At 65.1% G+C, this 110222-nt stretch carries 111 protein-coding genes, 1 tRNA gene and 1 riboswitch (2 of these 113 only partly in view); of the genes, 44 read left to right on the top strand and 68 right to left on the bottom strand.

The genetic code is table 11. The features are described 5' to 3' along the window. A protein-coding gene (locus AC1Q64_RS17310; RefSeq protein WP_291436670.1) for a NuoB/complex I 20 kDa subunit family protein crosses the window boundary here: on the bottom strand, positions 1–114 show its 5' portion. 348 nt of this gene lie to the left of the window's left edge; only the first 114 of its 462 coding nucleotides appear in the window; the start codon lies at positions 112–114; its stop codon lies off the left edge, out of view. Positions 115–964: 850 nt separating this feature from the next. On the opposite strand from AC1Q64_RS17310, the gene priA reads away from it, so the two are divergent. After that, positions 965–3088 carry a replication restart helicase PriA gene (priA, locus tag AC1Q64_RS17305; protein WP_492252239.1) on the top strand — a complete coding sequence of 708 codons (2124 nt, stop codon included), beginning with the start codon at positions 965–967 and terminating at the stop codon, positions 3086–3088. Between the two features lie 90 nt (positions 3089–3178). Here priA and AC1Q64_RS17300 read toward each other — a convergent pair whose 3' ends face one another. After that, the gene (locus AC1Q64_RS17300; RefSeq protein WP_492252175.1) at positions 3179–5140 is read right to left on the bottom strand and encodes a gamma-glutamyltransferase family protein; all 1962 of its coding nucleotides are present in this window, start codon (positions 5138–5140) and stop codon (positions 3179–3181) included. Between the two features lie 326 nt (positions 5141–5466). Between AC1Q64_RS17300 and AC1Q64_RS17295 the strand changes: the two genes are divergently transcribed. Further along, positions 5467–5748 carry a cupin domain-containing protein gene (locus tag AC1Q64_RS17295; RefSeq protein ID WP_492252174.1) on the top strand — a complete coding sequence of 94 codons (282 nt, stop codon included), beginning with the start codon at positions 5467–5469 and terminating at the stop codon, positions 5746–5748. Positions 5749–5775: 27 nt separating this feature from the next. Here AC1Q64_RS17295 and AC1Q64_RS17290 read toward each other — a convergent pair whose 3' ends face one another. Continuing rightward, the gene (locus tag AC1Q64_RS17290) at positions 5776–6729 is read right to left on the bottom strand and encodes an AEC family transporter (protein ID WP_492252173.1); all 954 of its coding nucleotides are present in this window, start codon (positions 6727–6729) and stop codon (positions 5776–5778) included. A 112-nt stretch (positions 6730–6841) separates the two neighbouring features. Then, the gene (locus AC1Q64_RS17285; RefSeq protein WP_492252238.1) at positions 6842–8071 is read right to left on the bottom strand and encodes an ABC transporter substrate-binding protein; all 1230 of its coding nucleotides are present in this window, start codon (positions 8069–8071) and stop codon (positions 6842–6844) included. 376 nt (positions 8072–8447) lie between these two features. Here AC1Q64_RS17285 and AC1Q64_RS17280 point away from each other — a divergent pair, with 376 nt between their 5' ends. The 4 genes from AC1Q64_RS17280 (at position 8448) to AC1Q64_RS17265 (ending at position 13084) form a co-directional block, all read left to right on the top strand. Then, entirely contained in the window at positions 8448–10547 is a 2100-nt protein-coding gene (locus tag AC1Q64_RS17280; protein WP_492252172.1) for an ATP-dependent helicase, read from the top strand. 14 nt (positions 10548–10561) lie between these two features. Next, positions 10562–11083 (top strand): hypothetical protein, encoded by a 522-nt coding sequence (locus tag AC1Q64_RS17275; protein WP_492252171.1) that lies wholly within the window; start codon positions 10562–10564, stop codon positions 11081–11083. Further along, complete coding sequence (locus AC1Q64_RS17270) at positions 11080–12318, top strand: phospholipase A (RefSeq protein ID WP_492252237.1); 1239 nt, start codon at positions 11080–11082, stop codon at positions 12316–12318. The genes AC1Q64_RS17275 and AC1Q64_RS17270 overlap by 4 nt, the downstream gene beginning before the upstream one ends. A 376-nt stretch (positions 12319–12694) precedes the next feature. Further along, positions 12695–13084, top strand: coding sequence for a hypothetical protein (locus AC1Q64_RS17265; protein ID WP_291436898.1), 390 nt, complete (start codon positions 12695–12697; stop codon positions 13082–13084). A gap of 119 nt (positions 13085–13203) precedes the next feature. Here the strand turns inward: AC1Q64_RS17265 and AC1Q64_RS17260 are convergent, their stop codons facing one another. Together AC1Q64_RS17260 and AC1Q64_RS17255 are read right to left on the bottom strand one after the other, a co-directional pair. After that, entirely contained in the window at positions 13204–15549 is a 2346-nt protein-coding gene (locus AC1Q64_RS17260) for a cytochrome P450/oxidoreductase (RefSeq protein ID WP_492252170.1), read from the bottom strand. A 237-nt stretch (positions 15550–15786) separates the two neighbouring features. Beyond that, entirely contained in the window at positions 15787–16602 is an 816-nt protein-coding gene (locus tag AC1Q64_RS17255; protein ID WP_492252169.1) for an IclR family transcriptional regulator, read from the bottom strand. 109 nt (positions 16603–16711) lie between these two features. On the opposite strand from AC1Q64_RS17255, the gene AC1Q64_RS17250 reads away from it, so the two are divergent. Continuing rightward, the gene (locus AC1Q64_RS17250) at positions 16712–17689 is read left to right on the top strand and encodes a Bug family tripartite tricarboxylate transporter substrate binding protein (RefSeq protein WP_492252168.1); all 978 of its coding nucleotides are present in this window, start codon (positions 16712–16714) and stop codon (positions 17687–17689) included. A gap of 83 nt (positions 17690–17772) precedes the next feature. Here the strand turns inward: AC1Q64_RS17250 and AC1Q64_RS17245 are convergent, their stop codons facing one another. Continuing rightward, the gene (locus AC1Q64_RS17245) at positions 17773–18252 is read right to left on the bottom strand and encodes a universal stress protein (protein ID WP_492252167.1); all 480 of its coding nucleotides are present in this window, start codon (positions 18250–18252) and stop codon (positions 17773–17775) included. A 109-nt stretch (positions 18253–18361) separates the two neighbouring features. On the opposite strand from AC1Q64_RS17245, the gene tgt reads away from it, so the two are divergent. The 4 genes from tgt to AC1Q64_RS17225 all read left to right on the top strand — a co-directional run bounded on the left by tgt (position 18362) and on the right by AC1Q64_RS17225 (position 22195). After that, positions 18362–19534: a tRNA guanosine(34) transglycosylase Tgt gene (gene tgt / locus AC1Q64_RS17240; protein ID WP_492252166.1), complete on the top strand. Its 1173-nt coding sequence runs from the start codon at positions 18362–18364 to the stop codon at positions 19532–19534. A 252-nt stretch (positions 19535–19786) separates the two neighbouring features. Beyond that, the gene (locus AC1Q64_RS17235) at positions 19787–20125 is read left to right on the top strand and encodes a hypothetical protein (protein WP_492252165.1); all 339 of its coding nucleotides are present in this window, start codon (positions 19787–19789) and stop codon (positions 20123–20125) included. Positions 20126–20166: 41 nt separating this feature from the next. Continuing rightward, positions 20167–20745: a PAS and helix-turn-helix domain-containing protein gene (locus tag AC1Q64_RS17230; RefSeq protein WP_291436904.1), complete on the top strand. Its 579-nt coding sequence runs from the start codon at positions 20167–20169 to the stop codon at positions 20743–20745. Between the two features lie 40 nt (positions 20746–20785). Further along, a complete protein-coding gene (locus AC1Q64_RS17225; RefSeq protein WP_492252164.1) occupies positions 20786–22195 on the top strand; it encodes a GGDEF domain-containing protein in 1410 nt (469 codons plus the stop codon). A 19-nt stretch (positions 22196–22214) separates the two neighbouring features. On the opposite strand, the gene AC1Q64_RS17220 is transcribed toward AC1Q64_RS17225, so the two are convergent. The 4 genes from AC1Q64_RS17220 to AC1Q64_RS17205 form a co-directional block, all read right to left on the bottom strand. Further along, the gene (locus AC1Q64_RS17220; protein ID WP_492252163.1) at positions 22215–23267 is read right to left on the bottom strand and encodes a serine endopeptidase; all 1053 of its coding nucleotides are present in this window, start codon (positions 23265–23267) and stop codon (positions 22215–22217) included. Between the two features lie 119 nt (positions 23268–23386). After that, positions 23387–24241 (bottom strand): DUF2145 domain-containing protein, encoded by an 855-nt coding sequence (locus AC1Q64_RS17215; protein ID WP_492252162.1) that lies wholly within the window; start codon positions 24239–24241, stop codon positions 23387–23389. A gap of 11 nt (positions 24242–24252) precedes the next feature. Beyond that, entirely contained in the window at positions 24253–24738 is a 486-nt protein-coding gene (locus AC1Q64_RS17210; protein ID WP_492252161.1) for a hypothetical protein, read from the bottom strand. Positions 24739–24861: 123 nt separating this feature from the next. Further along, positions 24862–25350 carry a YiaA/YiaB family inner membrane protein gene (locus AC1Q64_RS17205; protein WP_291436908.1) on the bottom strand — a complete coding sequence of 163 codons (489 nt, stop codon included), beginning with the start codon at positions 25348–25350 and terminating at the stop codon, positions 24862–24864. 295 nt (positions 25351–25645) lie between these two features. On the opposite strand from AC1Q64_RS17205, the gene AC1Q64_RS17200 reads away from it, so the two are divergent. Both AC1Q64_RS17200 and AC1Q64_RS17195 read left to right on the top strand, forming a co-directional pair. Further along, positions 25646–26839 (top strand): saccharopine dehydrogenase family protein, encoded by a 1194-nt coding sequence (locus AC1Q64_RS17200; RefSeq protein ID WP_291436909.1) that lies wholly within the window; start codon positions 25646–25648, stop codon positions 26837–26839. Between the two features lie 108 nt (positions 26840–26947). Beyond that, complete coding sequence (locus AC1Q64_RS17195; RefSeq protein ID WP_492252236.1) at positions 26948–27850, top strand: EamA family transporter; 903 nt, start codon at positions 26948–26950, stop codon at positions 27848–27850. A 22-nt stretch (positions 27851–27872) separates the two neighbouring features. Here AC1Q64_RS17195 and AC1Q64_RS17190 read toward each other — a convergent pair whose 3' ends face one another. Beyond that, positions 27873–28388: an Lrp/AsnC family transcriptional regulator gene (locus AC1Q64_RS17190; protein ID WP_492252160.1), complete on the bottom strand. Its 516-nt coding sequence runs from the start codon at positions 28386–28388 to the stop codon at positions 27873–27875. Between the two features lie 163 nt (positions 28389–28551). On the opposite strand from AC1Q64_RS17190, the gene AC1Q64_RS17185 reads away from it, so the two are divergent. Next, on the top strand, positions 28552–29568 hold the full coding sequence (locus AC1Q64_RS17185) for a 1-aminocyclopropane-1-carboxylate deaminase (protein WP_056172646.1): 1017 nt from the start codon (positions 28552–28554) through the stop codon (positions 29566–29568). Between the two features lie 109 nt (positions 29569–29677). Here AC1Q64_RS17185 and AC1Q64_RS17180 read toward each other — a convergent pair whose 3' ends face one another. Together AC1Q64_RS17180 and AC1Q64_RS17175 are read right to left on the bottom strand one after the other, a co-directional pair. Then, positions 29678–31618 (bottom strand): MFS transporter, encoded by a 1941-nt coding sequence (locus AC1Q64_RS17180; RefSeq protein ID WP_492252159.1) that lies wholly within the window; start codon positions 31616–31618, stop codon positions 29678–29680. 55 nt (positions 31619–31673) lie between these two features. Beyond that, positions 31674–32561 (bottom strand): hypothetical protein, encoded by an 888-nt coding sequence (locus AC1Q64_RS17175; RefSeq protein ID WP_492252158.1) that lies wholly within the window; start codon positions 32559–32561, stop codon positions 31674–31676. Positions 32562–32693: 132 nt separating this feature from the next. On the opposite strand from AC1Q64_RS17175, the gene AC1Q64_RS17170 reads away from it, so the two are divergent. The 7 genes from AC1Q64_RS17170 (at position 32694) to AC1Q64_RS17140 (ending at position 38089) form a co-directional block, all read left to right on the top strand. After that, positions 32694–33425 carry a helix-turn-helix domain-containing protein gene (locus tag AC1Q64_RS17170; protein ID WP_291436914.1) on the top strand — a complete coding sequence of 244 codons (732 nt, stop codon included), beginning with the start codon at positions 32694–32696 and terminating at the stop codon, positions 33423–33425. A gap of 289 nt (positions 33426–33714) precedes the next feature. Further along, a complete protein-coding gene (locus AC1Q64_RS17165) occupies positions 33715–34569 on the top strand; it encodes a TetR/AcrR family transcriptional regulator (protein ID WP_492252157.1) in 855 nt (284 codons plus the stop codon). After that, complete coding sequence (locus AC1Q64_RS17160) at positions 34566–35141, top strand: DUF2867 domain-containing protein (protein WP_492252156.1); 576 nt, start codon at positions 34566–34568, stop codon at positions 35139–35141. The genes AC1Q64_RS17165 and AC1Q64_RS17160 overlap by 4 nt, the downstream gene beginning before the upstream one ends. Continuing rightward, a complete protein-coding gene (locus AC1Q64_RS17155; protein WP_492252155.1) occupies positions 35128–36459 on the top strand; it encodes an ABC1 kinase family protein in 1332 nt (443 codons plus the stop codon). The genes AC1Q64_RS17160 and AC1Q64_RS17155 overlap by 14 nt, the downstream gene beginning before the upstream one ends. Next, on the top strand, positions 36456–36857 hold the full coding sequence (locus AC1Q64_RS17150) for a hypothetical protein (RefSeq protein ID WP_291436918.1): 402 nt from the start codon (positions 36456–36458) through the stop codon (positions 36855–36857). The genes AC1Q64_RS17155 and AC1Q64_RS17150 overlap by 4 nt, the downstream gene beginning before the upstream one ends. A 167-nt stretch (positions 36858–37024) precedes the next feature. Continuing rightward, positions 37025–37477, top strand: a complete 453-nt coding sequence (locus tag AC1Q64_RS17145; protein WP_492252154.1) for a YXWGXW repeat-containing protein — start codon at positions 37025–37027, stop codon at positions 37475–37477. A 156-nt stretch (positions 37478–37633) separates the two neighbouring features. Continuing rightward, on the top strand, positions 37634–38089 hold the full coding sequence (locus AC1Q64_RS17140) for a YXWGXW repeat-containing protein (protein WP_492252153.1): 456 nt from the start codon (positions 37634–37636) through the stop codon (positions 38087–38089). Positions 38090–38173: 84 nt separating this feature from the next. Here the strand turns inward: AC1Q64_RS17140 and AC1Q64_RS17135 are convergent, their stop codons facing one another. Beyond that, positions 38174–38956: a 2-keto-4-pentenoate hydratase gene (locus tag AC1Q64_RS17135; RefSeq protein WP_492252152.1), complete on the bottom strand. Its 783-nt coding sequence runs from the start codon at positions 38954–38956 to the stop codon at positions 38174–38176. Between the two features lie 228 nt (positions 38957–39184). Then, positions 39185–39296: riboswitch (glycine riboswitch) on the top strand. Positions 39297–39391: 95 nt separating this feature from the next. Between AC1Q64_RS17135 and AC1Q64_RS17130 the strand changes: the two genes are divergently transcribed. Further along, a complete protein-coding gene (locus AC1Q64_RS17130; protein WP_492252151.1) occupies positions 39392–40711 on the top strand; it encodes a D-amino acid dehydrogenase in 1320 nt (439 codons plus the stop codon). Between the two features lie 53 nt (positions 40712–40764). On the opposite strand, the gene sorU is transcribed toward AC1Q64_RS17130, so the two are convergent. Next, entirely contained in the window at positions 40765–41088 is a 324-nt protein-coding gene (gene sorU, locus AC1Q64_RS17125) for a SorU family sulfite dehydrogenase c-type cytochrome subunit (RefSeq protein WP_492252235.1), read from the bottom strand. 122 nt (positions 41089–41210) lie between these two features. Then, the gene (gene sorT, locus AC1Q64_RS17120; protein WP_492252150.1) at positions 41211–42425 is read right to left on the bottom strand and encodes a SorT family sulfite dehydrogenase catalytic subunit; all 1215 of its coding nucleotides are present in this window, start codon (positions 42423–42425) and stop codon (positions 41211–41213) included. 221 nt (positions 42426–42646) lie between these two features. On the opposite strand from sorT, the gene AC1Q64_RS17115 reads away from it, so the two are divergent. Next, positions 42647–43822 (top strand): rhodanese-like domain-containing protein, encoded by a 1176-nt coding sequence (locus AC1Q64_RS17115; protein ID WP_492252149.1) that lies wholly within the window; start codon positions 42647–42649, stop codon positions 43820–43822. Between the two features lie 80 nt (positions 43823–43902). Then, complete coding sequence (locus AC1Q64_RS17110; protein WP_056065422.1) at positions 43903–45228, top strand: hemolysin family protein; 1326 nt, start codon at positions 43903–43905, stop codon at positions 45226–45228. A 57-nt stretch (positions 45229–45285) separates the two neighbouring features. On the opposite strand, the gene AC1Q64_RS17105 is transcribed toward AC1Q64_RS17110, so the two are convergent. The 6 genes from AC1Q64_RS17105 to AC1Q64_RS17080 form a co-directional block, all read right to left on the bottom strand. After that, the gene (locus tag AC1Q64_RS17105) at positions 45286–46620 is read right to left on the bottom strand and encodes an FIST signal transduction protein (RefSeq protein WP_492252148.1); all 1335 of its coding nucleotides are present in this window, start codon (positions 46618–46620) and stop codon (positions 45286–45288) included. 80 nt (positions 46621–46700) lie between these two features. Continuing rightward, the gene (locus AC1Q64_RS17100; RefSeq protein WP_291432927.1) at positions 46701–47570 is read right to left on the bottom strand and encodes a PhaM family polyhydroxyalkanoate granule multifunctional regulatory protein; all 870 of its coding nucleotides are present in this window, start codon (positions 47568–47570) and stop codon (positions 46701–46703) included. A 105-nt stretch (positions 47571–47675) separates the two neighbouring features. Beyond that, the gene (locus AC1Q64_RS17095; RefSeq protein ID WP_291432925.1) at positions 47676–48161 is read right to left on the bottom strand and encodes a copper chaperone PCu(A)C; all 486 of its coding nucleotides are present in this window, start codon (positions 48159–48161) and stop codon (positions 47676–47678) included. A 56-nt stretch (positions 48162–48217) separates the two neighbouring features. After that, the gene (locus AC1Q64_RS17090; protein ID WP_291432924.1) at positions 48218–48778 is read right to left on the bottom strand and encodes a YcnI family copper-binding membrane protein; all 561 of its coding nucleotides are present in this window, start codon (positions 48776–48778) and stop codon (positions 48218–48220) included. Between the two features lie 14 nt (positions 48779–48792). After that, the gene (locus AC1Q64_RS17085; protein ID WP_492252147.1) at positions 48793–51123 is read right to left on the bottom strand and encodes a TonB-dependent receptor; all 2331 of its coding nucleotides are present in this window, start codon (positions 51121–51123) and stop codon (positions 48793–48795) included. An 80-nt stretch (positions 51124–51203) separates the two neighbouring features. After that, positions 51204–51569, bottom strand: coding sequence for a DUF2946 family protein (locus AC1Q64_RS17080; RefSeq protein ID WP_492252146.1), 366 nt, complete (start codon positions 51567–51569; stop codon positions 51204–51206). A 122-nt stretch (positions 51570–51691) separates the two neighbouring features. Between AC1Q64_RS17080 and AC1Q64_RS17075 the strand changes: the two genes are divergently transcribed. The 5 genes from AC1Q64_RS17075 to AC1Q64_RS17055 all read left to right on the top strand — a co-directional run bounded on the left by AC1Q64_RS17075 (position 51692) and on the right by AC1Q64_RS17055 (position 54327). Then, positions 51692–52339: a glutathione S-transferase gene (locus AC1Q64_RS17075; protein WP_492252145.1), complete on the top strand. Its 648-nt coding sequence runs from the start codon at positions 51692–51694 to the stop codon at positions 52337–52339. Positions 52340–52460: 121 nt separating this feature from the next. Further along, on the top strand, positions 52461–52832 hold the full coding sequence (locus AC1Q64_RS17070) for a TraR/DksA family transcriptional regulator (RefSeq protein ID WP_291432916.1): 372 nt from the start codon (positions 52461–52463) through the stop codon (positions 52830–52832). A 65-nt stretch (positions 52833–52897) separates the two neighbouring features. Then, entirely contained in the window at positions 52898–53272 is a 375-nt protein-coding gene (locus AC1Q64_RS17065) for a hypothetical protein (RefSeq protein WP_492252144.1), read from the top strand. 51 nt (positions 53273–53323) lie between these two features. Continuing rightward, complete coding sequence (locus tag AC1Q64_RS17060; RefSeq protein ID WP_291432913.1) at positions 53324–53737, top strand: VOC family protein; 414 nt, start codon at positions 53324–53326, stop codon at positions 53735–53737. Next, positions 53734–54327, top strand: a complete 594-nt coding sequence (locus AC1Q64_RS17055; RefSeq protein WP_291432911.1) for a MarC family protein — start codon at positions 53734–53736, stop codon at positions 54325–54327. The genes AC1Q64_RS17060 and AC1Q64_RS17055 overlap by 4 nt, the downstream gene beginning before the upstream one ends. An 84-nt stretch (positions 54328–54411) precedes the next feature. Here the strand turns inward: AC1Q64_RS17055 and AC1Q64_RS17050 are convergent, their stop codons facing one another. Then, positions 54412–54960: an Rrf2 family transcriptional regulator gene (locus tag AC1Q64_RS17050; RefSeq protein WP_291432909.1), complete on the bottom strand. Its 549-nt coding sequence runs from the start codon at positions 54958–54960 to the stop codon at positions 54412–54414. Positions 54961–55110: 150 nt separating this feature from the next. Here AC1Q64_RS17050 and nhaR point away from each other — a divergent pair, with 150 nt between their 5' ends. Further along, positions 55111–56007, top strand: coding sequence for a transcriptional activator NhaR (nhaR, locus tag AC1Q64_RS17045; protein WP_492252143.1), 897 nt, complete (start codon positions 55111–55113; stop codon positions 56005–56007). Between the two features lie 150 nt (positions 56008–56157). On the opposite strand, the gene AC1Q64_RS17040 is transcribed toward nhaR, so the two are convergent. The 25 genes from AC1Q64_RS17040 to AC1Q64_RS16920 all read right to left on the bottom strand — a co-directional run bounded on the left by AC1Q64_RS17040 (position 56158) and on the right by AC1Q64_RS16920 (position 73202). Next, positions 56158–56234: transfer RNA gene (locus tag AC1Q64_RS17040), tRNA-Met, on the bottom strand. Between the two features lie 22 nt (positions 56235–56256). Next, positions 56257–56649: a 50S ribosomal protein L17 gene (gene rplQ, locus AC1Q64_RS17035; RefSeq protein ID WP_291432905.1), complete on the bottom strand. Its 393-nt coding sequence runs from the start codon at positions 56647–56649 to the stop codon at positions 56257–56259. 154 nt (positions 56650–56803) lie between these two features. Beyond that, positions 56804–57796 (bottom strand): DNA-directed RNA polymerase subunit alpha, encoded by a 993-nt coding sequence (locus AC1Q64_RS17030; protein ID WP_005793666.1) that lies wholly within the window; start codon positions 57794–57796, stop codon positions 56804–56806. A gap of 113 nt (positions 57797–57909) precedes the next feature. After that, positions 57910–58533, bottom strand: coding sequence for a 30S ribosomal protein S4 (gene rpsD / locus AC1Q64_RS17025; protein WP_010466299.1), 624 nt, complete (start codon positions 58531–58533; stop codon positions 57910–57912). Between the two features lie 90 nt (positions 58534–58623). Then, positions 58624–59028, bottom strand: a complete 405-nt coding sequence (rpsK, locus tag AC1Q64_RS17020) for a 30S ribosomal protein S11 (RefSeq protein WP_005793662.1) — start codon at positions 59026–59028, stop codon at positions 58624–58626. Positions 59029–59044: 16 nt separating this feature from the next. Then, complete coding sequence (rpsM, locus tag AC1Q64_RS17015; protein WP_008906516.1) at positions 59045–59410, bottom strand: 30S ribosomal protein S13; 366 nt, start codon at positions 59408–59410, stop codon at positions 59045–59047. A 23-nt stretch (positions 59411–59433) separates the two neighbouring features. Then, positions 59434–59547, bottom strand: coding sequence for a 50S ribosomal protein L36 (rpmJ, locus tag AC1Q64_RS17010; RefSeq protein WP_005793651.1), 114 nt, complete (start codon positions 59545–59547; stop codon positions 59434–59436). A gap of 137 nt (positions 59548–59684) precedes the next feature. Beyond that, positions 59685–61004 carry a preprotein translocase subunit SecY gene (gene secY / locus AC1Q64_RS17005; RefSeq protein ID WP_291432892.1) on the bottom strand — a complete coding sequence of 440 codons (1320 nt, stop codon included), beginning with the start codon at positions 61002–61004 and terminating at the stop codon, positions 59685–59687. A gap of 24 nt (positions 61005–61028) precedes the next feature. After that, a complete protein-coding gene (gene rplO, locus AC1Q64_RS17000) occupies positions 61029–61460 on the bottom strand; it encodes a 50S ribosomal protein L15 (protein ID WP_015016013.1) in 432 nt (143 codons plus the stop codon). Positions 61461–61470: 10 nt separating this feature from the next. Further along, entirely contained in the window at positions 61471–61653 is a 183-nt protein-coding gene (rpmD, locus tag AC1Q64_RS16995) for a 50S ribosomal protein L30 (RefSeq protein ID WP_005793644.1), read from the bottom strand. Between the two features lie 14 nt (positions 61654–61667). After that, positions 61668–62186, bottom strand: a complete 519-nt coding sequence (gene rpsE / locus AC1Q64_RS16990; protein WP_015016014.1) for a 30S ribosomal protein S5 — start codon at positions 62184–62186, stop codon at positions 61668–61670. A gap of 17 nt (positions 62187–62203) precedes the next feature. Next, on the bottom strand, positions 62204–62569 hold the full coding sequence (gene rplR / locus AC1Q64_RS16985) for a 50S ribosomal protein L18 (protein ID WP_005793639.1): 366 nt from the start codon (positions 62567–62569) through the stop codon (positions 62204–62206). 11 nt (positions 62570–62580) lie between these two features. Then, on the bottom strand, positions 62581–63114 hold the full coding sequence (gene rplF, locus AC1Q64_RS16980) for a 50S ribosomal protein L6 (protein WP_056065384.1): 534 nt from the start codon (positions 63112–63114) through the stop codon (positions 62581–62583). 25 nt (positions 63115–63139) lie between these two features. After that, positions 63140–63535 carry a 30S ribosomal protein S8 gene (gene rpsH / locus AC1Q64_RS16975; protein WP_291432885.1) on the bottom strand — a complete coding sequence of 132 codons (396 nt, stop codon included), beginning with the start codon at positions 63533–63535 and terminating at the stop codon, positions 63140–63142. 20 nt (positions 63536–63555) lie between these two features. Then, positions 63556–63861 carry a 30S ribosomal protein S14 gene (gene rpsN / locus AC1Q64_RS16970; protein ID WP_015016017.1) on the bottom strand — a complete coding sequence of 102 codons (306 nt, stop codon included), beginning with the start codon at positions 63859–63861 and terminating at the stop codon, positions 63556–63558. A gap of 8 nt (positions 63862–63869) precedes the next feature. After that, positions 63870–64409, bottom strand: a complete 540-nt coding sequence (gene rplE, locus AC1Q64_RS16965) for a 50S ribosomal protein L5 (protein ID WP_005793632.1) — start codon at positions 64407–64409, stop codon at positions 63870–63872. A gap of 9 nt (positions 64410–64418) precedes the next feature. Beyond that, positions 64419–64739 (bottom strand): 50S ribosomal protein L24, encoded by a 321-nt coding sequence (gene rplX, locus AC1Q64_RS16960; protein WP_008906524.1) that lies wholly within the window; start codon positions 64737–64739, stop codon positions 64419–64421. 9 nt (positions 64740–64748) lie between these two features. Continuing rightward, entirely contained in the window at positions 64749–65117 is a 369-nt protein-coding gene (gene rplN / locus AC1Q64_RS16955) for a 50S ribosomal protein L14 (protein ID WP_007861702.1), read from the bottom strand. 194 nt (positions 65118–65311) lie between these two features. Beyond that, positions 65312–66904, bottom strand: coding sequence for a glycerol-3-phosphate dehydrogenase/oxidase (locus AC1Q64_RS16950; protein WP_291432844.1), 1593 nt, complete (start codon positions 66902–66904; stop codon positions 65312–65314). A 188-nt stretch (positions 66905–67092) separates the two neighbouring features. Continuing rightward, positions 67093–68823 carry an ABC transporter substrate-binding protein gene (locus tag AC1Q64_RS16945; RefSeq protein WP_099729095.1) on the bottom strand — a complete coding sequence of 577 codons (1731 nt, stop codon included), beginning with the start codon at positions 68821–68823 and terminating at the stop codon, positions 67093–67095. Positions 68824–68936: 113 nt separating this feature from the next. Continuing rightward, positions 68937–69245, bottom strand: a complete 309-nt coding sequence (locus tag AC1Q64_RS16940) for a DUF2160 domain-containing protein (protein WP_099729094.1) — start codon at positions 69243–69245, stop codon at positions 68937–68939. A 12-nt stretch (positions 69246–69257) separates the two neighbouring features. Continuing rightward, the gene (locus AC1Q64_RS16935; protein ID WP_099729093.1) at positions 69258–70070 is read right to left on the bottom strand and encodes a carbohydrate ABC transporter permease; all 813 of its coding nucleotides are present in this window, start codon (positions 70068–70070) and stop codon (positions 69258–69260) included. After that, positions 70063–70959 (bottom strand): carbohydrate ABC transporter permease, encoded by an 897-nt coding sequence (locus tag AC1Q64_RS16930; protein ID WP_492252142.1) that lies wholly within the window; start codon positions 70957–70959, stop codon positions 70063–70065. The genes AC1Q64_RS16935 and AC1Q64_RS16930 overlap by 8 nt, the downstream gene beginning before the upstream one ends. A 58-nt stretch (positions 70960–71017) precedes the next feature. Further along, the gene (locus AC1Q64_RS16925; RefSeq protein WP_099729091.1) at positions 71018–72109 is read right to left on the bottom strand and encodes an ABC transporter ATP-binding protein; all 1092 of its coding nucleotides are present in this window, start codon (positions 72107–72109) and stop codon (positions 71018–71020) included. A 1-nt stretch (position 72110) separates the two neighbouring features. Continuing rightward, the gene (locus tag AC1Q64_RS16920) at positions 72111–73202 is read right to left on the bottom strand and encodes an ABC transporter ATP-binding protein (protein WP_099729090.1); all 1092 of its coding nucleotides are present in this window, start codon (positions 73200–73202) and stop codon (positions 72111–72113) included. Between the two features lie 235 nt (positions 73203–73437). Here AC1Q64_RS16920 and AC1Q64_RS16915 point away from each other — a divergent pair, with 235 nt between their 5' ends. From AC1Q64_RS16915 to proC, 3 genes are all read left to right on the top strand, one after another. Then, positions 73438–74202, top strand: coding sequence for a DeoR/GlpR family DNA-binding transcription regulator (locus AC1Q64_RS16915; RefSeq protein ID WP_099729089.1), 765 nt, complete (start codon positions 73438–73440; stop codon positions 74200–74202). Positions 74203–74223: 21 nt separating this feature from the next. Then, positions 74224–75717, top strand: a complete 1494-nt coding sequence (glpK, locus tag AC1Q64_RS16910; RefSeq protein WP_492252141.1) for a glycerol kinase GlpK — start codon at positions 74224–74226, stop codon at positions 75715–75717. A gap of 73 nt (positions 75718–75790) precedes the next feature. Continuing rightward, positions 75791–76627, top strand: a complete 837-nt coding sequence (proC, locus tag AC1Q64_RS16905) for a pyrroline-5-carboxylate reductase (RefSeq protein WP_492252140.1) — start codon at positions 75791–75793, stop codon at positions 76625–76627. Between the two features lie 43 nt (positions 76628–76670). Here the strand turns inward: proC and ubiA are convergent, their stop codons facing one another. Beyond that, positions 76671–77564 (bottom strand): 4-hydroxybenzoate octaprenyltransferase, encoded by an 894-nt coding sequence (ubiA, locus tag AC1Q64_RS16900; protein WP_492252139.1) that lies wholly within the window; start codon positions 77562–77564, stop codon positions 76671–76673. 205 nt (positions 77565–77769) lie between these two features. Between ubiA and AC1Q64_RS16895 the strand changes: the two genes are divergently transcribed. Genes AC1Q64_RS16895 through AC1Q64_RS16880 form a run of 4 tightly spaced genes read left to right on the top strand, consistent with a single transcriptional unit; the run spans position 77770 to position 83855 of the window. Beyond that, on the top strand, positions 77770–81213 hold the full coding sequence (locus AC1Q64_RS16895; protein WP_492252138.1) for a response regulator: 3444 nt from the start codon (positions 77770–77772) through the stop codon (positions 81211–81213). An 8-nt stretch (positions 81214–81221) separates the two neighbouring features. Further along, positions 81222–82058, top strand: coding sequence for a CheR family methyltransferase (locus AC1Q64_RS16890; protein WP_492252137.1), 837 nt, complete (start codon positions 81222–81224; stop codon positions 82056–82058). Beyond that, positions 82055–82678 (top strand): chemotaxis protein CheB, encoded by a 624-nt coding sequence (locus AC1Q64_RS16885; protein WP_492252136.1) that lies wholly within the window; start codon positions 82055–82057, stop codon positions 82676–82678. The genes AC1Q64_RS16890 and AC1Q64_RS16885 overlap by 4 nt, the downstream gene beginning before the upstream one ends. 52 nt (positions 82679–82730) lie before the next feature. After that, complete coding sequence (locus tag AC1Q64_RS16880) at positions 82731–83855, top strand: hybrid sensor histidine kinase/response regulator (protein WP_492252135.1); 1125 nt, start codon at positions 82731–82733, stop codon at positions 83853–83855. Between the two features lie 97 nt (positions 83856–83952). Here AC1Q64_RS16880 and AC1Q64_RS16875 read toward each other — a convergent pair whose 3' ends face one another. The 5 genes from AC1Q64_RS16875 to recG all read right to left on the bottom strand — a co-directional run bounded on the left by AC1Q64_RS16875 (position 83953) and on the right by recG (position 90215). Then, positions 83953–84321 (bottom strand): response regulator, encoded by a 369-nt coding sequence (locus AC1Q64_RS16875; protein WP_492252134.1) that lies wholly within the window; start codon positions 84319–84321, stop codon positions 83953–83955. A gap of 169 nt (positions 84322–84490) precedes the next feature. Beyond that, on the bottom strand, positions 84491–85009 hold the full coding sequence (locus AC1Q64_RS16870; protein ID WP_056647935.1) for a Dps family protein: 519 nt from the start codon (positions 85007–85009) through the stop codon (positions 84491–84493). Between the two features lie 151 nt (positions 85010–85160). Continuing rightward, entirely contained in the window at positions 85161–86897 is a 1737-nt protein-coding gene (locus AC1Q64_RS16865) for a dipeptidase (RefSeq protein WP_492252133.1), read from the bottom strand. 151 nt (positions 86898–87048) lie between these two features. After that, positions 87049–88014: a LysR substrate-binding domain-containing protein gene (locus AC1Q64_RS16860; protein WP_056747872.1), complete on the bottom strand. Its 966-nt coding sequence runs from the start codon at positions 88012–88014 to the stop codon at positions 87049–87051. A gap of 41 nt (positions 88015–88055) precedes the next feature. Further along, positions 88056–90215 carry an ATP-dependent DNA helicase RecG gene (gene recG, locus AC1Q64_RS16855; RefSeq protein ID WP_492252132.1) on the bottom strand — a complete coding sequence of 720 codons (2160 nt, stop codon included), beginning with the start codon at positions 90213–90215 and terminating at the stop codon, positions 88056–88058. A 111-nt stretch (positions 90216–90326) separates the two neighbouring features. Here recG and AC1Q64_RS16850 point away from each other — a divergent pair, with 111 nt between their 5' ends. The 4 genes from AC1Q64_RS16850 to AC1Q64_RS16835 all read left to right on the top strand — a co-directional run bounded on the left by AC1Q64_RS16850 (position 90327) and on the right by AC1Q64_RS16835 (position 94731). Continuing rightward, complete coding sequence (locus AC1Q64_RS16850; protein ID WP_492252131.1) at positions 90327–91607, top strand: cyclic di-GMP phosphodiesterase; 1281 nt, start codon at positions 90327–90329, stop codon at positions 91605–91607. 3 nt (positions 91608–91610) lie between these two features. Beyond that, a complete protein-coding gene (locus AC1Q64_RS16845; protein ID WP_492252130.1) occupies positions 91611–92573 on the top strand; it encodes a 1-phosphofructokinase family hexose kinase in 963 nt (320 codons plus the stop codon). Between the two features lie 86 nt (positions 92574–92659). Beyond that, positions 92660–93823, top strand: coding sequence for a tRNA preQ1(34) S-adenosylmethionine ribosyltransferase-isomerase QueA (gene queA, locus AC1Q64_RS16840; RefSeq protein ID WP_492252129.1), 1164 nt, complete (start codon positions 92660–92662; stop codon positions 93821–93823). Continuing rightward, complete coding sequence (locus tag AC1Q64_RS16835; RefSeq protein ID WP_291432799.1) at positions 93820–94731, top strand: DMT family transporter; 912 nt, start codon at positions 93820–93822, stop codon at positions 94729–94731. Before queA ends, AC1Q64_RS16835 begins: the two co-directional genes overlap by 4 nt. 107 nt (positions 94732–94838) lie before the next feature. On the opposite strand, the gene AC1Q64_RS16830 is transcribed toward AC1Q64_RS16835, so the two are convergent. Next, positions 94839–96440: a gamma-glutamyltransferase family protein gene (locus AC1Q64_RS16830; protein ID WP_492252128.1), complete on the bottom strand. Its 1602-nt coding sequence runs from the start codon at positions 96438–96440 to the stop codon at positions 94839–94841. A 166-nt stretch (positions 96441–96606) separates the two neighbouring features. After that, positions 96607–97590, bottom strand: coding sequence for a Bug family tripartite tricarboxylate transporter substrate binding protein (locus AC1Q64_RS16825; protein WP_492252127.1), 984 nt, complete (start codon positions 97588–97590; stop codon positions 96607–96609). A gap of 152 nt (positions 97591–97742) precedes the next feature. Here AC1Q64_RS16825 and AC1Q64_RS16820 point away from each other — a divergent pair, with 152 nt between their 5' ends. Continuing rightward, positions 97743–98654: a LysR family transcriptional regulator gene (locus AC1Q64_RS16820; RefSeq protein ID WP_492252126.1), complete on the top strand. Its 912-nt coding sequence runs from the start codon at positions 97743–97745 to the stop codon at positions 98652–98654. Between the two features lie 12 nt (positions 98655–98666). On the opposite strand, the gene AC1Q64_RS16815 is transcribed toward AC1Q64_RS16820, so the two are convergent. The 8 genes from AC1Q64_RS16815 to trpE form a co-directional block, all read right to left on the bottom strand. Further along, positions 98667–99383, bottom strand: coding sequence for a uracil-DNA glycosylase (locus AC1Q64_RS16815; RefSeq protein ID WP_492252125.1), 717 nt, complete (start codon positions 99381–99383; stop codon positions 98667–98669). A 70-nt stretch (positions 99384–99453) separates the two neighbouring features. Next, positions 99454–100257, bottom strand: coding sequence for an indole-3-glycerol phosphate synthase TrpC (gene trpC / locus AC1Q64_RS16810; RefSeq protein WP_099731942.1), 804 nt, complete (start codon positions 100255–100257; stop codon positions 99454–99456). Then, positions 100250–100399 (bottom strand): hypothetical protein, encoded by a 150-nt coding sequence (locus AC1Q64_RS16805; protein ID WP_199170866.1) that lies wholly within the window; start codon positions 100397–100399, stop codon positions 100250–100252. Before AC1Q64_RS16805 ends, trpC begins: the two co-directional genes overlap by 8 nt. 20 nt (positions 100400–100419) lie before the next feature. Further along, positions 100420–101457 (bottom strand): anthranilate phosphoribosyltransferase, encoded by a 1038-nt coding sequence (trpD, locus tag AC1Q64_RS16800; protein WP_056747856.1) that lies wholly within the window; start codon positions 101455–101457, stop codon positions 100420–100422. A gap of 17 nt (positions 101458–101474) precedes the next feature. Further along, positions 101475–102143: a LysE family translocator gene (locus AC1Q64_RS16795; RefSeq protein WP_492252124.1), complete on the bottom strand. Its 669-nt coding sequence runs from the start codon at positions 102141–102143 to the stop codon at positions 101475–101477. Further along, complete coding sequence (locus AC1Q64_RS16790; protein WP_121941202.1) at positions 102140–102724, bottom strand: aminodeoxychorismate/anthranilate synthase component II; 585 nt, start codon at positions 102722–102724, stop codon at positions 102140–102142. Before AC1Q64_RS16790 ends, AC1Q64_RS16795 begins: the two co-directional genes overlap by 4 nt. Then, positions 102721–103056 (bottom strand): chorismate mutase, encoded by a 336-nt coding sequence (locus tag AC1Q64_RS16785; RefSeq protein WP_099656915.1) that lies wholly within the window; start codon positions 103054–103056, stop codon positions 102721–102723. Before AC1Q64_RS16785 ends, AC1Q64_RS16790 begins: the two co-directional genes overlap by 4 nt. Then, positions 103053–104552, bottom strand: a complete 1500-nt coding sequence (gene trpE, locus AC1Q64_RS16780) for an anthranilate synthase component I (RefSeq protein WP_492252123.1) — start codon at positions 104550–104552, stop codon at positions 103053–103055. The genes AC1Q64_RS16785 and trpE overlap by 4 nt, the downstream gene beginning before the upstream one ends. A gap of 361 nt (positions 104553–104913) precedes the next feature. On the opposite strand from trpE, the gene AC1Q64_RS16775 reads away from it, so the two are divergent. Continuing rightward, a complete protein-coding gene (locus AC1Q64_RS16775) occupies positions 104914–105513 on the top strand; it encodes a chalcone isomerase family protein (RefSeq protein WP_291432787.1) in 600 nt (199 codons plus the stop codon). A 280-nt stretch (positions 105514–105793) separates the two neighbouring features. Continuing rightward, entirely contained in the window at positions 105794–107449 is a 1656-nt protein-coding gene (locus tag AC1Q64_RS16770; RefSeq protein ID WP_492252122.1) for a methyl-accepting chemotaxis protein, read from the top strand. A 33-nt stretch (positions 107450–107482) separates the two neighbouring features. Here the strand turns inward: AC1Q64_RS16770 and gph are convergent, their stop codons facing one another. The 3 genes from gph to AC1Q64_RS16755 all read right to left on the bottom strand — a co-directional run. Then, positions 107483–108193, bottom strand: coding sequence for a phosphoglycolate phosphatase (gph, locus tag AC1Q64_RS16765; protein WP_492252121.1), 711 nt, complete (start codon positions 108191–108193; stop codon positions 107483–107485). A gap of 81 nt (positions 108194–108274) precedes the next feature. Beyond that, positions 108275–109798, bottom strand: a complete 1524-nt coding sequence (locus AC1Q64_RS16760) for a hypothetical protein (protein WP_492252120.1) — start codon at positions 109796–109798, stop codon at positions 108275–108277. A 2-nt stretch (positions 109799–109800) separates the two neighbouring features. Further along, positions 109801–110222, bottom strand: the final stretch of a protein-coding gene (locus AC1Q64_RS16755) for an SPFH domain-containing protein (RefSeq protein WP_492252119.1). Its footprint extends 928 nt past the window's final position; only the last 422 of its 1350 coding nucleotides appear in the window; the start codon falls outside the window, past its right edge; the stop codon is at positions 109801–109803.

Raw genomic sequence — 110222 nt, 5'->3', positions numbered from 1 at the left:
CATCATTTCCACGGCGCAGCACGCCAACCCAAAGGTCATGAACCACAGGCTGTCGGCGCGTGCAGCCTGCACCACATCGTCCAGCCGGGCCAGCACAAAACCATCGCGCTCCATGGTCGGAGCCTCCGCAAGGGAAGGAGAAGAGTGTTTAACCATGGCCGCATCGTCGTCACGCGGACCCACGCCGTCTTGAAGCAAAGCGACATCGGCCGCCATCACCGGGGACCTGCGACGACACCAGCACCACCGCACAACGCCCGGGCAGGCCCTGCGACAATCCTTGGACCTTCATGCGCGGGCGAGGTCGCTTTCAAAGGCGCACTTATGCACAAAATTGGAGCATCCACCGGCCCCGCGTCGCTGCAGGTGTCAACTTGTAAAAAAACTTTGCATCACTGTAAGTCGTTGATTTATATGAATTTAAATCCCCTGCTTTTTTGACAGGCAATCCAACCAAAGCACGGATTTTCAAGGGCTTGCGGGGCAAACCCAAGGGATATCAACAAAGTTATCCACAGAAATTTTGGATTTCTTACAAATACCCTGTGAAATCAAGCACTTGCGGGCCATATCGAAGAAATGCGTGAACATGACACCACACCGCTAACACAAAAAGGGGGCTATCTGTCCTCTTGACGGCGTTCACGTGTCCGACTTATGCACACAAACCGTGATGCAGCGCAACATGAAACCGGTGAATCGGCCTAGCACAAAAATCCAGGGTAAATTTCTTCAGATGATTGATTCATAACGATTTTTTTGGCATGCCGCATTTCCGGGCAATCTGTTCGCAGCCAGTGTTCATGCGGCTTGGGCGGCTGTCCGGACAGGATGTCAACAAAGTTATCCACAGAAATCCGGGATTACTCACACACCCACGACAAATCAAGCACTTAGCCACCAAAGCTCCAGATCACATCCACAACCTGCACTAAGCCACTCTCTCGCTTCATAGCTTGTGTCTATCTATTCCTCCATCGTCCACGTTGCACTGCAGACGCCATCGCACAGTGGGGTCGGCGACCTGCTGAGCTACGCCAGTGAGCATCCGCTCCCACCGGGTACGCTGGTGCGCGTGCCGCTGGGTACGCGCGAGGTGCTGGGCGTGGTGTGGGATGCGGACGAGGCCCCCGGCGAGTTGCCCGATGGCGCCACGCTGCGCCCTGTTGCGGGCGTGCTGGACGGCGTGGCGCCTCTGGACTTACCCTGGCGGCGCCTGGTGGCATTTGCGGCACGCTACTACCAGCGCGCATTGGGCGAAGTGGCCCTGGCCGCCCTGCCTCCCCAGCTGCGCGACTTGCGTCCCGAGCAGTTGGCACGCCGGCTGCGGCGCCCGGTCAAGGGAGCAGCGGACACCTCCGACACTATTGAAAACATAGCACTCACCGCAGAACAAGAGAGCGCCAGGGTCCAAATTGCCGCTGCAAAAGGCCCCTTCTTGCTGTTTGGCAGCACGGGCAGCGGCAAGACCGAGGTGTACCTGCGCTGCGCGCAGGAGATGCTGGAGGCCGACCCCACCGCGCAAGCCCTGGTGATGGTGCCCGAGATCAACCTCACACCGCAGCTCGAAGAGCGCTTTGTGGGCCGCTTCGCCCCTCGTTTCGGCCCCGGCGCCGTGGTGTCGCTGCACAGCGGCATGACCAACCCGCAGCGTCTCAAGAGCTGGCTGGCCGCCCACAGCGGCAGCGCGCGCATCGTGCTGGGCACGCGCATGGCGGTGTTTGCCAGCCTGCCAGGGCTCAAACTCATCGTGGTCGATGAAGAACACGACCCCAGCTACAAGCAGCAGGAGGGCGCGCGCTACTCCGCACGCGACCTGGCCATCTGGCGCGGGCGCGAGCAGGGCGCCAAGGTGATCCTGGGCTCAGCCACACCGTCGCTGGAGAGCTGGTACGCCAGCCGCCCCCCCGCGGCCGACGACCCCGAAGGCGGCCGCTACTTGCGCCTGCACATGCCCAGCCGCATCGGTGCTGGTGCCCTGGCGCGTGTGCGCCGGGTGGACATGAACCAGCAGCCCCGCCGCACGGTGTTCAGCGCGCCGCTGCTGCAGGCCATCACCGAACGCGTGGCGCGCGGCGAGCAGAGCATGGTTCTGCTCAACCGCCGGGGCTACGCCCCCGTGCTGCACTGCGTGGACTGCGGCTGGAAGAGCGACTGCCCGCACTGCAGCGCGCACCAGGTGTTCCACAAGACCGACCGCACCCTGCGCTGCCACCACTGCGGCTACACGGTGCGCGTGCCATTTCATTGCCCGACCTGCGGCAGCCCCGACATCCACCCCATGGGCAAGGGCACCGAGCAGTTGGAGGAGCAACTGGGCGCCCTGCTGTCCGAAGTGCTGCGGCCCGACCGCACACCTGCGCGCATTGCCCGCATCGACGCCGACACCACCAAGGCCAAGGGTGCGCTGGAGGCCCAGCTGGCGCAAGTGCATTCGGGCGAGGTGGATGTGCTGGTGGGCACGCAGATGATCGCCAAGGGACATGACTTTCGCCGCATCACCCTGGTGGCCGCCGTGCAGCCCGATGGCGCACTGTTCAGCAGCGACTTTCGCGCAGCCGAGCGGCTGTTTGCGCTGCTCATGCAGGCCGCCGGGCGCGCGGGGCGGGATGCGGCCTACATGGCCGCGCAGGGCACGCAGTGCGAGATGTGGGTGCAGAGTTTTCACCCCAAACATGCGGTGTTCGAGGCGCTGCGCACGCACGACTACGAAGCCTTTGCCGCCCAGCAGCTCAAGGAACGCGAAGAGGCCGCCATGCCGCCGTTCTCGTACCAGGCGCTGGTGCGGGCCGATGCGCGCACGCAGGAGGTGGCGCAGGGCTTTCTGACCGCCGCCACCGCCGCCGCCCACGCCGCGCAGTTGCCGGGCCTGCCCGACGGCACGGTGATCCTGTTCCCGCCCGTGCCGCTGACCATCCAGCGCGTCGCCAATGTGGAACGCGCCCAGATGCTGATGGAAAGCAGCAGCCGCGCCACCCTGCAGCGCTTTCTGGCCGCGTGGCAGCCGATATTGCAAGCCACGCGCAGCCAGCCGGAGCACAAAGGGCTGATCCGCTGGCTGGTGGATGTGGACCCGTTAGCCATCTGAGGCGCCCCCGCAGGCCTGCGCAGCGGCCCAAAAACAACGGGGGCTGCGCTTTCAACGCAGCCCCCGCCTCGTCAGAGCGTGGTTCGCCGGTTACAGCGCGCCGTCACCCAGCACGATGCCTTCACGGCGGGGGTCCACCCCACCTTCCAGCCGGGTCTGGCCGTTGCGGTTGACCCGCATGATGGTGGAGACGCCGCTCGACTGCGCGGCGTTGTTCACCGTGTGGCCCTTGGCCTTGAGGCCGTCGATCAGCCCGGTGAGGTCCAACGCCGTATTGGCACCATCCACGTTGGTGGTGGGGCTGTTGGTGGCGCCAAAGTTCACCAGCGACGTGGCCTGCTGGGCGTCCAAGCCCCAATCCACAGCGCCAACCACGGTCTTGAGTACGTACTGGATGATGGTGCCGCCGCCGGGCGAGCCCGTGGCCATCACGAAATCACCCGGCTCCGTGCCCTTGAACACCAAGGTGGGTGCCATGGTGCTGCGAGGCCGCTTGCCGGGGGCCACGCGGTTGGCAATCGGCACACCGGCGCTGTCAGCGGGCTGGGCCGAGAAGTCCGTGAGCTGATTGGTCAGCAGGAAGCCGCCCACCATGTGGTACGAGCCCATGCTCGACTCGACCGTGGAGGTCATCGACACCACATTGCCGTAGGCATCCACGATGGAGAAGTGCGTGGTGCCGCGCTCGACCGTCTTGTCCACGCCCAGCGGCACATCGCCCAGCGCCCCCGCCGAGGCCGTTCCCAGCGACTTGCCATCGGGCTGGATCAGTGCCGCGCGCTGCTTCAGGTAGGCCTTGTCCAGCATGGTGGACACGCCCTTGCCGGGCAGCGGGATGAAGTCGGTATCGGCCACGTACTTGTCGCGGTCGGCATAGGCCAGGCGCTCGGCTTCGGACACCAGGTGCACACCCATCACGCTGGGTACGCCGCCTTCGTTGGTGGCGTTGGCCGGGCCGTATTTGGAAAGGTCGAAGTTCTCCAGAATGCCCAGGCCTTGCGCGATGGCGATACCGCCCGACGACGGCGGCGACATGGTGCAGACGTAGTAGCTCGCGCGGTAGGTGGTACACACCGGCTCACGCTTTTTGGCCTGGTAGTTCTTGAGGTCGTTCACCGTCATCAGGCTGGGGGTGATGGGCGTCTTGGCCGCATCGTCGCCCACCGCTTGGGCTGCCTTGGCCACGATGGCCTCGGCCAGCGGGCCGGAGTACATCGCGTTGGCGCCGCCACTCGCCAGCGTACGCAGTGTCTGGGCGTAGGGCAGGTTGGTCGTCACCGTGCCCGTGACCTTGGGTGTGCCGTCGGCATTGAAAAACGCGGACACGGCATTGGCGTCCAGCGCCAAGCTGGCGGCGTTGCCCTTGATGGCGTCGCCCATGCGGCCCGGAATGCGGTAGCCGTTGGTGGCCAGCTGGATACCTTCGTCGAACAGCTTGTCCCAGCCCAGCTTGCCGTGCTCCTTGTGGGCCATGTCCAGCATGCGCATCACACCGGGCACACCGATGGAGCGGCCGCTGCGCCGGGCGCTGGGCACGGGCGCGGGGGACGAGGCATCACCTTGGTCCTGGCGCACCAGGTAGTAGCCGTTGGCGGCGGCGGGTGCGGTCTCGCGGCCGTCGTACGCCACGATCTTCTTGGTGTTGGCGTCGTAATACATCATGAAAGCGCTGCCCGCCAGCGTGCTGGACTGCGGCTCCACCAGGCCCAGCACGGCTTGTACGGCCACGGCAGCGTCCACGGCTGTGCCGCCGGCCTTGAGCACGTCGCACCCGGCCTTGGTGGCCAGCGGGGTGTTAGCCACCACCATGTACTTGCTCGACTGCTTGGCCTTGTAGCCCAGGCGGTAGCCCGATGCGGCCTCGGGTGCGGCCGGATCGCCCGCCACACCAGAACCCACCACCACGGCCGAGCCGGAGCTGGACACCACCGAGCAGCTCTGGGCATTGTTGTCCACGGCCAGGTCGTTGTCCGAGCCGCTGCCGCAGCCCGAAAGCACCAACGCCAGGGCCACGGGCGTCAATGCCCACAGCCGGATGTTCCTCTTGCTCATGCTGAATCTCCTGTTGTTGTCCGTTCGTGGGCACCCATTGACCACGCCACATCGTCGGCGCAAAAAGCATGCCGTGTCGAATGTTTTTTCGCATCGTTTTCTCAAGGCAGCCATCTCAGGAAAGCAACGGCACGCAGGCCAATGCGGCGGCACTGCCGCATTATCTGGACGACGCCTGCGCACGAGCCCAGCATGAAAATTTGAGTAAATCCGACGGTAGCGCTAGTGCACCATGCGCTGGCAGCTATCATTTTTGATAATCCCAGCCCCCACGCTGACTTTGTACCCGCACCTACACTGCACCCGCACCGCAGCAGGAGACACCCATGACCCCCGAACAATTTGCAGAAGAACTGGCCCGTGAGGGCTTCGAGCCCGCCGTCACCGTGACCCGTGAGGCCGATGGCATGTTGGGCGACCACACCCATCCCTTCGAGGCGAAGGCGCTGATCCTCTCAGGCGATATCCGCATTGCCACCGCCACCTCCGAACGTGTGTTCCAAGCGGGCGATATCTTCCACCTGGCGGCCGAAGAGCCGCACTCGGAGTTCTACGGCATGCTCGGGGTGCAGTACCTGGTGGGGCGCAAGACGCCCCCGGCCGCCTGACGCCACCCCAGGCCAGCGGTTCGCAGTTCAGGTCAGCAGTGCCACGGCGGCCGAGAAGCTCAAAAAAGCCAGCGCCGTGGACACCAGAATGATGCGGGCCACCCGCCCGTTGTCGGCGCCGAATTTTTCGGCCAGCAGTGACACATTGCTGGCGCTGGGCAGCGCCGCCAGCAGCACCAGCACCGTGAGCGCAAAGGGCGTGAGCGGCACCCCTAGCGCCATCGCCGCCGTGCCCACGCCCCACACCAGCAGTGGGTGCACCAGCAGCTTGGCCAGCGCCACCGGCACATAGTCACGTGCGGGAACCTGCTCGTGCTGGTTCATCTGCGAACGGGCCAGCACCGCCCCGATGGTGAACAGCGCCACGGGCGAAGCCGCATCCGCCAGCATGGCAACGGTCTTGTCCACCGGACCTGGCAGCTTGAACTGGACGGCCGACGCGAGCGCACCCAGTGCAATCGACCACGGCATGGGGTTGGTGGCCATGCCCTTGAAGGCGTTCTTCAGCGCCACGCCCACGCCATGGGTTCCCGCACCATCCAGGCGCGACAGCGCAATACACAGCGAGCTGGTGATGACCATGTCCACCACGATGGTGACGATGGCAGGCCCTGCGCTCTGTGCGCCCAGCAGTGCGACCAGCAGCGGCACGCCCATGAAGCCCGTGTTGGGGAAGGCCGCCACCAGCGCGCCAAAGGCCGCGTCGTTCCAGCCGATGCGCGCGTTGCGCGTGAGGGCCACCGTAGCGCCCACCATGACCAGGGCACACACGACATACACGCCCGCAACGGCCGGGTCCAGCAACTGTCCAATGGGAGTGCTGGCGCCAAAGCGGTACAGCATGCACGGCAGCGCAAAGTACAGCACAAAGGCGTTGAGGCCCGGAATGGCGGGCTGCGGCAGCACGCCGCGCCGTGCGGCGAGGTAGCCGCAGAGCACGAGCGCAAAGAAGGGGAAGGTGACGAGCAGGACGGACAGCACAGCCAGATTGTCCTTGTTGCGCCAGCAGCCAGGGTCTGCGGCGCCCGGGGTGGTCAGCGCAAAGTCAGGTGGGGGGGCTCGCGGGTGGCGAGCGCAGACATCCGCTTTTTTGTTATTGCTTACGCTGAATGATGAGGTTGCGCTTGGCATCCTCCGGGTAGGCAAAGGTGATGGCGCCGTTCTTCACCTGCCCGATCACCAGCATGTTGCGCGTGATGGCGTCCTTGTCCTGCGTGCTGAACGGCTTTTCGTAGGTGGAAACCACGCCGTAGTACGTCTTCATCTTGCCCTCCAGCGACTCCTTGACGGCCTTGCCCTGGAGGTTGCCGTCGCGGATGCCCAGGAACGAATACATCAGCAGATAGGTGGCGTCGTAGGCGTTGGCAGCAGCCATGGGAACAGCCACCTTGCCCTGGTACTTGCGGGTGTAGCTCGACAGGAAAGACGCACGGCGTTCGTTGCTGGGCTCGGCGATGAAGGTCTGCACCATGAGCGCGCCCTCGGCAGCATCCTTGGCACCTTCCAGGAAAAACGGGAACGACAGCGGCCAGGCGCCCACCTGGGGTACCTTCCAGCCCAGCGCCTTCTTGCCGTTGGCGATGACAGCGTTTTCAGGGCCCACGGTGTAGCTGTAGATCACATTGGCGCCCGCATTGCGCGCCGCAGCGAGTTCAGCCGTGAGGTCCTTCACACCCAGGTCGAAGCGGGCCACATGCACGGGCTTGAGGTTCTTGGCGACCAGTGCCGCCACCACATCGTTGTAGCCGCCTTCGCCATAGCCGGTCTTGTCGGCAAAGATGGCCACCTTGTCCCAGCCCCGCTTGACGATGTCGTCCACCATGTAGGGGGCCTGCAGTGCGTCGCGGGCCTGCACGCGAAAGATGTAGCTGTCGGCAGGCGGGTATTTGGTGGTGACCGCCGTGCCGGTGGCGCAGGGCACGATGAGCGGACTCTTGGCGTCCTGGAAGAGGTCGATGGCCTTCATCGCCACGCCGGTATTGCAAAAACCGATGGTGGCGACCACTTTGTCGGCCAGCAGTTCCTGCGACGCCTTGCGCCCCTGGTCCGGGTTGGCGGCGTCGTCCTTGACCACCAGCTCCAGCGGCCGGCCCAGGTAGCCGCCTACGGCGTTGATCTCGTCCACCGCCAGCTTGATGCCGTTGAGCATGGGCACGCCAAAATCGGCCGATGGCCCGGTGAACGGCCCCACCACGCCGATACGCACGGGGGTGTTGCCCCCGATCTGCGCTTGCGCCAGCCCAGGCAGCAACGCCACGCCCGCCAGCACTCCGGTGGCCACCCAGGTGGTCCATGCGGACTGTGGCAACAGACGGCGGTTCATCCGGGCGGCGGCGGTCGGAGCGATGGAAGGCGGGGTGACAGGGTTCATGGCGGTGCTCGGTTCACAACACTCCCCTCCTCACAAAGGGAGGGACTCACCGACCAGTATCAAATTGTGAAAACAAAGCCCCTAGCGGGGTTTCCCGGAGCACAGGGCGTGCACGATGGCACTGGGGCGCCCCTGTCAGCAGCCCGTCAGGCGCTGATCACGCATGGGCGAAGGCAGATACCCTCGCACCGCAGCCGCCGGGGGCGCGCCGGTATCATTGCGCCCTTGCGCTGCACACCCCTCGGTTTGCACCCCGCGCCCGTGGCGCCCACCGCCCCGCGCCCTTCCCGGTCTCCGCCCTCCGCCTCTTTCTGCCCTCGCCCTCTCCATGTCTGCCGGTCTCAATCTCGCCCAGCTTCAGGCTGTTCACTACACCGACGGGGCCTGCCTCGTGCTGGCAGGCGCGGGCTCGGGCAAGACGCGGGTGATCACCATGAAGATCGCCCACATGATCGAAAAGGGTATGGACCCCAAGCGCATTGCGGCCATCACCTTCACGAACAAGGCAGCAGCCGAAATGCGCGAGCGCGCCAAGGGCCTGATCGGCCGCCGCGCCAAGGATGTGCTGGTGTGCACCTTCCACGCCCTGGGTGTGCGCATGGTGCGCGAGGACGGCCACGTGCTGGGCCTCAAGCCCCAGTTCAGCATCCTGGATGCCGACGATGTGACCGGCATCCTGAAGGAAGCCTCGGGCGGCACGACCGACATGGCCACGGCGCGCCAGTGGCAGTGGGTGATCAGCAAGTGGAAGAACATGGGCCTGACCTCCGAGCAGGCCCTGGCGCAGGCAGCCGACGACAACGAACGCATCATCGCCACGCTGATGGCGCGCTACGAAGAGCGCCTTGCGGCCTACCAGAGCGTGGACTTTGACGATCTCATCGGCATGCCGCTGCGCCTCTTGCGCGACTTCCCCGAAGTGCGCGCCAAGTGGCAGGCGGCCCTGGGCCATGTGCTGGTGGACGAGTACCAGGACACCAACGCCACGCAGTACGAGCTGCTCAAGCTGCTGGTGGGCGAAAAGGGACATTTCACCGCTGTGGGCGACGACGACCAGTCCATCTACGGCTGGCGCGGCGCCACGCTGGACAACCTCAAGAAGTTGCCGGTGGACTACCCCCACCTCAAGGTCATCAAGCTGGAGCAGAACTACCGCTCCACCAGCGCCATCCTGCGTGCGGCCAACAACGTGATCGGGCCCAACCCCAAGCTGTTCCCCAAAACCCTGTTCAGCGAACTGGGCGAGGGCGAACCGGTGCGTGTGGTCGATGCCGACAACGAGGAGCACGAAGCCGAGCGCGCCGTGGCCCGCATCCAGAGCCTGCGCGCGGCCAGCAACCCGCCGCCGGACTGGAAGAGTTTCGCCATCCTGTACCGCGCCAACCACCAGGCCAAGCCGTTTGAAAAAGCGCTGCGCAAGGCCAACATTCCGTACAAAGTGTCGGGCGGCACCAGCTTTTTTGACCGCGCCGAAATCAAGGACCTGTGCGCCTGGTTTCGCCTGTGGATCAACAACGATGATGACCCGGCGTTTCTGCGCGCCATCACCACGCCCAAGCGTGGCATCGGCCACACCACGCTGGCATCGCTGGGCGCGTTTGCCACGCAGCACAAGCAAAGCATGTTCGGCGCATTGTTCAACGGCATGCTGCCCGCTGCAGTGCCCAAGCGCGCCATGGACGGCCTGCACGAGTTTGGCCGCTACATCAATTACCTGGAATACAGCGCCCGCCGCACCCATGGCGCCGAAGAGGCCCGCGCCTTTCTGAACGAATGGCTCAAGGAGATCGGCTACGAGCAGCACCTGTACGACAACGAAGACAGCGAAAAAGTGGCGGCCGCCCGCTGGAGCAACGTGATGGAGTTCTGCGACTGGATGGCCCAGCGCGCGGGCGGGCAGATCGACGATACGGCCGGTGCCGTGGTGGCCAAGGAGACCAAGAGCCTGCTGGAGGTGTCACAGACCATTGCGCTGCTGTCCACCATCAGCGAGCGCGAGCAGGAGCAGGACATGGTCACGCTCTCCACCCTGCACGCCAGCAAGGGGCTGGAGTGGCCGCATGTGGTGCTGGTGGGCGTGACCGAGGGCATGCTGCCCTTCAAGCTCGACGACGACGAAGGCCGCCAGCAAAAGGTGACCGACGACACGCTGCAGCGCCTGCAGGAAGAGCGCCGCCTGATGTACGTGGGCATCACCCGCGCCCAGCGCACCCTGGCCGTGAGCTGGACCAAGCGCCGCAAAAAAGGGCGCGAAATGGTGGCCGCACAACCGAGCCGCTTCATCGCCGAAATGGGCCTGGACAAGACCACCGCCCGCGAAGACCCGCGCGAAAAACTCAAGGCCCTGCGCGCCGAATTTGCTGCCAAGGCCCAGGCCACCACTGCGGCCAACGCGGCTGCGGCCGCCAACCCCACGCCTGCGGTCTGAGAAGGTCACGCACCATGGCCACACATCCCGCCACCGTTCGTTCCACGCCGTGCCCCACGGAGCCCCATGTCCGCAGCGCCTGGGGAATTGCTGTGCTTTTGATAGCTATCAGCGCTTATCCTACAAGCGCCATCAGCCAAAAAGGCCCACAATCCACGGCGGCTTGCCCGGCAGCGGCAGACATGGACCACCAGCACCTGCAGGGCCAGTGGCGCGCCGAGCTGCAGGCCCCTGCGCCGGGAGCCGGGCCCGCTACGGCCACGCTGCAACTGGGCCCGCACCCGGAGCTGGTACAGAGCGTGCGAGGCACCGTGGTGCGCAGTGGCACCACAGCCCAAGTCAGTGGTGACGTCGATGGCGGCAACCTGACCCTGGAAGAATCGATCAACGGCACCAACATCAGCGCCACCTGGACAGGCCAGGTGGTCGATGGAAGTTGCGGCAAGGAAATACGCGGAACATGGAACAACGCCCACCCCACCCCCACCACGCCGTCAGCACCGTTTGTGCTGCGCAAACAGGCGGCCTGGCAATGAGCCCGGTGGCGCGTGCCGCGCCAACGCCTCGCCGGCACTACACGCTGGCGCTGCTGATGGCAGCGCTGGCCCCGGCCGGAGCGGCCCTGGCGCAATCAGCACCTGCCGCGGCCACCGGCGCAGCTGCTGGGGCCGACACCGCCCTGCGCCGCTGCACGACGCTGTCCAGCGACAACCAGGCGCGCCTGGCCTGCTTTGATGCCTGGGCAGCCGAACAGACCAAAACCACCGCAGCTGGCGCGCAACCGTGGCAAGCCCCAGCCGCTTCGGCATCGGCCAACGCTGGCGGCACAAGCTCCTCGTCGGCGGTGCCGCCGCCCGTGGATGCCACGCTGCCGGCCACCCGCATCATCGACGTGGCGCACACCGAAGGCTGTCGCGACCCGCAGTACAGCGATCTCTCGCGCTTCTGGGAGCTGGAGACGGGCACGGACTGCGGCACATTCAGCTTCCGGGGCTACCGCCCCATCACGGTGTCGGTGGTGGCCTCGAGCAACGTGAACCGCCAGCCCACGTCGGATGCCGACGGCAACTCGGCCACCGACTCGACGCCTTACCGCCGCACCGAAAACCGCATCCAGCTGTCCGTGCGCACCAAGGTCGCCCAGGGCCTGCTCACCCAGGGCCACCCCACACTCAAGGATTCGCTGTGGTTTGGCTACACACAGCAGTCTTACTGGCAACTGTTCACGCCCGAGATCTCGCGCCCCTTCCGCGCCACCGATCACGAGCCCGAGTTGATGTACGTGTACCCCACCACGGCGCAACTTCCATTTGGCTGGAAGTGGCGCTACAGCGGCATCGGTCTGGTGCACCAGTCCAACGGCCAGAGCAAGCCCCTGTCGCGCAGCTGGAACCGCGCCTACCTGATGACCGGCATGGAACTGGACAACCGCTTCAGCGTGACCGCCCGCATCTGGAAGCGCATCCCCGAGAGCGCGGGCAGCGATGACAACCCCGGCATCAGCGACTACGTCGGCCGGGGCGAGCTGTCGCTGCTGTGGAACGTGAACAAGGACAACACCCTGGGCGCCACCGTGCGCCACTCGCTCGCCAGCAGCGACCGGGGTTCGGTGCGCGTGGAATGGCTGCAAGCCCTGGGCACCGGCCTCTTTGGCAGCAAGAGCAACCTGCGCCTGCACACCTCGTTGTTCAGCGGCTATGGCGACAGCATGATCGACTACAACCGCAAGCGCACGGTGTTCAGCGTGGGGTTGAGCCTGGTGGACTTCTAGCAGAGACACCCCCCTGAGGCGCTGCGCGCCTTCCCCACGCTCTCACATCGCTACGCGATGTGGGCAGGGGGACGCAGCCCTCGCTGCGGGGCGGCCCTTGCTTGGCTGCCAGCGCCTGGGGCCGCGCCCATTGCATACGCCTTGGACGAAGCACCAGCCAGCAGTAGCCCAAGGCGGGGCAAAGGCCCTCACAACTCGTTACGACATCGTCCTCAAGTTTCGCAGGATGGCGCCGACGCGCGGCCACAATGGCACGCGCACAGAAACCGGCGTGGCCCGCTGTGAGAGGCGTTCAAAAAGAGCCCCTTTCCCACCGTTTTACCTGCCATTGCCTGCCGCGTGCCCCTCGACAATGCCGACAAAGAGGAACACACCCATGGACATGCAATACCAGCTCAAGGCAGGCAGCTATTACCTGTATGACATGCGCGAGGCGCCCAGCGCCGTCACGGGTGAACGCCGCTTCAAGCTCAAGACCGACACGGTGGCCATTGCGTTCGATGTGCACACGGGCGAGGTGCACCAGCACGGCAGCCCCACGCGCATCCAGTCCTGGGCCAACAACACGCGCCGCCGCCTGCGCGCTGCCGGCGCACAGGACGTGGCCAACGACATCGTGGTGGTGTCGGGACCACTGCCCGTGGACGAACTCAACAAATGCCTGTGGGTACGCGGTTATGTGCGCCGCATGTTCTCGCGGCTGGCGACCCTGCCCCATGGCAAGCTGCAGCGGCCTACAGCCGAGCCATTCCGCAAGGCGGCCTGAAGACCTCCCCGCTAGATGAAAAACCCCCTGCAGCGTTGCCGCTGCAGGGGGTTTTGCTTGATGGGGGCGGTATTCAGCCCCGCGTGTGGCGACGCTGCAGGGTCGCTATCGGCCAGTCATCAGAGCGCCAGCACGATCTTGTCGCCCACCGCACGCGAGCAGCAGGCCAGCATGCGCCGGTGGGTGGCCCGCTCACTCTTGCTCAGCACCTTGTCGCGGTGGTCAATCTCCCCCTCCACCACTGCGACCTCACAGGTGCCACAGAGCCCTTCGCCGCAGTCACAGGGCACGTCAAACCCGGCTGCCTGCAACGCCTGCAACAAGGTTCGGTCGCGGGGCACGGTCACCCGGACCTGGGAGTCCTGCAACTCGGCCACAAAACTGTGCTCCTTTTCGGGTTGCAGGCCAGAGCCTTCGCCGCTGAAGTGTTCATAGTGCAGCACGCCCGCCGGCCAGTGGGCACCCAGCGCCTCCAGCTCGTCGATCAAGCGATCGGGGCCACAGGCATACACCCGGTCCTGCATACCGACCGAGGCCAACAGGGCGGGCAGGTCCATGCGCTGCCCCTGGTCCTTGGCGTACAGCCGCAGGTGGTCGCCATGGTCGCGCTCCAGCCGTGCCAGCAGTGCCATCTGGGCCCGAGAGCGGCCCGCGTAGTGCAACGTGTAGGGTTTGCCCAGGCGCTGCAGCCGGTCGGCCATGGCGAGCATGGGCGTGATGCCGATGCCCGCCGCAATCAGAAGATAGCGCTCGGCGCTTTCGTCCAGCCGGAACAGGTTCTTGGGACCAGCCAGCTGCACGCTGTCGCCCGGCTGCAGCACATCGCAAAAGTGCAGCGAGCCACCGCGCCCCCGCTCCTCGCGCTGTACCACGACCTGCAGGTGGCTGCGATCCTCGGCAGATCCGCACAGCGAGTATTTGCGCCGGAAGCCGCCAGCCACCACATCCACATGTGCTCCCGCAGACCACGCCGGCAGCGCACGGCCCTGCGGGTCGGCGAACACCAGGCGCCACAGGCCCTCACCCTCGGGCTGCTTGTCATGCAGCACCAGGGTGCGGGTGATGGAGTCCTTGGCGGGAGGGCCAATGTAGAAAGAAGGCGGCGCAGACAACCCTTGCGAACCTTGTCTGCGCTCGGGGTTCTGCGCTGGCTCCCATTCCACCCACAAGGCCGAGGGACCACGGAATGAGGTGTTGGACAGGTAGTCCACCTTCTGCCCAGCCACCAGGCGCATGTGCGGCAGGCGGCGCACAAACTCCTCCAGGAACACACGCATCTGCAGTCGGCCGATGTTCTTGCCCATGCACTGGTGGGCGCCGTAGCCGAAGGTGAGATGCTCGACCGCGCTTTCGCGGAACACATCGACCTCGTCCGGGTTCTCGAAATGGCGGGGATCAAAATTGGCCGAGGCCTGCACCATCAGGATCTTGCCGCCCTGCGGGATTTGCACCCCACCCACCACGGCGTCCGCCGTGGCCACCCGCCGCCAGGCAATGATGGAGCCCGCCACGCGCAAGCATTCCTCCACGGCGTTGGGAATGAGCGCGGGGTTGGTACAGATGTCTTCCCAGGCGTTGCGGTGCGTGAGCAGCGTGTGGAACGCATTGGCCGTGGCATTGGAGGTGGTCTCATGCGCCGCCGCCAGGATCGCCATCATCATCGAGCGAAGGTAGGACTCTGGCACCACGTCGGGATGGCGCAGGTGCTGGCGGATGGTTTCGTACATCCAGCCCTCACCGTCGGGATTCGCGCGCATGGTGTCCAGGATGCCCTGCGCCGTCTGCCAGAAACGCCCCACATTGTGGGCGATCGCCAGCTGCTCTTCGGGCGTTGGCCGGCCCCAGGTGTTGAGCGTGTGCGCCACCGCAAACTGGCGCAGCTGCTCGGCGCCCTCGTCCGGCACACCCAGGAACTTGAGCGCGATGTTCAGCGGGATCTCATAGAACATTTCGGCCACCAGGTCGGCTCGGCCCTTGTCGATGAAGCGGTCCATCGTCTTGCGCGCCAGGCTGCGCACCATGGGCTCCAGCGTGACCAGGCGCTCGGGCAGGAACGCGTCCGTCAGAAGGCGGCGGCGCTCCATGTGGTCGGGCTCGTCCTCATTGACCATGGTGCGATTCATGGCGAATCCGTATCCCTGCAGGATCTGCAGCACCTGCGGCGACGCCGGCGTGATCTTCTCAAGCGCCACCGAGGGCGAGAACAGCAGGTTGTCGCGGAAGACGGCCTTCACATCCTCGTAGCGCGTCACCACCCAATAACCCAGCTGGGGGCTGAAGAACACGGGCTCCTCCTCGCGCGCCCAGCGCAGATAGTCGCCCGGATCCTGCATATAGGCCGGGTCGAAGGGGTTGAACGCCGCCGCGCGAGCGCTCACCGGACAGCCGTGGGGCGCAGCGGCGGCGCCAGCGCCAACGGAAGGGACAGGGCAGCGCCCCATGGATGTAGCAGCAGGGATGTTCATGGCGTGGCAACAAAATTTGCGCAATGCTATTACGCAATGCGTAAATTCACAACCATCCGCTGAAAAACCCTGGTCGCTGAGCAAGCAGGCGCCAAGGGCCTAGGCTGGGGCCGATGGGCGCAGACGCAAGCAGACTTGTTCCGGGCATGTGCCTGCGGAGTCGAGCGAACGCAGGTGCGGGGCGGACAGGGTGGGCAGCACGGCTGCATCAGCGCCGCGACGCGCGGCCGCGCATCCTCAGGCGTCCGCGTAGCCCATGGCGGTGCTGATGGCCTGGGCCTCGTGAATGACCATGGTGCAGACCTTGCCCTCCGGCCGCGTATCGAAGCCATTGCTGGCCCCCAGCGCAGTCAGTACGGCAGCGACATGGCCCCGCGCATCGTAGATGGGCGCTGCGATCGCGCTGATGCCCGCCAGCAGGGTGTCGCGCACGATGGCGCCGCCCTGTGCACGCACCTGTCGGCACAGCGTGCCCACGGGGTCAGCCCCCCCAATGAAGGAGCGCTGCTCGGCCGTCGCCGCCGCGAATTCCGCATGCGCCTTGGCGCGCAGCTCCGCGTCTTCAGAAAACGCCAGAAATGCCTGCCCGCTCGCAGACCACACCAGCGGCAGCACCGAACCGGGCCGGATGTTGACCGTGACCGGGAGCGAAGGCTCTTCCATGCGCATGACCGTCGGCCCCATATTGCCCATGACGGCAATGAAGCAAGTCACCTGCAGGGACTCGCGCATGCGCAGCAGGGCCGCCTCGCCCATGCGCACCGGGTCGCATTGCCGCAATGCCGCCAGACCGATGCGCACAGCCTCGGGGCCCAGGTGGTAATGCTGGGTGGCGGGATGCTGGGCCACCAGCCCTTCGGATGTCAGGCTGGAGAGGTAACGGTGCACCTTGGCCGCACTCTCATCCGACTCGGCAGCGATGGCCGTCAGGCTTGCCGCGCCCCCCAACCGCGCGAGCGCCTTCAGGATGGTCATGCCGGTTTCCGCCGACTGCACGCGTTGGCGCCGTTTGGTGAGGATGTCGGCAGGTGTGTCGGGGGCGGTGTGTGGCATGGGGACGGCCATGGGCGGCGGCAAAAGTAGGGTATCTACGTCGGGATCATTACGCATTGCGTAATATCATTGCGAAATATATATTGTTTGATCTATCTCAGGAGACACCATGCTGAATCGACGTCATGCCACGGCTCTGCTCGCGGCACTTGCCGTACTCACAGGCCCCACCGCGGCTTTCGCCCAGAACTACCCGGCCAAACCGATCCGTTGGGTGGTGCCCTATCCTGCAGGCGGTGGCTCGGACTTCCTGGCCCGCACGATCGGCATGCAACTGTCCACCCAGACCGGACAGACCGTGACCGTGGACAACAAGCCTGGCGCCAACACGGCCATTGCCGCTGCTGACGTTGCCCGTTCGGCCGCCGATGGCTACACCATCCTGTCGGCCGACAACGGTACCATGGTGTTCAACACGGCGCTCTACAGCAAGCTCTCGTACAACCCCGACAAGGACCTGGTGCCCGTGACCCTCATGGGCCGCTTCCCCATGATCCTGGTGGTGGGTCCGAACTCGGACATCCGTGACGCCAAGGACTTCATTGCCAAGGCCAAGGCCTCGCCAGGCAAGGTCAGCTACGGCTCGGCGGGCGCGGGCAGTCCGCACCACCTGGCCATGGAACTGATCAAGGTCAACGCCGGGCTGCACATGGTCCACATTCCGTACCGAGGCGCTGCACCGGCACTGACCGACCTGGCTGGCGGCCAGGTCGCCGCCATGATGGTGGACCTGGCTGCAGGCGCCGGTTTCATCAAGGGTGGCAAGATCCGCCCGCTGGCCGTGGCCAACGCCACGCGCCTGTCCCAGTTGCCCGATGTCCCCACGTTTGCCGAACTGGGCATCAAAGGGGTTGAAGCATCGGCGCAGGTCGGCATCGTGGCCCCCGCGGGCACGTCTGCGGAGGTGGTGGGTGCCCTGCAAAAACAGGTCGCCACCGCCATTCAGACGCCCGCCATCCGCCAAAAGCTGATCGACTTCGGCATTGAGCCCGTGGGCAGCACGCCGCAGCAATATGCGGACCTGATCCGCAGCGAAGTGCAACGCTGGCACAAACTGATCCGCGAGCAAAAGATCTCTTTGGACTAACCCACCGTCCCACACCGCCCCACCCTGCAAAGCCACCTTTACGGGTGGCTTTTGTTCGAGGGCATGAAGGTGGTCAGCCGTGATCAGGCCGCCGACGGTTCTGCCGTGTCGCCATCGACGGCCTCCACCACATCGGGATGCTTGACGATGGTCACCGGCACCGGGCTGGCATGTGCCAGCTCCTGCGATACGGACCCGAGCAGCGCACTGGTGATCGCGCCCTGCCCCTTGGCGCCAATGATGACCATGTGGCAGCCCAGTCGTTCGATCATGTCCACAAGGGTGTGGGCCACATCGCCCACGCCCACATCGGTTTCGTAGGCCACCCCTGCCGCATCGAGCAGCGCCCGGGCCGAGGCCATCAAATGTTCGCCCGCCTCCAGGCTGGCGGCGGCGATCAGGTCAGGGTCGCGGGTGGTCACCAGCTCGTACAACGTGGCAGGCTCCTGCACGTTGGCCAGCACGATCGAGGCCTTGAGCCCCTGGCGCACCAGCGCCAGCGCGTGGTGCACGCCATCCAGGGAGAGTTCGGAGCCGTCCACGGCGATGAGGATCTTGAGCATGGGGTTCTCCTTGAGTGAGTACAGACCAGTGTAGCGACGCCATCGGCCAGCGCCAGTCCAATCCCTTGCGGCAGGTCAGCCCGGCCCGTCTGGGACAATGCGCCCCATCATGCTGCAGTTCGACCTCCTCAAAACCGACCCCTCCAGCCACGCACGCCGTGGCCAGCTCACGCTCAACCACGGCGTGGTGCAAACCCCCATCTTCATGCCCGTGGGCACCTATGGCACCGTCAAGGGCGTGATGCCGCGCAGCCTGCACGACATGGGCGCGCAGATCATCCTGGGCAACACCTTCCACCTGTGGATGCGCCCGGGGCTCGATGTGATGCAGAGCTTTGGCGGCCTGCACGGCTTTGAAAAGTGGGACAAGCCCATCCTTACCGATTCAGGCGGTTTCCAGGTCTGGAGCCTGGGCGCCATGCGCAAGATCACCGAAGAAGGCGTGACCTTTGCCAGCCCCGTCAACGGCGACAAGCTCTTCATGTCGCCTGAAGTGAGCATGCAGATCCAGACCACGCTCAACTCTGACATCGTGATGCAGCTTGACGAGTGCACGCCGTACGAGACCAAGGGCCACCTCACCACCGAGGCTGAGGCGCGCAAATCCATGGAGATGAGCCTGCGCTGGGCCCAACGCAGCCAGGACGAGTTCCACCGCCTGAACAACCCCAACGCACTCTTCGGCATCGTGCAGGGCGGCATGTTCAAGAACCTGCGCCAGGAGTCGCTGGAGCGCCTGGTCGAGATGGACTTTCCCGGCTACGCCGTGGGCGGCGTGAGCGTGGGCGAACCCAAGGACGAGATGCTGGACATCATGGCCCACACGCCCCACCGCCTGCCCGCACACAAGCCCCGCTACCTGATGGGCGTGGGCACGCCCGAAGACCTGGTGCAGGGCGTGGCCGATGGCGTGGACATGTTCGACTGCGTGATGCCCACGCGCAACGCGCGCAACGGCACGATGTTCACGCGCTTTGGCGACCTCAAAATCCGCAACGCCCGCCACAAGGCCGACCACCAACCGATGGACACCAGCTGCACCTGCTACGCCTGCGCGGGCAGCTCGGGCGTGTCGTGGGACGACGGCGGGCGCGATGGCTTCAGCCGCGCCTACCTGCACCACCTGGACCGCTGCGGCGAGATGCTGGGCCCCATGCTCACCACCGTGCACAACCTGCACTACTACCTGAACCTGATGCGCGAGGTGCGCGAGTCGCTGGAGGCGGGCACCTTTGCCCAGTTCCGCGCGCAGTTCAAGTCCGACCGCGCACGCGGCGTGTGAGCCACACATTCCCCGCCCGCCAAAACGCTATGTTTTGTATAGCACCTCAAATATGATTCACTAGCGCATCGGGCCCAAACCATTCCAAAACTCCTGCGTCACCTGCTGCACTGGCCCCTGCGGGCCCTCACGGGCCTGGGCAGTGGCCTGCTGGCGCTGCTGATCCTGTTCGAGGAATGGGGCTGGGAGCCGCTGCAGCGCCTGCTGGCGCGCATCGGCCGCTGGCCGGGGCTGCGCTGGATCGAAGGCTGGGTGCGCGCCCTGCCACCCTGGGCGGCCGTGGCGCTCTTTGCGCTGCCCACGGCGCTGCTGCTGCCCATCAAGTTGCTGGCGCTGTGGGCGATCGGGCGCGGGCATGTGGTGCTGGGCATGCTGGTGATCCTGCTGGCCAAGGTGGTGGGCACGGCGGTGGTGGCGCGGCTGTTCACCCTCACGCAGCCCGCGCTCATGCGACTGCGCTGGTTTGCCTGGACCCACACGCACTGGATGCGGCTCAAGCACACCGTGCTGGAGCGCGCCCGCGCGTCGTGGGCCTGGCGCGTGGCCCGGGTGATCCAGCGACAGTGGAAAAAGCGGTGGCGCAAGCGCTGATCGCCCGGGCCGCCCCGGTGGACTGCAGCAAAATCCGCCCCATGACCACCGTCCCGACCGCATCATCTGCCCCCCTGAATGAAGCGCTGGAACTGGCCTTCAACCTCGCCCCCGTGGGCATGTGCGTGACGCGCGAGCGCCGCATCGAGATCTGCAACGACGCCTTTGCCCGCATGTTTGGCTACGAGCAGGCCGAACTGCTGGACCAACCGCTGGCGCCGCTGTATCCGTCGCTGGACGAGTTCACCCACACCGGCAACCTGGGCCTGCCCGCCATGATGGACACCGGCAGCTACAGCGACGAGCGCGTCATGCGCCGCCGCGACGGCACGCTGTTCTGGTGCCATGTGGTGGGCCGCGCGCTGGACCGTGCCAACCCGTTTGCGCGCGCGGTGTGGATGTTTGAAGACATCTCGCACCGCCGCGTGGTGAGCACGCCGCTGACGGTGCGCGAGCGCGAGGTGGCCCAGCACATCGTCACCGGTGCCACCAGCAAGCAGATTGCACGCCACCTCCACATCAGCCACCGCACGGTGGAAGCACACCGGGGGCGGATCATGCGCAAGCTGGGCGCCACCAGTACGGGCGAGCTGGTGGCCCTGCTGCTGGGCATGCCCTGACACCGGGGACAATCGGGGTCCGCACGCCCCCGCCGCCTACATGCCGCCCACCCTGCCCCGCCTTTTTGCCACCACCCGGACCGTGCCCCCACCCATGGCCTGGGCGGCCCTGGCGCTGCTGATCTTTACCGCCTGCCTGGTGGGCATCTTTGCGCGCCCCATCGGCTTTTTGTCTGCGTTCTGGCCTGCCAATGCGCTGCTGCTGGGGCTGCTGGTGCGCTACCCCCATCTGGCGCGGCCGCCCGCCTGGGTGGCGGCTGCAGTGGGCTATGTGGCGGCCGACCTGGTGACCGGCAGCGCCTGGGGCATGGCCCTGTGGCTCAATGCCGCCAACCTGCTGGGCGCCACCGCCGGCTGGCTGGTGCTGCGGGGGCTGGACGAGCGCATCCTGCGGCTGCAGCGCACGGTGGCGGCGCTGTACCTGCTGCTGGCAGCACTGGCGGCCAGCGCGGTGGGTGCACTGGCGGGCTGCGGCGCGGCGCCGGTGTATTTCGACTCGCCGTGGACGGACCTGTTGTCCCTGTGGTTCAGCACCGAGCTGATGAACTACATGCTCATCGTGCCCGTGGTGCTGGCCGCTCCGCGCGCGGCAGACCCGCCCTCGCACACCCAGGACACGCCCCTGTTCTGGCGCGTTGCGCCCGTCAGTTCGCTGGTGTTGGCCGAGGGCATCCGCACGCTCATCGGCGGGCCCGGCATGCTGGCTTTTGTGGTGCCGGGGCTGCTGTGGTGTGCGTTGAGCTACAGCGCCTTCACCTCCAGCCTGCTGTCCTTGGTGGTGTGCCTGTGGACCATGGCAGGCGTGGCCACCGGCGTGCTCAACTTCACGCCGGCCCATGCGGGCGATGTGTTCTCGCTGCGCGTGGGGGTCACGCTGCTGGCCCTGGGGCCCCTGGCCGTGGCCTGCGCCAGCGCGGCACGCGCCGAGGCGCTGCGCCGCCTGCACCATGCCGTGCGCCACGATGACCTGACGGGTGTTCTGGCACGCCGCGCACTGCTCAAACAGGGCGACCGCCTGCTGGCACGCTACCAGCGCGAATCCACCGGGCTGGCGGTGATGATGGTGGACGTGGACCACTTCAAGCAGGTCAACGACCAGCACGGACACGGCGCGGGCGACCGGCTGCTGGTGAGCATTGCCCAGACCATGGTGCGCGCGCTGCGCGCCGACGACGTTCTGGGCCGCATCGGGGGCGAAGAGTTTGCCGCCGTGCTGCCCGGCGTGTCCCCCACCGAGGCCCAGGCAATTGCAGAAAGGGTGCGCAGCGCCGTGGAGCGGCAGGCGCTGGACGCAACACAGGGCGGACCCCAGCGGGCCACCGTCAGCATCGGCCTGGTGCACAGCGCCACCCTGGGCGCGGATGCCGACATGGACACCTTGCTGCTGGCCGCTGACACGGCCCTGTACCGCGCGAAGGCCGAGGGGCGCAACCGGGTGATGGTGGGCTAGGGCCGCAGCGCGGCCTACCTCACTCCTGCGCCAGTTTTACTCCCGCCCCGGCGCCGCAGGCATGGCAGAACCGCGCAAACGCGCTCTTGCGGGTGTTGCAGTGGCCGCAGTGATCGAACAGGCCGATGCCGCAGTGCGGGCAAAAGTCGATCTTCTCGTTTTTCAGGTCCACGGGCCGCTCGCAGCCGGGGCACACGCTCTTGGCCAGGCGGGCCAGGGCCACGTCGTAGCTCAGCTCCTTGCGGCGCTCCTGGTCGGGCAGGGCCTCGGCCAGCTTCTGGCGCTCCAGGTAGCGGTTGAGCGCCTGGATGGCGTAGCGCCCCACCACGGCCGTCACGGCAATGCCCACCACGTAACGCACATAGCCGCCGTAGCTCGGCAGGTAGGGCACCAGCTCCACGAAGAAGGCAAACAGCGCAAAGAAGATGAAGCCCCACACGAACGGCCAGTACGTGCTCTTGCGCTTCTTGACGAACAGCCAGCCGGCTGCGGCCAGCAGCGGCAGCGTGAGGGCCAGGCGGTACAGGAACACGCGCAGCTCGACCTTGCGGCGCTCGGCCCCGAGCTTCACGTAGCCGTCGGACTCCATCTGGTGGAGTTGCTCCTGCCGGGCAGCCGCCGCCTGGCGGGCATCGAGTGCGGCCTGCTGCTGCGTCTCCACCGCCTGCTGGGCCTTGCGCTCCACCAGCTTGAGGGCGTCGAGCGCCTGGGTGCGCGCGATCACCTCAGGGTCCTGGTCGGCCCGCTGCGTGGCGCTGCGCGTGGACAGCCAGTTGTTGAAGCTCTCTCGCTCGGCCTGCACCTCGCTGCGCACCTTGCTGCGCTGCAGCTGGGCCTGCTCCAGCGCGGTCTGCGCGTCCTGTTCGGCCTGGCGCGCCGTTTTGACCTCGGCACGCAGCTTGTCGGCTGCGGCCTTGTCCAGAAAGTCGTCCACCCGCAGCGGGGTCTCGACCTTGGGCAGATCGCCCACGATGGTGCCACCCAGCCCGATGAGGAAACTGGCAAACACCAGCGCCACCAGCCACAGGCCACGGCGGAACCATTTTTCGGACAGTCTCAGGGACTTGCTCATGTTCTTCTCCTCGGTGGCGCCGGGCGCCGGGGTTGGGCGCACCCTGCAGCGCACCGGAAAATGCTCTTCTTTTTATAGCTACCAGCGCATATATTGATTGCGCCTTCTGGCATTTTGATTCAATTTTTGATCGCCAGCACCACGGGGGCGGCTGCCAGCTGCGTACGCTGCATCCAGGCCAGGACTGAGTCGACGGTCACGGTCTCGATGCGGTCCGAGAACCGTTTTTCGTTCGGATGGTCGTCAAACGCAATGTTGGCCGACCCCACCCGTCCGCCCATGCGCGTGAGCGGGCCCAGCCTGAGCGTGGTGGGCTCGTAGCCCTTGAACTGCAGCCAGGCCTGCGCCTGGTCGCGCGAGCGCAGGGTGCTGGGCTCCATGGCCATTGCCAGGGTCTCCAGCGCCCACTGGTTGGACTGCTGGTATTTGCGCCCCCACGCGTAGCTGACCATGCTGTAGGGCGGGTGCTGCAGCGCCTTGGTGCGGCCCTTGTCCTGCAACACGGCCAGCAGGCGCTGCTGCACCTCGGGCGTGGGCACGGCGTACACGGCCTCGTAGCGCCACAGGTCGTCCAGAAAGAATTCACCCAGGCCCTGGCGGTACAGGTGGCCCACCGCCGTGCCACATTCGTTGAGCTTGTGCGCCACACGCCAGGGGCCCTCGGCGGTCTTGTAAGCCCAGCCCATGTGCGAGTAGCGCAGGCCGTACTTGCTCAGGTCCTGCCCTGCGCGCGCCAGCGCCACCACCTGTGCGCCCGAATTGGCGTGCTCGGCATCCAGCGCTACCGAGGTCTGCTCGGCCAGCTTCATGCCGCGCTCGATCACCTGCGGGGGCACGGGCTTGCGGGATTCGCAGGAGCGGCCCGCCTGGGCCGGTGTAGCTGCCAGCAGCGCAGCCCCAGCGAGGAACACCATGCCCACCGCGGCAGGGATGCGCAGCGCGGGGTCGCGGCCAAGGTTCAGGGCTTTCACCATCGTGCCACTCCTCACAGGCGCTCGTTGTGCAACAAAGCACGGCCGATGGCATTGGGCACAAAGGCAATGGCCTCGCCCGCCGCCGACAGAATCACGCCCGTGCCGATCACGCTGCAGGTCACCACCGTGCCCACTGCATAGGCCGAGCCCGCCACACCACGGCCGACCACCTCCACACTCACCTGGGCGCCGTCCGAGGCTCGCTCCAGCAGGTACACCGTGCCCACGGCCGAGGCCTCCACCGCCCGCACCGTCAGCACCGCGCCGCCCACCGACAACGCCGCCGGCACTGTCACCACCGCACCGGCGGCCGCCGAGGCCACCGACGCCGTGCCCACCACCGAGGCCACGGGCAAGAGCGACAGCGCGGCAGAAGCCTCGCTCTGGGCCCGGGCCGGCGCAGCAGCCACCAGGGCCGCACACACCACCCCGGCGGCCAGCAGGGCGCGAGGCAGGCGGGCCGCAGAGCCCCACGAAGAAAACTTGGCATTCATCATCATTCACTCCTCAAGATACGGCCCGCCCACGCACCCCAGATGCGGGCCAGACCGGGTCGAAAGACCAAAAAGAAGGTTCATCCAGACAGGCGGCAGGTTGCCGCCTGCCCGCACACGGGGCGATCAGTTCGCGCTGCTGTTCTGGGCAGCGGCCTGGGCAGCTTCGCGGCGGCCCTGCAGGCGGGCTTCCATCAGATCGGCCTCGTGGCGGTCGCGCAGCATCTTGGCCAGCGTGAAGGCGGTGGTGATCAGGTACAGCCAGCTCACGCCCAGAAAGGCCTTGTAGGTCACGTTGATGTCCATGCTCAGCAGGCCCCAGCCCGTCAGGCCCATGGCCACCGCAAAGCCGCCCCACACCACCAGCTTCCATAGGGGGGTGTCACCACCGCCACGGCGCGAAGCGCTTTCGTTGTCCCGCACAAACTTGGCCAACACAAACGCGGCCGAGAGGCAGAACACATAGCCCATCACCATGAAGGCCTGCTCCAGTTGCTCGCCAGGCAGCCATGCCAGGCCCACGGCACACAGAAAAACCGCAATGCCGAACGAGACCCACACCTGTAACTGCCAGGCCTTGGTGTCACGCTGAACAACGATGGGAGAAGAAGACATTGCAGTGGTGCCCCGGGGGGCGTTGGTTGAACACGGAACGAATGGTGCCCAGACGTAACTTGCGTGTCTGCATTGAACCGTAACAGTGGCCAGCAGCAGCCCATTCGGTATCGTTTTGCGGTACTTTCTCCCCAGAAAGACGCAAAAATCCGTTGTTCCAGCCCTACGCCACACCTGCCATGCACCTGCGCGACAGAGGCAGCGGGTGCGGCCAAAGAGAATGGCAGCCACCCCGGGCGTGGCAGCACCTGTCCGCTACGGGTACTTGCACATTTGACGGACGGAGACCCACACCATGACCAAAACCTTTGACCTCGTCGTCCACGGCGCCACCGGCTTCACCGGCCGCCTGGTGGTCGAATACCTGCTCCAGCGCTACCCCGCCGGCAGCGGCCTGCGCTGGGCCATGGGCGGGCGCAACGCCGACAAGCTGGCAGCAATCCGCGACGAACTGGGCGCTCCGGCCGACACGCCGCTGGTTGTGACCGACACCAGCAACCCCGCCAGCCTGAAGGCGCTGATGGACGCCACGCGCCTGGTGCTGACCACTGTGGGTCCTTACCAGCTGTATGGGAACGAACTGGTGGCCGCCTGCGCGAAGGCCGGTGTGGACTATGTGGACCTGTGCGGCGAGCCCGCCTGGATGCGCCAGATGATCGACGCGCACGAAGCGGCGGCCAAGGTCAGCGGCGCGCGCATCGTGTTCTCGTGCGGGTTCGACTCGATCCCGTTCGACCTGGGCGTGTTCCTGCTGCAAAAGGAATTTGCCCAGCGCTTCGGCCACCCGGCGCCCCGCGTGCGCGGCCGGGTACGCAAGATGAAGGGCACCTTCTCGGGCGGCACCGCCGCCAGCCTCAAGGCCACCATGGCGGCCGCCGCCACCCAGCCCGGCGTGCTGGACCTGCTGAAAAATCCCTTCTCGCTCACCCCCGGGTTTGAAGGCCCACGCCAGCCCTCGGGCAACAAGCCCATGGTGGACGAGGCTTTGGGCACGATGGGTGGCGATGGCGTCTGGGTCGCGCCGTTCGTGATGGCTGCCATCAACACCCGCAACGTGCACCGCTCCAACTTCCTGCTGCAGCACGCATACGGCACCGATTTTGTGTACGACGAAATGCTGATCACTGGCGCCGGCGAAAAGGGCGAGGCCATCGCCAACGCGGTGGCTGGCGACAAGTCGCTGGGCTCAGACAAGGGCCCCAAGCCCGGTGAAGGCCCTTCGCGCGAGGAACGCGAGAACGGCTTTTACGACGTGCTGTTTCTGGGCACCGACGCCGCCGGCAACACCTTGCGCGTAGGCGTGAAGGGCGACCGCGACCCGGGCTATGGCTCTACCTCCAAGATGATCACCGAAGCTGCGGTGTGTCTGCTGCAGGATGCAAAGGGCACCGTCGGCGGCATCTGGACCACGGCTCCAGCTATGGGCGAGCCACTGATCGCACGCCTGCAAGCGAATGCGGGGCTGAGCTTCGCGGTCGAGCCGGCGTAACCCCCCGGAACGTCTCCGCGGGTTGGTCCGTTTTCGCACCATGCTGGTCCGGAAACGTCCGGCCACCGACCCGTTCCATCCCAGAGAATGCAGGGCATGAACACCACCCTGCGCCCCCGCGACCTTGCCCTGGCCCTCCTCGTCATCGTCGTCTGGGGCCTCAATTTCGCCGTCATCAAGGTGGGCGTGGCCGGCGTGCCACCACTGCTGCTGGGTGCGCTGCGCTACCTGCTGGCGGCGTTTCCGGCGCTGCTGTTCGTCAAGCCGCCCAAGGTGCCGCTAAAGCTGTACCTGCTGTACGGCATGACCATGGCCGTGGGGCAGTTTGCGCTGCTGTTCACCGCCATCCACATCGGCATGCCCTCGGGCCTGGCCTCGCTGGTGCTGCAGTCGCAGTCGTTCTTCACGCTGCTGCTGGCCGCCTGGTGGCTGCGCGAAAAATGGCACGGCAACCAGGTGGCAGGTCTCGCGCTGGCAGGCTGCGGGCTGGTACTGATCGGCAGCGCGCATGGTGCCTCCATGCCCCTGGCGGGCTTTGCGCTGACCGTGGCGGCGGCGGCCATGTGGGGCTGCGGCAATATCGTCACGCGTGCCGTGGGGCGGTATGGGCCAATGAACCAGTTTGCTTTCATCGTCTGGTCCAGCGTGGTGGCGCCGCTACCGTTTGTGGCGCTGTCCTTGTTGCTGGATGGGCCCGCCACGGTGTGGGCTGCCGTCGAGCACCTTTCCTTCCAATCGATGGCCGCCGTGGCCTATATCGCGTGGATTTCGACGCTGCTGGGCTTCGGGCTGTGGACCTACCTCATGTCGCACTACCCCGTGAACCGCGTGGCGCCCTTCACGCTGCTGGTGCCCGTGGTGGGCCTGACCACGGGCTGGGTGGCGTTTGGCGAGCAGTTGCTGCCCGTGCACTTTGCAGGCGCCGGGCTCTTGATGGCGGGCTTGGTGGTCAACGTGTTTGGCGGCCCTGCCTGGGCGGCCATGATGGGACGACTGCGCGGCGCCCAGTAAACGGTCGGTCGGACGCAGGCCGCTACACCGCCAGCGGCAACTCGGTGGTCGAGAGCACGTTGCGCAGCACCATGAACGAGCGGACCTGCCGCACCCCCGGCAGGTAGAGCAGCTGCTCGGCATGCAGGCGGTTGAAGCTGTCGTTGTCGCGCGTGCGCACCAGCATGAAGTAGTCGAACTCGCCGGTGACCACATGGCATTCCATGCAGCCGGATACCTTGGCAGCCGCCTTTTCAAACTCGGCAAACGACTCGGGCGTGGAGCGGTCCAGCACCACGCCAATCATCACCAGCATTCCCGCCCCCACAGCCTGGGGGTTGAGCAGCGCCACGACCTTGTCGATGAGCCCCAGGCGCCTGAGGCGCTCCACGCGGCGCAAGCAGGCGGGTGGGCTCAGATGCACCTTCTCGGCCAGCGCCACGTTGGAGAGCGACGCATCACGCTGCAGCTGCCGCAGGATGGCTTTGTCGGTACGGTCCAGCTCGACCGAGACATCAGCCTGCGGCGCATTCTTGGGACGAACTTTTGTTGCGCTCATAGGTCACCCAGAGAAATATTTATCCCTCACATTCTGATCTATCAACCTGAAACACTGAAATTTTGGAAAATTTTGCAACCACTTGACGCGCGTGTTTTTCTACGATGAAGGCACTGCAAGCCCCCCCCGCTTGCGCCTCCTCTTCATCGACCGGAACACCGCCATGAACCTGCAGAAATTTGCCCGCCACCCGCTCACCTTCGGCCCCTCTCCCATCACGGCGCTGCCGCGCCTGTCGGCCCACCTCGGCGGCAAGGTGCACCTGTATGCCAAGCGCGAGGACTGCAACTCGGGCCTCGCCTTCGGCGGTAACAAGACCCGCAAGCTCGAATACCTGATCCCCGAGGCGATTGCGGGTGGCTACGACACGCTGGTGTCCATCGGCGGCATCCAGTCCAACCAGACACGCCAGGTGGCCGCAGTGGCTGCGCACCTGGGCATGAAGTGCGTGCTGGTGCAGGAGAACTGGGTCAACTACTCCGACGCCGTGTACGACCGCGTAGGCAACATCGAGATGAGCCGCATCATGGGCGCAGACGTGCGCCTGGATGCGGCGGGCTTTGACATCGGCATCCGCCCCAGCTGGGAGCAGGCCATGGAGGACGTGAAGAAGGCGGGCGGCAAGCCCTTCCCCATCCCCGCAGGCTGCTCCGAGCACCCCTACGGCGGCCTGGGCTTCGTGGGCTTTGCCGAGGAAGTGCGCCAGCAGGAGAAGGAGCTGGGCTTTCAGTTCGACTACATCGTCGTGTGCTCGGTCACGGGCAGCACACAGGCCGGCATGGTGGTGGGCTTTGCCGCCGATGGCCGTGCGCGCAAGGTGATCGGAATCGACGCCTCGGCCAAGCCCGAGAAGACCCATGCCCAGGTGCTGCGCATTGCCCAGAACACCGCCAAGCTCGTGGAGCTGGGCCAGGAGATCACCGCCGAGGACGTGGTGCTGGACACACGCTACGGCGGCCCGGAGTACGGTCTGCCCAACGAGGGCACGCTCGAAGCCATTCGCCTTTGCGCGCGCCAGGAAGGCATGCTGACCGACCCGGTGTACGAAGGCAAGTCCATGCACGGAATGATCGACATGGTGCGCAAGGGCGAATTCCCCGAAGGCTCTCGCGTGTTGTACGCGCACCTGGGAGGGGTACCGGCGTTGAACGCCTACAGCTTTCTTTTTCGCAACGGCTGATCATCCACAACCCACTGCGCGCGAAGAGCGGGAGCGCCTGGCCCTGCTGACCGGGCTATCGCTGATTTGACAGAGGTATCTGAAACCTGTTCTGAAAGCTGCTGATCGCTCAGGCCACCAGCAGCTTTTGCACCTGTTCACGCAGCACGGTGGGCTGCACTTGCGCCGACGCGACAGGCTGACCCACATTCAGCCCCACCCGGCTGAAAAACCCTCGGCGGAACGGCCGCACCATGGCCCCACCTTGCTCGATGCGGCTGAAATACGAGCCCCACAGATTGGTCAATGCCATAGGGATCACCGGGGCCTCGACACCCTCTGCGCGTGCACGCTCGATGATCTTCATGATGCCGCCCTTGAACTCCTGCAGCTGACCGTCCTTGGTGATGCCGCCTTCGGGGAAGATGGCCAGCAGATCGCCTTCGCGCAACACCTGTGCGGCGCGATCGAAGGCGGCTTCGTAGGTTTTAGGGTCTTCCTTGTAGGGCGCGATGGGGATCGCCTTGGCCAGGCGGAACAGCCAGCCCAGCACGGGCACGCGGAAGATGCGGTGGTCCATCACGAAGTAGATGGGACGCGGGCTGGCCGCCATGAGCAGCACCGCATCCACAAAGCTCACGTGGTTGCACGCCAGGATGGCCGCGCCCGCTGAAGGCAGGTTCTCGTCGCCTTGCACCTTGAAACGGTACACGAACCGCGAAGACACCCAGGCCACAAAACGCAGCAGGTACTCAGGCACCAGCATGAAGATGTAGAACGCCACCACGGCGTTGGCCAGGCCGGTGAACAAGAAAATCTGCGGCACCGTGAAGCCTGCGCCCAGCAGCGCACCCGCGATGAGCGAGCTGCCGATCATGAACAGCGCGTTCAGGATGTTGTTGGCCGCGATGATGCGCGCACGGTGCGTGGGCTGGCTGCGCATCTGGATCAGCGCGTACATGGGCACGCTGTACAGGCCCGCAAACAGGCTGAGCAGCGCCAGGTCCAGCATCACGCGCCAGTGCGCGCCCTGGGCCATGAAGGCGGCGAGGCCCATGATCTCGGACGGCGGCAGGCTGCGCGAGGCGAAGTACAGGTCGATGGAGAACACGCTCATGCCGATGGCACCCAGCGGCACCAGGCCGATCTCGACGTGGCGGCGCGAGAGCACCTCGCACAACAGCGAGCCCACACCAATGCCGATGGAGAACACCACCAACAGCAGCGACGCCACCTGCTCGTTGCCATGCAGCACGTTCTTGGCCAGGCTGGGGAACTGGCTCAGGAACACCGCGCCGAAAAACCACATCCAGCTGATGCCCAGCAGCGAGCGGAACACCACGATGTTCTCGTGCGCGAGCTTGAGGTTGCGCCAGGTTTCGGTGAAGGGATTCCAGTTGATGGTCAGGCCCGGGTCGGTGGCCGGCACCGAGGGGATGAACTGCGCCACCCCGCGCCCGACCAGTGCAGCCACCACACAGGCCACGGCCACGGTGGTGTGGCCGATGCCGGGGATGGCCACCAGCAGTCCACCCGCCACATTGCCCAGCAAGATGGCCACAAACGTGCCCATCTCGACCATGCCGTTGCCGCCCGTCAGCTCACGCTCGTTGAGCACCTGGGGCATGTAGGCAAACTTGACCGGGCCAAACAGCGTGGAGTGCACGCCCATCAAGAAGGTGCACAGCAGCAGGATGGGAATATTGCCCGCGATGAAACCCACGGCAGCCACCAGCATGATGGCGATCTCCAGGTTCTTCACGAAGCGGATCATCTTCGTCTTGTCGTACTTGTCGGTCAGCTGGCCGGACGTGGCCGAGAACAGCAAGAACGGCAGGATGAACAGCGCGCCGATCACCAGCCCCGCCATCGCAGGCGGCAGCCAGTCCACACTGAGCTGGTAGGTCACCATCACCGTGAAGGCGAACTTGAAGAGGTTGTCGTTGGCCGCCCCAGAGAACTGGGTCCAGAAGAAGGGCGCAAACCGCCGCTGGCGCAGCAAGGCAAACTGGTTCGGGTCCTCGTGCGTGGGCGCTGGGGCCACGCTGGTGGAGGCGGTGTCGGGGCTCATGCGTTTCTCCTCGTTTCCGATGGGTTGGCTTGTTGGAATTTTCCGGACCTGCGCTTCATGCGCCGGATCTGCGGGCGACACCCACGGCGTGGGCGCCATTCTGCCCGGACGGCATGACCAGCGGCATCACCGCCGCGTCACTGTGGCGCAAAGCCACCAGCGCCCCCAGTGCCGTCAGCACCGGCCAGGCCGCGCCCGCCGCCAGCACATGCTTGAGGCTGTGGCCTGACACCCATCCGCCCGTGGCCTCGAACACCGGGTGGTCTGCCGCCTCCAGCAGCTTGGCCAGGGCGTACAGCACCACCACCACGCCCAGGTGCAGCGCCAGGCCATCGGCCCGGGGTGGAACGCATGCCAGCACCAGCACCACCAGCAGGCCGCCCAGCTGTACCACGGCCCAGGGCAGCAGGTTACCGGTGTGCACCCAGACCCAAACCGCCATCGGCCCGGCCAGCAGCACGGTGCCAGCGGCGGCCACGCCCGCCCGCGCGCTCACCCGGCTGGCAGCCGCCAGACCCAGCAGCCCCGCGAAGGGCAGGACCATGCCCAGACGGTCCCACAGCAGGCCCGCGTCCTGCGGCTGCCAGTGGTACAGCACCGAGCCTGCGGCGGTGCACAGCAGCCCGCCAAAAAACAAGGCGGCCAGCGCACGGGATGTCGCGTCCAGCGCGCTCGGCGCCACACGGCGCAGCACGGACAGGCCCCATGCACCCGCCAGCACAAAGGCCAGGTTGCTCAGCACATCCAGCGCACAGGGGATGCCCCACAGCGTGCGCTGGTCGGCAAACCCGTGCTGGTGCTCGCTGGCAGGCAGCACCGGGCCGAACAATGCCAGCGCCAGCAGCGCGGCCGCGCCCAGCAGCAGGCCCGTTTCGGCATACGACAGGCGCGGCAGCTTTGGCAGGCCGCGAGAACGAAGGACAGTCACAGGGGAAGAAGACATCACACACACCGTAGAAAGTGAACGATGCCGCGCAGTGTGGTGAGCGGTGGCGGCAGCTCCCGCAAGAAGTCGCTCAATAGGCTACCCACGCGCCTTTGGGTATTGATAATCGATACCAAGGAGCCCCACACCATGAGCACGACCGCCGATCTCGTCACCGCCCTGAAAAAGGAACTCAAGACCGCGCAGATGACCTACGCCGACCTGGCGCAGGCGCTGGGCATGGCCGAGTCCAGCGTCAAGCGCATGCTGGCCAAAGGCGACATGCCGCTGTCGCGCATCGACGCCATCTGCCGCGCGCTGGCGCTGGACTTTGCCGACCTGGCGCGGCGCGTGGCCGACGAACAGCCGTTGCTGAAAGAGTTGACCCAGGAGCAGGAAAAGGCCGTGGTGGCGGACAAGAAGCTGCTGCTGATGGCGATTTGTGTGCTGAGCCAGTGGACGCTGGAGCAGGTGACCGGCTACTACCGCCTGACCGAGGCCGAGGGCATCAAATACCTGGCGCAGCTGGACCGCATCGGCATCATCGAGCTGCGGCCGCTGAACCGCTACCGCCTCAAGCTGGCCAAGACCTTCCGCTGGCGCCCACATGGCCCGGTGATGAACTACTTCCGCGACCATGCGCTGCTGGACTACTTTGCGGGCGGCTTTGACGGACTGGGCGAAGGCGTGCTGCTGGTGCACGGCAACATCAGCCGCAGCCTGGCGCCCGCCTTCATGGAGCGCATGCAGCGCGTGGCGCAGGACTTTGCCCAGCAGCACCTGGCCGACCAGAAACTACCCGACCGCGAGCGCGAAGGCTACACCCTGCTGCTGGCCATGCGCAGCTGGGAGTTCGAGGCGTTTGCCAGCATGCGGCGATAAGCCTCCTGTCGATTTCGCAGGCCCCTGCAAGCGGCAGCCGTCGCTGCAAGCCAACTTCTGCCCTTGGTTGAGCGCAGCGGCCGCCCCACAGGTGTGGGGACTGTCCGCAGTGCCATGACCCACCCTTTATTCACTATCTTTTTGATAGCTTTCGGCGCATGAAATACCTGCGCCTGGGGCTAAAAAAGCCTCAAAAATCCTCCTTGCGCCCGGCAAGAGGTGGCTTGACGTCACAAACAGAAATAACTATTCTTTAAATTGTAAATTCAATCAATTTAAGAATAGTCGAATGAAAACCACCCGCCAGCAGCAAGACGCCACGCGCCGCCAGATCGTGGCCAGCGCGGTGGACCTCATGACCCGCCAGGGCTTTGACGGCACGACGATGAAAGACATCGCGCGTGCCGCCGGCATCGGCGACGCCACGATCTACAAATACTTTCCGACCAAGGACCGCATCGTGCTGGGCTACCTGGACGATGTGGCCCACCAGGCGCTGGCCGACACGCTGCAGACGCCGGGCTTTGCGGGCTATGGCCTGCAAGAAAAGCTGCAGCGCCTGACCGATGCCGTGCTAGAGCGCCTGCTGGCCGACCGCGAGTTCGTGGCCCAGGTGCGCGGCCTGGCGCGGCGCTCGCCCCTGTCGATGCTGGCCGAGCCGCTGGCAGCGCGCCAGAGCCTGCGCGAGGCGGTGGCGAGTTTTCTGGAAGCGGCAGAGGCCAGCGGCGAGATCGAGCCCTGCGACTTCAAGGGCCTGGCGGGCAGCCTCTACACCGACTACCTTGCGGGTGTGGTGAGCTACTGGCTGGCCGACACCTCCGACGAATTTGCCGACACCACGCAGCTGGTGGACCTGTCGCTGGGCGTGCTGGTGCAGGCGCTGCGCGGCGGGCTGGTCAACCGCGTGCTGCAACTGAGCGGCTTTGTGCTGCGCAGCCAGATGGCCCGCATGGTGCAACACGGCAGCGGCCTGATGGGCATGCTGCACATGGCACAGCAGGCCATGGCCAGCGCCCCCACAGCCAGGGCACCTGCTCCCATGGCAGCCGCCGCCGCAAGCCCGGCCACCACGCCTTCGCAGCCCCCCCGAGCACCGCGCAAGCCCCGCGCTGCCACGCCCCGCAAGAAAAAGAGCGCCCCATGAATGCGACCCCAGCCCTCGCCGCGCCCACCACCGCGCGCGCCACACAAGTGCCGCCCGGCACCGCCATCCACGCCACACTGCCCGGAGCCGATTTTTTTGATGCCTACGAAGTGGCCGACCGGCACCCCACACGCTCTGCCCTGCAGTCGTGGCTGGACGTGGCGGCCCGCACCCCTGCGTGGACGCGCGCCCTCATGTTCGCGCGCAACAAGGCCGTGCGACTGGTGGGCCTGAAAGACCTGGGCCAGCTGGACGACGGCCACCCGCCTGCCAGCGGCCGGTCCCTGCGCAACGCACGCAGCTACCGCGTGGGCGACCGCGTCGGCATCTTCCGCATCCGGCATCTGAGCGACACCGAAGTGGTGATGGGCCAGGACGACAAACACCTGGACGTACAGGTGTCCATCTGCAAACAGCCCGCCACCCCTGGCGCCACGCCCCGCGTGGTGCTGAGCACGGTGGTGCACATCCACAACACACTCGGCCATGCCTACATGGCGGTGATCACGCCGATCCACCGTGTCATAGCGCGCGGCACGGCTCAGCGCCTGGCAGACCATGGCCCAAACTGACGCAGACGCACCCCGCACCGGCAAGCTGGCTCGCAGTGCCATCACGGGGCTCGCGGCAGCGCGCATCGGAATGGCTGAGCTCTCGCACCGCACGCGCGAGCGCTCGGCCCAGGCGCAGGCCGAGCACGAGGCAGCGCTGGGCCGCATTTTGTTTGGCGCGCTGGGGCAGCTGCGGGGGTCAGCGCTCAAGGTGTCGCAACTGCTCAGCATGCACCCGGGCCTGCTGCCCGACGGCGTGCGCCGCGAACTGGCACGCGCCCACCACCAGGCCCCGCCGCTCAACCGCGCCCTGGTGGGCCGCGTGTTCCGCCAGGCCTTCGGGCAGGAGCCGGAGGCGCTGTTCGACCATTTCGAGCCCACCGCGTTTGCCGCCGCCAGCCTGGGCCAGGTGCACCGCGCACAGCTGGCAGGCCACGGCACGGTGGCCGTCAAGGTGCAGTACCCCGGCATTGCCGCCACCATTGCGAGCGACATGCAACTGATGCGCGCCGCGCTGCGCGCGCTGGCCCACACCGACATGCCTTTGCCTGCGGATGCCGTGCTGGACAGCGTGATGACCGAGATCGAGGCCACGCTGCTGCGCGAGGTGGACTACCTGCAGGAGGCTGAACAGATGCAGTGGTTCGCCCAGCACGCGGCCCGGCCGGGCGTGGTGATGGCGCAGCCCCTGCTCTCGCACACGCGGGCCCAGGTGCTCACGCAGCAATTTCTGCCCGGCCAGCCGCTGCAGGCCTGGCTGGGCACACAGCCATCGCAGGCGCAACGCGACCAGGCGGGGCAGCATCTGTGGGACTGGTTCATGCACTGCACCTTTGTGCTGGGGCGGGTGCATGCCGACCCGCATCCGGGCAACTTCCTGTTCGCGCCCGATGGCACGGTGGGCGTGCTGGACTTTGGCTGCACGCGCGCCCTGCCCAGCGCATTCAGGACGCAGGTGGTGCAGGCGTGGTCGGCACTGCTGCGCGCCGACACCGACCCAGCGCGCAACGCGCAGGTGCTGCAGGCCTACCAGGCGCTGGGGCTCTTGAGCAACGACCTGACCGTACAGGCCTACACCAGTGAACTCGCCCCCGCACTGGCCGAGATGCAGGCCTGGCAGACGGAGCCTTTCACCCAGCCCGTGTTTGACTTTGGCACCAAGACACCGCCGCCCATCACCCCCAGCCAGCACCAGCGCGTGCTGGGCCAGCACCTGGCCCAGGTGCCCGGCGAAATGCCGGCGTTCGAGCGCATGTGGATGGGGCTGATGCACCTGCTGACGCAGCTGCGCGCGCGCGTGCGCACCCAGGCACATGAGGCACTGACCATTCACCCATGACCAACACCGCCCTGACCCTCGCCGCAGCCGGACTGGCCCTGGTGGGCGCGGCCCATTCGGTGCTCGGAGAGCTTCTGCTGTTTCGCAGCCTGCGCACGCAGGGGCGCCAAACGGTGGGGCGCGTGGAGCCGGGCGCTGCGCAGCAGGTGCTGCACACCCCACACCTGCGCATCCTGTGGGGCACCTGGCATGTGGCCTCGGTACTGTGCTGGGCATTGAGCGCCCTGCTCTGGCGCCTGGGCACCGCGCCTTGGGACGCTGCCCTGGGCGCCTGGGCCGCGGATGTGGTGGGCATTGCCACGCTGGCCAGTGGCGTGCTGGTGTTCTGCGCCACCCACGGCAGGCACCCAGCCTGGTGCGCACTGCTGGTGATTGCGGCGCTGGTGTGGTGGCGCTGACGCCGCTCACACGCTGCAGGCGTGACAAAAGTCTCGCAGTGGCCGTTTGCCTCCGAAGTCGGCAACACAACTTCACAAAGCTTCGCAATGTGCCTACACCGGCTTGACGCAGCCTGTGCACCATGAAGTCTCCGGTTCCGCAAGGAATCATTTCTGAGGAGACCCTTATGGCCCGCAAAGCACTTGCCGCTGTGTCCATCGCCCTGCTGTCGCTGGGCGCCGCGAGCGCGGCGCAGGCGCAGACCAGCGCCACCGTCGTCATCCAGGCTGGCACACCCGCCTACCAGCAACCCGCCCCGGTGCGCGTGCAATACCAGGCTCCGCCCCCTCCCCGCTACGAAGCGGTTCCCCACCCGCGCCGCGGCATGGCATGGGTTCCCGGCCACTGGGAATGGCGTGGCCACCACCATGTGTGGATGCAGGGCTACTGGGTCAAAGCCCGCCCCGGCTACCACTATCGAGAGCCCCGCTGGGTTGAACACGGCGGCCGCTGGGACATGCAGCGAGGCGGCTGGGACCGTGATGGCGACGGCGTACCCAACCGCCATGACCGCGACCGCGACGGGGACGGCGTGCCCAACCGCTACGACCACCGCCCGGACAACCCGTACCGCCGTTAAGCCGAGGGGCAGCCGCCCACGGTGGCGCTCAGGCCCGCCCCAGACCGCCCCCCTGCGCCTACGCCAGGGGCGGCGTCGCGCCTACAGCGCGGCGCCGGATACCCGTGCACCATCGTCCCACCCGGTTCCGTATCGAACCATCCACAGGAGACACTCATGGCCCACCACCCGCTCACTGCAGCCTCCCTCGCCCTGATGGCGTTTTTGGCCTTCGCTCCTGCGCAGGCCGCCACCCAGGGTACCGTCATCATTCAGTCCGGCCAACCCGAGCGCACTTACCAGACTGCGCCCACGTACCAGGTGATTCCTGCGCCGCCCCCTCCGCGCAATGAAGCAATGCCCCGCCCTCGCCGAGGCCAGGTGTGGGAAGAAGGCCACTGGGAATGGCGTGGCAACCGCCACCACTGGGTGCGCGGCCACTGGGTGCAGGCGCGCAACGGTTACCAATACCGCCAACCCCAGTGGATCGAACGCGAAGGCCGGTGGGAGATGCAACGCGGTGGCTGGGACCGCGACGGTGACGGCATCTCCAACCGCAACGACCGGGACCGCGATGGCGACGGAGTGCCCAACCGCCGTGACAGCCAGCCGGACAACCCGCGCCGCAATTGATGGACCGGCCCCAAGCACGATCCGTGCGCTAAGCAGGCCCTTCCTCAGCTACAGCAGCTGCAGCTGCGCTAGCAGCGATCGCAGCTAGCGCAGCAATAACGCAGCCTGACCGAGCCCCGGAAAGTCCGCCACGACTTCAGTACCCGGCGCCACCAGCACGGTGCCGGTGCACGAACCGGTGGTCACCCACTGCCCCGCGCGCAACCCGCCCAGGCTGCGCGCGCCTTCGTTGACCAGCCACACCAGCAGTCGCAGCGGGTCGCCCGCCGGATTGCCCCAGGTGGCGTGCTGCACGGCCACCGAGCCGTTCACCGACAGACTCACCCCTTGCAACAGCGGCTGCACTGCGGCCACATCGGCAACCCCGGCCCCCACGACCAATGCCCCATGGCAGGCCTGGTCGGCCAGACGGCTCCACTCGCCCTGTTGCGCCCATGCAGCAAAGCGTGTGTCGCACACCTCAATGGCGGCGCGCACCGACACCACCGCCGCCAGCACCTCGGCGGCGCTGTAGGGGGTGGCGCGGGCGGGCAGGTCAGCCCCCAGTTCGTACACCAGCTCCGCCTCCACGCCCATCACGGCAAAACCAGCTGCAGACAGAGCAACCGCATCACCCGCTGTGGCCACCCACACTGAATCGCGGGTGAGCGCGGCGCGCGCGGGTTGCGCCTGGGGCGACGCGGCGCCGACCTTCCAGCCCGCGATGCCACCGCGCGCGCGCACCACGGCGTCCTGCACCGCGTACGCATCGGCCGCATCGCGTGGGCGAAGCCCTGCGGGAAAGTCCAGCGGGCGGGGCGTGCGTCCCTCCCGGGCCTGGGTGATGACGGCGGCGCTGGCGGCAGGATCCAAAGCGGTGGGGGACATGGCAAAACTCTCCATGGGACAAGGGGTCGGCGGATTATCGGCACCTTCACCAACGGCCACGCCCCGCTGCATCAGCAACGATTGCGCCCCATTAGCCGCCGGAGTCGATCTTGCGCGCAGGCTTGGCCCCTAGAATCGGCCTCGCAGGAGAGCACGGCAGCCACAGGCCGCCGCTGCACCGAAGGCGCAAACTCCCATACACGCTCAGGTCCCGTACTGCACCATTCATCAAAGCCGTCTGGAGAGCCGCTTCGCGCAACGCGAAGCGCACCGAAGGAGCAAGCCGCAGCCCGGGTGGGTGGCGGTGAATCTCTCAGGTACCAAGGACAGGGGGAGCGGCAGCTAGGGCATTTATGCGCCAGCTGTTCGCTATTAAATCCATAGCTGCCAGCGCATGTTGTTCTAGCGCCAGAGCCCAGAAAGGCTTTGAAAATCATGCGCGTGATCGTTTTGGGCGCCGGCTTGCTCGGCGTGACTTCGGCTTATTTCCTGCAACAACTTGGCCATGACGTGACCGTCATCGACCGCCAGGGTGCGCCCGGTGCCGAGACCAGCTTTGCCAACGGCGGCCAGATCTCGGTGAGCCATGCCGAGCCCTGGGCCAACCCCAGCGCGCCCCTCAAGGTGCTGCAGTGGCTGGGCAAAGAGGACGCCCCCCTGCTGTTCCGCCTGCGCGCCGACATGCGGCAGTGGCTGTGGGGTCTGTCCTTCTTGCGCAACTGCACCCCGGCGCGCACGCGCCACAACATCGAGCAGATCGTGCGCCTGGGCACCTACAGCCGCGACACATTGCAGCAGCTTCGCGCGGCCACCGGCATCCAGTACGACCAGCGCACGCAGGGCATCCTGCACTTCTATACCAACGCCAAGGAATTCGACGGCGCCCTGGGCCCGGCCGAGCAGATGCGCGCCCTGGGCTGCGAGCGCCAGGTCATCAGCGCCGATGAGGCCGTGCGCATCGAGCCTGCCCTGGCCCATATCCGCCCTCAGCTGGCCGGCGCCACCTACACGGCCGAGGACGAATCCGGCGACGCCAACCAGTTCACGCGCGAGCTGGCCAAGCTGTGCGAGGCGGCGGGCGTGCAGTTCCGCATGGGCCACCACATCACCGCGCTGCGCGAGGCAGGTGGCCGCATCGACCACGTGGAAGTGACCAATGCCGAAGGCCGCTTCGAGCGCGTGCGCGGCGATGCGTTTGTGCTGGCCATGGGCTCGTTCAGCCCGCTGCTGGCGCAGCCGCTGGGCATCCAGCTGCCCATCTACCCGGCCAAGGGCTACTCGGTGACCATGCCGGTCAAGGACGCCAGCAAGGCGCACCAGGTGAGCCTGACGGACGACGAGTTCAAGCTCGTGTTCTCGCGCTACACCAGCGAACGCGGCGGTGACCGCCTGCGCATTGCCGGCACGGCCGAGCTGAACGGCTATGACCGCCACCTGAACCAGGTGCGCTGCGAGGCCATCGTGCGGCGCGTGGAGCAACTCTTCCCTGGCGCGGGCGACACGACCCAGGCCCAGTTCTGGAGCGGTCTGCGCCCCGCCACGCCCAGCAACGTGCCGCTGATCGGCAAGACGAAGATGGGCAATCTGTTCCTCAACACCGGCCACGGCACGCTGGGCTGGACCCATGCCTGCGGCTCGGGCAAGGCGTTGGCCGACATCGTGAGCGGCCGCGTGCCCGAGGTGGACTTTGCGTTCCAGGGGTTGCAGGGGCGCGCAGGAGGAGCGGCGCTGGTGCCGTCGCGCACTGCGGCCTGAAGCAGCGCGCGGTTGCAGCGAGGCAGCGCTGCAACCGCCACGAAAGCCCGCGCCTACTTGGCCGCGGCCGTGGCGTGCGCCACAAACTGTGCCACGGCCAACATGTCCTTTTCGCTCATGCGCTCGGCATACGAGGGCATCACGCCGATGCCTGCCTTGAGCGCACGCAGTACACGGCCGGCGTCGGGCTTCAGCTCATCCAGCACCGGGCCCACCTGGCCCTCGGCACCGGCGGCCTGCAGCGTGTGGCACACCGCGCAGGCGGGCTGGATCTTGGTGAACAGCTCCTTGCCGCGCGCCAGCTCGGCCGGCTCGGCGGCCCAGCTGGCACCCGCCCACAGTAACGCTAGCCCTACCAGCAAACCGCCTTGCGGCATCCGATGCCGTCCGATAGCGGCGCGCACCCACGCCAGTGCCACCGTGGAACTGGCTCTGCCAGGCCACGGGTGGCGTCCCCCCTTCGGGGGGAAGGCGTAAAGCGCCTCAGGGGGGAGCGATGTCATGCCACGGTCACGGTGACGGCGTGGTCGCGCCAGCTGGCGTTGTTGTAGCCGCCCAGGTTTTCCTCGCGCTGCTCGGCCTGCACATTGCCCGCCGTGTCGGTGGCGCGGCTCGCCAGCACATGGGTGCCCGCCTCCAGGCGCACGGGCAGCGCAAACTGCCGCCAGGCAAAGGGGCCCAGGTCGGGGCCGATGAGCTTGGCCGCCAACCAGGTCTTGCCGCCATCGGCCGACACCTCCACGCCCTTGATGCCGCGCGTGCCGCCAAAGGCCACGCCATGCACCTGCACCTGTCCGGGCTTGAGTGCCCCCTTGTCGGGCAAGGGGCCGTTGATCCACGACTTCACGCCCATCTCCCACACCGAAGGCTGGTCGGGGCTGGCCTTGCTGCCGGGCGGCGACATGCGGTAGCCGTGCGACATCATGCGCGCCTGCGACTGTGCGCTGGTAAACGCCACGCGCTTGACGTACTTGATGTTGTTCACGCCCTGGTAGCCGGGCACCACCAGCCGCAGCGGGCCGCCATGCGCCAGCGACAGCGGCTCGCCGTTCATCTCCCAGGCCAGCAGGGCGTCGTCCATCGCCTTCACGGGCACCGAGCGCTCCACCAGTACCGACAGCGGGTCCACACCTTCGGGCAGCTTCTCGCCCCCCGTGCCGGTCAGGTAGGCGGCACCATCGGCCAGCCCGCCCAGGGCGGCCACCACGTTGCGCAGCGGCACACCGCTCCAGACCACACAACCGGCAGCGCCCACCGACCAGGGCGTGCCGCTGGGCTTGCTGGGGAAAAAGCCCCGGCCATTGCCCGAGCACTGCAGCACGGTGGCCACGGTTTCCACGCCCAGCGTCTTGAGCTCCGCCAGCGTCAGGCTGCGCGGGCTCTTGACTCCTTCGACGGACACCGTCCACGCGTCGCGGTTGTCCAGGATGGCCGCGTCAGGCGCAGGCAGGTTGTTGCGCACGTACAGCTGGTTGGACGGCGTGATGACGCTGGTGCCGAACGCGGAGCGGCGTGTCTCCAGGGTGCTGCTGCTGTGCACGATCAATGCATCCGGCGACTTCCACCCCGCATAGGCGGGCAGCGGCTTGGCCGCAGAGGCTGCGGCCTGCTGGGCCCGCGCACTGCCCGTCCATCCGGCCAGGCCCAGCGCGCTCAGGGCGGCAGCACTTCCGGCCAGCATGTGGCGGCGCGGCAGGGTCATCGAATCTTTCATGGAAACGTCTCCAAATAGTGGGGTGGACAAAACCTTGTGGCCCCTCGCCATTGGGCAGGGACGGGGGATCGGGTCAGCCCGCATTCTGTGCGGCCGCTCCTCCTGCCGCACGCACGGCGTCGTTAGCAGAAGTAACAAGAACAAAAGATCGGAAACATTCGTACGCAGGTGCGGGGGGCGTGGGCATATTCGCGCTTTGTTTTGGGGAGAGGAGCAGCGCAATGAACACCACCAGAATACCGACCCGAGGCCCGCTGGGACTGCTACTTGTCCTATGGCTGGGTTGCAGCGCAGCACAGGCCCAGCTGACGGCCATCGTGGCCGTGGAGCCCACCGCCCGCAAGGCGGCGCATTCCATCCTGCGCACCGCTGCCGAAACGGGCCTGTCGAAAGCCGCGGGCCAGTCGGTGGCACTGACGACCAGCGACGATATGGCCGACGTGATGCGCGCCACCCGCAGCGCGGGCTATGACATCTTCATTGGCCCTGCCCAGGTGGCGGCGTCTGCGTTGCAACGCGGCTACGAACTGGTGGGCGCAACGCAAAAATCAGACAGATACCTGCTGGTCGGGCTGCAGCAGTTGGCGGCAGTGCCTGCGATGAAGGGCCGCAGGCTCTACCTGCCCCAGCAGGACTCGGTCTATACCTACATGGCGCGCGGCATGCTGAACGAGGCAGGACTGTCGTTCCAGGACCTGCGCGCCGTGCAATACGAAAAATTCCCACAGGCGGGCCTCACCGCTCTGACCTTGGGCACGGCAGACGCCACCGTGGTGCGCGAGGACGACTGGGCCGAATGGTCTGCGGCGCACCCCGGCATCGCGCGGGTGCTGGCCACGTCGCAGCCCGTTCCGGGCGGGTTCTCCATCGTGGTGAAAAAAGACCTGCCGGCGGATGCGCGCAACAAGCTGGCCCAGTGGTTCAACGCGTCGTCCTCCGCCAGCGGCCTGCCGCCAATCTCCGTGCGCCCGGAGGTGGTGGAATACCGTCGCGTGGCCGAGCTGGGGCTGTTCACGCCCACCAGCCTGCCTGGGGTCAACCGTGTCACCGCGCGCGAGGCCCAGACCCTGCTGGCGCAGGGCGCCACGCTGGTGGACACCCGCACCGAAAAGGAATTCAAGACCAAGCGCATCCGCGGGGCCGTATTCGCTGCGTATGTGGAAAAGAGCCTCAAGGACGTGGCCTTCAATGCCGCGCAGGATGACTTTCAGGCGCTGGACAAGCTTCAGGGCCTGGACAGAGCCAAGCCGGTGATTTTTGCGTGCAATGGCGCCGAATGCTGGAAGTCCTACAAGGCCGCCAAGGTAGCCTCCGCCAAGGGCTTCCAGTCGGTGTACTGGCTGCGCGGCGGGTTGCCCGAATGGGATGAAACCGGCCTGCCAACCGAAGGTGGCTAGGAGCCTGCGCAAGGCCTCTGGCCCCTGTCCTTACAATTGGTCGCTTCTCAACTCCCAAGGGCGCGCAAGGCGCCCTTTGTATGGAAATAGCAATACTGTTCGCCCTCATCTGTCTCAACGGCCTGTTTGCCATGTCAGAGATCGCTCTGGTCACGGCCCGCAAAGTCCGGTTGCAAAAGCTGATTGATGAGGGCGATAGCGGTGCCGCCGCGGCCGTGAAGCTGGGCGAAGACCCCACGCGCTTCCTCTCCACCATCCAGATCGGCATCACGTCGATCGGCGTGCTCAACGGTATCGTGGGCGAAGCCGCGCTGGCCGCGCCGCTGGCCTCGTGGCTGGAGCGCCTGGGGGTGCCACTGCCCTACGGCGGCTACGCGGCCACCGGTCTGGTAGTGGTGCTGATCACGTACTTCTCCATCGTGGTGGGCGAACTGGTGCCCAAGCGCATCGGCCAGTCGTACCCCGAGACCTTTGCCCGCCTGGTGGCACGGCCCATCAACTTTCTGGCGCTGGCCACCAAGCCGTTTGTGCTGCTGCTGTCCACATCCACACGCACGCTGCTGCGCCTGTTGGGTGTGAAGGAAACCAGTGGCAGCCCGGTGACCGAAGAAGAGATCCACGCCATGCTGGTCGAAGGCACCACCGCCGGCGTGATCGAGTCGCACGAGCACACCATGGTGCGCAACGTGTTCCGCCTGGACGACCGCCAGATCGGCTCGCTGATGGTGCCGCGCGGGGATGTGGTGTGTCTGGACATTGATGCTCCGTTTGAAGACAACCTCCAATGCATTGAAGAGTCCGACCATGCGCGCTTTCCGGTGGTGCGCGGCGGCATGGACAACATCCTGGGGGTGATCAACGCGCGCCAGTGGCTGTCCCGCACCCTGCGCGACAAGGCGCGTGGTGGCCTGGCCGACCAGCCGCTGCAAACGGCGCTGTATGTGCCCGAGACCATCACGGGCATGGAGCTGCTGGACAACTTCCGCCTGTCGGACGTGCACATGGCGTTTGTCATCGACGAATACGGCGAGGTGCAGGGCATCGTGACGCTGCAGGACCTCATCGAGGCCATCACCGGCGAGTTCCAGCCGCGCGACCCCGAGACCTCGTGGGCGCTGCAGCGCGAGGACGGCAGTTGGCTGCTGGACGGCCACATCCCCGTGCCCGAGCTGAAGGACCGCCTGAACCTGGACGCCGTGCCCGAGGAAGAGCGCGGCCGTTACCACACACTCAGCGGCATGATCATGCTGCTGACCGGCCGCCTGCCCAAGGTGACCGACACGGTGCAGTGGGAGGACTGGAAGCTGGAAGTGGTGGACATGGATGGCAAGACCATCGACAAGATCCTGGCCACGCGGCTGACGCCCGAGGAGAAAGCCGAGTCCGACGAGAACGGCGCGGGCTGACAGGCGTTGACGATGGCGGGGGCTGCTGCGCCAGTCGGCCCCCTCCCCTCGTCTACCTCAGGACGGCAAGGGCTCGCCGTCCACAAACACGGTCAACACGCCGGTGTAGCCGTATACATGGTGGTGGGCGATCTCGCCGCCCGCAAAAAAGCCGGCCAGTGGCACATCGCCCAGCGCATGGCGCACGATCTGCAGCTCGGCGCTGGGCCCGCCAAAATGCGGCCCGCCCCGGCCCGAGCAGCTCACATAGATCGCGCCGCAAATGCGCCGCCCCGTCTGGGGTTGCGCTCCAGCATGTCCGGCAGCGCCCGGCGCAGCGGCCAGTTCCCCTGGCGCGCCGGACGCCACCATGGGCGCGGGCTCCAGTTCCTCCGGCGATAGCTCTTCGCGGATCTCGGCGCAGATGCGCATGAGGTCCGCCCGCGCGGCAGCCACGTTGCGCTGGCAGAACGCCAGGTGCATGCCGGGCTCCACATGGTCGGCCAGGGCCACGCCCCGGCGTGAGCCGTCCAACCCCAGAATATGGCGCACGCGCGTGTCGGTGCCAAAGTGGCCGGTGCGACGCTGGCCCTGTGGCTGCTCACCCGCACTGACCAGCCCGGCCAGCGTGGCCCGCACCTTGCGCAGCGCTGGCTGCGGGTCGCCACCGTCGAGCGAGACCTGCAGCGTATCGAGCAGCACATCCAGCGCAGGCTCGCCATCCAGCGCAAGCACCACGTTGTCCTGCGCGGCAGTGATGGTGTGGAGTGCGCCTACGGGCTGGCAGCCCTGCGTGACCCTCGACACCAGCGACACACCTGCGCCAAACGCCACGCCCGAGAGGCCGCCGTCAAACACCCCGCTGGCACCGCCCTGCCCAGCCATGTTGCCGTCGCCGCCCACGGCAAACTGCACGCTGGCCGTGCGGCTGGCGCTGAGGCCACCAAACAGGTAGCCCGTGTCAGTGCGCGCCGCCATCTCGGTCAGCAGTTCGGCCAGTTCCGGCGTGTGCCCGTCGGCATGCACCAGCGCCGTGTGGGCCACAAAGCCTGCGCCGGCATGCGGCGCATGGGCGGGCAGCGGCGCCACGCCAGAAAACACGCGGTACTGGTCGGAGGGCACATCCAGCAGCATGACCGACAGCGCGGGCTCGTCAAAGTATTCGGCGTTGTTGGCCGACACGCCCACGCCCACGGTACCGCTCCAGTCGGTCACCTCGGGCAGTTCACTGCTCAGGTAGTCGAGCAGCGCCTGGGCCTCGTTGGCATAGTGGTCGGTGATGTACAGCAGGCCCAGGGTGGGCGCCGATGCGTAGTCGGGCAGCGCCATCTGGGCGCGCAACTGCGCCAGCACCAGCGCAGCGGCCATGCGCCACTGCGGGTGGGTGGCATGACCAGTGGGGAATAGTTTCATGGTGATGATCTCCATGCCGGGGCGGGGGTGGGCCAGTGTTGCGCCACCTGCGGGTTGCCACACCCGCCCCCGCCTTGGCGTCAGCCCGCTCGCTTGCGGGCGGCCGGGCTGCGGGTGCTGCTGGCCTTTTTGGCGGCGGGTTTCGTTGTGGTTTTGCGGGCTGCGGGCTTCTTGGCTGCAGCGGATTTTTTGGCAGTGCCCGCTGATGATGCTGCAGCGCGCTTGGCTCCGCCCTGCATGGTCTGCATGCCCTTGGCCGCGAACTGGCTGGCCATGCCGGTCGCCGTTTTGAGCGCTTCCTTGGCCAGGCCTGTGGCCATATTCTTGGTGGTGTCGATGGCCGTCTGCTTGGCCGCGTCCTTCATGGCGTTGGTGGCGATCTGCTGGAACTGGCTGGTGAGCGCCCCCCACCACTGCATCGGGTCCACCACCGCAGGCTCGGCCGCAGCCGTTGCGTTGCCCTTGGCTTTGCCTTTGGCCGGTGGAGCGGCGGGCTCAGCGTCATCGGCCTCTTCCTCGGACTCGTTGGCGGCACTGGCGCGGCCCGTCACGCGGGCAGCAGCGCCAGCCATAGCCTCGGCGGCGCCACTCACGGTATCGGCAGCCTTTTGCACACCACTCATCACAGTGTCGGCCGTCTTGAGCTTGAAGGCGTTGGCCACATCGCCCATGCTGAAGTTCATGCCCTTGAGGGTGGCCAGGGTCATCTTCTGCACCTCCAGCGCCTGGATGGTGGCAGAGAGTGCACGCGAGTTCTGCTCCAGCCAGAACTGCACGGCCTTGAGTTCGTCGATGCGCTTTTCCAGCTCTTCGACGCTGATGGTGGGCGCCACCCAATTGCTGAGGTTGGGCAACTGCGGAATGCTGCTGGACGCCCCCTTGGCAAGGCTTTGCAGAAAGTCAAAACCGGGGACGAATTTGCCGAAACCGAAGTTGGATGTGTCGCTCATGGCCGCTCCGCAAGAGATGGGTCGTGAGAACCTGCTGAAGGTTCTGAGGAGTCACAGCTTACTCCAATGCGTTGCGCCCGCGAAGGCGCTACGGCGGCTGTCACCTCAGTGTTTATGCCCATCCATCATGCTGCCCGCCGTAGCGCCTCCGGGGGCTGCCGTGCCCACGGGCACTGTGAGGTTGAGCTTGCTTTCCACGCCCTTGGCGTCCTGGAACACCAGGGTGATGGGTACCGAGCTGTCCTTGGCCAGGGGCGCCTTCAGGTCCAGCAGCATGACGTGGTAGCCGCCGGGCTTGAGTTCCACCGTCTTGCCTGCGGGCAGGTCCAGCGCAGGCACGGCGCGCATCTTCATGATGTCGCCTTCCATCTTCATCTCGTGCACTTCGGTGAGTCCCGCAGCGGGCGACTCGGCGCGCACCAGGCGGGCGCCGTCCTTGGCGGTGAGGCGCATGAATGCGCCCGTGGCCTTCTGGCCCTGCACGCTGGCGCGTGCCCAGGCGCCTTCGACCTTGACGGCGGCAGTCTGCGCCCATGCAGGGGTGCTGAGCAGTACGGCAACGACGGCTGCAGTGTGAAGAAGTGTTTTCATGGTGACTATCTTTCGGTTGGCTCAAAGAAAAAGGGATGGGGGACTGGGCCCGACTGTCAATGATTGTGGGCAGTGGCGCCGCCGGTGGGCAGAATCTCCAGCGCTGCCGCAGGGGACTTCAGGTCTGACAGCTTCTGGCCCGCCTTGGGCACCTCGGTCCAGTCGTTGCGGCCCTCGGTGCAGACCTGGCGCACCGGCCAGTACACAGTGCCGGCCTGCTCCGGCGCCTGGGCGACCAGCACAAACTCGTCGTAGTGAGCGCTCTGCAGCATGTCCTCCGGCGTCTTGGCTGTCCAGGTGATGCGCACCACGTCTTCGGTGATGCTGCGGCCGTGGCTGCTGTAGGGCTGGGCCAGCTTGTCGCGCTGCACATCCAATGCCCAGCCCGGCTTGGGCATGGGGCGCGCACCGCGCATGCCTGCGGGGATGTCCACCACGACCTGCCGCGTGGGCGACGCGCCGCAGCCGTGGCCGACCTTGAACGCGGCCTTGTAGCTGGCGCCGGCCGGGGCCACTTGGTATTCAAGCACCACATGGGCAGATGCAATGCCAAACAAGGCTGTAGCGCTAGTCAAACATGCGGCAGCAGCTATCTTTTTCATAGTATTCAGAGACATGGGATATTTTCCTTTCAGAGGCTTACCTTCAGCTCGGCCATGTAGCTGCGCTGCGGGTAGGGGTGGAAGTTCCAGAACTGGTAGTTGTTGAGGTTGTCGATGCCCACGGCGGCGCTGACCGCTTTGGTGATCTGGTAGCGCACGCGCACATCGGTGGTGAAGTAGCGGCTCGCGCCCTGGTAGGCAAAACCGTTGGGGTCACTGTTGTCGAGCGTGCTGTACTGCTTGCCGCTGTAACGCGCGCCCAGGGTGTACGACCACTTGTCATCGGGCCGATAAGTGGCCACGGCAGTGGCACGCCACTCGGGGATGCGGGGCTGCCACTTCCCAACACTGGCGGGGAACTTGTCGTTTTTGGTGATCTTGGAGTCCGTCCAGGTCAGGCTGCTGCCCAGCTCCAGTCCGCGTACGAACACATTGGCGGCCTGGTACGACAGCTCAATGCCACGGGTAGCGATGGCGTCCACGTTCTGCACATTGGTCACATTGGGCGTGACGAGCACATTGGTTTGCGAGTAAAGCGCGTCCTTGGTGCGCTCAAAGAAAGCCGTCAGACGCAGCAAGCCGTTGCCCAAGTCACGCTCCGCCGTCAGCTCGGTGGTCCAGCTCTTTTCGGGCCTCAGGTTGGGGTCGTTGTTGATGAGTGTGCCGCTGCCGCTGATGCCGCCCTGGTACAGCTCGGCCACGGTGGGCATGCGCACGGCGCGGCCGGTGGAGGCCTTGAGCACCCACAGCTCATTGGCCTGGTAGGCCACGGCAGCCTTGGGCGACAGATAGGTTTCGTTGCGCTCGGGATGGCTCACCGTGGTGGTAGCGTTGCCGGTCTGGCCATTGCTGGCGCTCCAGCGCTCGGCGCGGGCGCCCAGCACGGCCTTCCACCGTGGCGCGATTTTCCACGTGTCTTGCGCCCACAGGCCCAGCAGTTGGGTGTCGCCGTTGAAGGCCTGGTTGCGCGCACCTGCGGCGCCGTTGATCCAGTTCGTCGTGGCGTTCTCCACCGTTCGCAGCTGGTAGCTGTCGCGCTGCAGACCAAAGTCCACAATATGGGCGCCCAACACGCCATCGGGCCGCCACGTTCCCTTGGCGGCCAGCGTGTTCCAGCCTGTGCCCTTGCTGTTGACGATGCGGCCTGCGCCACCACTCAAAGCGGCGGGCAACGCCACGGTGGCGGCGCGCAGGGTGTCGGTCTGGTAGTCGTACAGGCTGGCGGCCACTTCCCAGTCGAACACGCCCTTGGTATTGCTCTTGACCGACAGCCCATGCATGAAGTGCGTGAGGTCTTCGTTGGACACGTTGAAGTCGGTGGGCGCGAGCGTGTACGAGCGGCCGTTGATGTTGACCGTGCCGCCATACACCGCATTGCCGTTGGCGTCGCGCAGGTAGCTGGTGGGGCGCCCCTCGGATTCGTTGTGCCACCAACCGAAGGTGTAGGCGGCGCGCACGGTGGGCGAAAAGTCGTAGGCGATCTTGGCCTTGATGTGGTCCTGCTGCGTGTGGTACTGCGTGGCGGTGCCCAGCAGGTACCAGGGCTGGTTGCTGCGGTTGTTGCCCAGCACCGCGCCCGTCACCGGCGTGCCTGCATTGCCCACGGTGCCTGCAGACACCAGGCGCGTGGGGAAGGTGAGCGGCTGGCCTTCGCTGTCCGTCTTGTTGAAGTTGAGGAACCACGCCCAGTCGCCATTCTTGTTGCCCACGGAGGCGCTCACCTGCTTGCCGCCGTAGGTACCGCTGGTGTTGTAAAGGTCAAAGGGCTGGTGCTGATAGCTGACCTGCCCGTGCGCCTCGAACTTCGTCGGCATGCGCGTGACGTAGTCCACCACCGCGCCCACCGAGTTGCCTGCATAGGCGGCCGAGAAGGGGCCATAGAGCACATCCACGCGCTCGATCTCCTCGGGCGTGACCAGCATCCAGCGCGGCGCGTTGGTGGGGCCGTTGCCCAGGTAGTTGCTCAGCAAAATGCCATCGGCAAACACCATGGACCGCGCCGGGTTGCCCGTGCCCGAGGCGCGGGTGGACAGCACGGCGTGGTTGTAGTCGCCGATATATCGCTTGCGCACCAGCAGGCTGGGCAGGTACTTGAGAGCGTCTTCGCTGTCGGTGGCGTTGATCGCATGCTCGATCTGCTCGCGCGTCACACCCTCGATGGTGGTGGGAATCTGCGTGGGCAGCGAGGTGGGCTGGCCGCCGGTGATGGTAACCACGCCCAGTTCCTTGACGGGGGCGTTGGAGCCAACACCGGTGCTGTCAGCGCTCTGGGCGAATGCGGGCACGGCCCCGATGACCGTGAAGGTAAGGGCGAGGGGAAAGGCACTGGCCACGGCCAGCGCCATGCGGCTTTTGCGCATGGAAACTCCTGAAAATCAAGCCAAATAGGCCGCTAGCGCAGATAAATCATGCGCCAGAAGCTATCGAATCAATAGCAATTTCAGGAGATAACTGGAGGTCCGCGCGGCGGCAGCGGCGCGGCAGTGCGCGCAGCAATGTGCGCGGCAGGAATGGGGCGCAGGGCATGCGCAAGGGGGTGCGCCACAGGCAGCTGGGCCTGCGACACGGGAGGCGGAGCGCCGACATGCGCGCACAGGGGGCAGTCCAGCGTGTGGCTGGACATCTCCTTGGCACCGTCATCGGTCTTGACCAGCAACTTGATGGCGCCCGAACCCGAACAGATCAGCTCCATCGCCTGCGGATTGACCAGCGGCGACGCTACCGCCACGCCAATCGACAACACAAACCACGCCAGCACAAGGCGGGCGAGCCAGCGAAGGCTGCGAATGGTTTGCAGGGAGGGCATGGGTGCGAATTGTAGGGTGCCTGGGTTCGCAGTCCTTGACCGGGGTCATCTGCGCGACGGACTGCGCCCCCGCCCCCACCTAGGATGCGTGCTGCATTCACCACCACAACGGAGACAACACCATGCTCACACTCTGCGGCTTTTCGGCCAGCAACTACTACAACAAGGTCAAGCTTGCCTTGCTCGAAAAGGGCCTGCCCTTCACCGAAGAACTGGCCTGGGTGGGAGAGACCGACCGCAGCGCCAGCCCGCTGGGCAAGGTGCCCTACCTGCGCACACCCGAGGGGCCGCTGTGCGAATCGGCCGTGATGGCCGACTACATCGAGGCAGCCCACCCGCAGCCAGCGCTGATCCCTGCCAACCCCTACCAGGCCGCCAAGGTGCGCGAGCTGATCACCTTTCTGGAGTTGCATCTGGAGCTGGTGGCACGCAACCTGTATCCCCAGGCTTTCTTTGGCGGAACCGTGAGCGACACAGCCAAGGAGAAGGTGGGAGCGCAGCTTGAGAAAAACATTGCCGCCTTCGGCGAGCTGGCCAAGTTCAGCCCCTACGTGGGCGGCGACGCCTTCACCCTGGCCGACTGCGCTGCCATCGTGCACCTGCCGCTGGTCAGCTCGGCCACCAAAATCATCTATGGCCGCGACTATCTGGCCGACCTGCCGGTGCGCGAATACCTGGCCCGCATGGCCGAGCGCCCCCACGTGCAGCGTGTGAACGCTGACCGCAAGACCAACACCGCCGAGATGCTGGCGCGGCCGCCCAAGCGCTGAGTCCGCCCAGCGGTGAAAACAGGGAGGTGGGCACGGAGCGCCATCCCTTGACCTTGGTCAACGCAGGGCATGGCGCACAGGCGCACCATGCAGGTATCCGATCACCCAGAGGAGACCCCGCATGGACAAGACCCAAGCCGCACCGTTCCTCCAGCAATTGCTGGCCCAGCAATCCGAGCTGCTGGCCCAGTTGGCCGCACAGCGCGGCGGTGTCATCGGCCGCGCAGAGGCCGCTGCCGACCATTTCGGACAACCCGAAGACCCCCGCGCCCAGGTCGCCACCGAGCGCGAGCTGGAATTTGCCCTCGACGAACGCGAAACCGCGCATCTGGCAGCTGTCGAGGCTGCCCTGGCCCGCATTGAAGCAGGCACCTATGGCGAGTGCACGGACTGCGGTACCCACATCACGGCCGCCCGCCTGCACGCTACGCCCGAGGCGGCACGCTGCGTGCACTGCCAGGAAAAGGCCGAACAACACCGCCGAGCTGCGTGAGCAGAGTTCGCGCATACAGGCCATTTCCTTTCCCGTTTTTGCCACCACTTCAAGAAAGCCGACCCATGAGCACTTTTCACGCCGTTGTCTGGATGGACCAGTCCGAAGCCCATGTGGTGATGTTCGACCGCGAACACGCCGAAGCCCAGCGCATCAAGTCCCGCAGCCACCACAAGCACCAGGGCAAGGCTGACGACCTCACGCCGTTTTTTGCCGATGTGGCCCATGCACTCACCCACACCCGCGAGGTGCTGCTGGCAGGCCCAGGCCTGGTGCGCAACCAGTTCCGCGACTGGGCGACCAAGCACCATGCGGCAGTGGCCGATGTGGTGGTGGACTCGGTGGCCGCCGACCACCCGACCGACGCCCAGCTGGTGGCCATGGCGCGCCAGTATTTCAAGAAGTTTGACAACATGGCCGCCGATCCGTCTGTCGCCTGACAGGTTCAGCGCTGCGACCGGAACGCAGCCCCGGCTGCTATCCTTTGCAGGATGCGCAGCCTCTTTCACCTCGCTTTTCACGTCACCGACCTGGACGCCGCCCGCCGCTTTTACGGCGGTGTGCTCGGATGCCAGGAGGGCCGCAGCACCGACACCTGGGTGGACTTCGATTTTTTTGGTCACCAGATCTCGTTGCACCTGGGCATCCCGTTTGCCAGCGCCCGCACCGGGCATGTGGGCGACCATCTGGTGCCCATGCCGCACTTCGGCGCCATCCTGGAGCTGACCGACTGGCATGCACTGGCCGCACGGCTCAAGGCCGCCGGCACCGCCTTTGTGCTGGAACCCCAGGTGCGTTTTGAGGGCCAGCCCGGCGAACAGTGGACGATGTTCTTCCACGACCCCAGCGGCAACCCGATCGAGATCAAGGGCTTTCGCTCGCTGGACGCGGTGTACGCAGCGTGAGCTACACCTTCGCGTCAGCCACCATCCTGCTCCTGCTGATCACCGATCCGCTGGGCAACATCCCCATCTTTGCCAACGCGCTGCGCGGCGTGGCGCCCGAGCGCCGGGCGCGGGTGATCCTGCGGGAGGTGCTGATTGCGTTTGCGCTGCTGCTGGTGTTCCTGTTTTTTGGCGCTGAGTTTCTGCGGGTAATGAACCTGAGCGATCTGTCGCTGCAGATTGCGGGCGCGGTGGTGCTGTTCCTGATCGCACTGCGCATGATCTTTCCGTCGGCGGACGGACCGCAAACAGAGCTGCCAGGCGAGCCGTTGATCGTTCCTCTCGCCATCCCTGCCCTGGCAGGCCCGTCGGCACTGGCCACGGTCATGCTGTTGGTGGCCCAGGCGCCGGAACGCCGGTGGGAATGGGTGGCCGCGCTGTGCGTCACCATGGCTGTGTGTGCCGTGGTGCTGCTACTGGCCGAACGCATCCAGCGCCTGGTGGGCGAACGCGTGGTGATGGCGTTTGAGCGCCTGATGGGCCTGATCCTGGTAGCTATCTCGGTGGAGATGCTGATCCGGGGGATCAAGCAGCTGGCCCACCAGCTGTAGCCACCGCCTGGGGCACCGCGCCAGGGCGATCGTGTGCATGGCGCCGCTGACAGCGCTCCGCACCACCATATCGCGACATCCGCTTCAGCGGCGCTGAAGGATCGGCACGGTCCCCAGAGCAAACACCGAGTTGGGCACGTTGACCCGCGCCATCAACGGGCGGGGCTTGTGCGCCAGGGGCAACTTGGTGCGCGCAGCGGGGGTCTTCTCCTCCACGACAGCACCCTGCTCCAGCGCCTGGGTGACCAGGTCCTGCAGCGTCACCGACTGCAGGTATTCCATCACCCGGGAATTGAAGCTGGTCCACAGTTCACCGGTCATGGATTTGACCTGGGCGGCCTGGCTGGGCCCCAGGTTCTGCAGCTCGTCGGTCTTGAGGTTCTCCACCGCCAAGATGATTTCAGCCACCGATACCTGCTCCGCGCGCCGCGCCAGCGTGTAGCCGCCACCGGGCCCCCGGGTGCTGTCCACCAAGCCGGCGCGGCGCAGTGCGCTGAACAGCTGCTCAAGGTAAGACAGAGAAATCCCCTGCCGTGTGCTGATGGTGGACAAGGGCACCGGCCGCATCTTCTGGCGCAGTGCCAGGTCGGTCATGGCGGACACCGCCAGCTGTCCTCGGGTCGTGATACGCATCGTTGCTACTCCTTGTGAACACAGGCAGCTCCAGACCGCGGCGCAGATCGCCACGGAAGCTGCCAAACGTCAATGTAGAGAGTTTTATACTTCGCGTATATTCGTTTTATTGAGTTTTATTCTTCGAATTACACGAAGTGTTGGGACGGTATGAACTTCAAGCACCTGCGCTATTTCTGGACGGTGGCCAAGGCAGGCGGTGTGATGCGCGCCGGTGAGCAGCTCAACACCACCCCGCAAACGCTGTCCGGCCAGATCAAGCAGTTGGAAGAATGGCTGGGCCACGACCTGTTCCGCAAAAGGGGGCGCGGCCTGGAGCTGACGAGCGAGGGACGGGTGGCCCTGGGGTATGCCGAGCAGATCTTTGCGCTGGGTGACGAACTGGAAAAATCGATCCGGCTGTCGCGCGGACAGGAGAAGCCACTGGAGTTCCGGGTGGGCGTGGCCGACTCGATCGCCAAGTCGGTGGCCTACCACCTGCTGGAGCCTGCGCTGGGTATGCCCCAGCGCGTGCACATGACCTGCCACGAAGGCAAGTTTCCAGAATTGATTGCGCAGCTGAGCCTGCACAAGCTGGACCTGGTGCTGGCAGACGAGCCAGTGTCCAAGAAAATCGGCGTCAAAGCGTTCAACCACCCCCTGGGCACCAGCAGCATGAGTTTTCTGTGCGCCCCGGCTTTGCGGGCGCAGCTGGGTGGGCCCTTCCCAGAATGCCTGCACGGTGCGCCCATGCTCATCCAGGGCCCTATGTCGTCCGTACGCCAGCAACTCGACCACTGGCTGAACAAGCACCACCTGCAACCCCGTCTGGTCGGTGAATTTGACGACAGCGCACTGATGAATGCTTTTGGCCGGGAAGGCCGGGGTATCTTCACATCCCCCTCCGTGCTGGATGAGGAGACCACTGCTCAGTTTGGGGTAGAGGTTATTGGCCGCTCCTCAGACTTGGTGGAGGAGTTTTTCGCGATCTCCATCGAAAGGCGCATCACACACCCTTGTGTGGTGGCCATCACCAAGGCCGCCAAGGCGGATCTGTTTGGACGGTGAGCCTGTCGAGGCCCGACACCACCTTCCACAGGACAAAACAATTGTCGCCGGACAGGTCTGCTCGTCCACCCACTGACCGTGGACCAAGAGCACAAACAAAAACGCCCACTAAAAAGTGGGCGTTTTGCTTTAGCAGTATTTGCTATGTTTTGGTTGCGCGAGAAGGATTTGAACCTCCGACCTTTGGGTTATGAGCCCAACGAGCTACCAGACTGCTCCATCGCGCGGTAAGAAATAAATTATACCCTATTATTCAGCTGCTGCCGAATTATTTTCAGTTTCTGCAGCACGATCGACCAATTCGACCAGGGCCATAGGCGCATTGTCGCCCACGCGGAAGCCCATCTTCAGAATACGGGTGTAGCCGCCAGGACGCACCTTGAAACGCGGGCCCAGGTCGTTGAACAGCTTGGTCACGCTGTCACGGTCACGCAGACGGTTGAATGCCAAGCGACGGTTGGCGAGAGAATCTTCCTTGGCCAGGGTGATCATGGGCTCGATCACGCGGCGCAGTTCCTTTGCCTTGGGAACAGTGGTCTTGATGACTTCGTGCTCGATGAGCGAGTTCATCATGTTCTGCAGCATCGCGAGGCGGTGCGAGCTGGTGCGGTTGAGTTTGCGAAGGCCGTGTCCGTGGCGCATGGTGCTTTCTTTCTACTGTCTATGTAATTAAATCAGGCAGCCGTATCAGGTACTGCCCGAGGCACTGTTCCCCGCAGGGAACGAAAAGTCCCCCTTGCGGGGGACATCAAACCGGGCGCCCAAACTTCGGGCAGCCTTCGATTATAGCTTTGGCTTAACGCTTGTCCAGACCTGCTGGCGGCCAGTTCTCAAGCTTCATGCCCAAGGTGAGACCACGCGATGCCAGCACTTCCTTGATTTCGTTGAGCGACTTGCGACCGAGGTTAGGCGTCTTGAGCAGTTCGTTCTCGGTGCGCTGAATCAGATCACCGATGTAGTAGATGTTCTCCGCCTTCAGGCAGTTGGCAGAACGCACGGTCAGTTCCAGCTCGTCCACAGGACGCAGCAAGATCGGATCGAACGTCGCATTGCCACGTGGGCCTGCGGGTGCGTCGAAAGCAGCCAGTTCGCCGCCTTCCAGCTGTGCGAATACCGCCAGCTGTTCCACCAGGATCTTGGCCGATGCGCGCACGGCATCTTCGGCAGTGATCGCACCGTTGGTCTCGATCTCGACAACCAACTTGTCCAGGTCGGTACGCTGCTCGACACGAGCGCTTTCCACCGTGTAGCTCACGCGCTTCACTGGCGAGAACGATGCATCCAGCACAATGCGCCCAATCGACTTGGTCGATTCGTCAGCATAGCGACGCAGATTGCCCGGCACATAGCCACGGCCCTTCTCGACCTTGATCTGCATGTCCAGCTTCCCGCCAGCAGACAGGTTGGCGATCACGTGATCAGGGTTGACGATTTCCACGTCGTGAGGGGTCTGGATGTCACGGGCAGTGACCACACCTTCGCCATCCTTGCGCAGACTCAACGTCACTTCGTCACGGTTGTGGAGCTTGAACACCACACCCTTGAGGTTCAACAGGATGTTGACCACGTCCTCTTGAACGCCGTCAATGGACGAATACTCGTGCAGCACTCCTGCAATCGTGACTTCCGTCGCTGCGTAACCCACCATGGACGAGAGCAGGACGCGCCGAATGGCGTTGCCCAGCGTGTGGCCGTACCCACGCTCGAACGGCTCCAGTGCGACCTTGGCACGGTTGTGGCCAAGCTGCTCGACATTGATCGCCTTGGGTTTCAGCAAATTGGTTTGCATTCAGACTTCCTCTCAATACCCCCAGCTCGTTACACCGGTAAGGCTGGTGAAGCGCCTAAACCGCGATGCCTCGCGGTTTAGGGACGGTTTTCTTGAATTACGTACTCGACCGATTAGCGCGAGTACAACTCAACGATCAGCGATTCGTTGATGTCGGCGCCAAATTCATCGCGGTCCGGCACCTTCTTGAAGATGCCTTCTGCCTTCTCGGCATTCACTTCCACCCAGGCGGGCATGCCCACTTGGGCCGCCAGTTGCAGGGCTTCCACCACGCGGTTTTGCTTCTTGGACTTTTCGCGCACAGCCACCACATCACCCGTTTTCACGAGGTACGAAGCGATATTCACGGACTTGCCGTTCACGGTGATCGCCTTGTGCGACACCAGCTGACGCGCTTCAGCGCGAGTGGAGCCGAAACCCATACGGTACACGACGTTGTCGAGACGGGATTCCAGCAGGAACAGCAGGTTGGCACCAGTGTTACCCTTCTTGCCGTCGGCGGCTTCGAAGTAACGGCGGAACTGCTTTTCCAGCACGCCATACATGCGCTTGACCTTCTGCTTTTCACGCAGTTGCAGACCGTAGTCAGAGGTGCGGGCACCCGAAGTGCGGCCGTGCTGACCAGGCTTGGAGTCGAACTTGGACTTGTCGGCAATCGAACGACGTGCGCTCTTCAGGAACAGGTCGGTGCCTTCACGGCGGGAGAGTTTGGCCTTGGGGCCGAGGTAACGTGCCACTTGAGCTTCCTTTGTGTCATCTACCGCAAACCATTGCGGGAGCCGCCTGAGGCGCTTGCGCGTTCACAGGCGGCGGTGGGCTTAGAGAGATTAGATACGACGGCGCTTTTGAGGGCGGCAGCCGTTGTGTGGCACCGGGGTCACATCGGAGATCGATGTGATACGGATGCCCAGTGCGCCCAATGCGCGCACCGAAGACTCACGACCAGGACCTGGGCCCTTGATTTCGACGTCCAGGTTCTTGATACCTTGATCGATGGCAGCGCGACCAGCCACTTCCGAAGCCACCTGGGCTGCGAATGGGGTGGACTTGCGCGAACCCTTGAAACCTTGGCCACCGGACGAAGCCCACGACAGGGCGTTGCCCTGACGGTCGGTGATCGTGATGATGGTGTTGTTGAACGAGGCGTGCACGTGTGCAATGCCGTCCGAAACATTCTTCCGGACCTTCTTGCGAACGCGCTGAGCTGCGTTATTGGCAGGAGACTTAGCCATGATGATCTTTCAATCTTTATTTCTTCAGTGCAGCTGCACCCTTGCGCGGACCCTTGCGAGTGCGAGCATTGGTACGGGTGCGCTGACCACGCATTGGCAGACCGCGGCGATGGCGGAAGCCACGATAGCAGCCGATGTCCATCAAACGCTTGATGTTCATCGTGGTTTCGCGGCGCAGGTCACCTTCAATGGTGAACTGCTCGATTTGCTCGCGAATTTTTTCTAGATCGCCGTCCGTCAGATCCTTGATCTTCTTGGAGTAAGCGATACCAGTTGCTTCGCAGATCTTGCGAGCGCGGGTGCGACCAATGCCAAAAATGGCGGTCAAACCGATTTCCGCGTGCTTGTGCGGCGGAATGTTAATGCCAGCGATACGTGCCATATGCGTCCTCTAATACTTTCCAATCAACCTTGGCGCTGCTTGTGACGCAGATCCGTGCAGATCACGCGCACCACACCCTTGCGGCGGATGATCTTGCAGTTGCGGCAGATTTTTTTGACCGAAGCCGAAACTCTCATTGCATTCTCCTAAAACTTTTCCATCCGTCCCGGCTGCTTCGCACGGAACACAATTTGTGCCCGCGAAAAATCGTGGGGCGCCAACTCAATCGATATCCAACTCTTTGCGGGCAGCGCTGGGCGCTACCCTCGTGCTGTCAACCGCCTGTACTGCCTTTGAAGTTAGCCTTCTTGAGCAGCGATTCGTACTGTTGCGACATCATGTAGTTCTGGACCTGGGCCATGAAGTCCATGGTCACCACCACAATAATCAGCAGCGAAGTTCCACCAAAGTAAAACGGTACGTTGTACTTCAGGATCAGAAACTCCGGCAACAGACACACGAAAGTGATGTACACAGCACCGGCCAAGGTCAGGCGAACCAAGATCTTGTCGATGTAGCGGGCCGTTTGTTCACCGGGACGAATGCCTGGGATGAACGCACCGCTCTTCTTCAGGTTATCTGCTGTCTCGCGACTGTTGAACACCAACGCCGTGTAGAAAAAGCAGAAGAAAATGATCGCAGCAGCATAGAACATCACGTAGATTGGCTGACCTGGAGTCAGTGCACCCGAGATGTCCTTGAGCCAACGCATCGATTCACCAGCACTGAACCAGTTCACCACCGTCGCAGGCAGCAAGATGATCGACGACGCGAAGATCGGAGGAATCACACCGGCCATGTTCAGTTTCAAGGGCAAGTGCGACGATTGACCGCCATACACCTTGTTGCCGACTTGTCGCCGTGCATAGTTCACCAGAATCTTGCGCTGACCACGCTCTACGAACACCACGAAGTAAGTCACCAGACCCACCACGATAACGATGAAGATGGCTGCCAGGATGCTCATGGCGCCGGTACGAACCAACTCCAGAAGACCACCGATCGAACTGGGTAACCCGGCAGCGATACCACCGAAGATCAGGATCGAAATCCCGTTGCCCAGGCCACGCTCAGTGATCTGCTCACCCAACCACATCAGAAACATGGTTCCTGCCGTCAAACTGACCACTGCAGTCAGGCGGAAGCCAAAGCCGGGGCTCAGAACCAAGCCAGCAGAGCTTTCGAGAGCAACAGCAATACCCAGAGACTGAAACAGCGCCAGGCCCAAGGTCCCGTAACGGGTGTATTGCGTGATCTTTCTGCGACCTGCTTCGCCTTCCTTCTTCAACTGCTCAAAGGCCGGCAGCACGTATGTCATCAACTGCATGATGATCGATGCAGAGATGTACGGCATGATCCCCAGAGCGAACACCGTGAAACGCGACAGCGCACCGCCCGAGAACATGTTGAACAGGTTCAGGATGCCGCCCTGCTGGCCACTGAACAGCTGCTGAAGTTGGGCTGGATCGATACCTGGCACAGGGATATGAGCCCCGATGCGGTATACGACCAGCGCTAACAACAGAAAAACCAGACGACGACGCAGGTCGCCGAATTTTCCGGTCTTTGCAATTTGAGCCGCGCTAGTAGCCACAGATGCCTTCCTTCAGTGCCACACTCAGGCGACGCTGCCGCCAGCAGCTTCGATGGCTGCCTTGGCACCAGCCGTAGCGCCCACGCCAGACAGCTTGACTGCCTTGGTCAGGGAACCGCTCTTGATGACCTTGACCACCTTGGCCAGTTCGCCCACCAGACCAGCTTGCTTCAGTGCCAGCACATCCACTTCGGCCAGGCCCAGTTGGTCCAGCGCCGTCAGCGTAACTTCTGCATTGAACTTGAGCAGGTGCGACTTGAAGCCGCGCTTGGGCAAGCGACGTTGCAGAGGCATTTGACCGCCTTCGAAGCCCACCTTGTGGTAGCCACCAGAGCGGGACTTTTGGCCCTTGTGACCACGGCCAGCGGTCTTGCCCAGACCGGAGCCGATACCACGGCCTACGCGGCGCTTGGCATGCTTGGCGCCGTCTGCGGGCTTGATGCTATTGAGTTCCATGATCTATCTCTCAGACGATTTTGACCAGGTAGCTGATCTTGTTAATCATGCCGCGAACTTCGGGCGAATCCTTCAATTCGCTGACGCTGTTCAGCTTGCGCAGACCCAGGCCACGAACGGTGGCGCGGTGCGATTCCTTGGTGCCAATCGGGCTGCGCACCAGTTGAATCTTGACTGTTTGTTGCGTTGTCATATTCAGGCTCCGGTTCAGGCGAAGATGTCTTCGACTGTCTTGCCGCGCTTGGCTGCCACGTTCGACGGAGTCGTCGAGTTGACGAGCGCGTCAAAGGTAGCACGGACCATGTTGTAGGGATTCGACGAGCCGTGGCTCTTGGCCACGATGTCGGTCACACCCAGCACTTCAAAGACAGCGCGCATTGGGCCGCCAGCGATGATACCGGTACCCTTGGGAGCGGGAGCCATCATCACTACTGCCGCGCCATGGTGGCCGGTAACGTTGTGATAAATGGTGCCGTTCTTCAGGGACACCTTGACCATGTTGCGGCGGGCTTCTTCCATCGCCTTCTGCACGGCAGCAGGCACTTCCTTGGACTTGCCCTTACCCATGCCCACGCGGCCGTCACCGTCGCCAACCACAGTCAGTGCGGCGAAACCGAGGATACGGCCACCCTTCACGACTTTGGTCACGCGGTTGACCGCGATCATTTTTTCGCGCAGACCGTCGTCACGACCTTCGTCTTGCACTTTGGGTTGAAATTTAGCCATTTTTTATTCCGCTCCGCTTAGAACTGCAGGCCGGCTTCACGGGCTGCGTCGGCCAGGGCCTTGACGCGACCGTGGTAGGCAAAGCCTGCGCGATCAAATGCAACCTTCTCGACACCCGCAGCTTTCGCCTTCTCAGCGATACGCTTGCCGATGATCTGGGCTGCAGCGGCATTGCCACCCTTGCCCGAACCGCCGAGCGACTTGCGCACATCGGCTTCTGCCGTCGAAGCGCTTGCCAGCACCTTGCTGCCGTCGCCGGAAATCACACTGGCGTAGATATGGAGGTTCGTACGGTTCACGGTGAGACGAGCCACGCCTTGCTGTGCAATGCGGATGCGGGTCTGGCGCGAACGACGAAGACGCTGCTCTTTCTTGGTCAACATGTTGCAGCTCCTTATTTCTTCTTGGTCTCTTTGATCGTGATCTTTTCGTCCGCGTAGCGGATGCCCTTGCCCTTGTAGGGCTCGGGTGGACGAACAGCACGGATCTCAGCGGCGATCTGACCGACGCGTTGACGATCAGCACCCTTGATCACCACTTCAGTGGGGGTAGGGGTGGCAACCGTGATACCAGCGGGCATCTCGATGTTGACCGGGTGCGAATAGCCGACGGCCAGGTTCAGCTTGGAACCGGCTGCAGCAGCCTTGTAACCCACGCCTACCAAGCTCAGCTTCTTTTCGAAGCCCTTGCTGACGCCGACCACCATGTTGTTGACCAACTGGCGAATCGTGCCGCTCATGGCATTGGCTTCGCGGGAATCATTGGCAGGCTCAAAGCTGAGCTTGCCTTCATTGCTCGACACCTTCACCAGCGCGTTTTGCGCCAGCGACAGCGTGCCGCCAGAGCCCTTCACGGAGATCTGGTCACTCTTCACGGACACATCCACACCTGCGGGGATGGTCACGGGCATTTTTCCTACTCGGGACATTTCAGTTTCTCCTCAATGCCGCGGGTTAGGCCACGTAGCAGAGCACTTCGCCACCGACACCGGTAGCGCGCGCCTTGCGATCAGTCATCACACCCTTGGGAGTTGTGACAATTGCCACACCCAGACCGTTCATGACTTGTGGAATGGAATCACGGCCTTTGTAGACACGCAGACCAGGGCGGCTGACGCGCTCGATGCGTTCAATCACTGGACGGCCTGCGTAATACTTCAGGGCAATTTCGAGTTCGGACTTGCCAGCTTCGGTCTTGACCTGGAAGCCGTCGATGTAACCTTCGTCCTTCAGCACCTGGGCGATGGCAATCTTCACTTTGGAAGAAGGCACCTGAACCGTGGCCTTGGAGACCATCTGTGCATTACGGATGCGGGTCAGCAAGTCAGCGATGGGATCACTCATGCTCATGTTTAATCTCTCCTGCCTGCTTACCAGCTGGCCTTGGTGACACCAGGGATGTCGCCATTGAAAGCCAGTTCGCGGATCTTGGCGCGAGCCAGACCGAATTGACGGAAGGTGCCACGTGGACGACCGGTGATTTCGCAACGGTTGCGCTGACGTGTGGGGTTGGCGTTACGCGGGAGCTTTTGCAGGCCCAGGCGGGCTGCATCACGCTCTTCGTCGCTGCGCTTGGCATCGCCAGCGATTGCCTTCAGTTCCGCATACTTGGTTGCGTACTTGGCTGCCAGTTTTTCGCGCTTCAGTTCGCGCTGGATCAAAGCTACTTTAGCCATGCTTCGCCTCAGTTCTTGAACGGGAAACGGAAACCAGCGAGAAGCGCCTTGGCTTCTTCGTCGGACTTGGCCGTCGTGGTGATGCTGATATTGAGACCGCGCAGGGCGTCAACCTTGTCGTACTCAATTTCAGGGAAGATGATCTGTTCTTTGACGCCGATGTTGTAGTTGCCACGGCCATCGAAGGCGCGACCGGAGATACCACGGAAGTCACGAACGCGAGGCAGCGCCACGGTCACGAAACGATCCAGGAACTCATACATCTGCACGCCACGCAGCGTGACCATGCAACCGATGGCTTGACCTTCGCGGATCTTGAAACCGGCGATAGCCTTCTTGGCCTTGGTCACCACAGGCTTCTGACCAGCAATCTTGGTCAGGTCGGCCACGGCGTTGTCCATCACCTTCTTGTCCGAGACTGCTTCGCTCACGCCCATGTTCAGGGTGATCTTGGTCAGACGGGGAACCTGCATCGGCGAGGTGTAACCGAACTGCTTGGTCAGCTCGGGTGCGATCTTGTCGCGGTAAATTTCTTGGAGTCGTGCCATGTTTACCCCTTAGGCCGCCTTGATTTCAGCGCCGCTGGACTTGAACACACGAACGCGTGTGCCGTCAGCCTGCACCTTGATGCCCACGCGATCAGCCTTGCCGGTAGCAGCATTGAAGATGGCCACATTGGACTGGTGAATCGGCATGGCCTTTTCGATGATGCCGCCGGTCGTACCCTTCATCGGGTTCGGCTTGGCATGCTTCTTGACCAAATTGATACCGTCGATGACGAGGTGGGAGTCATCTTTGCGCAGCGACACAGTGCCGCGCTTGCCCTTGTCACGGCCGGTCAGCACGATGACTTCGTCGCCCTTGCGAATCTTGTTCATGGCGCGTCCTTAGAGAACTTCAGGAGCCAAGGACACGATCTTCATGAACTTTTCGGTACGCAGTTCACGCGTCACGGGTCCAAAGATGCGGGTGCCGATAGGCTCCAACTTTGCATTCAGCAACACTGCGGCGTTGCCATCGAATTTGACGAGCGAACCATCGCCGCGACGAATACCCTTCGCCGTGCGAACCACCACTGCACTGTAAACCTCGCCTTTTTTGACGCGGCCACGTGGAGCGGCTTCTTTGATGCTCACCTTGATGATGTCGCCAACGCTTGCATAGCGACGCTTCGAGCCACCCAGCACCTTGATGCAAAGGACGGACTTGGCGCCGGTATTGTCGGCAACCTCTAACCGAGATTCTGTCTGGATCATTTCAATATTCCCAACTTGCACCAGAAGACAACAGCCCCAGAGAACTTCTCGAGGGCTGAAGATCAGCCAGTCAGTCTTGGGCCCGTCGTCCGCACCGCAAACCATTTGCAGCACTTCCCGCTGGGCAGAAACTTCACGTAGGAAACGCGAAGCCCTCGATTATTGCAAAAGACTTTTGGGAAGTCAAGCGAGTGTTATGCAGGCACATGCAGATATTGTTGCGCCAGGGCCAGAAAGGCCTCCAATTGCGGGTCGGCGCCCAGTTCCTCGCGCAGGATGCCCGCGACAACCGGCGCCAGGTCTATGGCTTTGCGGGCATCCAGGAACAGCAGGCGCGAACGCCGCGCCAGCACATCTTCCACCGTGCAGGCATATTCATAGCGGGCCGCAAAGCGCACCATAGCCTCCGTCAAGCCGCCGCCCAGATCGGCCTGCGCACCCGGCATTCCCAACACTGCGGCCGCTTCACTGCCGTAAGAGTGCAGGCCCTGGGCATCGCTGATGCGGTGCTGCACGGGCTCTCCGGGGGTTCCCACCAGGGGCAGATGGTTGGTCACACCGGCCGGCTTTTCCGGCAGCAGGCCCGTGGTGAAGCATTTTTGCAACACATCTTCCGCCATTGCCCGGTAAGTGGTCCATTTTCCACCGGTCACGGTGATCAGGCCACTGCGGCTGGCCAGTACGGTGTGCTCCCGACTGATCTTCTTGGTGTTGTCACCATCGTCGTCCTGCGGCTTGACCAGCGGACGCAAGCCCACCCAGATACTGCGAATGTCCTCGACACGGGGCGCACGGGTTAGATAGCGCGCAGACTCCTCCAGAATGAACCGCACCTCCTCCTGGAAGGGTTCAGGTTCACGCACCACGTCCTGGCGCGGGCTGTCGGTGGTCCCCAAAATGAGTTTGCCGAGCCATGGCACGGCAAACAACACGCGGCCATCGGCAGTCTTGGGCACCATCAGCGCGTGGTCAGACGGCAGGAACTCCCGGTCCACCACAATGTGCACCCCCTGGCTGGGTGCCACCATGGGCTTGACGGGCCGCCCGATGGCTTCACCGTCCATCTGGCGCAGCGTGTCCACCCACACACCCGTGGCGTTGACCACCGACCGGGCGCGCACCGTGAACTGCTGGCCACTGTCCGTGTCCTCGCAGACAAAACCCACGACCTTGCCCGCCTCGTGGACCAGCGACCGTGCGGGACAGTAATTGACAACCAACGCCCCCAGGCTCGCAGCCGTACGCGCCAGCGCCAAGGCCAAGCGAGCGTCATCAAACTGGCCGTCCCAATACTTGACACCACCCTTGAGACCCTCGGTACGGGCTGTCGGAAGGCATTGCAGGGTTCGAGCGCGCCCCAGAAACTCGGTAGCGCCCAGACCGGCCTTGCCAGCAAGAGCGTCGTACATCATGAGACCGATGCCATAGAACGGCGTTTCCCAGAAACGGTACGACGGCATCACAAAAGGCAGCGGTTGCGCCAGATGGGGCGCGTTGTGCAGCAGCGTTGTGCGCTCATGCAGCGCCTCGCGCACCAGCGCAATATTGCCCTGCGCCAAGTAACGAACACCGCCATGCACCAGCTTGGTGGCGCGGGACGAAGTCCCTTTGGCGAAGTCGTGCGAATCCACCAGGACCACGCTGAAACCACGCGCGGCAGCATCCAGAGCTACCCCCAGACCCGTCGCGCCGCCGCCGATCACGGCGAGGTCATAGTGGTGCGGCTGGGCGAGGCGGGCCAGGAGGTCGGCGCGCCGTGTGGGAAGGGGAGCGGTGGCAATGGTCATGGGGTGATTGTCCATGGGCGGAGTAAAAACCAAGGGTTTACCCTTGAATTCCTGACACTCCCGGGGTGAAAACCCGCCCCGCAGCCGCACAGGGGCCGAGGGCGGTATGGAGCAAAAAAGGCAGCCAGAGACCTTTTGGGCCCTGGCTGCCGATCAATGTTGATTACAACAACACCTTGATCTGAGGATCAGCGCGTCTTGCCGTCCTTCCACGCCTGCAGCAGCGTGTTATAGGCAATCGTCTGGCCCTTTGGCTTCTCATTGGCCAGCTTGGCCCAAGGCGCTTGCTTGTCGCTGAGCCACTTGGAGGGATCGCTCTTGGGGTTCAGCTTGGGTGCGCAATGTGCCATGCCCGCACGCTCCAGACGGGCCATCACCTGGTCCATCTCGTCAGCCAGCGTGTCCATGGCGCCTTGGGGGGTCTTTTCACCCGTCACAGCCTGTGCCACGTTCTTCCACCACAGCTGCGCCAGCTTGGGGTAGTCAGGCACATTGGTACCAGTGGGCGACCATGCAACGCGGGCCGGGCTGCGGTAGAACTCGACCAGACCTCCCAGCTTAGGCGCCATGTCGGTCATGGCCTTGGACTGGATGTCGGATTCGCGGATCGGCGTCAGGCCGACCATGGTCTTCTTGAGCGACGTGGTCTTGGCTGTCACGAACTGTGCGTAGAGCCAGGCGGCAGCCGTCTTGTTGGCGTCATGGTCCTTGAAGAAGGTCCAGCTGCCTACGTCCTGGTAGCCGTTCTGCATGCCTTGCTTCCAGTACGGACCGTTGGGGCCGGGGGCCATGCGCCACTTGGGGGTGCCGTCGGCGTTCACCACTGGCAGGCCGGGCTTGGTCATGTCGGCCGTGAAGGCGGTGTACCAGAAGATCTGCTGCGCGATCTGGCCTTGTGCAGGCACGGGACCAGCTTCGCCGAAGGTCATGCCCGTGGCCTCCTTGGGCGCGTACTTCTTCATCCAGTCCACGTACTTGGTGAGGGCGTAGACGGCGGCAGGCGAATTGGTCGCACCACCACGAGCCACCGAGGCACCCACGGGTGTGCACTTATCGTCAGCCACGCGGATGCCCCATTCGTCGATCGGCAGGCCATTGGGCGCGCCGATGTCGGCCGTGCCAGCCATGGACAGCCAGGCGTCGGTGAAACGCCAGCCCAAGGAGGGGTCCTTCTTGCCGTAGTCCATGTGGCCATAGATGGGCTTGCCGTCGATATTCTTCACGTCGTTGGTAAAGAACTCTGCGATGTCCTCATAGGCGCTCCAGTTGAGCGGCACGCCCAGGTCGTAGCCGTACTTGGCCTTGAACTTGTCCTTGATGTCCTTGCGGTCGAACAGGTCGGCGCGGAACCAGTACAGGTTGGCAAACTGCTGGTCAGGCAGCTGGTACAGCTTGCCGTCCGGCCCGGTCGTGAACTTGGTACCGATGTAGTCCTTGATGTCGATGCCGGGGTTGGTCCACTCCTTGCCTGCACCGCCCATGTAGTCGGTCAGGTTCATGATCTTGCCGTAGCGGTAGTGCGTACCGATCAGGTCCGAGTCCGAGATCCAGCCGTCATAGATGGATTTGCCCGACTGCATGGAGGTCTGCAGCTTCTCGACCACGTCACCTTCCTGGATCAGGTCGTGCTTAACCTTGATGCCGGTGATTTCTTCGAACGCCTTGGCGAGCGTCTTGGATTCGTATTCGTGGGTGGTGATGGTTTCGGACACCACCGAAATTTCCTTCACACCCTTGGCCTGCAGCTTCTTGGCTGCGTCCATGAACCACTTCATCTCGGCCATCTGCTGGTCTTTGCTCAGCGTGGAGGGCTGGAACTCGGTGTCGATCCATTTTTTGGCCTCCGCCTCGCCCGCCATGGCGGCCTGACCCGTCATGACCGCTACTGCCAGTGCCAGCGCTGTGTACCGCGTCTTCATAGTGCCTGTCTCCTCATAGTCATCTCCCCTTTGGATGCAAGGGTCGCGCGGCTCCGGGGAAGGGTTGAGCCGCGCGACGGGAACCATTGAAATCAAGGCTGCCTGCAGGCACCTCACCCCTTGCGCAGGATGAGCAGCAGCACTGCCATCGACAGCACAAAGCTGATCCAGATCGACGGATCGCCCTGCAGGCTGAACCACTGGGCCAGCTTGCCGCTGATGCCCACAAAAATAAGATTCACGTAAGCCGCTGACAGCAGCCCAATAAACAGCCGATCACCGCGCGTCGTCTCCAGCGGCAAAAAGCCCTTGCGCATCGTGGTGGGCGACTTGATCTCCCACACCGTCATGCCGATCAGCATCAGCACGATGCAAATGAAGAACACCGCCACGGGCAGCGTCCAGGCCATCCAGTCAAACATCTCGCTGCCTCCTCAAACCCGCCCCATCGCAAAGCCTTTTGCGATGTAGTGGCGAACAAACCAGATCACGATCGCACCCGGCACGATGGTCAGCACGCCCGCTGCCGCCAGCGTCGCCCAGTCCATGCCCGATGCGCTCACCGTGCGCGTCATGGTGGCCACGATGGGCTTGGCATTCACGCTGGTCAGCGTGCGGGCCAGCAGCAGCTCCACCCAGCTGAACATGAAGCAGAAAAACGCTGCAACGCCCACGCCGGCCTTGATAAGCGGCAAGAAGATGGTCATGAAAAAGCGCGGAAAGCTGTAACCGTCGATGTAGGCCGTCTCGTCGATCTCACGCGGAATGCCGCTCATGAAACCTTCCAGAATCCACACGGCCAGCGGCACGTTGAACAGCAAGTGCGCCAGCGCCACGGCGATGTGCGTGTCCATGAGCCCCACAGTCGTGTAGAGCTGGAAGAACGGCAGCAAAAACACGGCTGGTGGCGTCATGCGGTTGGTCAGCAGCCAGAAGAACACATGCTTGTCGCCAAGGAACTGGTAGCGGCTGAATGCATAGGCTGCGGGCAGCGCCACGGTGAGCGAGATCACCGTGTTGATAGCCACATAGATCAGGCTGTTGATGTAGCCCGAATACCAGGATTCATCCGTGAAGATGGTCTTGTAGTTGGCCCAGGTGAAATGCTGTGGAAAGAACGTGAAGGTCGAAAGGATCTCCTCATTGGTCTTGAAGCTCATGTTGACCATCCAGTAGATGGGCAACAGGGCGAACAGCAGGTAGACAACAAGGAAGATCGACCGCTTCTGGAAGCGCTTTTCATTCATGGCCGGCTCCTTCGTTGCTGGCAGTACCCACGCGCTGCATCCAGTTGTAGAGGATGAAACACAGCAGCAGGATGATGAAGAAATAGATCAGCGAGAACGCTGCGGCAGGGCCCAGATCGAATTGGCCCACAGCCTTGGTCGTCAAGTACTGGCTCAGGAAGGTGGTGGCATTGCCCGGCCCGCCGCCTGTGAGCACAAAAGGCTCGGTATAGATCATGAAGCTGTCCATGAAGCGCAGCAGCACCGCAATCATCAGCACGCCGCGCATCTTGGGCAGCTGGATGTAGCGGAACACGGCGAACTTGCTGGCACCGTCGATGCGGGCCGCCTGGTAGTAAGCGTCAGGGATGGACCGCAACCCGGCAAAGGCCAGCAGAGCGACCAGCGGCGTCCAGTGCCACACGTCCATCAGCAGCACCGTGAGCCACGCCTGCGTGGCGTTGCCGGTGTAGCTGTATTCAATGCCCATCTCCTGGAGCAGCCGGCCCATGAGGCCGATGTCGGCGCGGCCATAGATCTGCCAGATAGTGCCCACCACGTTCCAGGGGATCAACAAGGACAGGGCCACCACCACCAGCACGGCGGACGACTTCCAGCCTTGCGCAGGCATGGATAGCGCCAGCATGATGCCCAGCGGAATCTCCACCGCCAGCACCGCCAGCGAGAAGGTCAACTGGCGCAGCAGCGCGGCGTGCAGCTCCTCATCGCGCATCACCTGCACAAACCATTCCGTGCCTACAAAGACACGGCGCTCGGGCGAAATGATGTCCTGCACCGAGTAGTTCACCACCGTCATCAACGGCAGGATGGCCGAGAAGGCCACACACAAAATCACGGGCAGGATCAGGAACCAGGCCTTCTGGTTCACGGGTTTGGTCGTGGTGCTCATTGGAAACCTCCGTGCTGCGCACTGCGGTGCTGAGCGCCTTCGGGCGGCCGGGCGGCGCTCATGGGGCGACCTCCGCGGTCAGCAACTGTTCGTTCTGGTAGAAGCAGGTGTGGGTGCCCAGCACCTGCAGCCACGCCGTGTCACCGGCCGACGGCAGGTGCGTCTCGGGTGTGAAACGCGCCTTGACGGTGTGCTCGCCCACCTTGGCGGTCAGCATCAGGTAGGTGCCAATGTCCTGCACTTGCACCACCATGCAAGGTAATGCGCCCGGCTGCTGCGGCTGGGCCAGGGCCAGGTATTCGGGCCGGATGCCGACCTGCAGGGCACCGTTCGGCAGCGTACGGCCCACGGGGCTGGCCAGGCGATGCCCGGCCACAGCGATACTGTCGCCCTCGCTGTGCGCAGACAAAAAGTTCATGCCCGGCGAGCCAATGAAGTGCCCCACAAAAGTATGCGCAGGTCGCTCGAACAAGGCGTCGGCAGACCCCACCTGCACGGCCTTGCCGCGCGTCATCACCACCACCTGGTCCGCAAAGGTCAGCGCCTCCACCTGGTCATGGGTCACGTAGATCAGCGTGAGTTTGAGTTCGTGGTGAATCTGCTTGAGCTTGCGCCGCAGCTGCCACTTGAGGTGCGGGTCGATCACCGTGAGCGGCTCATCGAACAGCACGGCCGCCACATCGGCGCGCACCAGTCCACGGCCCAGAGAAATCTTCTGCTTGGCATCGGCCGCAAGGCCTGCCGCACGCTGGTTGAGCTGGCCACTCATCTCCAGCATCTCGGCGATCACGCCCACACGCTGCTTGATCTGCGCCTCGGGCACCTTGCGGTTGCGCAGCGGGAACGCCAGGTTCTCGGCCACCGTCATGGTGTCGTAGATCACCGGGAACTGGAAGACCTGCGCAATGTTGCGCTCCTGCGGGCTGGCACGCGTCACGTCGCGGCCATCAAACAGCACCTTGCCGTGTGACGGCACAAGCAGGCCCGACATGATGTTGAGCATGGTGGTCTTGCCACAGCCCGAGGGACCGAGCAGCGCGTAAGCGCCACCGTCCTCGAACTCCATCTTCAAAGGCAGCAGGGCGTAGTCGCTGTCCTGCTGCGGGTTCGGCTTGTACGAATGCGCCAAATCCAGACTGATGCGGGCCATCTCAACGCCCTCCTTGTGCAGTAACAGGCCGCGCAGGCGCCCACGCCAGTCGGCCGTCGGCGCCAAACACATAGACCTGGGCTGGGTCCAGGTGCAGCGTGATGGGCGTGCCCAGTTCAAAGTAATGCACACCGGTCAGCTGTGCCACCAAGTCGCCCCAGGGTGTGGTCGCGTGCACAAAGGTATCCGACCCCGAGATTTCCGCCAGCTCCACCACCCCACCCACGCTGATGTCGCCCTGGCGCGCCACCACGCGCAGCGCACTCGCGCGCACGCCCACCGTGAGCCCAGCCGCCGTGGCCACACCTTGCGGCAGGTGCACGGCCAGCTCCACACCGCCCTGCAGGCGCACACCGGCAGTGGCGGCCGAGGCAGCAATCAGGTTCATCGGCGGGTCACTGAAAGCGCGCGCCACACGCAGCGAATTGGGCGCGTGGAACACCTCGGCCGTAGGGCCGTACTGCAGCAACTGACCTTCGTCGAGTACGGCGGTGTAGCCACCCAGCAGCAGGGCCTCGCCCGGCTCGGTAGTGGCATAGACCACAGTGGACTGGCCGGCAGCAAACAGCTGGGTCAGCTCCTCGCGCAGCTCTTCGCGCAGCTTGTAGTCCAGGTTCACCAGGGGTTCGTCCAGCAGCATCAGCGGCGCACCCTTGGCGAGGGCGCGGGCCAGTGCCACGCGCTGCTGCTGCCCTCCCGACAGCTCGGCCGGGTAGCGGTCCAGAAACATGTCGATGTGCAGGCGGCTTGCGATCTCACGCACCCGGGCGTCGATGTTCTTTTCGCCGCGCAGCTTCAGGGGCGACGCAATGTTGGCCGCCACCTTCATCGAGGGGTAGTTGATGAACTGTTGGTACACCATGGCCACATTGCGGTCGCGCACAGGGGTGCCCGTCACGTCCCGGCCATCAACCAACACGCGTCCATGGGTGGGCACATCCAGCCCCGCCATGATGCGCATCAGGCTGGTCTTGCCCGCCTGGGTCGCCCCCAGCAACACTGTCACGGCATTGGGCTGCAGCGACAAATTCATGTCGTACAGCCAGGTCTGCGCCCCGACTTTTTTGCTGATGCTGTCCAACGCCAGCTGCATGAAGCATCCTCTTCCGGCCCTTGGGCCTGTGTGAAAGGACTGCACACACTCGCGGCAGCCCTCAAATTTCGAACTTTTTCATTTTTGTTCCTTTTTGTTCGAATTGAATCAAGGTTTACCCTTAATCAATTCGTTTTTGTTCGATTTACAGTCTTTAGCGTGTCGCCAGCCACCAAAGCGAATGTTTCAGATTCGTTACGATTCGGTGACATAACACTGCGCACAACACCCCACCGTGAACACCAATCCCCGCCAACTCCAACTCCTCGAAGAAGTGCGCGCGCGCAAGTCCGCCACGGTGGAACAGCTCGCCGAAACGCTGGGGGTCACACTGCAGACGGTGCGCCGCGATGTGCAGCGCCTGGCAGAGTCGGGACTGCTCACGCGCTTTCATGGCGGCGTGCGCGTGCCCAGCTCCACGGTGGAGAACCTGGCGCACACCCAGCGCGAAAATCTGCATGCCGAAGGCAAGGCGCGCATTGCGCGCGCCGTGGCCGAACAGGTGCCCAACGACTGCTCGCTGATCCTGAACATCGGCACCACCACCGAAGCCATCGCCAAGGCGCTGCTGCACCACCGGGGCCTGCGCGTGATCACCAACAACCTCAATGTGGCGGCCATCCTGAGCGGCAACCCCGAGTGCGAGGTGATCGTGGCCGGCGGTGTGGTGCGCGCCCGCGACCGGGGCATCGTGGGCGAAGCCGCCGTGGACTTCATCCGCCAGTTCAAGGTGGACATTGCGCTCATCGGCATTTCGGGTATCGAGCCCGACGGGTCGCTGCGCGACTTCGACTACCGCGAAGTGAAGGTGGCGCAAACCATCATCGAACACGCTCGCGAGGTCTGGCTGGCGGCCGACTTCAGCAAGTTCAACCGCCCGGCCATGGTGCAGCTGGCCACGCTGGCGCAGATCGACCGCCTGTTCACCGATGCACCGCCGCCCGAGCCCTTCCCGGCCCTTCTGCAAGATGCTGAAGTCATCTGCACGGTAGCTGCGTAGCTTCACCTATCCTTTGCCCTCATGACCTACCTGCTCGCTCTCGACCAAGGCACCTCCAGCTCCCGCAGCATCGTTTTTGACGAAGGCGGCCACATCGTGGCGCAAGCGCAGCTGGAGCTGCCGCAGATCTACCCCCAGCCCGGCTGGGTGGAGCACGACCCGCTGGAGATCTGGCGCACCCAGCTCGCCACCGCGCGCGACGCGCTGGCCAAGGCAGGCATTGCGGCCAGCGCCATACGCGCCGTGGGCATCACCAACCAGCGCGAGACCACCGTGCTGTGGAACCGCAAAACCGGGCAGCCCGTGCACCACGCCATAGTGTGGCAGGACCGGCGCGCCGAACCCGCCTGCGCCCAGCTGCGCGAACAGGGCCATGCCGCCACCATCCAGGCCAAGACCGGCCTGCTGGTGGACGCCTACTTCTCCGGCACCAAACTGCAGTGGATGCTGGACCATGTGCCAGGCGCGCGGCAAGCGGCCGAGCGCGGCGAGCTGGCCTTTGGCACGGTGGACAGCTGGCTGATGTGGAAGCTCACCCACGGCAAAGTGCACGTGACGGATGTGAGCAACGCCTCGCGCACCATGCTGTTCAATGTGCATACCAACCAGTGGGACGACGAGCTGCTGGCGCTGCTGCGTATTCCCAAGGCGCTGATGCCCGAGGTGCTGCCGTCCAGCGCCCACTTTGGCGACATCGCGGCCGACCTGCTGGGCCACGCCATCCGCATTGGCGGCGTGGCAGGTGACCAGCAAAGCGCGCTGTTCGGCCAGGCCTGCTTCACGGCGGGCATGGCCAAGAACACCTATGGCACAGGCTGCTTCATGCTCATGCACACAGGCGGCACGTTCCAGACCTCGCAGAACGGCCTGCTCACCACCAGTGCGGCACAGGCGACGGCGCAACCTGAATTTGCGATGGAAGGCAGTGTGTTTGTCGGCGGCGCAGTGGTGCAGTGGCTGCGCGACGGCCTGCGCGCCATCTCCACCAGCAACGAGGTGGAGTCACTGGCCCAAAGCGTGCCCGATTCGGGCGGCGTGATGATGGTGCCCGCCTTCACCGGCCTGGGCGCCCCCTACTGGAAGCCTGACGCACGCGGCACCATCACGGGCCTCACGCGTGGCACCACACTGGGCCACATTGCGCGCGCGGCGCTCGAAAGCATTGCCTATCAGAGCGCTGCCCTGCTGCTGGCCATGAGCCGCGACGCAGTGGCTGCGGGCGGTGCGCCCGTGAGCGAACTGCGCGTGGACGGTGGCGCCTGCATCAACGACTTGCTGATGCAGTTCCAGGCCGACCTGCTGGGCATCCCGGTGGTGCGCCCGGCCGTCATCGAGACCACCGCCCTGGGCGCCGCCTACCTGGCAGGGCTGTCAAGCGGCGTGTACCGCAGCACGGATGAACTCTCGCGGTTGTGGCGCGCCGACCGCCGCTTTGTGCCCACGCTCAGCAGCGCGCGTGCGCAGGAGCTGATGGCGAACTGGGAACACGCCGTTCGCCAAACGACAGCCGATTGAACCCGCCGCGCGCCGGGTGGCAACGCGGCGGCGCTACCATCGTGGCCCCTGTTGTTGCCACCTTGCACCTCCCATGAGCCAAACCGCCGCATCCCCCTCGCTTCCCACCATCGCTTTCATTGGCGGCGGCAACATGGCCAGCGCCATCATTGGCGGGCTGATCCACCAGGGCCACCCGGCCAGCCAGATCGAGGTGGTCGAGCCCTACGCCCCTACACGCGAGGCGCTGCTCAAGAACTTTGGTCTCACCGCTCAGCCCGAGGCGGGCCCAGCGCTGCAGCGCGCAAGCATCGTGGTCTGGGCCGTCAAGCCCCAGACCTTCAAGGACGCCGCCGCGCAGGCCAAGGCACACACCCAGCAGGCCCTGCACCTGAGCGTGGCGGCGGGCATCCGCTCGGACAGCATCGCCCAGTGGCTGGGCACCGAGCGCATCGTGCGCACCATGCCCAACACGCCCGCGCTGGTGGGCAAGGGCATGAGCGCGATCTACGCGCGCCCCGCCGTGACCACCGCCGAGCGCCAGAGTGTGGAAGCCATCATGGCGTCCACCGGCGAGTTCCTTTGGGTGGAAAGCGAAACGCAGCTCGACGCCGTCACCGCCCTCTCGGGCTCGGGCCCGGCCTATGTGTTCTATTTCCTCGAAGCCATGACGCGCGCTGGTGTGGGCATGGGCCTGAGCGAGGCGCAGGCGCACCAGCTGGCCGTGGGCACCTTTGTGGGCGCCTCGGAGCTGGCCCGCCGCTCCCATGAACCCCCGGCCGTGCTGCGTGAACGCGTCACCTCCAAGGGCGGCACCACCTATGCCGCGCTGCAGTCGATGGAAGCCAGCGGCGTGTCGCAGGCGTTCGAAGCTGCCATGCGCGCCGCCGAAAAGCGTGCCAACGAACTCGGCAACGAGTTCGGATCTTGATGTTTTGGGGCAGTAGCGCTAGTCGATCAAGCGCTGACTGCTATTAATTTGTGAGTACCGCCCGCACCAGATAGCTGCCCGCAATGCCCGCAAACACCGTGGCACCCAGCCAGTGGTTGATGCGGAACGCCTTGAAGCAGCCCTCGCGGGTGCGTGTGCGGATCAGGGTGAAGTGCCACACGGCCTGGGCCAGCGCCACTGTAACCGCTACATAAAAAATAGCACCCAAGGCATACTGTTGTAGCGCTACCGCCCAAATACTCAAGAAAAGCAGATAAAATACCACGATGGCGGCCACATCCAGCCGCCCGAGGGTGATGGCCGAGGTCTTGATGCCAATCTTGAGGTCGTCGTCGCGGTCCACCATAGCGTATTCGGTGTCGTAGGCCAGCACCCAGAACATGTTGCCCAGCCACATCCACCACGCCACCGCAGGCACGCTGCCTTGCACGGCGGCAAAGGCGATGACGATGCCGAAGTTGAACGCAATGCCCAGCACTGCCTGGGGCATGGAAATGATGCGTTTGGTGAAAGGGTAGGCAATGGCCACCAGCACGGCGGGCACAGACCAGAGGATGGCGGCAGTGTTGGTGGTGAGCACCAGACCAAACGACACCAGCGCCAGCACGGCGCCCAGGCCCAGCGCCTCCTTCACCGACACGGCTCCGGTCGTGACCGGGCGCTGCGCCGTGCGCTTGACGTGTTTGTCAAAGTCGCGGTCGGCCACATCGTTCACACAGCAGCCCGCGCTGCGCATAAAGAAAGTGCCCAGCACGAATACGGCCAGCAAGTGCCAACCTGGAAATCCATCGGCTGCGACCCACAGCGCAGACAGTGTGGGCCACAGGCACACCAGCCAGCCTGCAGGGCGGTCCCAGCGGATCAGGTCGAGGTAGAGCGAAAAACGACTCCGAGCAGTGACAGGGTGCGGCGACATGGTGGGGCGATCGAAAGCAAAAAAAGAGGCTCGGCAGCAGGGCGCTGCTACGGGTGGGGGACCACGGGCGCACCGAATGTAGCAGCAGCGCCGCCGACCATCGCGCACCACGCCCAGGCAAAGCAACAGCGCCCTACTTGCGCGTAAAACCCGTTACAGTCTTCGGTCCTCCCCCAACGCACCCGCCCTTTTGGGGCCTCAACGCATGCCCCATACATCGACCTCCCAGGCCGCCACGCGTTTTGCTGTTCCCCGCGGAATGCTGGTGGGATTTGTGATTGCCGCCCTCGCCACGGTGCTGATCGCGCTGGTGAACTTCCGCACCTCACAGGTACGAACCCATGCAGTGCAGGCCATGGACGAAACCACGGTGACCATGCGCCACCTCAACCTGTTCGTGTCCTCGCTGAAAGATGCCGAGACCGGGCAACGCGGGTACCTGCTGACGGGAGACGACACCTACCTGCAGCCCTACAACCTGTCCCTGAGCGCCATGGAGCGCAACATGGCCCGCCTGAAGGAGCTGACTGACGACAGCGCCGTACAGCGCCGCCTGGTCTTGCAGATTGACGACCTGCGCCACGAAAAACTGCGCGAGCTGGGCGAGACCATTGAACTGCGCCGCTCGAAAGGCCAGGACGCCGCCGTGGCCGTGACCCGCAATGACTCAGGCCGGGTGATGATGGACCGCATCCGCGACCTGGCGTCCGACCTGTCCACGCTGCTGAGCCAGCAGCTCGAAAACGACCGCAAGCAATGGGTGGAAGCGGCGGCCATGTCCACCTACTACTCCTGGGGCGGCTCCCTGGTACTGCTGGTGCTCATCTGCCTGTCGGCCGCCGCCAACGCGCGGGACTACCGCCTCAAGGCCCAGCAGTCGTGGGTGTCGGCGGGCCTCAACGGGCTGAGCCAGCGCATCCAGGGCGACCACCGGCTGGAAGACCTCGGCCAGCTCACGCTCGAATATCTGGCTCAGTACCTGCGCGCCGCCGTGGGGGCAGGCTATGTGGCCGACTGCAACGGCGCGCTCACCCTGTTTGGTGGCTACGCCCTGCCCCGCGAACGGCTGGAGCAGCGTCTGCTGCCCGGCGAGGGCCTGGTGGGCCAGGTCGCACGCTCGCGCCAGATGCTGCATGTGCGCGATGTGCCCGCCGAGCACCTGATGGTGTCGTCCAGCACGGGCCAGTCCGCGCCGACCGAACTGCTGCTGGCCCCCGCCATCGAGAACGGAGAAGTCTTTGCCGTGATCGAGCTGGGCTTTCAACGCCCGTTGACGGAGCCCGAGCGCACCCTGATGGAACGCGCCTCGGGCATCCTGGCAGTGGCGATCCGCGCGGGGATTGACCGCAACCGCCTGGAAGCCTTGCTGGAAGAAACCCAGCGGCAGTCCGAAGAGCTGCAGACCCAGCAGGAAGAGCTGCGCGTGAGCAATGAAGAGCTTGAGCAGCAAAGCCGTATCCTGCAAGAGTCGCAAGCCCAGATGGAGGTGCAGCAGACGGAGCTGGAGCAAACCAACGCCCATCTGGAGACCCAGACCCAGCAACTGGAATACCAGCGCGAGCAACTGCTGCGCGCGCAAAGCGCCATGACCGACAAGGCCCGCGAACTGGAGCTGGCCAGCCAGTACAAGAGCGAGTTCCTGGCCAATATGAGCCACGAGCTGCGCACGCCGCTCAACTCCACCCTGATCCTGGCCAAGCTGCTCGCAGACAACAAGCCGGGCAACCTGAGCGCCGACCAGGTGAAATACGCGCAGACCATCTACGCGGCGGGCAACGACCTGCTGGCTCTGATCAACGACATCCTCGACCTGTCCAAGATCGAGGCCGGCCAGGCCACCGTGTCGGTGGAAACGGTGACGCTGTCCAAGGCACTGCAAACCCTGATCGACCCGCTGCGCCCATTGGCACAAGAAAAAGGTCTGACACTCACGGCCACCGTCGCGCCCGACGCACCCGCCACGCTGGACACCGACCCGCAGCGCCTGGGGCAGGTGCTCAAGAACCTGCTGTCCAACGCGCTCAAGTTCACCGAAAAAGGCTCGGTGGCGCTGCATGTGTCGCGCAACCCGGACGACACCCTGTCGTTTGCCGTCAAGGACACGGGCATCGGCATCCCGGCGCACCAGCAGGAGCTGATTTTCGAAGCCTTCCGCCAGGCCGATGGCAGCACCCATCGCAAATACGGCGGCACGGGTCTGGGCCTGTCGATCTCGCGCGACCTGGCGCAGCTGCTGGGTGGGTCCATCCACGTTCACAGCACGCCGGGCGAGGGCAGCGTCTTCACCCTGGTGCTGCCCCAGAAGCTGGTGCCTTCGTCGCCGGAAGCAGAACCTACGGCGCCGCTGGCTGCCGCAGTACCTGCTCGCGCGCCTGCACCGGTCGTCGCCCCTGCTCCTTTTACCCCTGCGTTGCCACCGTCAGCGGCGCCTCTCGCGTCGCCAGCCCCGCGCCGCGCGAGCGCCCGCAGCATTCTGGTGATCGAGGACGACGAGCGCTTTGCGCAGATCCTGAGCGACCTGGCCGGCGAGATGGACTTTGATTGCCACCTGGCCCACAACGCCGCCGACGGCCTGGCGTATGCGGTGCACAGCTTGCCCAGCGCCATCGTGCTGGATGTGAACCTGCCCGACTTCTCGGGCCTGGGCGTGCTCGACCAGCTCAAGCGCAACCCGGCCACGCGCCACATCCCGGTGCATGTGGTCTCGGTGGCCGACTACTCGCAAGAAGCCTTGGGTCGGGGAGCCGTGGGCTACGCCCTCAAGCCCGTCAAGCGCGACGAACTGGTGCACGCGCTGCAGCGGCTCGAAGCCAAGTTCACCCAGAACCTGCGGCGTGTGCTGGTGGTGGAGGACGACGAGCGCCAGCGCGAGAGCGTGCGCCACCTGCTCACCAACGACGACGTGGAGATCGTGGGCGCCGGCACGGCAGCCGAGGCGCTGGCACACCTGCGCGGCTCGACCTTTGACTGCATGGTGATGGACCTGAACCTGCCCGACCTGAGCGGCTACGAATTGCTGCAGCAGATGACGGAGCAGGACGGCGTCTCCTTCCCGCCCGTCATCGTGTACACAGGCCGAGCCCTGTCGCGCGACGAGGAGCAGCAACTGCGGCGGTTCTCCAAGTCCATCATCATCAAGGACGCCCGCTCGCCCGAGCGGCTGCTCGACGAAGTCACGCTGTTCCTGCACCAGGTGGAGTCGGAGCTGTCGGCAGAGCACCGCCAGATGCTGCAGGTAGCCCGCAACCGGGAAACTGCCCTGGAAGGCCGCAACGTGCTGGTGGTGGAAGACGATGTGCGCAACGTGTTTGCGCTCTCCAGCATCCTGGAGCCCACCGGCATCCGCGTGGAGATTGCGCGCAACGGCCTGGAGGCCCTGCGCGCGCTGGAGCGCGCCGGCAGTGGCGGCCTGCCCGCCATCGACCTGGTGCTGATGGACATCATGATGCCGGAGATGGACGGCTACACCGCCATGCGCGAGATCCGCAACCGCCCCGAGTGGCGCCGCCTGCCCATCATCGCCCTGACCGCCAAGGCCATGAAGGACGACCAGGAAAAATGCCTGGCCGCCGGAGCCAATGACTACATCGCCAAGCCGCTGGACGTGGAGAAACTGCTGTCCCTCGTGCGGGTGTGGATGCCCAAGTAGGCCCCGCCATGCCCCACCGCAAGGCCCGCACCACCGACATCGAGCAGCGTTTGCTGATCGATGCCATCTACCACCGCTACCACTATGACTTTCGGGGCTACGCGCAGGCGTCGCTCAAGCGGCGGCTGGCCTCGGCGCTGGTGCAGTTCGGCTGCAAGACGCTGTCGCAGCTGCAGGACCGCGTGCTGCACGAGCCCGCCGTGTTCCCTGCGCTGCTCGAATACCTCACCGTGCAGGTGAGCGACATGTTCCGCGATCCCAGCTACTTCCAGGCGCTGCGCCAGGAGGTGGTACCGCTGCTGCGCACCTACCCGTCGCTCAAGGTCTGGGTGGCCGGGTGCAGCGCGGGGGAAGAGGTCTATTCGCTGGCCATCCTGCTGCAGGAAGAAGGCTTGCTCGACCGCACCCTGATCTACGCCACCGACATCAACCCGCACGCGTTGCGCGCTGCGGAGTCCGGCGTGTTCGACGTGTCCCGGGTGCCGGCTTTCACCGAGAACCATGCGCGCTCCGGCGCCCGCAGCTCGTTGTCGGACTACTACGCGGCCGCCTATGGCCGCGTGGTGTTCGACAAGGGCCTGCGCGAGCACATGGTGTTCTCCGACCACAGCCTGGCCACCGACAGTGTGTTTGCTGAAATGCATCTGGTGTCCTGCCGCAATGTGCTCATCTACTTCGAACGTGACCTGCAGGACCGCGCCTTGGGGCTTTTCCGCGAGTCTCTGTGCCACCGGGGGTTTCTGGGCCTGGGGTCCAAGGAGTCGCTGCGGTTTTCAGCGCACACCGATGCCTTCGAGGACTTTGTGAAGGAAGACCGTATTTACCGCAAAAAGGCCGGACTGTGAGCACCACCGATCTCGCGCTCAGGCCGGCACCTTCCGGGGGCTACGCCGCCATCGTGGTGGGCGGTTCCTCGGGCGGTATCGATGCCTTGCTGGAGCTGCTGCCCGCGCTGCCCGCCACGCTGCAGGCGGCGGTGCTGGTGGTGCTGCATCTGCCCCGGGACCGGCGCAGCCTGCTGGTGGACATCTTTCAGCCCCGCTGCGCCCTGGCGCTGCGCGAGGCGCAGGACAAGGACGCCATCACGCCAGGCTCGGTGAGCTTTGCGCCCCCGGACTACCACCTGCTGGTTGACAGCGGGCCCCAGGGCCCGCATGTGGGGCTGTCGGTAGACCCTCCCCTGCATTTTTCCCGTCCCTCCATCGACGTCCTGTTCGAGTCCGCAGCAGACCACTACGGCCCCCGGCTGGTGGGCATTCTGCTGTCGGGCGCCAACGTAGACGGTGTGCACGGCCTGCAGGCCATTCAGGCAGCGGGCGGCCTCACCATCGTGCAAGACCCTGCCAGCGCCGGCATGCCCACCATGCCACAGGCGGCCATCGCGGCCGTGACGGTTGACCACATCCTGCCCCCTGAAGGCATTGCAAGGCTGCTGGCGGACCTGCATCAGCGCCAGCAGCTTTGATATGGGCATATGCGTCCCTCCTTGAGAACCCCATCCACCCTCCCCACCGCCCATGCCCCAGACCGACCGCATCAAATGCCTGCTCGTTGACGATGTCGAGGAAAACCTCATCGCCCTGGAGGCCCTGCTGCAACGCGACGGGCTGGATATCCTCAAGGCCCAGTCTGGCCCCGAGGCCCTGGAGCTGCTGCTGGCCCACGACGACGTGGCACTGGCCTTGCTGGACGTGCAAATGCCCGAGATGAACGGCTTTGAGCTGGCGGAGCTGATCCGGGGCAGCGAACGCACCCGACACATTCCCCTCATCTTCATGACGGCGGGTTCGCGGGAGCAGAACTGGCAGTTCCGGGGGTACGAGAGTGGTGCGGTGGACTTTCTGTACAAACCCATCGACCCGCACATGCTCACCAACAAGGCGAGCGTGTTCTTTGAACTGCACCGGCGCAAGCAGGCGCTGGCGCATGAGCTGCGCGCGCGCACCGAGGCGTTGCGCATCAATGAAATGTTCATGGCGGTGCTGAGCCATGACCTGCGCACCCCCCTGCAGTCCATCGTCGCAGCAGCCACGGTGCTCAAGCGCCAGCCGTCCCCCGACAAGGCCGCGCTGATGGCCGACCGGGTTCTAAGCGCCAGCCAGCGCATGGGCCACATGATCGAAGACCTGCTGGACGTGACCCGCATTCGCCAGGCGGGCGGGCTGGCGCTGCAGCTGGGCTCCACCCACATGCAGGCGCTGGTGCAGCGCACGCTGGATGAGGTGGCCACCAGCCACCCGGAACGCTACATCGGGTCCACCCTGCAAGGCGACCTGGCCGGCACCTGGGATGCCGAACGCCTGTGTCAGGTGATCACCAACCTGGTTGGCAACGCTCTGCACCACGGCAGAGTCGACCACCCTGTGCAGATTGCAGTGGACGGTACCAGCCCTGAGGAGGTGAGCATCACAGTGTCCAACGGCGGCACCATTCCCCCTGAGCTGCTGCCGCATCTGTTCGACCCGTTCCGGGGTGGAGAGCGTGAGCCCGGCCGCCACCAGGGGCTGGGGCTGGGCCTCTTCATTGCGCACCAGATCGTGCGGGCCCACCGTGGAACCATCGAGGCCCAGTCACGGGACGATGTCACGACCTTTCGGGTGAGACTGCCGCGCCACTCGCCAGCACGCAGCCCCCGCAATTGACTGCCCGCAGCCCAGCACAACAGCGCAGATCGCCACGACCTGGGGGGGTGGCGTGATGAACAAAGGATGAACAGCGAGCGATCGGCGCTCGCAAGCCTCAGCCGGCGGCTGAAGCCAGCGCTGTATGGATGGACTCGAGCAACTGCTCCAGCTCTTCCAGCTCAAAAGGTTTGAGCAAGGCGCGCACGTTGGGCCCCCAACTGCGCGGGTGGCTACCGAGCTCGTAGCCGGAGCACAGCACCACCCACCGCTGCGGATCATCCGCCAGCAGCTGGCGGGCCAGTTCCGTGCCCGAGAGGCCTGGCAGGCTGACATCGGTCACCACCACATCAAAGACGTCCCCAGCATCCAGCGCCAGCGCCTCCTCGGCAGTGGCGCAGGGCGTGACCGTCCGGCCTTCACCTTCCATGAGCATGCCGATGGTCTCGCGCAGCTCCGGGTTGTCTTCAACGTACAGGATTCGCATACATCAGAGGGGATTGATACGCCATGCCACCCTGCGAAGAAGGGGCATGACCAAAACCCGCATCATGCGCAGGCGATGGACATGCGCCATGTAGGACAAGGCGCTCTTCTTCGCTGTGCTGCACTGTTCTGCGCCCCTCGGGTCATGCGCTTGGAAGCTGCGAACCCTTTTACTCTTCGAGCAATGAGCGCAGCATCCACGCCGTCTGCTCGTGCACCGTCAGGCGCTGGGTCAGCAGGTCGGCCGTGGGCTCGTCGCTGGCCTTGTCGGCCAGAGGGAACAGGCTGCGCGCCGTGCGGGCCACGGCCTCGTGGCCTTCAACCAGCACGCGCACCATGTCCAACGCCTTGGGCGGCTTGGCGGGCGCGTCGGGTACCGTCGCCAGCTTGCCGAACTCGGCGTAAGAACCCGGCGCCACATGGCCCAGCGAGCGGATGCGCTCGGCAATCGGGTCCACCGCGTTCCACAGTTCGGTGTACTGCGCCATGAACATGGTGTGCAGCGTGTTGAACATAGGGCCCGTCACGTTCCAGTGGAAGTTGTGGGTGGTGAGGTACAGGGTGTAGGTGTCGGCCAGCAGGCGCGACAGGCCCTGGGCGATGGCAGCGCGGTCCTTGTCGCTGATGCCGATGTTGATGCTGGGGGCAGAGGTCTTGCCAGGTGCGGCTTTTCCAGGAGCTTTGGCCATGGGGAGGTTCCTTCCGTGCGGAAAACATGAAACACCCCGCGCGGTGCGGGGTCCTCAAACACTGTAGCGCAAGCAAAAGCCTCACAGTGTCAGCCAACATCGATGCCCTGCACCTGGGTCAAGAAAACACGCGGGGGCAAGCACCGCAGGCTTATTGCATCTGCGGCAAGTTGCCGATGCGCACCAGCATCTCGGTGAACATCTGCATGTCGGCATCCAGGTCGGCCACTTCCTTGAACTCCTTGGCGTTGTGGGCCGTGTACTTCTTGCCAGGCATGGCGGGGCCAAAGTTGATGGCGTTGGGCATCAGCTTGGCCGTGGTGCTGCCGGCGGTGGGCACGGGCTTGGCTTCGAGGCCTGTGGTGTCGCCAAAAGTGTTGAGTAGCGTGGCCAGCCAGGCGCCCTGGGGGTCGCGCGCCATCCAGTTGCCCTGGCTGTGGTCCACCTCCACCGCCACGCCGGCCTGGGCGCCCCAGGCCTTGATGCGTTCGGTGGTGGCCTTGGCCAGCGCTTCGGGCGTATTGCCACGGGGCATGCGCACGTTCACCAGCACATCGACCTTGCCATCCTTTTCGCGGATGAGGTTGGGCGACATCGTGAGCGGGCCCATGAAGTCATCGCTGTAAGCCAGGCCCAGCGTGCGCCCCAGGTAATCAGTGCCATACAGGTCGGTCAGGTAACGCACGGCCTGCGCATAACCGTTGGGTGCCAGCGCAAGGCCTGACTCCTTGAGAAACAGCGCCAGGCGCGGCAGCGGGTTCACGCCTTCTTCGGGGCGCGATCCGTGTGCCGATGCGCCGGTCACCTTCACCAGCACCGCACCGCCGTCCTGCGCCACATCGATGCCGAATGCGCCGCCCTGCGGCTGGTACTTCGCAACAAAGGCGCCCTTGGCAGCGTTCAGCCGCGCCGCCACATCTGCCAGGTTGCCACCCTGCAGCCGGGCCGTGGCGGTTTGCGGCACTGCGTTGGCCGATGCGGCACCCGCCATGGCGGTGATAACCGTAGCGCCCGGATTGGCAGCCGATGACAGCGGGAACGAGGCGCGCAGCGCACCCGAGCCCTTCTCGGCCACCACCGCAGGATATTTGCTATCGAGCACGATGTTGTACTCAGGCAGCGTGGTCTTGGCACGGTAGTACTTCATCGCGTCGCCACCGGTTTCTTCGGTGGTTTCGATCATGAGGCGGATGGTGCGCGCCAGCGGCAGGCCGCTGTCCTTGACGGCCTTCATCGCAAACAGCACCGTGGCGATGGAGCCCTTGTCGTCAATGGAGCCCCGGCCATACAGGTTGCCGCCCACGCGGGTCAGCTGGAAGGGGTCGAGCTTCGTGCCATCGTCCAGCACCCATTCGTCGGCCACCACGGGCACCACGTCGGCATGGGTGAGGATGCCGAACTCCTCGGGGCCAGTGCCAGGCAGCTTCACTTCAAAGATGCGGTTGTCCACGTTGCGGTACTGCAGGCCGAAGTCCTTGGCCATGCCATCCACCAAGGCACCGAAGGCGATGATGTGCTTGTCTTCGTGCGGCGGCACCTTGTCGGCGCGCACCGTGGGAATGGCCACCATCTTCGCCGTGGCGTCGATCACTGCCGCCTGATTGCGCAAGCGGTTGTGCAGGCCCAGCAGGCGGCTGATGTTGACCAGGTCATCGCCCGCCAAAGGCTTGTGGGCCAGGTAAGCCGACACGGCCGGTTGCAGCTGAGGCTGCATCTGTGCGGCCAGCGCCAGGAACTGGCGGAAGTCCGCTGCCGTTGCAGCCGCAGGCGCCGCCGCAATGCGGTCGAGCGCGGGCTTCTTCAGCGTCTGGGTTGCGGGCGGAGTGGCGGGGGTGGAGCATGCCGTCAGGGCAGCGACCAGCGTGGCGGTGAGCCAAAGCGTCTTCATAGGAACCTCTTGTGGGGGCAAAGGCACCGACCGCCGATGGGCAGAGGGTGCAATGGAGGGAGCATCGCCTGCGCAGGCCGGGTGGACCTGCGCAGGGGCGGCGGCAGTGTAGCGCCGATTCCTCGCAGCGAATCGACGTCAGACGGCCCGTTCAGGACAGCCGCGTCACACCCGGCAGCTCGCACGCATAGATGGCGTTGCGCAGGGCTGCAATGGCTTCGTAGCGCGTGAAGCTGCGGCGCCACGCCAGCACCACGCGGCGCACAGGCGGCGGGCCGCCGTCTTCCTCGCGGATGGGCAGGTAGCGGATGTAGGTCTCATCGCTCTTGCGGCGTCGTGACACCGTGAGCAGCGCGTCGCGCGGCACCGACAGGCGCGGCACCAGCGTCACACCCATGCCTGCAGCCACCATGTGCTTGATGGTCTCCAGCGACGAGCCCTCGAACGACTTGCGGATGCCCTCGGCATTGCTCGCAAAGCGCGCGAACTCAGGGCAGACCTCCAGCACATGGTCGCGAAAGCAGTGGCCCGCGCCCAGCAGCAGCATGGTTTCGTTTTTCAGCTCGGCCGCCGTGACTGACTTCTTGGCCGCCAGCGGGTGTGTGCTGGGCACGGCCGCCATGAAGGGTTCGTCATACAGCGGCGCCATCGCCAGGCCGGTGTCGGGGAAAGGTTCAGCCAGGATGGCGCAGTCGATCTCTCCGGTGCGCAACATCTCCAGCAGCTTGACGGTGAAGTTCTCCTGCAGCATCAGCGGCATCTGCGGCGTACGCGTGATGGACTGGCGCACCAGCTCGGGCAGCAAATAGGGCCCGATGGTGTAGATGACCCCCAGCGTCAGCGGCCCGGCCAGCGGGTCCTTGCCGCGCTTGGCGATTTCCTTGATGGCGGCCGCCTGCTCCAGCACGCTTTGCGCCTGGCGCACGATGTCCTCGCCCAGCGGCGTCACCGTCACCTCGCCTGCGCTGCGCTCGAAAAGCTTCACATCCAGCTCTTCTTCCAGCTTCTTGATGGCCACCGAGAGCGTGGGTTGCGACACATAGCAGGCATCGGCCGCATGGCCAAAGTGCTTCTCGCGGGCCACCGCAACGATGTACTTGAGTTCGGTGAGGGTCATGGTGTGTTCCTGCGGGCCACGTCAGCGTCGTTCTGAGCGTCTCATGCCTTGAGATAGTCTGATTTTCCACCCAACCAGCGCGCGACGTGTTTTGCGGCCAGTTCAGGATACCGATCCAGCATCTGGAGGGCCAGCTCGCGCGCCCATTCGAGCAGGTGCGTGTCGGTCGCCAGGTCGGCAAACCGCAGCAGCGCGTCGCCCGACTGGCGTGCGCCCAGAAACTCGCCGGGGCCGCGAATCTCCAGGTCGCGCCGGGCGATCTCAAAGCCGTCGTTGGTCTCGGCCATGGCGCGCAGGCGCTCCTTGGCGGTTTCGCCCACGCTGCCGCTGTCGTTGGTGGCGTACAGCAGCACACACGCCGACGCCGCAGCGCCCCGCCCCACCCGGCCGCGCAGCTGGTGCAGCTGCGAGAGGCCAAAGCGCTCGGCATGCTCGATGACCATCAGCGACGCATTCGGCACGTCCACCCCCACCTCGATCACGGTGGTGCTCACCAGCACGCCCATCTGGCCGCTGGTGAAGAGTGCCATCACAGCCTTCTTTTCGGACGTGGGCATGCGCGAGTGCAACAGGCCGACCATCACGCCAGGCAAGGCCTCGCTCAGGTCGGCGTGCGTGGCGGTGGCGTTGGAGAGGTCGAGCGCCTCGCTTTCTTCGATCAGCGGGCACACCCAGTACACCTGCCGTCCGGCCTCGACCTGCGCGCCGATGCGTGCGATCACCTCGTCCTTGCGGCTGTCAGCAATGAGTTTGGTGACGATGGGCGTGCGGCCCGGGGGCAGCTCGTCGATGACGGACACATCCAGGTCGGCGTAGTAGCTCATCGCCAAGGTGCGCGGGATGGGTGTGGCGCTCATCATGAGCATGTGCGGCTCCATGCCGTGGGCTGCGAGTTTCTGCCGCAAGGCCAACCGTTGGGCCACGCCAAAGCGGTGCTGCTCGTCGATGATGGCGAGCGCCAGGTTCTTGAACTGCACCTGCTCCTGGATCACGGCATGGGTGCCCACCACCAGCGCGGCCTCGCCGCTGGCCACCATCGCCAGCATGGCGGTGCGGTCCTTCTTCTTTTGCCCCCCCACCAGCCAGGCCACCTTGCGGCCTCTTTGCGCCAGCAGTGGCTCCAGCCAACCAATCATCTTGGCGAAATGCTGCTCGGCCAGGATTTCGGTGGGCGCCATCAGCGCGCACTGCCAGCCAGCGTCCATGGCCAGGCAGGCAGCCAGGGCCGACACCACGGTCTTGCCGGAGCCCACATCGCCCTGCAGCAATCGGTGCATGGGCACCTGGCGGGCCAGATCAGCCGCGATCTCCTCACCCACGCGGCGCTGGGCGGCGGTCAGGTCAAACGGCAGCACGGCCAAAAGCTGTTCGTGCAAGGGCAAGGCGCCGTCGGCGCTGCGCCGGGGCCGCAGCACCGGCGCGCGCAGCATGTCGCGTTCGCGCCGCGACTGCTGCTGCGACAGCTGCTGGGCCAGCAACTCCTCGGCCTTCAGGCGCTGCCAGGCGGGGTGACTGTGGTCCTCCAGCGTAGACAGCGCCACATCCGGGGTGGGGTGGTGCAAAAAAGTGAGCGCCTCGCGCAAGCTGAACCTGCGCTGCAGGCCATTTAGGCTATACATCCGTGCCACCGGTGGCTCCGCACCGGGTGGCAGGGTGTCCGACAAATCCACCCGCGTCAGCGCACTGACCACGGCGCGGCGCAGATAGGGCTGGGGCAGCCCCGCCGTCGTGGGGTACACCGGCGTCAATGCCGCAGGCAACTCGCCCCCTGCCACACGGAACGCCGGGTGCAGCATCTGCCGGCCCCAGAAGCCACCCTTGACCTCGCCCCGGATGCGCAGGCGCGCGCCTACGGCGAGCGTCTTCTGGTGGGAGGGGTAGAAACTGAAAAAGCGCAGTTCGCACGACCCCGTGTCGTCCTCCACCTGCACCAGCAGCTGGCGGCGCGGGCGCAGCTGGATCTCGCTGGCAGTGACCGTGGCCTCGATCTGAACCGTCTGCCCATCGCGCGCATTGGCCAGCGGGGTGATGCGGGTTTCGTCCTCGTAGCGCAAAGGCAGGTGCAGTGCCAGGTCGATGTCGCGGCGCAAGCCCAGCTTCTGTAGGGCCTTCTGTGCCACCGAGGCAGCGCCCTGGCCGCGCGCTGCCAGGGCGGCAGCAGGCACGGTGGTTTTGGCGAGGGCTGGGGTGGCGGCGGGCATATGGAGCAAATTGCTAGGGAAAACGAGCGGAGATCGCAGCCCGAAAAGGCTACCATGGTTACCATTGCTAACGCCTGATAACGGCGTGTTTTCGAGTCCGGGGCCCCCGCCATGCTCAAGCGCATTCAAATCCAACACCTGACCCTGGGCATGTACCTACACGAGTTTTGCGGCTCGTGGATGGACCACCCCTTCTGGCGGGCCAAGTTCCTGCTCAAGGATCCCAAGGACCTCGCCCGCATCCAGGCCACGGCCATCCAGGAAATCTGGATCGACACCGACAAGGGCCTGGACGTGGCGGAGGGCACTGCATCCATGTCCCGCGAGGAGGTGGATGCACAGATCGAGACCGACTTCAGCCGCCTGGAAGACTTGCCCCCCATCAAGGTGACACTACCGTCGCCCCCCCCGCCACCCAGGCGGGACCGCAAACCGGCCGACATGCACAGCGAACTGAAGATGGCCGCCGCCATCTGCGTCAAGTCCAAGGAAGCCGTGGTGTCCATGTTCAACGAGGCCCGCATGGGCCGGGCGGTGGACTCTGCAGGCGCCCAAAGCCTGGTGGAGGAAATTTCGGACTCCGTCACGCGCAACCCCGGCGCACTCATCAGCCTGGCGCGGCTGAAGACGGCCGACGACTACACCTACATGCATTCGGTGGCGGTGTGCGCACTCATGGTGGCCCTGGCCAAGCAGCTCAAACTCAAGGAAGACCAGCAGCGGCTCGCTGGCATGGCGGGCCTGCTGCACGACCTGGGCAAGGCGGCCATCCCGCTGGCCGTGCTCAACAAGCCCGGCAAGCTCACCGACCAGGAGTTCACCGTGGTGCGCAGCCACCCGGTGGAGGGCTACCACATGCTCAAGGAGGGCGGCAACGTGCCCGACGCGGTGCTGGATGCCTGCCTGCACCACCACGAAAAAATCGATGGCTCGGGCTACCCCGACAAACTGCAGGGCGACGGCATCAGCGTGATCGCACGCATGACGGCCATTTGCGATGTGTACGACGCCATCACCTCCGACCGGCCCTACAAGCGCGGCTGGGACCCGGCCGAGTCGCTGCGCCGCATGGCCGAGTGGACCAAGGACCATTTCGACGCACGCATCTTCCAGGCGTTTGTCAAAAGCATCGGCATCTACCCCGTGGGCTCGCTGGTGCGGCTGGCATCGGGCCGCATCGGAATCGTGACGGAGCAATCGCCCACCGCGCTGACCACCCCCATCGTCAAGGTATTTTTCTCGACCAAATCCGACCTGCGCATTCCGCCCGAAATGGTGGACCTGTCCGCCCCGGGTTGCACCGAGAAGATCGTGGCGCGGGAAGACCCCGAGAAGTGGCGCTTTCCCGACCTGAATGAGCTGTGGTCCGGCTTCCCCGACAAGGTCTGGTAGCCCATGTCTGCGCTGATCACCCTGACGCTCAACCCCGCGCTCGACCTGGCGACCACCACCGACCACGTAGCCCCCACACACAAGCTGCGCTGCGGCCCGGTGCGGCGGTTTGCGGGCGGCGGCGGCATCAATGTAGCGCGGGTGCTGCACCGCCTGGGCGCCGACGTGCAGGCCTGGGCGCTGGCAGGTGGCGCAGCGGGCGCACAGGTGCAGCAGCTGCTGGCCGACGAGGGCGTGTCCACGCGGCTGCAGCGCATTGCGGGCGACACGCGCGAAAACTTCTCGGTGGTTGAGGCCAGCACGGGCCAGGAGTTTCGGTTTGTACTGCCCGGCCCCGCGCTGCAAACCACCGAGTGGCAGGCCTGCCTGGATGCACTGACGGCACATGCCCCATCGCCGCGCTGGCTCATTGCCAGTGGCAGTTTGCCCCCGGGTACGCCTGACGACTTCTATGCACAACTGGCGCGACCCCTCTCGACCCGGGGAGTGCGCGTGGTGATCGACACCTCGGGCCCACCGCTGACTGCCGCGCTGCAAGCTGGTGTGGCCCTGGTCAAGCCCAGCCTGCGCGAGCTGCGCGATGTGATGCAACAGCCGCTGGAACATGCGGCCGACTGGTGCGCTGCCGCCCAGTCGCTGGTGCACAGCGGCGCCGCCGACACCGTGGCCCTGTCGGTGGGCGAGCAAGGCGCAGTGCTGGCCACGCGCGAGGGCGTGTGGCAGGCGCCTGCCCTCAACGTGCCCGCCACCACCGGCACAACGGGCGCGGGGGACTGCTTTTTGGCAGCGCTGGTCTGGGCGCTGGACAGGGGCGACGCGCCCGCCGAGGCACTGCGCTGGGGTGTGGCCGCTGGTGCTGCGGCCTTGCTGCACCCGGGTACCACGCTGGCCCAGGCCGACGATGTGCAGCGGCTGGTGCACAACGTGCCCGCGCCCGTGGCGTTCACGCCCCAGCCACAACACTGAGAGTCTGCAGGGCGCGCAGCCCCGTGGGACAATCGCGCCTTCCGCAATTTTTACCTTGGCACGGGCCCGTTCGGCCCTCAAGCACGATGACTGATCTCTACAGCGGCGCAACCAATGCGCCCCTCGCCTCCGGCGGCCCTTCCACGCCCCGCGTGTTCACCCTCAGCGACTTCGACTTTTCGCTGCCCCCCGAACTCATTGCCCAGCACCCCGCACCCGAGCGCAGCGCCTCGCGCCTGCTCGATGGTCGCGCCATGCAGCCGGTGGACCGCATCTTTCGTGAGCTGCCCGGCCTGCTGCGCGCGGGCGACCTGCTGGTGTTCAACGACACGCGCGTGGTCAAGGCGCGCATCTTTGGCGAGAAGGCCAGCGGCGGCAAGCTGGAGTTGCTGATCGAGCGCGTGCTGCCCGCCGAGGCTGGTGGCCAGGGCAACGAAGTCGTGGCCCACATGAAGGTCAGCAAAAAACCCCTGCCCGGCAGCGTGGTGCACATGGCCGGTGGCCGCAAGGCAGGCGGCTTTGACGCGCAATTGCTGGGCCGCTGGCCCACGGAGGACGGCCCGCTGTTCCGCTTTGCGCTGCACGGCCCGAGAGGCGAGTCGCCCTGGGAGCTGATGGACCGCCACGGCCACCTGCCGCTGCCGCCCTACATCGAGCGCCACCAGAACACCGACCACGACCCCGACGAGGCCGAGGACAGCCAGCGCTACCAGACCGTGTTTGCGCGCAACCCTGGCGCCGTGGCCGCGCCCACTGCCGCGCTGCACTTTGACGAAGGGGTGCTGGCCGACCTGGCCGCGCGCGGCATCGAGCGTGCCAGCGTCACGCTGCATGTGGGCGCGGGCACCTTCCAGCCCTGCAAGACAGAAAACCTGGCCGAGCACCAGATGCACAGCGAGTGGTACGAGGTGCCGCTGGCCACGCTGGCCGCGCTGGAGCGCTGCCGCCAGCGCGGCGGCCGCGTGGTGGCTGTAGGAACCACCACCGTGCGCACGCTCGAATCCTGGGCCAAGACCGGCCTGTCCACGGGCGATACCAACATCTTCATCACGCCGGGCTTTGCGTTCCAGGTGGTGGATGTGCTGATCACCAACTTCCACCTGCCCAAGAGCACGCTGATGATGCTGGTGAGCGCGTTTGCGGGCTACGCCCACATCATGGGCCTGTATCGGCACGCGATCGCGCAGCAGTACCGCTTCTTCAGCTACGGCGACGCGATGCTGCTGGAGCGCGCACGCAGCACGCCGTGAGTCCCACGCATCCCGCCACCGACGACCTGCACGCCCGCCGCACCCGGCTGCGATCAGCCCTGGTGGGCATTGTGCTGACGGTGGTGGCCTGCGCATGCTTTGCGCTGCTGGACACCGCCACCAAGCTGGTGAGCGTGGGCGTGCCGCTGCTGATGGCGCTGTGGATGCGCTACCTGTTCCAGTCGCTGCTGACCACGGCCTTTGTGCTGCACCGCGAGGGGCTGGCCGCGCTGCGCACCACACAGCCGCGTTTTCAGGCGCTGCGCGGTGCGCTGTTCACGGCCACCAGCCTGTTTGGCTTCATCAGCATCATGCACATGCCTCTGCCCGAGTTCACGGCGGTGGTGGCCACCACGCCGCTGTGCGTGACGGTGGTGGCCGCGCTGTGGCTGCACCAGCGCGTGAGCGCCTGGCGCTGGCTGCTGGTGGCCATCGGCCTCACGGGCACGCTGGCCATCATCCGCCCGGGCAGCGACGCCTTCACCTGGGCCCTGCTGTGGCCACTGTGCCTGCTGGCATCGGGCACGGGTTACCAGGTCATCAGCAGCAAGATGGCCGGGCACGAGAGTCCCGCTACCACGCAGCTCTACACCAGCTGGATCGCCACGGCGCTGGTGTCGCTGGGGGTGCCGTTTGTGTGGCAGTCCATCACCGACCCGTGGATGTGGGCCGGCATGTTCACCATGGGCCTGTCCAGCGCAGTGGGCCACATGCTGCTGCTCAACGCCTATGCGCGCACAACGCCGGTGACGATTGCGCCGTTTCTGTATTCACAGATCGGCTTTGCGATGCTGGCGGGCTGGCTGGTCTACCGCCATGTGCCGGACGCTTGGTCGATGGCGGGTATTGCCGCCATCGTGTTCAGCGGCGCAGCCAGCGCGTGGCTGACCGTGCGCGAGACTCGCTAAGGGCCTGCTCGAAGTGCCAAATTGGCCGGTAGCGCCAGTGCAACATGCCCAAGCAGCTATCTATTCAATAGCAATTCACTCTGAACCGGGCGTGCGCCCGGCTCTGCTCAAAACGCCGCCGCGTGCCCGTCCTTGCGCGGGTCGGAGCCTGCGACGTAGCTGTTGCCATTCTTGAGCACCAGCTGGGCGCCGCCAAAGGCAAACACGCCGTTGCCCTCTTCCACGGTCACCTCATGGCCGAGCGCGCGCAGCGCGGCGACCACGGCGGGGTCGAACCCTGGCTCCACCGCCACACCCTTGCCGCCTGTCACGCGCCAGCGGGGCGCATCGGCCGCCGCCTGTGGGTTCTGGCCGTAGCGCAGCACGCGCAGCGCCATCTGCGTGTGGCCCTGGCTCTGCATGGGGCCGCCCATCACGCCAAACGCCATCTGGGGCGTGCCATCGGCATGCATGGCAAATGCGGGGATGATGGTGTGCGAGGGGCGCTTGCGCGGCGCCACCTGGTTGGCGTGGCCAGGGATGAGGTTGAAGCCGTGGCCCCGGTTCTGCAGGCTGATGCCCGTGCCCGGTACCACCACGCCCGAGCCGAAGCCCATGTAGTTGGACTGGATGAACGAGACCATCATGCCCTGGCTATCCGCCGCCGCCAGGTACACCGTGCCGCCCGGGCGCGGCGCGCCGTAGCCGGGGTTGCCAGCGCGCGTGGCGTCGATCAGCGCGGCGCGGCTGCGCAGGTAGTCGGGGCTCAGCAGCGCATCGGGCTTCACGGGCATGGCGTCGATGTCGGCGTTGTACTGGTGCAGGTCGGCAAACGCCAGCTTCATGGCCTCAATGCTGGCGTGCACGGTCTCCACGCTGTCCAGCGGGTGCGTGCCGACGCCGTGAGCATCAAGCATGCCCAGCGCCATCAGCGCGGCGATGCCCTGGCCGTTGGGCGGGATCTCGTGGATCACGGAGTCACCGAAGCGCTGCTGGATGGTGCCCACCCAGTCGGCCTGGTGGCTGGCCAGGTCGGCCAGCGTCATGGCGCCGCCGTGGGCCTGCGAATGCGCCGCGATGCGCTCGGCGATCACACCACGGTAAAAAGCCTCGCCCTCGGTTTCGGCAATCAGCTCCAGCGTGCGGGCGTGCGCCTCGCTGCGGAAGACCTCGCCGGCCTGAGGCACCCGACCGTTCGGCATGAAGCACTCGGCAAACCCGGGCTGGGCCCCCAGCTTGGCCGCACCCAGCGCCCACAGCCGCGCAATGGTGGGCGACACGGGAAAGCCGTTGCGGGCGTAGTCGATGGCAGGCTGTGCCAGCTGCGCAAACGGCAGCTTGCCCAGGCGCTTGGACAGCGCCACCCAGGCCGACACGGCACCGGGCACGGTGACGGCATTCCAGCCGGTTTCGGGGATGCCGCCGAGCTTTTCAAAATACGCCGGCGTCCACGCTGCAGGCGAGCGGCCCGAGGCGTTGAGGCCGTGCAGCTCCTTGCCGTCCCACACGATGGCAAACCCGTCGCTGCCCAGGCCGCAGCCTGTGGGCTCAACCACCGTGAGGGCCATGGCGGCGGCAATGGCGGCGTCCACCGCATTACCCCCGGCCAGCAGCATGCGCAGACCCGCCTGCGCCGCCAGCGGCTGCGAGGTGGAAACCACGTTGCGGCCCATGACCGCGCTGCGATGGGATGCGTAAGGAAGGGACCAGTCGAGGGATGCGGTGTTCATAGGGTTCCGAATCTGTTGCCTGCGTAGGGCGGTCTGTTTGAAACTGGCACGGCCGGCGGCGAGGGACACCGAGGAAGGGCCGCCCCGCACCGAGGGTGTCGTCCCCCGTCCCGAATGGCAACGCCATTCGAGAGAAGGGTAAGCGGCGAAGCCGCTCAGGGGGATGTCATTCCAGGGTTATCTTGCGCTGGCGAATCACCGTGGCCCAGCGGTTGCTGTCGGCCTGGACCATCGCCGCGAACTGCGCGGGCGTGCGCGGCGCTGCGGGCTCCACGCCCAGCTTGGCCAGGCTCTCGGCCACTTCGGGCGCCTGCACGGCCTTGGCAAAGGCCTTGTGCACCTTCTCGACCAGCGCGGGTGGCGCGCCCGCAGGCAGGTACACACCGAACCAGGTCACCGACGAGTAGCCGGGCAGGCCGGATTCGGCCAGCGTGGGCAGCTCGGGGGCCAGCGAGCTGCGCTTTTCGCTGGTCACGGCCAGGGCGCGCAGGCGCCCGGCCTTGGCGTGCGGCATGCCGGTGGGCAGGGAGTCGAACAGCACATGCGTCTGCCCGGCAATCAGGTCGGGGATGGCCAGCGCCGTGCCCTTGTAGGGAATGTGGGTCATCTCCACACCCGCCTGGGCGCTGAAGGCCGCAGTGTTCAGGTGCACGATGGTGCCGTTGCCGCTGGTGGCGTAGTTGAGCTTGCCGGGGTTGGCCTTGGCATACGCAATCAACTCGCCCACGGTCTTCACGGGCAGCGAGTTGGTGACCAGCAGCACACTGGGTGCGTCGGCCACATGGGCCACCGGCGTGAAGTCCTTGCGCGGGTCATAGGCCAGCTTGGGCATGAGGTGGGGCGAGATGGCGTGCGTGCTGCTCGTGGTCAGCAACAGGGTGTAGCCATCGGGGGCGGCCTTGGCCGCCTCGGCCGTGCCCAGGGTGCCGCCCGCGCCGGGCTTGTTGTCCACCACCAGTTGCTGGCCCAGGTCTGCCGCTACACGTTGCGTGACCACGAGGGCCACCAGGTCGGTCGCGCCGCTGGCCGGGAAGGGCACGATCACCCGCACAGGGCGGTCTGGCCAGTTGGCTTGCGCCTGCGCAGCAGACGCCAGCACCAGCAGGCCGGCCAGGCCCCAGACACCACGGCCCCAGGAAAGTAGACGCATACACAACACTCCAGCAAAAAACGGACAACAACGGATGGACTCATTCATCTTAGGAAGCTGTGCCTTGCTTGACCACCAGCATTTCAGCAAGCTGCTTTGCCATCACGGCAAACCGACGCATACTGGGCACTTCCCTCTGAGAACCCTCCCGCATGCGCCCTCACCTGCTGCAAGACACCACACTGCGCTACTTTCTGGAAGTGGCGCAGAGCGGATCGCTCACCGAAGCTTCAGCCCGCCTGCATGTGGCCGCCTCGGCGTTGAGCCGCCAGATCGCGGGGCTGGAGACCCAGCTGGGCACGCCCCTCTTTGAACGCCACCCGCGTGGCATGGTGCTGACGGCAGCTGGCGAGATTCTGGCTGTGCACGCGCGCCGAACGGTGCTGGACGCCGAACGCGCGCTGGGCGAGATCGGTGCCCTGCAGGGCCTGCGTGCGGGCCGGGTGCGCCTGGCCACGTCCGACGCCTTTGCCAACGAGCTGGTGCCGCGCCTGTGTGTGGAGTTTCAGCGCACCCATGTGGGCGTGCAGTTCAGCGTGATCGCGTTGCCGACCGCCCAGGTGCCCGACGCCGTGCGAAGCGGCGCGGCCGACATCGGACTGTGCTTCAGCCGCGCGCCGCACAAGGACATCGACGTGGCCTACCGCCAGAGCGCCCCGGTGCTGGCCCTGCTGCCCCCCGGCCACCCCCTGGCCGGCGCAGACAGCGTGACCCTGGCGCAGATGGCCGAATACCCCTTGGCGTTGCCTCCCGCCGAAACCACGGTCCGCCAGATGATCGACATCGTCTGCAGCCGCCAGGGACTGCAGCTGGAGGCTGTGCTCATCAGCAACCATGTCAAGACGGTGGTCAACTTTGTGCAGCAGGGGGGCGGATTGTCTGTGGCCAGCGAGATCGCCGTGCGCCACCTGGTGGCAGAACACGCCATCGTGGCCCTGCCCATCAGCGACCCCGGCATGGACCTGCGCGATGTCGAGATCCAGACCCTGGCCGGGCGCAGCCTGCCGGTGGCGGCGCAGGCGTTTCTGGAGTTGCTCAGGGGGCGGTTGCCGGGGCCCGGGTGAGGCAAAGGCCGCTCAGTACCCGTGCTGCGCGCGAAAATCTCGCGCCTTGCCAAAGTGCCCGTTGCCGATGAAGGGCACGGGCGGACGCAGCGCGGACAGTGGCGAGGGGTGGTTGGAGGTGAGCACCAGGTGCCCCCGGTCTGCCGGAATCCAGGCGCGCTTGGACTGGGCGTGCGAGCCCCAGAGCATGAACACCACCGGGCGCGGGCCTTCGGCCACATGGCGGATGACGGTGTCGGTCAGCTCTTCCCAGCCCTTGCCCGCATGACTGGCGGCTTGGCCCTCTTCCACCGTGAGGCAGGTGTTGAGCAGCAGCACGCCATTTTTTGCCCACTTGACCAGGCTACCGCCGGGGTTCGGGAACGGGGGAAACGCCACCCCCAGGTCGCGCTGCATTTCCTTGAAGATGTTCTGCAGCGAGGGTGGCAGCCGCACGCCCGGCGCCACCGAAAATGCCAGACCCTCGGCCTGGCCCCGGCCGTGGTACGGGTCCTGCCCCAGGATGACCACGCGCACGTCTTCGGGTGGCGTCAGGTCCAGCGCGCGCAACGGCTGGGGCGGAAAGATCGCAGCCCCGGCCTGCAGCCGCGCCTGCAAGTGAGCGAGCAACGCCTGCCCACGCGCGCCTGCAAAAAAGGCGTCCACCAAGGGCTGCCAGCCAGTGGCCACCGGCCAGTCGGCGGGTTGGGCCGTCTGGAGTTGCGTGGCGGGCATTTCAGAGGAATTCATGGCGAAACGGGCTGGTAGCGCTAGTTACATATGCTCCAGCAGCTATCAAAAACATAGTAATCGATCACTATCAAGCGAACAGCTTGGCCAGCGCCAGGCCGGGGTCATCCGCCCGCATGAAGGCCTCGCCCACCAGAAAGGCGTGCACACCCGCGTCGCGCATGGTCTTCACATCGGCAGGCTTGAGGATGCCGGACTCGGTGACCAGCAAACGGTCCGCAGGCACATCCTTGAGCATGCCCAGGGTGGTGTCCAGCGTGACTTCAAACGTGCGCAGGTTGCGGTTGTTGATGCCGACCAGCGGGGTCTTGAGCTTGAGCGCCCGCTCCAGCTCGGGGCGGTCGTGCACCTCCACCAGCACGGCCATGTCCAGGCTGCGGGCAATGGCCTCGAAATCAGCCATCTGCGCGTCATCCAGGCAGGCAGCGATCAGCAGGATGGCATCGGCGCCCATGGCGCGGGATTCGTAGATCTGGTACGCATCCACCATGAAGTCCTTGCGCAGCACGGGCAGCAAGGTGCTGGCACGGGCCTGCTTCAGGTAGTCGGGCTGGCCCTGAAAGAACTGCCGGTCGGTCAGCACCGACAGGCAGGCCGCGCTGACCTTGCCATCGCCTTCCATATAGCTTTGCGCAATGTCAGCGGGCTCGAAGTCAGCGCGCAGCACGCCCTTGCTGGGGCTGGCCTTCTTGACCTCGGCAATCACCGCCGCCTGGCCCTTGGCGATCTTGGCCCGCAGCGCGCCTTCAAAGTCGCGCGTGAGCACGCGGCTCTCGGCATCGGCGCGCATGGCATCGAACGGCAGGCGCTTTTTGGCGGCGGCCACTTCTTCGTGCTTGACGGCCACGATCTTGTTGAGGATGTCACTACTCATGGTTGGCTGCCTTGTCGGTTTCGGTGGGCTCAGCGGAGCCCTGTTTCAGAATGCGGGTGAACACGCGGTGCATCACGACCCCGGCTACGATGAACAGGGCAGAGACGCCCAGTGCGATCCAGGTGCCCGGGTTGTGCCACATGGCTGGGTCAGGCCGCCGTATCAGACCGCTGTGGCCAGCGCATGCGTGCGCGTGACCACCTGCTCCAGCTTGGCCAGCGCGGCGCCGGAGGCAATCGCAGCGCGTGCCTTGGCAATGCCCGTCTGGATGGACTCGGCCACGTTGGCGGCGTACAGGGCCACGCCTGCATTCAGGCAGACGATGTCCTGCGCGGCACCGGGTTCGCCCTTCAGCACGCCGATCAGCATCTCACGCGACTGCTCGGGTGTTTCGACCTTGAGCGCCCGGTTGCTGGCCATCGGCAGGCCGAAGTCTTCAGGGTGGATCTCGTATTCGGTGATCTGGCCGTTCTTCAGCTCACCGACCAGCGTGGCGGCGCCCAGGCTCACTTCGTCCATGCCGTCACGGCCGTACACCACCAGCGCGTGTTCGGCGCCCAGGCGCTGCAGCGCGCGCACCTGGATACCGACGAGGTCGGGGTGGAACACGCCCATCAAGATGTTGGGCGCACCGGCCGGGTTGGTCAGCGGGCCCAGGATGTTGAAGATGGTGCGCACGCCCAGTTCCTTGCGCACCGGGGCCACGTTCTTCATGGCCGGGTGGTGGTTGGGCGCAAACATGAAGCCGATGCCCACTTCAGCGATGCACTGGGCGATCTGCTCGGGCTTGAGGTTGATGTGGATGCCCAGGGCCTCCATCACATCGGCGCTGCCGCTTTTGCTCGACACACCGCGCCCGCCATGTTTGCTGACCTTGGCGCCCGCTGCGGCGGCCACGAACATCGAGCAGGTGGAGATGTTGAAGGTGTTGGCTCCGTCGCCGCCCGTACCCACGATGTCCACCATGTGGGTCGCGTCCTTGACGTGCACCTTGGTGCTGAACTCGCGCATCACCTGCGCGGCAGCGGTGATCTCGCCGATGGTTTCCTTCTTCACGCGCAGGCCGGTGATGATGGACGCGGTCATGACGGGCGAGAGTTCGCCGTTCATGATGAGCCGCATCAGGTGCAGCATCTCGTCGTGGAAGATTTCGCGGTGCTCGATGGTGCGCTGCAGCGCTTCCTGGGGGGTAATGGGCATGGAATGTCTCCTGGTATTTATGCTGAGGGCTGGTCCGTGAAGGCCAGCTTGAGCCCGAAGCCGATGAACATGGCCCCGGCCACGCGGTCCAGCCAGTGCATGCCGCGCTGGATCACCCCGGCGCGCCGTGCCATCCACGATGCCGCCAGCGCCCAGCCCACGTTGACGGGGATGGCGTTGAGGTTGAACAGCACGCCCAACAGCACAAAGGCCAGCGCCTTGTTGTCCGCGCCCGGCGCGATGAACTGCGGCACAAAGGCCAGGAAGAAGATCGCGACCTTGGGGTTGAGCACATTGGTCCAGAAGCCACCGAGGAACACCTTGCGCAGCGGTGTGTGCTGCGCAGGGGCCGCCTGCGCGGCTGCCAGCGCTGCGCTGTTGCCCCCATCGGCACCGGACTTGGACAACAGCATGCGCACACCCATCCACATCAGGTACGCGGCACCGATCCACTTGAGCACGGTGAACGCCGTGGCCGATGCGGCTAGCAGCGCGCCCACGCCCACGGCGGCCGCAAAGATGTGCACAAAACACCCAGCCGTGATGCCCAGGCCCGCCACGATGCCAGCGCGGGTGCCGGACTTGAGCGCGTTGGTCACGATGTAAAGCACATCGGGGCCTGGCGTGAGGTTGAGCAGCCAGCCTGCGGCGATAAACATCACCAGCTGGTGGGCGTCGATGATCATGTGCGCTGCTCCAGAAAGTTCTTGAGCATGGCGTGGCCGTGTTCGGTGAGGATGCTTTCGGGGTGGAACTGCACGCCTTCGATCGCCAGCGTCTTGTGGCGCACGCCCATGATCTCGCCGTCCTCCGTCCAGGCCGTCACCTCCAGCACATCGGGGCAGGTGGCGCGCTCGATGGCGAGCGAGTGGTAGCGGTTGACGGTGAACTGTTCGGGTAGCCCGGCAAACACGCCCTTTTGCGTGGTGGTGATGACGCTGGTCTTGCCGTGCATCAGCTCCTGCGCGCGGATGATGTTGCCGCCGAAGGCCGCGCCAATGCTCTGGTGGCCCAGGCACACGCCCAGGATGGGCAGCTTGCCAGCAAAGTGCTTGATCGCGGCCACCGAGATGCCCGCCTCCGCAGGCGAGCAAGGCCCGGGCGAAATCACCAGGCGGTCGAGCTGACCCGCGTTGAGGCGCGCCTCGATCTCGGCCACGGTGATCTCGTCGTTGCGGAACACCTCGACCTCGGCGCCCAGTTCACCAAAGTACTGGACGATGTTGTAAGTGAAGCTGTCGTAGTTGTCGACCATCAAGAGTTTCATGCGGCGCTCCCGGCAAGGGCGGGCTCGCGCAGACGGGCGAACTCGCGGTGTTCATATGCAATGCAGGCTTCCATGAGGCTGCGGTAGATGGCTTCCATCACGTCGGCGTCACCGCCTTCGGCCTGGGCGCGCTCCCGCACGCGGGCCACGATGGCCTCAATGCGCGCTTCGTCGCGCACCTGCTCCACACCTTGCTTGATGCGGGCGGCCTGGGTCATGTAGCCCACGCGCTCCACCAGCAGGGGCACCAGCACGTCGTCCAGCGCGTTCACTTCGCGGCGCACATCCTGCATGGTGGTGCAGGCCTTCACTTTGGCAATGGCGCGGGTCATTCCAGCCCCTCCTCGACCAGCTCTGCGGCACGCAGCAGCGCACGGGCCTTGTGTTCGGTTTCTTTCCATTCCAGCTCGGGCACCGAGTCAGCCACCACACCGGCGGCGGCCTGCACGTACAGCGTGCCGTTCTTGATAATGCCGGTTCGGATCGCAATCGCCACGTCCATATCGCCCGCGTAGCTCAGGTAGCCGCAGGCGCCGCCGTACAGGCCGCGTTTGGTGGGTTCCAGCTGGTCGATGAGTTCCATGGCGTGCACCTTGGGCGCGCCGGTGAGTGTGCCGGCGGGGAAGGTGGCCTTGAGCACGTCCATGCTGGTCATGCCGTCGTGCAGGATCCCTTCCACGTTGCTCACGATGTGCATCACGTGGCTGTAGCGCTCCACGGCAAAGGCCTCGGTCACCTTCACGGTGCCGGTTTTGGCGATGCGGCCGATGTCGTTGCGCGCCAGGTCGATGAGCATCACGTGCTCAGCACGTTCCTTGGGGTCGTTGATGAGTTCGACCTCGGTGGCCTTGTCTTTCTCGGGCGTGGCGCCACGCGGGCGGGTTCCGGCCAGGGGGCGGATGGTGACCTTGGTGCCTTCGTCGGTCTTCTCTTGACGCACCAGGATCTCGGGGCTGGCGCCCACCACATGGAAGTCGCCAAAGTCGTAGAAATACATGTACGGCGACGGGTTCAGCGAACGCAGCGCGCGGTACAGCGACAGGGGCGACTCGGTGTAGCGCTTGTGGATGCGCTGGCCCACCTGCACCTGCATGAAGTCGCCTGCGGCAATCAGCTCCTTGGCGCGCTCCACGGCGGCCAGGTAGTCGGCCTTGGCAAAGTCGCGCTGGGCGGGGTGGCTTTCGGTGGCCTTGACCACGGGGGCGCTCACCGAATACTTGAGCTGCTCTTTCAGCTCGCGCAGGCGCTTCTTGGCCTTGGCGTACGCCTCCGGCTGGGCCGGGTCGGCGTAGACAATGAGGTAGAGCTTGCCCGAGAGGTTGTCGATGACGGCCAGCTCCTCGCACTGCAGCAGCAGGATGTCGGGGCAGCCCAGGGTGTCGGGTGGGCAGGTGGTCTCCAGCTTCTTTTCGATGTAGCGCACCGCGTCGTAGCCGAAGTAACCGGCCAGGCCGCCACAAAAACGCGGCAGCCCGGGGCGCAAAGCCACTTTGAAACGCTTTTGGTAGGCCTCGATGAAATCGAGCGGATTGCCTTGCGCTGTCTCGACCACCTGACCGTCGGTCACCACCTCGGTCTTGGCTTGGTCGCCAAAGCCGCTGGCGCGCAGCAGGGTGCGGGCGGGCAGGCCAATGAAGCTGTAGCGCCCGAAGCGCTCGCCGCCCACCACGGATTCGAGCAGGAAGCTGTGCTTGCCGCCGTCTTTGGTGTACGCCAGCTTCAGATAGAGCGAGAGCGGAGTTTCCAGGTCCGCAAAGGCCTCGGCCATGAGCGGAATGCGGTTGTAGCCTTCGCTGGCCAGGCTTTTGAATTCAAGTTCTGTGATCACGGGGAGGGCTCCCAGCTGTCGCAGCGCGTGTCCCTGTGCAATGGAAAAGGGGCGCTGCGGTCCATTCAATCGGCCCCACCGCTGCGGGTGGAGGCCACGGGTGCACGCTGGGGCTGCTGCCCAGGTGCCATCAGGCGTTCAAAGCGACAGGCTGACGCCAGGGCCAGGCTCCCCGGTCGCTGCAACCTGTGATGAACACGTGGTGAATGAACATGGGCCAAAGTGTAGCAAAGCTTTTTTCATGGCCTGAGTTGACGACTCTCAAGGCGAGATCGCACAACCACTCGAAAACCCTGTTGCGGCCCGACAGGAGCGCTGCAACAATTTGAAACGAACGACCGTTCTTTTTTAGGAGCTGCGCATGAAATTCCTGACGCGATGCGCTGTGATGGCCGGAGCCTGCCTGTTGGCAGCCAGTGCCATTGCCCAGCCCATTACCGTGGCCGACGTGAAATACGAAGAAACCGCCAGCCTGAGCGGCAGCAACCTGCAGCTCAACGGCGCAGGGGTGCGCTACAAGGCAGTGTTCAAGGTGTACACGGCGGGGCTTTATCTTGAAAAGAAAGCCGGCACGCCCGCCGATGTCATGGCCCAGAAGGGCCCCAAGCGCATGAGCATCACCATGCTGCGCGACATCGACTCCACCGAGCTGGGCAAGCTGTTCTCGCGCGGCATGGAGGACAACATGGACCGCGCGGCATTCTCCAAGCTCATTCCTGGGGTGCTCCGCATGAGCCAGATCTTCTCGGACCACAAGAAGCTGGTGGCGGGAGACCAGTTCCAGATCGACTGGATTCCCGGTACCGGCACCATCATCACCGTCAAGGGCAAGCCGCAGGGAGAGCCGTTCAAGGAGCCTGAGTTCTTCAACGCATTGCTGGGTATCTGGCTGGGCAATGCGCCTGCCGACTGGAAGCTCAAGGACGCCTTGCTAGGCAAGACCGCCCAGTCCTCGTCCTAGTTGTCCTAGGGCAAACACCCACGCGCTCCCGGCAAAGGCTGTCGCGCGCCCGACAGACGCGCCCCCTACCCGGGAGTAGCCTGTGCCTCAGTATTCGCTTCAGCCATTGCACAACCCTTCCAGCTTATTTTTGATAACTCGACAACCGGCCTCCCGCTGCGTGCACCCGCAGCGCCCGAGGCCACGGCCTGAACCGAGCTTTGTGCGCTACCCGCGCCCCGCAACGAGCCGTCTGTAACGCCCCTTCTGCCCCCTGCCCCCTTTCGCGCCAGACACCATCATGAAACTCAGCAACCTTTCCGTCGGCCTGCGCCTGGGCGCATCCTTCGGCGCCATTCTTCTCATCACGGCGCTCATTGCGGCCACAGGGATGTGGCGCATTGACAGCCTTCAAAGTGCCAGTGAGCGCGTAGCCACCCAGGAGATCGAGCAGCAAACCCTGGTGGAAGACTGGGCGTCGGACATCCGCCTGAACTGGGTGCGCACCGAGGCCTTCCTCAAGGCCATCGACCGCGACTACATGGACAAGCTCACCGCCGACACGCAGGCAACGGCGAAGGACATGGAAGCCAAGGTCAAGCGCATTGAGGCCCTCGTGCAAGGTGACCGGGCCAAGGGGCTTCTTGCAGCGATTGCGACGGCCCGGCAGGCCTACAACGACAAGCTCAACGAAATCCGCGAACTGCACCGTGGTGGCGAACCCAATGTGCCCTCCCTGGTAGACAAGGACCTGCGCCCGCTGGCAGACAAATACCTCCAATCCCTCGACGACCTGCGCAAGACCATGGCGGCCCAGCTGGCCGAAAGCCAGGCCGACACCTCCACCCTGGCCAAGGCCAGCCAGGTGCTGCTGGGCGTGGGCACGCTGGTAGCCGTTGCGCTCGGTGCATTGATGGGCCTGACGGTCACCCGCTCCATCGTGCGCCCCCTGCAGCAGGGTCAGCAAGCTGCCGAGAGCATCGCAGATGGCGACCTGACCCACCCCATCACCGCCAGTGGCAGTGACGAGACCGGCCAGTTGCTGCAGGCGCTGTCCACCATGCAATCACGCCTGGCCACCATCGTGGGCAACGTGCGCCACAGCGCCGAAGGTGTGGCCACTGCCAGTGCCGAAATCGCATCGGGTAACAACGACCTGAGTGCCCGTACAGAGCAACAAGCCAGCGCACTGGAAGAAACTGCCGCATCGATGGAAGAACTGGGCTCCACCGTGCGCCAAAACGCCGACAACGCCCGCACCGCGAACCAGCTGGCCGTGAGTGCATCCACTGTGGCCCAGCAAGGGGGCGACGTGGTGGCCGAGGTGGTGGACACCATGAAGGGAATCAACGACAGCAGCCGCAAGATCGCCGACATCATCAGCGTGATCGACGGCATCGCCTTCCAGACCAACATCCTGGCGCTGAACGCGGCCGTGGAGGCCGCCCGCGCGGGCGAGCAGGGCCGGGGCTTCGCGGTGGTGGCCGGTGAGGTGCGCAGCCTCGCGCAACGCAGCGCCGAAGCAGCCAAGGAGATCAAGGGTCTGATCGGCACCAGTGTCGAGCGTGTGGAGCGCGGCACGGCCCTGGTGGACAAGGCCGGAGCCACAATGACCGAAGTGGTCAGCGCCATCCGCCGCGTGACCGATATCATGGGCGAGATCAGCGCCGCCAGCAGCGAGCAAAGCCAGGGCGTTTCGCAAGTCGGCGAGGCCATCACCCAGATGGACCAAGCCACGCAGCAGAACGCCGCCCTGGTGGAACAAAGCGCCGCCGCTGCCGACAGCCTCAAGACCCAGGCCGGCCAGCTGGTGGATGCCGTGGCGGTGTTCCGCCTGTCGGCCCAGGCAGAACACCCTGGCAACGCAGCCACAGCCACCACGCCTGTGCGCAACAGCGCACCCAGCGCATCCCGGCTGGAGTACCGCAAAGTAGCTCCCCGTCAGCTCACCGCCTGATGCAGAGGCAGCGGTCAGTCAGCGCCCCGAACGCTACGACAACTGCAACAGCGAATCCACAAAACCATCAGCATCGACAGCCCGCACCGGCTGCCCGTGGTTGTAGCCATAAGTGACCAGCACCACAGGGCACCCTGCGGCACGTGCTGCCTGCGCATCGTTGGTGGAGTCGCCCACCATCAGCGTGCGCGCAGGGTTCGTGCCCAAGGCTTCGCAGGTCTTGAGCAGCGGCAGTGGGTCGGGCTTCTTGCGCTCGAACGAGTCGCCGCCAAAGACCTTCTCGAAATACCCGCCAAGCCCCTTGGATTGCAGCAGTGGCAGTGCAAAGTCCCGCGGCTTGTTGGTCAGGCAGGCGAGACGCAGACCCCGGGCGCGCAAAGCCTGGAGCCCCGCCTCCACACCGTCATACACCCCGGCGTACTGGCCATTGATGGCAAGATAGTGGCGTTGGTAGCTGGCCCAGGCCGATGGATACAACGCTTCAATTTCAGTAGCAATAGCAGCATGATTCATCTGCGCCAGAACATGATGGAGCACCGAACGCAGCAAATGCTCCGAGCCTTTGCCCACCATGTGCTCGATCGTCCGGGCAGCGATGGATGGCAGGGCCAACTCGCGCAGCATGCGGTTGAGCGCTTCGTTGAAGTCTCCCATGGTGTCCACCATGGTGCCGTCCAGGTCGATGATGGCGGCGTCCACGCGGGTCAGCAACGTGGACAGCAAAGGGATAGCGGCTAGGGACATGAAGCAGGCATTCGGGAACGAAGAAGAGGGGGCCAAGTTTACGGACTCCATCAAGCCCTCATCGGCCGTCCCCCACTTCGCTCAACGCAGGCTCAGCGTCTGGCGCTTCCACGCAGGATCCTGCCAACGCTGGAACAGGGGCAGCACTGCCACATCGCCCGTCACGCGCTCGGTGGTCAAGCCCTCCAGCCGCACCACCTCAAAACTCTTGCGGTAGCGGCCCTGGCCCCGGGCTTCGCGCGCCACCAGCATCTGCTGGCCGCCGGGCACCCAGCCCGCCCATTCGGCCACGCCGGTCTCGGGCGTGGCGGCGGCAGGCGGCAGCACATCGGCCAGCCAGCCACCTTCAGTCTTGCGCAGCACCCACAGCTCGCGCCAGCCCTCCATGGGCTGCACGGCCAGGGCCAAAGCTGTGCCTTCGCGGTTGGTGCTGGCCGATGCAGTCCACACCACACCGTAGGTGCAGCGGCGCAGCAGCGGGGCCTTGACGCTGTGCTGCGCGTCCACCAGCAGCACGCAGGTTTCGCCGGGGGCGCCAGGCTCAGTCAGCAGCGTGGGGCGAGTGCTGGCGGCCGAGGTGACAGGCACAACAGCAGGCACCAGCGCCCAGCGCACCGCACTCACCCGCATGGCGGCGTCGTTGTAGGCGCTCTGGTCCTCGTCAGGCAGCTCGGCCTTGCTCACGCCGGTGAATTCCGTCAGGGCACGTGCAGCGGCGGCGGCCACAGCCGGGTCGGCCGCGTTCTTACGCGCCTGCTGGAACGCTGCAGCACCCCACACGCTGGAGCGGCGCATCTGTACACGGTTGCGCAGGTAGCCGGGCAGACCCGCCACGTCCACGCGCTCCAGTACCTCAGCCTGCCAGGTGGTGACCTTGGCACGCTCGTGTGCGGGCAGATCGGGGTTGATGCATTCGGGGCGGGTCAGCGCCAGGACGGCACGGGCGCGCTGCTCGGCATCGGCCACGGGCATGGCCAGCAGGCGGCGAAAGGCCTCGCCCTCGTAGCAGACCTGCATGCGGCCTTCGACCTCGTAGGTGGCAAAGCGCACGCCGTAGCCGTTGGCCACATCCAGATGGGCCGACAACGTGGCACCCGATGCCTTGCCCGGCACGGCCACCGAGGCACGGCGCGCCAGGCGGTCGGCAAAGGTGCCCAGGGCATCGAAAGCCTGGGCACCCTCCACACCCGCCAGGGCCTTGGCGGGCGCGGCTTGCAAGTAGGCGGCGGTGAGGCCAATGCCCAGCGCTTCAGCGCCCGGCGTTTCCTGCACAAAGCGCATCACGGCCAGCAGCGCGGGGCCTTCCGCCTCGGTCAGGGCCACGCGGCGCACATCGCTGGCGCGGATGAAGCCACCGCGCTCGCGCTTGTGGTCCCACACCTGCAAGTAGTCGAGGCGCTCGCCACGCACTTCGAGCACTTCGCCCTGCCACAGGCTGGCCTGCTGCTGGGCACCATCGCGCGGTGCAGCGCGCAGACTGGCCTGGTCTTGCACCACGATGGCGCTGCCCTGGGCGCCAGGCGATGACTGGGGGGCGGCCTCGGCCGCCACGGTCACTGCAGCGCTGGCCACGGCTGCCAGCAAAGTTGCGAAGGTGGCGTTCATGTTCACTGCTCCACGGCTTGGGTGGTGGTGGCGTCTTCGGCCACGGCCGCAGCCTGTGCTGCACCGGCCTGGGCATTCCGTTGACCGCCCAGCAGCGCGGCACCGATGAAGTCGCCATTGGTGGGCGGGGGCGCGATGATGACCTGGATCTTGTCCGAGAGCTTGTCGGCCAGCGTCTTCTGAATGAGCAGCGGGTGCCTGGTCACCAGCGCGCCTTCGCGGGCCATTTGCTCGGCATTCACCTTGCCCACGCGGTCCATGCGGTAGGCCTCGGCTTCGGCCAGCTTCTGGCGGGCGTCGGCCTCGCCGTTGGCTTCGATGCGGCGAGCCTGGGCACTGCCCTCAGCGGCTTTGACGCGGGCCACACGTTCAGCTTCAGCTTCGAGCTGGCGCTGTTCGATCTGGCGCTGCTTGAAGGGCAGCA

The sequence above is a fragment of the Acidovorax sp. GW835-FHT14G06 genome (genome assembly GCF_058793595.1).
Note: the sequence above shows the minus strand (reverse complement) of the source record. Positions and strands in the feature narration are given on the sequence as shown.

Excerpts from the sequence above, each read along its gene's own strand:
- AC1Q64_RS17210 (WP_492252161.1), bottom strand. The coding sequence starts at position 24,738 with ATGATGAATGCCAAGTTTTCTTCGTGGGGCTCTGCGGCCCGCCTGCCT.
- AC1Q64_RS17280 (WP_492252172.1), top strand. The coding sequence starts at position 8,448 with ATGTCTGCCGGTCTCAATCTCGCCCAGCTTCAGGCTGTTCACTACACC.
- AC1Q64_RS17050 (WP_291432909.1), bottom strand. The coding sequence starts at position 54,960 with ATGCGTATCACGACCCGAGGACAGCTGGCGGTGTCCGCCATGACCGAC.
- AC1Q64_RS16935 (WP_099729093.1), bottom strand. The coding sequence starts at position 70,070 with ATGAATGAAAAGCGCTTCCAGAAGCGGTCGATCTTCCTTGTTGTCTAC.
- AC1Q64_RS17285 (WP_492252238.1), bottom strand. The coding sequence starts at position 8,071 with ATGAACCGCCGTCTGTTGCCACAGTCCGCATGGACCACCTGGGTGGCC.
- AC1Q64_RS17085 (WP_492252147.1), bottom strand. The coding sequence starts at position 51,123 with ATGCGCAAAAGCCGCATGGCGCTGGCCGTGGCCAGTGCCTTTCCCCTC.
- queA (WP_492252129.1), top strand. The coding sequence starts at position 92,660 with ATGACTGATCTCTACAGCGGCGCAACCAATGCGCCCCTCGCCTCCGGC.
- AC1Q64_RS16795 (WP_492252124.1), bottom strand. The coding sequence starts at position 102,143 with ATGATCATCGACGCCCACCAGCTGGTGATGTTTATCGCCGCAGGCTGG.
- AC1Q64_RS16925 (WP_099729091.1), bottom strand. The coding sequence starts at position 72,109 with ATGGCCCGCATCAGTCTGGATTTGGCGCATTCGTACAAGCCGAACCCG.
- AC1Q64_RS17265 (WP_291436898.1), top strand. The coding sequence starts at position 12,695 with ATGGACATGCAATACCAGCTCAAGGCAGGCAGCTATTACCTGTATGAC.
- AC1Q64_RS17185 (WP_056172646.1), top strand. The coding sequence starts at position 28,552 with ATGAACCTGCAGAAATTTGCCCGCCACCCGCTCACCTTCGGCCCCTCT.
- AC1Q64_RS16815 (WP_492252125.1), bottom strand. The coding sequence starts at position 99,383 with ATGAATTCCTCTGAAATGCCCGCCACGCAACTCCAGACGGCCCAACCC.
- AC1Q64_RS17190 (WP_492252160.1), bottom strand. The coding sequence starts at position 28,388 with ATGAGCGCAACAAAAGTTCGTCCCAAGAATGCGCCGCAGGCTGATGTC.
- AC1Q64_RS16860 (WP_056747872.1), bottom strand. The coding sequence starts at position 88,014 with ATGACCCTCACCGAACTCAAGTACATCGTTGCGGTGGCCCGCGAGAAG.
- glpK (WP_492252141.1), top strand. The coding sequence starts at position 74,224 with ATGACCTACCTGCTCGCTCTCGACCAAGGCACCTCCAGCTCCCGCAGC.
- AC1Q64_RS17260 (WP_492252170.1), bottom strand. The coding sequence starts at position 15,549 with ATGAACATCCCTGCTGCTACATCCATGGGGCGCTGCCCTGTCCCTTCC.
- AC1Q64_RS17220 (WP_492252163.1), bottom strand. The coding sequence starts at position 23,267 with ATGAGCAAGTCCCTGAGACTGTCCGAAAAATGGTTCCGCCGTGGCCTG.
- AC1Q64_RS17065 (WP_492252144.1), top strand. The coding sequence starts at position 52,898 with ATGAGCACTTTTCACGCCGTTGTCTGGATGGACCAGTCCGAAGCCCAT.
- AC1Q64_RS16850 (WP_492252131.1), top strand. The coding sequence starts at position 90,327 with ATGCTCAAGCGCATTCAAATCCAACACCTGACCCTGGGCATGTACCTA.
- rplF (WP_056065384.1), bottom strand. The coding sequence starts at position 63,114 with ATGTCCCGAGTAGGAAAAATGCCCGTGACCATCCCCGCAGGTGTGGAT.
- trpC (WP_099731942.1), bottom strand. The coding sequence starts at position 100,257 with ATGAGTAGTGACATCCTCAACAAGATCGTGGCCGTCAAGCACGAAGAA.
- AC1Q64_RS17160 (WP_492252156.1), top strand. The coding sequence starts at position 34,566 with ATGAATGCGACCCCAGCCCTCGCCGCGCCCACCACCGCGCGCGCCACA.
- AC1Q64_RS17175 (WP_492252158.1), bottom strand. The coding sequence starts at position 32,561 with ATGTCTTCTTCCCCTGTGACTGTCCTTCGTTCTCGCGGCCTGCCAAAG.
- rplX (WP_008906524.1), bottom strand. The coding sequence starts at position 64,739 with ATGAACAAGATTCGCAAGGGCGACGAAGTCATCGTGCTGACCGGCCGT.
- AC1Q64_RS16820 (WP_492252126.1), top strand. The coding sequence starts at position 97,743 with ATGCGCCCTCACCTGCTGCAAGACACCACACTGCGCTACTTTCTGGAA.
- AC1Q64_RS17145 (WP_492252154.1), top strand. The coding sequence starts at position 37,025 with ATGGCCCGCAAAGCACTTGCCGCTGTGTCCATCGCCCTGCTGTCGCTG.
- AC1Q64_RS17295 (WP_492252174.1), top strand. The coding sequence starts at position 5,467 with ATGACCCCCGAACAATTTGCAGAAGAACTGGCCCGTGAGGGCTTCGAG.
- rpmJ (WP_005793651.1), bottom strand. The coding sequence starts at position 59,547 with ATGAGAGTTTCGGCTTCGGTCAAAAAAATCTGCCGCAACTGCAAGATC.
- AC1Q64_RS16880 (WP_492252135.1), top strand. The coding sequence starts at position 82,731 with ATGCCCCAGACCGACCGCATCAAATGCCTGCTCGTTGACGATGTCGAG.
- gph (WP_492252121.1), bottom strand. The coding sequence starts at position 108,193 with ATGTCCCTAGCCGCTATCCCTTTGCTGTCCACGTTGCTGACCCGCGTG.
- rplR (WP_005793639.1), bottom strand. The coding sequence starts at position 62,569 with ATGTTGACCAAGAAAGAGCAGCGTCTTCGTCGTTCGCGCCAGACCCGC.
- AC1Q64_RS17165 (WP_492252157.1), top strand. The coding sequence starts at position 33,715 with ATGAAAACCACCCGCCAGCAGCAAGACGCCACGCGCCGCCAGATCGTG.
- AC1Q64_RS16890 (WP_492252137.1), top strand. The coding sequence starts at position 81,222 with ATGCCCCACCGCAAGGCCCGCACCACCGACATCGAGCAGCGTTTGCTG.
- AC1Q64_RS17115 (WP_492252149.1), top strand. The coding sequence starts at position 42,647 with ATGAACACCACCAGAATACCGACCCGAGGCCCGCTGGGACTGCTACTT.
- rpsH (WP_291432885.1), bottom strand. The coding sequence starts at position 63,535 with ATGAGCATGAGTGATCCCATCGCTGACTTGCTGACCCGCATCCGTAAT.
- proC (WP_492252140.1), top strand. The coding sequence starts at position 75,791 with ATGAGCCAAACCGCCGCATCCCCCTCGCTTCCCACCATCGCTTTCATT.
- AC1Q64_RS17090 (WP_291432924.1), bottom strand. The coding sequence starts at position 48,778 with ATGTCTCTGAATACTATGAAAAAGATAGCTGCTGCCGCATGTTTGACT.
- rplN (WP_007861702.1), bottom strand. The coding sequence starts at position 65,117 with ATGATCCAGACAGAATCTCGGTTAGAGGTTGCCGACAATACCGGCGCC.
- AC1Q64_RS17300 (WP_492252175.1), bottom strand. The coding sequence starts at position 5,140 with ATGAGCAAGAGGAACATCCGGCTGTGGGCATTGACGCCCGTGGCCCTG.
- AC1Q64_RS17215 (WP_492252162.1), bottom strand. The coding sequence starts at position 24,241 with ATGGTGAAAGCCCTGAACCTTGGCCGCGACCCCGCGCTGCGCATCCCT.
- AC1Q64_RS16875 (WP_492252134.1), bottom strand. The coding sequence starts at position 84,321 with ATGCGAATCCTGTACGTTGAAGACAACCCGGAGCTGCGCGAGACCATC.
- rpsM (WP_008906516.1), bottom strand. The coding sequence starts at position 59,410 with ATGGCACGTATCGCTGGCATTAACATTCCGCCGCACAAGCACGCGGAA.
- AC1Q64_RS16790 (WP_121941202.1), bottom strand. The coding sequence starts at position 102,724 with ATGAAACTCTTGATGGTCGACAACTACGACAGCTTCACTTACAACATC.
- AC1Q64_RS17275 (WP_492252171.1), top strand. The coding sequence starts at position 10,562 with ATGGCCACACATCCCGCCACCGTTCGTTCCACGCCGTGCCCCACGGAG.
- AC1Q64_RS17110 (WP_056065422.1), top strand. The coding sequence starts at position 43,903 with ATGGAAATAGCAATACTGTTCGCCCTCATCTGTCTCAACGGCCTGTTT.
- AC1Q64_RS17030 (WP_005793666.1), bottom strand. The coding sequence starts at position 57,796 with ATGCAAACCAATTTGCTGAAACCCAAGGCGATCAATGTCGAGCAGCTT.
- AC1Q64_RS16830 (WP_492252128.1), bottom strand. The coding sequence starts at position 96,440 with ATGAACACCGCATCCCTCGACTGGTCCCTTCCTTACGCATCCCATCGC.
- AC1Q64_RS16895 (WP_492252138.1), top strand. The coding sequence starts at position 77,770 with ATGCCCCATACATCGACCTCCCAGGCCGCCACGCGTTTTGCTGTTCCC.
- rplE (WP_005793632.1), bottom strand. The coding sequence starts at position 64,409 with ATGGCACGACTCCAAGAAATTTACCGCGACAAGATCGCACCCGAGCTG.
- AC1Q64_RS16760 (WP_492252120.1), bottom strand. The coding sequence starts at position 109,798 with ATGAACGCCACCTTCGCAACTTTGCTGGCAGCCGTGGCCAGCGCTGCA.
- AC1Q64_RS16770 (WP_492252122.1), top strand. The coding sequence starts at position 105,794 with ATGAAACTCAGCAACCTTTCCGTCGGCCTGCGCCTGGGCGCATCCTTC.
- AC1Q64_RS16845 (WP_492252130.1), top strand. The coding sequence starts at position 91,611 with ATGTCTGCGCTGATCACCCTGACGCTCAACCCCGCGCTCGACCTGGCG.
- AC1Q64_RS16940 (WP_099729094.1), bottom strand. The coding sequence starts at position 69,245 with ATGTTTGACTGGATGGCCTGGACGCTGCCCGTGGCGGTGTTCTTCATT.
- AC1Q64_RS17150 (WP_291436918.1), top strand. The coding sequence starts at position 36,456 with ATGACCAACACCGCCCTGACCCTCGCCGCAGCCGGACTGGCCCTGGTG.
- AC1Q64_RS17105 (WP_492252148.1), bottom strand. The coding sequence starts at position 46,620 with ATGAAACTATTCCCCACTGGTCATGCCACCCACCCGCAGTGGCGCATG.
- rpsE (WP_015016014.1), bottom strand. The coding sequence starts at position 62,186 with ATGGCTAAATTTCAACCCAAAGTGCAAGACGAAGGTCGTGACGACGGT.
- AC1Q64_RS17200 (WP_291436909.1), top strand. The coding sequence starts at position 25,646 with ATGACCAAAACCTTTGACCTCGTCGTCCACGGCGCCACCGGCTTCACC.
- AC1Q64_RS17255 (WP_492252169.1), bottom strand. The coding sequence starts at position 16,602 with ATGCCACACACCGCCCCCGACACACCTGCCGACATCCTCACCAAACGG.
- AC1Q64_RS17155 (WP_492252155.1), top strand. The coding sequence starts at position 35,128 with ATGGCCCAAACTGACGCAGACGCACCCCGCACCGGCAAGCTGGCTCGC.
- rpmD (WP_005793644.1), bottom strand. The coding sequence starts at position 61,653 with ATGACAACGCAACAAACAGTCAAGATTCAACTGGTGCGCAGCCCGATT.
- AC1Q64_RS16870 (WP_056647935.1), bottom strand. The coding sequence starts at position 85,009 with ATGGCCAAAGCTCCTGGAAAAGCCGCACCTGGCAAGACCTCTGCCCCC.
- AC1Q64_RS17140 (WP_492252153.1), top strand. The coding sequence starts at position 37,634 with ATGGCCCACCACCCGCTCACTGCAGCCTCCCTCGCCCTGATGGCGTTT.
- rplQ (WP_291432905.1), bottom strand. The coding sequence starts at position 56,649 with ATGCGCCACGGACACGGCCTTCGCAAACTCAACCGCACCAGCTCGCAC.
- AC1Q64_RS17070 (WP_291432916.1), top strand. The coding sequence starts at position 52,461 with ATGGACAAGACCCAAGCCGCACCGTTCCTCCAGCAATTGCTGGCCCAG.
- AC1Q64_RS17075 (WP_492252145.1), top strand. The coding sequence starts at position 51,692 with ATGCTCACACTCTGCGGCTTTTCGGCCAGCAACTACTACAACAAGGTC.
- rplO (WP_015016013.1), bottom strand. The coding sequence starts at position 61,460 with ATGGAACTCAATAGCATCAAGCCCGCAGACGGCGCCAAGCATGCCAAG.
- rpsN (WP_015016017.1), bottom strand. The coding sequence starts at position 63,861 with ATGGCTAAAGTAGCTTTGATCCAGCGCGAACTGAAGCGCGAAAAACTG.
- AC1Q64_RS16805 (WP_199170866.1), bottom strand. The coding sequence starts at position 100,399 with ATGTGGCACAACCCGGGCACCTGGATCGCACTGGGCGTCTCTGCCCTG.
- AC1Q64_RS17245 (WP_492252167.1), bottom strand. The coding sequence starts at position 18,252 with ATGCTCAAGATCCTCATCGCCGTGGACGGCTCCGAACTCTCCCTGGAT.
- sorU (WP_492252235.1), bottom strand. The coding sequence starts at position 41,088 with ATGCCGCAAGGCGGTTTGCTGGTAGGGCTAGCGTTACTGTGGGCGGGT.
- AC1Q64_RS17100 (WP_291432927.1), bottom strand. The coding sequence starts at position 47,570 with ATGAGCGACACATCCAACTTCGGTTTCGGCAAATTCGTCCCCGGTTTT.
- recG (WP_492252132.1), bottom strand. The coding sequence starts at position 90,215 with ATGCCCGCCGCCACCCCAGCCCTCGCCAAAACCACCGTGCCTGCTGCC.
- AC1Q64_RS16920 (WP_099729090.1), bottom strand. The coding sequence starts at position 73,202 with ATGCAGCTGGCGTTGGACAGCATCAGCAAAAAAGTCGGGGCGCAGACC.
- AC1Q64_RS16775 (WP_291432787.1), top strand. The coding sequence starts at position 104,914 with ATGAAATTCCTGACGCGATGCGCTGTGATGGCCGGAGCCTGCCTGTTG.
- AC1Q64_RS16950 (WP_291432844.1), bottom strand. The coding sequence starts at position 66,904 with ATGACCATTGCCACCGCTCCCCTTCCCACACGGCGCGCCGACCTCCTG.
- AC1Q64_RS16825 (WP_492252127.1), bottom strand. The coding sequence starts at position 97,590 with ATGCGTCTACTTTCCTGGGGCCGTGGTGTCTGGGGCCTGGCCGGCCTG.
- ubiA (WP_492252139.1), bottom strand. The coding sequence starts at position 77,564 with ATGTCGCCGCACCCTGTCACTGCTCGGAGTCGTTTTTCGCTCTACCTC.
- AC1Q64_RS17230 (WP_291436904.1), top strand. The coding sequence starts at position 20,167 with ATGACCACCGTCCCGACCGCATCATCTGCCCCCCTGAATGAAGCGCTG.
- AC1Q64_RS16945 (WP_099729095.1), bottom strand. The coding sequence starts at position 68,823 with ATGAAGACGCGGTACACAGCGCTGGCACTGGCAGTAGCGGTCATGACG.
- AC1Q64_RS17060 (WP_291432913.1), top strand. The coding sequence starts at position 53,324 with ATGCGCAGCCTCTTTCACCTCGCTTTTCACGTCACCGACCTGGACGCC.
- AC1Q64_RS17130 (WP_492252151.1), top strand. The coding sequence starts at position 39,392 with ATGCGCGTGATCGTTTTGGGCGCCGGCTTGCTCGGCGTGACTTCGGCT.
- AC1Q64_RS17205 (WP_291436908.1), bottom strand. The coding sequence starts at position 25,350 with ATGTCTTCTTCTCCCATCGTTGTTCAGCGTGACACCAAGGCCTGGCAG.
- AC1Q64_RS16865 (WP_492252133.1), bottom strand. The coding sequence starts at position 86,897 with ATGAAGACGCTTTGGCTCACCGCCACGCTGGTCGCTGCCCTGACGGCA.
- AC1Q64_RS17270 (WP_492252237.1), top strand. The coding sequence starts at position 11,080 with ATGAGCCCGGTGGCGCGTGCCGCGCCAACGCCTCGCCGGCACTACACG.
- AC1Q64_RS17180 (WP_492252159.1), bottom strand. The coding sequence starts at position 31,618 with ATGAGCCCCGACACCGCCTCCACCAGCGTGGCCCCAGCGCCCACGCAC.
- AC1Q64_RS17080 (WP_492252146.1), bottom strand. The coding sequence starts at position 51,569 with ATGCCCTCCCTGCAAACCATTCGCAGCCTTCGCTGGCTCGCCCGCCTT.
- AC1Q64_RS17135 (WP_492252152.1), bottom strand. The coding sequence starts at position 38,956 with ATGTCCCCCACCGCTTTGGATCCTGCCGCCAGCGCCGCCGTCATCACC.
- tgt (WP_492252166.1), top strand. The coding sequence starts at position 18,362 with ATGCTGCAGTTCGACCTCCTCAAAACCGACCCCTCCAGCCACGCACGC.
- AC1Q64_RS17095 (WP_291432925.1), bottom strand. The coding sequence starts at position 48,161 with ATGAAAACACTTCTTCACACTGCAGCCGTCGTTGCCGTACTGCTCAGC.
- nhaR (WP_492252143.1), top strand. The coding sequence starts at position 55,111 with ATGAACTTCAAGCACCTGCGCTATTTCTGGACGGTGGCCAAGGCAGGC.
- AC1Q64_RS17250 (WP_492252168.1), top strand. The coding sequence starts at position 16,712 with ATGCTGAATCGACGTCATGCCACGGCTCTGCTCGCGGCACTTGCCGTA.
- AC1Q64_RS17170 (WP_291436914.1), top strand. The coding sequence starts at position 32,694 with ATGAGCACGACCGCCGATCTCGTCACCGCCCTGAAAAAGGAACTCAAG.
- AC1Q64_RS16785 (WP_099656915.1), bottom strand. The coding sequence starts at position 103,056 with ATGACCCGCGCCATTGCCAAAGTGAAGGCCTGCACCACCATGCAGGAT.
- sorT (WP_492252150.1), bottom strand. The coding sequence starts at position 42,425 with ATGAAAGATTCGATGACCCTGCCGCGCCGCCACATGCTGGCCGGAAGT.
- AC1Q64_RS16930 (WP_492252142.1), bottom strand. The coding sequence starts at position 70,959 with ATGAGCACCACGACCAAACCCGTGAACCAGAAGGCCTGGTTCCTGATC.
- AC1Q64_RS17225 (WP_492252164.1), top strand. The coding sequence starts at position 20,786 with ATGCCGCCCACCCTGCCCCGCCTTTTTGCCACCACCCGGACCGTGCCC.
- trpD (WP_056747856.1), bottom strand. The coding sequence starts at position 101,457 with ATGCCCATTACCCCCCAGGAAGCGCTGCAGCGCACCATCGAGCACCGC.
- rpsK (WP_005793662.1), bottom strand. The coding sequence starts at position 59,028 with ATGGCTAAGTCTCCTGCCAATAACGCAGCTCAGCGCGTTCGCAAGAAG.